General features: G+C 74.2%; 133 protein-coding genes (2 of these 133 only partly in view). 62 read left to right on the top strand and 71 right to left on the bottom strand.

The features are described from left to right. Positions 1-814 carry the 3' portion of an NUMOD4 motif-containing HNH endonuclease gene (locus WCD41_RS31100; RefSeq protein ID WP_373695084.1) on the top strand. The gene continues 47 nt to the left of window position 1, outside the view, so only the last 814 of its 861 coding nucleotides appear in the window; its start codon lies off the left edge, out of view; its stop codon occupies positions 812-814. Positions 815-1,069: 255 nt separating this feature from the next. On the opposite strand, the gene WCD41_RS06725 is transcribed toward WCD41_RS31100, so the two are convergent. Together WCD41_RS06725 and WCD41_RS06720 are read right to left on the bottom strand one after the other, a co-directional pair. Beyond that, the gene (locus WCD41_RS06725; protein WP_337712628.1) at positions 1,070-1,228 is read right to left on the bottom strand and encodes a hypothetical protein; all 159 of its coding nucleotides are present in this window, start codon (positions 1,226-1,228) and stop codon (positions 1,070-1,072) included. A gap of 41 nt (positions 1,229-1,269) precedes the next feature. Next, positions 1,270-1,587 carry a hypothetical protein gene (locus tag WCD41_RS06720; protein WP_337712627.1) on the bottom strand — a complete coding sequence of 106 codons (318 nt, stop codon included), beginning with the start codon at positions 1,585-1,587 and terminating at the stop codon, positions 1,270-1,272. 313 nt (positions 1,588-1,900) lie between these two features. On the opposite strand from WCD41_RS06720, the gene WCD41_RS06715 reads away from it, so the two are divergent. The 10 genes from WCD41_RS06715 (at position 1,901) to WCD41_RS06670 (ending at position 8,813) form a co-directional block, all read left to right on the top strand. Further along, positions 1,901-2,206: a hypothetical protein gene (locus WCD41_RS06715; protein WP_337712626.1), complete on the top strand. Its 306-nt coding sequence runs from the start codon at positions 1,901-1,903 to the stop codon at positions 2,204-2,206. Next, on the top strand, positions 2,203-2,520 hold the full coding sequence (locus WCD41_RS06710) for a hypothetical protein (RefSeq protein ID WP_337712625.1): 318 nt from the start codon (positions 2,203-2,205) through the stop codon (positions 2,518-2,520). The genes WCD41_RS06715 and WCD41_RS06710 overlap by 4 nt, the downstream gene beginning before the upstream one ends. Beyond that, the gene (locus WCD41_RS06705; RefSeq protein ID WP_337712624.1) at positions 2,520-2,726 is read left to right on the top strand and encodes a hypothetical protein; all 207 of its coding nucleotides are present in this window, start codon (positions 2,520-2,522) and stop codon (positions 2,724-2,726) included. Before WCD41_RS06710 ends, WCD41_RS06705 begins: the two co-directional genes overlap by 1 nt. Next, positions 2,723-3,262, top strand: coding sequence for a hypothetical protein (locus tag WCD41_RS06700; RefSeq protein WP_337712623.1), 540 nt, complete (start codon positions 2,723-2,725; stop codon positions 3,260-3,262). The genes WCD41_RS06705 and WCD41_RS06700 overlap by 4 nt, the downstream gene beginning before the upstream one ends. Continuing rightward, positions 3,262-3,504 carry a hypothetical protein gene (locus WCD41_RS06695; protein ID WP_337712622.1) on the top strand — a complete coding sequence of 81 codons (243 nt, stop codon included), beginning with the start codon at positions 3,262-3,264 and terminating at the stop codon, positions 3,502-3,504. The genes WCD41_RS06700 and WCD41_RS06695 overlap by 1 nt, the downstream gene beginning before the upstream one ends. Beyond that, positions 3,501-3,773: a hypothetical protein gene (locus tag WCD41_RS06690; protein ID WP_337712621.1), complete on the top strand. Its 273-nt coding sequence runs from the start codon at positions 3,501-3,503 to the stop codon at positions 3,771-3,773. The genes WCD41_RS06695 and WCD41_RS06690 overlap by 4 nt, the downstream gene beginning before the upstream one ends. Then, positions 3,770-4,210 carry a hypothetical protein gene (locus tag WCD41_RS06685; RefSeq protein ID WP_337712620.1) on the top strand — a complete coding sequence of 147 codons (441 nt, stop codon included), beginning with the start codon at positions 3,770-3,772 and terminating at the stop codon, positions 4,208-4,210. Before WCD41_RS06690 ends, WCD41_RS06685 begins: the two co-directional genes overlap by 4 nt. A 1,191-nt stretch (positions 4,211-5,401) precedes the next feature. Then, a complete protein-coding gene (locus WCD41_RS06680) occupies positions 5,402-6,088 on the top strand; it encodes a hypothetical protein (RefSeq protein ID WP_337712619.1) in 687 nt (228 codons plus the stop codon). Next, positions 6,085-8,184 carry a hypothetical protein gene (locus WCD41_RS06675; RefSeq protein ID WP_337712618.1) on the top strand — a complete coding sequence of 700 codons (2,100 nt, stop codon included), beginning with the start codon at positions 6,085-6,087 and terminating at the stop codon, positions 8,182-8,184. Before WCD41_RS06680 ends, WCD41_RS06675 begins: the two co-directional genes overlap by 4 nt. 449 nt (positions 8,185-8,633) lie before the next feature. After that, a complete protein-coding gene (locus tag WCD41_RS06670) occupies positions 8,634-8,813 on the top strand; it encodes a hypothetical protein (protein WP_337712617.1) in 180 nt (59 codons plus the stop codon). Positions 8,814-9,048: 235 nt separating this feature from the next. On the opposite strand, the gene WCD41_RS06665 is transcribed toward WCD41_RS06670, so the two are convergent. The 27 genes from WCD41_RS06665 to WCD41_RS06535 form a co-directional block, all read right to left on the bottom strand. After that, positions 9,049-9,213, bottom strand: a complete 165-nt coding sequence (locus WCD41_RS06665; protein WP_337712616.1) for a hypothetical protein — start codon at positions 9,211-9,213, stop codon at positions 9,049-9,051. Between the two features lie 377 nt (positions 9,214-9,590). Then, positions 9,591-10,043, bottom strand: a complete 453-nt coding sequence (locus WCD41_RS06660) for a hypothetical protein (RefSeq protein WP_337712615.1) — start codon at positions 10,041-10,043, stop codon at positions 9,591-9,593. A gap of 65 nt (positions 10,044-10,108) precedes the next feature. Further along, positions 10,109-10,588 (bottom strand): hypothetical protein, encoded by a 480-nt coding sequence (locus WCD41_RS06655; RefSeq protein ID WP_337712614.1) that lies wholly within the window; start codon positions 10,586-10,588, stop codon positions 10,109-10,111. Beyond that, positions 10,576-10,836, bottom strand: a complete 261-nt coding sequence (locus WCD41_RS06650; RefSeq protein ID WP_337712613.1) for a hypothetical protein — start codon at positions 10,834-10,836, stop codon at positions 10,576-10,578. Before WCD41_RS06650 ends, WCD41_RS06655 begins: the two co-directional genes overlap by 13 nt. Beyond that, positions 10,833-11,348 (bottom strand): hypothetical protein, encoded by a 516-nt coding sequence (locus tag WCD41_RS06645; protein ID WP_337712612.1) that lies wholly within the window; start codon positions 11,346-11,348, stop codon positions 10,833-10,835. Before WCD41_RS06645 ends, WCD41_RS06650 begins: the two co-directional genes overlap by 4 nt. Beyond that, positions 11,345-11,695 carry a hypothetical protein gene (locus tag WCD41_RS06640; RefSeq protein WP_337712611.1) on the bottom strand — a complete coding sequence of 117 codons (351 nt, stop codon included), beginning with the start codon at positions 11,693-11,695 and terminating at the stop codon, positions 11,345-11,347. The genes WCD41_RS06645 and WCD41_RS06640 overlap by 4 nt, the downstream gene beginning before the upstream one ends. Further along, positions 11,692-11,892, bottom strand: a complete 201-nt coding sequence (locus tag WCD41_RS06635) for a hypothetical protein (RefSeq protein ID WP_337712610.1) — start codon at positions 11,890-11,892, stop codon at positions 11,692-11,694. Before WCD41_RS06635 ends, WCD41_RS06640 begins: the two co-directional genes overlap by 4 nt. Next, complete coding sequence (locus WCD41_RS06630) at positions 11,889-12,776, bottom strand: RusA family crossover junction endodeoxyribonuclease (protein WP_337712609.1); 888 nt, start codon at positions 12,774-12,776, stop codon at positions 11,889-11,891. Before WCD41_RS06630 ends, WCD41_RS06635 begins: the two co-directional genes overlap by 4 nt. Further along, on the bottom strand, positions 12,773-13,003 hold the full coding sequence (locus WCD41_RS06625) for a LexA family protein (protein WP_337712608.1): 231 nt from the start codon (positions 13,001-13,003) through the stop codon (positions 12,773-12,775). Before WCD41_RS06625 ends, WCD41_RS06630 begins: the two co-directional genes overlap by 4 nt. Positions 13,004-13,108: 105 nt before the next feature. After that, the gene (locus WCD41_RS06620) at positions 13,109-14,359 is read right to left on the bottom strand and encodes a DNA cytosine methyltransferase (RefSeq protein WP_337712607.1); all 1,251 of its coding nucleotides are present in this window, start codon (positions 14,357-14,359) and stop codon (positions 13,109-13,111) included. Next, positions 14,356-15,537 (bottom strand): DNA polymerase III subunit beta, encoded by a 1,182-nt coding sequence (locus WCD41_RS06615; RefSeq protein WP_337712606.1) that lies wholly within the window; start codon positions 15,535-15,537, stop codon positions 14,356-14,358. The genes WCD41_RS06620 and WCD41_RS06615 overlap by 4 nt, the downstream gene beginning before the upstream one ends. After that, positions 15,534-15,728 carry a hypothetical protein gene (locus WCD41_RS06610; RefSeq protein WP_337712605.1) on the bottom strand — a complete coding sequence of 65 codons (195 nt, stop codon included), beginning with the start codon at positions 15,726-15,728 and terminating at the stop codon, positions 15,534-15,536. Before WCD41_RS06610 ends, WCD41_RS06615 begins: the two co-directional genes overlap by 4 nt. Beyond that, on the bottom strand, positions 15,725-16,720 hold the full coding sequence (locus WCD41_RS06605) for a DNA-methyltransferase (protein ID WP_337712604.1): 996 nt from the start codon (positions 16,718-16,720) through the stop codon (positions 15,725-15,727). The genes WCD41_RS06610 and WCD41_RS06605 overlap by 4 nt, the downstream gene beginning before the upstream one ends. Further along, the gene (locus WCD41_RS06600) at positions 16,708-18,174 is read right to left on the bottom strand and encodes a DEAD/DEAH box helicase (protein WP_337712603.1); all 1,467 of its coding nucleotides are present in this window, start codon (positions 18,172-18,174) and stop codon (positions 16,708-16,710) included. Before WCD41_RS06600 ends, WCD41_RS06605 begins: the two co-directional genes overlap by 13 nt. Beyond that, the gene (locus tag WCD41_RS06595; protein ID WP_337712602.1) at positions 18,171-18,374 is read right to left on the bottom strand and encodes a hypothetical protein; all 204 of its coding nucleotides are present in this window, start codon (positions 18,372-18,374) and stop codon (positions 18,171-18,173) included. The genes WCD41_RS06600 and WCD41_RS06595 overlap by 4 nt, the downstream gene beginning before the upstream one ends. A gap of 93 nt (positions 18,375-18,467) precedes the next feature. After that, on the bottom strand, positions 18,468-18,740 hold the full coding sequence (locus WCD41_RS06590; RefSeq protein ID WP_337712601.1) for a zinc finger domain-containing protein: 273 nt from the start codon (positions 18,738-18,740) through the stop codon (positions 18,468-18,470). Further along, positions 18,737-18,967, bottom strand: a complete 231-nt coding sequence (locus WCD41_RS06585; RefSeq protein WP_337712600.1) for a hypothetical protein — start codon at positions 18,965-18,967, stop codon at positions 18,737-18,739. Before WCD41_RS06585 ends, WCD41_RS06590 begins: the two co-directional genes overlap by 4 nt. A gap of 246 nt (positions 18,968-19,213) precedes the next feature. After that, positions 19,214-19,633 (bottom strand): helix-turn-helix domain-containing protein, encoded by a 420-nt coding sequence (locus WCD41_RS06580; protein ID WP_337712599.1) that lies wholly within the window; start codon positions 19,631-19,633, stop codon positions 19,214-19,216. Positions 19,634-19,683: 50 nt separating this feature from the next. Further along, on the bottom strand, positions 19,684-19,902 hold the full coding sequence (locus WCD41_RS06575) for a hypothetical protein (protein ID WP_337712598.1): 219 nt from the start codon (positions 19,900-19,902) through the stop codon (positions 19,684-19,686). Beyond that, positions 19,899-20,309 (bottom strand): WhiB family transcriptional regulator, encoded by a 411-nt coding sequence (locus WCD41_RS06570; protein WP_337712597.1) that lies wholly within the window; start codon positions 20,307-20,309, stop codon positions 19,899-19,901. The genes WCD41_RS06575 and WCD41_RS06570 overlap by 4 nt, the downstream gene beginning before the upstream one ends. 151 nt (positions 20,310-20,460) lie before the next feature. Beyond that, a complete protein-coding gene (locus WCD41_RS06565) occupies positions 20,461-20,904 on the bottom strand; it encodes a helix-turn-helix domain-containing protein (protein ID WP_337712596.1) in 444 nt (147 codons plus the stop codon). Next, complete coding sequence (locus WCD41_RS06560) at positions 20,901-21,713, bottom strand: ERF family protein (protein ID WP_337712595.1); 813 nt, start codon at positions 21,711-21,713, stop codon at positions 20,901-20,903. The genes WCD41_RS06565 and WCD41_RS06560 overlap by 4 nt, the downstream gene beginning before the upstream one ends. Beyond that, the gene (locus WCD41_RS06555) at positions 21,713-22,291 is read right to left on the bottom strand and encodes a hypothetical protein (protein WP_337712594.1); all 579 of its coding nucleotides are present in this window, start codon (positions 22,289-22,291) and stop codon (positions 21,713-21,715) included. Before WCD41_RS06555 ends, WCD41_RS06560 begins: the two co-directional genes overlap by 1 nt. 25 nt (positions 22,292-22,316) lie before the next feature. Then, the gene (locus tag WCD41_RS06550) at positions 22,317-22,484 is read right to left on the bottom strand and encodes a hypothetical protein (protein WP_337712593.1); all 168 of its coding nucleotides are present in this window, start codon (positions 22,482-22,484) and stop codon (positions 22,317-22,319) included. Further along, positions 22,481-23,533 carry a hypothetical protein gene (locus WCD41_RS06545; RefSeq protein ID WP_337712592.1) on the bottom strand — a complete coding sequence of 351 codons (1,053 nt, stop codon included), beginning with the start codon at positions 23,531-23,533 and terminating at the stop codon, positions 22,481-22,483. The genes WCD41_RS06550 and WCD41_RS06545 overlap by 4 nt, the downstream gene beginning before the upstream one ends. Beyond that, positions 23,530-24,081: a hypothetical protein gene (locus tag WCD41_RS06540; RefSeq protein WP_337712591.1), complete on the bottom strand. Its 552-nt coding sequence runs from the start codon at positions 24,079-24,081 to the stop codon at positions 23,530-23,532. The genes WCD41_RS06545 and WCD41_RS06540 overlap by 4 nt, the downstream gene beginning before the upstream one ends. Continuing rightward, positions 24,078-24,320, bottom strand: coding sequence for a helix-turn-helix domain-containing protein (locus tag WCD41_RS06535; RefSeq protein ID WP_337712590.1), 243 nt, complete (start codon positions 24,318-24,320; stop codon positions 24,078-24,080). Before WCD41_RS06535 ends, WCD41_RS06540 begins: the two co-directional genes overlap by 4 nt. 281 nt (positions 24,321-24,601) lie before the next feature. Between WCD41_RS06535 and WCD41_RS06530 the strand changes: the two genes are divergently transcribed. Continuing rightward, on the top strand, positions 24,602-25,057 hold the full coding sequence (locus tag WCD41_RS06530) for a hypothetical protein (RefSeq protein ID WP_337712589.1): 456 nt from the start codon (positions 24,602-24,604) through the stop codon (positions 25,055-25,057). 13 nt (positions 25,058-25,070) lie between these two features. On the opposite strand, the gene WCD41_RS06525 is transcribed toward WCD41_RS06530, so the two are convergent. From WCD41_RS06525 to WCD41_RS06515, 3 genes are all read right to left on the bottom strand, one after another. Then, complete coding sequence (locus tag WCD41_RS06525) at positions 25,071-25,415, bottom strand: hypothetical protein (RefSeq protein WP_337712588.1); 345 nt, start codon at positions 25,413-25,415, stop codon at positions 25,071-25,073. Positions 25,416-25,640: 225 nt separating this feature from the next. Then, positions 25,641-26,174, bottom strand: a complete 534-nt coding sequence (locus WCD41_RS06520; RefSeq protein ID WP_337712587.1) for a GIY-YIG nuclease family protein — start codon at positions 26,172-26,174, stop codon at positions 25,641-25,643. Continuing rightward, on the bottom strand, positions 26,171-26,398 hold the full coding sequence (locus tag WCD41_RS06515) for a helix-turn-helix domain-containing protein (protein WP_337712586.1): 228 nt from the start codon (positions 26,396-26,398) through the stop codon (positions 26,171-26,173). Before WCD41_RS06515 ends, WCD41_RS06520 begins: the two co-directional genes overlap by 4 nt. 173 nt (positions 26,399-26,571) lie before the next feature. Between WCD41_RS06515 and WCD41_RS06510 the strand changes: the two genes are divergently transcribed. Next, positions 26,572-27,948 carry an MFS transporter gene (locus WCD41_RS06510; protein WP_337712585.1) on the top strand — a complete coding sequence of 459 codons (1,377 nt, stop codon included), beginning with the start codon at positions 26,572-26,574 and terminating at the stop codon, positions 27,946-27,948. A gap of 63 nt (positions 27,949-28,011) precedes the next feature. Here the strand turns inward: WCD41_RS06510 and WCD41_RS06505 are convergent, their stop codons facing one another. The 3 genes from WCD41_RS06505 to WCD41_RS06495 form a co-directional block, all read right to left on the bottom strand. Next, positions 28,012-28,302, bottom strand: coding sequence for a hypothetical protein (locus WCD41_RS06505; protein ID WP_337712584.1), 291 nt, complete (start codon positions 28,300-28,302; stop codon positions 28,012-28,014). Positions 28,303-28,511: 209 nt separating this feature from the next. After that, complete coding sequence (locus WCD41_RS06500) at positions 28,512-28,958, bottom strand: hypothetical protein (RefSeq protein WP_337712583.1); 447 nt, start codon at positions 28,956-28,958, stop codon at positions 28,512-28,514. Between the two features lie 146 nt (positions 28,959-29,104). Then, entirely contained in the window at positions 29,105-29,464 is a 360-nt protein-coding gene (locus WCD41_RS06495) for a hypothetical protein (RefSeq protein WP_337712582.1), read from the bottom strand. 438 nt (positions 29,465-29,902) lie between these two features. Between WCD41_RS06495 and WCD41_RS06490 the strand changes: the two genes are divergently transcribed. Further along, entirely contained in the window at positions 29,903-30,781 is an 879-nt protein-coding gene (locus tag WCD41_RS06490) for an acyl-CoA thioesterase (RefSeq protein WP_337712581.1), read from the top strand. Here WCD41_RS06490 and WCD41_RS06485 read toward each other — a convergent pair. From WCD41_RS06485 to WCD41_RS06470, 4 genes are read right to left on the bottom strand one after another with little or no spacing between them, the layout of a single operon-like run. Then, positions 30,759-31,214: an NUDIX domain-containing protein gene (locus tag WCD41_RS06485; protein ID WP_337712580.1), complete on the bottom strand. Its 456-nt coding sequence runs from the start codon at positions 31,212-31,214 to the stop codon at positions 30,759-30,761. The genes WCD41_RS06490 and WCD41_RS06485 overlap by 23 nt on opposite strands. 21 nt (positions 31,215-31,235) lie before the next feature. Continuing rightward, entirely contained in the window at positions 31,236-32,780 is a 1,545-nt protein-coding gene (locus WCD41_RS06480) for a flavin-containing monooxygenase (RefSeq protein WP_337712579.1), read from the bottom strand. Then, the gene (locus WCD41_RS06475; protein WP_337712578.1) at positions 32,767-33,747 is read right to left on the bottom strand and encodes an alpha/beta fold hydrolase; all 981 of its coding nucleotides are present in this window, start codon (positions 33,745-33,747) and stop codon (positions 32,767-32,769) included. The genes WCD41_RS06480 and WCD41_RS06475 overlap by 14 nt, the downstream gene beginning before the upstream one ends. 26 nt (positions 33,748-33,773) lie before the next feature. Continuing rightward, the gene (locus WCD41_RS06470; RefSeq protein ID WP_337712577.1) at positions 33,774-34,688 is read right to left on the bottom strand and encodes an AurF N-oxygenase family protein; all 915 of its coding nucleotides are present in this window, start codon (positions 34,686-34,688) and stop codon (positions 33,774-33,776) included. 107 nt (positions 34,689-34,795) lie between these two features. Between WCD41_RS06470 and WCD41_RS06465 the strand changes: the two genes are divergently transcribed. Genes WCD41_RS06465 through WCD41_RS06455 form a run of 3 tightly spaced genes read left to right on the top strand, consistent with a single transcriptional unit; the run spans position 34,796 to position 36,458 of the window. Then, on the top strand, positions 34,796-35,557 hold the full coding sequence (locus WCD41_RS06465) for a TetR/AcrR family transcriptional regulator (protein ID WP_337712576.1): 762 nt from the start codon (positions 34,796-34,798) through the stop codon (positions 35,555-35,557). Next, the gene (locus tag WCD41_RS06460) at positions 35,554-35,913 is read left to right on the top strand and encodes a DUF4873 domain-containing protein (protein WP_337712575.1); all 360 of its coding nucleotides are present in this window, start codon (positions 35,554-35,556) and stop codon (positions 35,911-35,913) included. The genes WCD41_RS06465 and WCD41_RS06460 overlap by 4 nt, the downstream gene beginning before the upstream one ends. After that, entirely contained in the window at positions 35,913-36,458 is a 546-nt protein-coding gene (locus tag WCD41_RS06455; protein ID WP_337712574.1) for a hypothetical protein, read from the top strand. The genes WCD41_RS06460 and WCD41_RS06455 overlap by 1 nt, the downstream gene beginning before the upstream one ends. Before the next feature lie 41 nt (positions 36,459-36,499). Here WCD41_RS06455 and WCD41_RS06450 read toward each other — a convergent pair whose 3' ends face one another. The 3 genes from WCD41_RS06450 to WCD41_RS06440 form a co-directional block, all read right to left on the bottom strand. Beyond that, positions 36,500-37,981, bottom strand: a complete 1,482-nt coding sequence (locus WCD41_RS06450; RefSeq protein WP_337712573.1) for an FAD-dependent oxidoreductase — start codon at positions 37,979-37,981, stop codon at positions 36,500-36,502. Positions 37,982-37,986: 5 nt separating this feature from the next. After that, positions 37,987-38,883 carry an AurF N-oxygenase family protein gene (locus WCD41_RS06445; protein ID WP_337712572.1) on the bottom strand — a complete coding sequence of 299 codons (897 nt, stop codon included), beginning with the start codon at positions 38,881-38,883 and terminating at the stop codon, positions 37,987-37,989. A gap of 174 nt (positions 38,884-39,057) precedes the next feature. Further along, entirely contained in the window at positions 39,058-40,422 is a 1,365-nt protein-coding gene (locus WCD41_RS06440) for an FAD-dependent oxidoreductase (protein WP_337712571.1), read from the bottom strand. A gap of 196 nt (positions 40,423-40,618) precedes the next feature. Between WCD41_RS06440 and WCD41_RS06435 the strand changes: the two genes are divergently transcribed. Then, positions 40,619-40,906 carry a hypothetical protein gene (locus WCD41_RS06435; RefSeq protein WP_337712570.1) on the top strand — a complete coding sequence of 96 codons (288 nt, stop codon included), beginning with the start codon at positions 40,619-40,621 and terminating at the stop codon, positions 40,904-40,906. 6 nt (positions 40,907-40,912) lie between these two features. Here the strand turns inward: WCD41_RS06435 and WCD41_RS06430 are convergent, their stop codons facing one another. Beyond that, entirely contained in the window at positions 40,913-41,659 is a 747-nt protein-coding gene (locus tag WCD41_RS06430) for a class I SAM-dependent methyltransferase (RefSeq protein WP_337712569.1), read from the bottom strand. Positions 41,660-41,856: 197 nt separating this feature from the next. Here WCD41_RS06430 and WCD41_RS06425 point away from each other — a divergent pair, with 197 nt between their 5' ends. Next, positions 41,857-42,099 carry a hypothetical protein gene (locus WCD41_RS06425; RefSeq protein WP_337712568.1) on the top strand — a complete coding sequence of 81 codons (243 nt, stop codon included), beginning with the start codon at positions 41,857-41,859 and terminating at the stop codon, positions 42,097-42,099. A gap of 75 nt (positions 42,100-42,174) precedes the next feature. Then, positions 42,175-42,438: a hypothetical protein gene (locus WCD41_RS06420; RefSeq protein WP_337712567.1), complete on the top strand. Its 264-nt coding sequence runs from the start codon at positions 42,175-42,177 to the stop codon at positions 42,436-42,438. A 114-nt stretch (positions 42,439-42,552) separates the two neighbouring features. Here the strand turns inward: WCD41_RS06420 and WCD41_RS06415 are convergent, their stop codons facing one another. Then, entirely contained in the window at positions 42,553-42,765 is a 213-nt protein-coding gene (locus WCD41_RS06415) for a DUF2795 domain-containing protein (protein WP_337712566.1), read from the bottom strand. Positions 42,766-42,818: 53 nt separating this feature from the next. Here WCD41_RS06415 and WCD41_RS06410 point away from each other — a divergent pair, with 53 nt between their 5' ends. Continuing rightward, positions 42,819-43,286 carry an HAD family hydrolase gene (locus WCD41_RS06410; protein ID WP_337712565.1) on the top strand — a complete coding sequence of 156 codons (468 nt, stop codon included), beginning with the start codon at positions 42,819-42,821 and terminating at the stop codon, positions 43,284-43,286. A gap of 4 nt (positions 43,287-43,290) precedes the next feature. Continuing rightward, positions 43,291-44,598 carry a DNA polymerase IV gene (locus WCD41_RS06405; protein ID WP_337712564.1) on the top strand — a complete coding sequence of 436 codons (1,308 nt, stop codon included), beginning with the start codon at positions 43,291-43,293 and terminating at the stop codon, positions 44,596-44,598. Here the strand turns inward: WCD41_RS06405 and WCD41_RS06400 are convergent. Continuing rightward, entirely contained in the window at positions 44,591-45,157 is a 567-nt protein-coding gene (locus WCD41_RS06400) for a TetR/AcrR family transcriptional regulator (RefSeq protein ID WP_337712563.1), read from the bottom strand. The genes WCD41_RS06405 and WCD41_RS06400 overlap by 8 nt on opposite strands. Positions 45,158-45,237: 80 nt before the next feature. Here WCD41_RS06400 and WCD41_RS06395 point away from each other — a divergent pair, with 80 nt between their 5' ends. Then, positions 45,238-46,296: a zinc-binding dehydrogenase gene (locus WCD41_RS06395; RefSeq protein WP_337712562.1), complete on the top strand. Its 1,059-nt coding sequence runs from the start codon at positions 45,238-45,240 to the stop codon at positions 46,294-46,296. 75 nt (positions 46,297-46,371) lie between these two features. Here WCD41_RS06395 and WCD41_RS06390 read toward each other — a convergent pair whose 3' ends face one another. After that, a complete protein-coding gene (locus WCD41_RS06390; RefSeq protein ID WP_337712561.1) occupies positions 46,372-47,526 on the bottom strand; it encodes an epoxide hydrolase family protein in 1,155 nt (384 codons plus the stop codon). A gap of 144 nt (positions 47,527-47,670) precedes the next feature. Between WCD41_RS06390 and WCD41_RS06385 the strand changes: the two genes are divergently transcribed. From WCD41_RS06385 to WCD41_RS06360, 6 genes are all read left to right on the top strand, one after another. Then, positions 47,671-47,931: a hypothetical protein gene (locus WCD41_RS06385; protein ID WP_337712560.1), complete on the top strand. Its 261-nt coding sequence runs from the start codon at positions 47,671-47,673 to the stop codon at positions 47,929-47,931. 62 nt (positions 47,932-47,993) lie between these two features. Then, positions 47,994-49,604 (top strand): benzoylformate decarboxylase, encoded by a 1,611-nt coding sequence (mdlC, locus tag WCD41_RS06380; protein WP_337712559.1) that lies wholly within the window; start codon positions 47,994-47,996, stop codon positions 49,602-49,604. A gap of 132 nt (positions 49,605-49,736) precedes the next feature. Continuing rightward, a complete protein-coding gene (locus tag WCD41_RS06375) occupies positions 49,737-50,747 on the top strand; it encodes an ABC transporter ATP-binding protein (protein ID WP_337712558.1) in 1,011 nt (336 codons plus the stop codon). A gap of 11 nt (positions 50,748-50,758) precedes the next feature. Next, entirely contained in the window at positions 50,759-51,538 is a 780-nt protein-coding gene (locus tag WCD41_RS06370) for an ABC transporter permease (RefSeq protein WP_337713335.1), read from the top strand. Continuing rightward, entirely contained in the window at positions 51,535-52,101 is a 567-nt protein-coding gene (locus tag WCD41_RS06365; protein ID WP_337712557.1) for a dimethylsulfonioproprionate lyase family protein, read from the top strand. The genes WCD41_RS06370 and WCD41_RS06365 overlap by 4 nt, the downstream gene beginning before the upstream one ends. 35 nt (positions 52,102-52,136) lie before the next feature. Continuing rightward, entirely contained in the window at positions 52,137-52,850 is a 714-nt protein-coding gene (locus WCD41_RS06360; RefSeq protein WP_337712556.1) for a DUF2267 domain-containing protein, read from the top strand. A 54-nt stretch (positions 52,851-52,904) separates the two neighbouring features. On the opposite strand, the gene WCD41_RS06355 is transcribed toward WCD41_RS06360, so the two are convergent. Further along, positions 52,905-53,513 carry a maleylpyruvate isomerase N-terminal domain-containing protein gene (locus WCD41_RS06355; protein WP_337712555.1) on the bottom strand — a complete coding sequence of 203 codons (609 nt, stop codon included), beginning with the start codon at positions 53,511-53,513 and terminating at the stop codon, positions 52,905-52,907. Between the two features lie 121 nt (positions 53,514-53,634). On the opposite strand from WCD41_RS06355, the gene WCD41_RS06350 reads away from it, so the two are divergent. From WCD41_RS06350 to glgX, 4 genes are read left to right on the top strand one after another with little or no spacing between them, the layout of a single operon-like run. Next, positions 53,635-54,885, top strand: a complete 1,251-nt coding sequence (locus WCD41_RS06350) for a toll/interleukin-1 receptor domain-containing protein (RefSeq protein ID WP_337712554.1) — start codon at positions 53,635-53,637, stop codon at positions 54,883-54,885. Position 54,886: 1 nt separating this feature from the next. Beyond that, a complete protein-coding gene (locus WCD41_RS06345) occupies positions 54,887-55,885 on the top strand; it encodes an AAA family ATPase (protein WP_337712553.1) in 999 nt (332 codons plus the stop codon). Beyond that, entirely contained in the window at positions 55,882-57,579 is a 1,698-nt protein-coding gene (locus WCD41_RS06340) for a hypothetical protein (RefSeq protein ID WP_337712552.1), read from the top strand. Before WCD41_RS06345 ends, WCD41_RS06340 begins: the two co-directional genes overlap by 4 nt. Beyond that, on the top strand, positions 57,537-62,006 hold the full coding sequence (glgX, locus tag WCD41_RS06335; RefSeq protein ID WP_337712551.1) for a glycogen debranching protein GlgX: 4,470 nt from the start codon (positions 57,537-57,539) through the stop codon (positions 62,004-62,006). The genes WCD41_RS06340 and glgX overlap by 43 nt, the downstream gene beginning before the upstream one ends. Here glgX and wrbA read toward each other — a convergent pair. Beyond that, positions 61,990-62,604 carry an NAD(P)H:quinone oxidoreductase gene (wrbA, locus tag WCD41_RS06330; protein WP_337712550.1) on the bottom strand — a complete coding sequence of 205 codons (615 nt, stop codon included), beginning with the start codon at positions 62,602-62,604 and terminating at the stop codon, positions 61,990-61,992. The genes glgX and wrbA overlap by 17 nt on opposite strands. Positions 62,605-62,754: 150 nt before the next feature. Here wrbA and WCD41_RS06325 point away from each other — a divergent pair, with 150 nt between their 5' ends. Both WCD41_RS06325 and WCD41_RS06320 read left to right on the top strand, forming a co-directional pair. Next, entirely contained in the window at positions 62,755-64,065 is a 1,311-nt protein-coding gene (locus WCD41_RS06325) for a PucR family transcriptional regulator (protein WP_337712549.1), read from the top strand. After that, positions 64,062-66,005, top strand: coding sequence for a homocysteine S-methyltransferase family protein (locus WCD41_RS06320; protein ID WP_337712548.1), 1,944 nt, complete (start codon positions 64,062-64,064; stop codon positions 66,003-66,005). The genes WCD41_RS06325 and WCD41_RS06320 overlap by 4 nt, the downstream gene beginning before the upstream one ends. Here the strand turns inward: WCD41_RS06320 and WCD41_RS06315 are convergent. Together WCD41_RS06315 and WCD41_RS06310 are read right to left on the bottom strand one after the other, a co-directional pair. Continuing rightward, positions 65,995-66,204 (bottom strand): hypothetical protein, encoded by a 210-nt coding sequence (locus WCD41_RS06315; protein ID WP_337712547.1) that lies wholly within the window; start codon positions 66,202-66,204, stop codon positions 65,995-65,997. The two genes, WCD41_RS06320 and WCD41_RS06315, sit on opposite strands and share 11 nt — an antisense overlap. A 176-nt stretch (positions 66,205-66,380) precedes the next feature. Then, a complete protein-coding gene (locus tag WCD41_RS06310) occupies positions 66,381-67,124 on the bottom strand; it encodes a tyrosine-protein phosphatase (RefSeq protein ID WP_337712546.1) in 744 nt (247 codons plus the stop codon). Positions 67,125-67,244: 120 nt separating this feature from the next. Here WCD41_RS06310 and WCD41_RS06305 point away from each other — a divergent pair, with 120 nt between their 5' ends. Then, positions 67,245-67,781, top strand: coding sequence for a GNAT family N-acetyltransferase (locus WCD41_RS06305; protein WP_337712545.1), 537 nt, complete (start codon positions 67,245-67,247; stop codon positions 67,779-67,781). Positions 67,782-67,807: 26 nt separating this feature from the next. Here WCD41_RS06305 and WCD41_RS06300 read toward each other — a convergent pair whose 3' ends face one another. Then, positions 67,808-69,016, bottom strand: coding sequence for a MerR family transcriptional regulator (locus tag WCD41_RS06300; RefSeq protein WP_337712544.1), 1,209 nt, complete (start codon positions 69,014-69,016; stop codon positions 67,808-67,810). Positions 69,017-69,106: 90 nt separating this feature from the next. Between WCD41_RS06300 and WCD41_RS06295 the strand changes: the two genes are divergently transcribed. After that, positions 69,107-69,844, top strand: coding sequence for a Clp protease N-terminal domain-containing protein (locus tag WCD41_RS06295; protein ID WP_337712543.1), 738 nt, complete (start codon positions 69,107-69,109; stop codon positions 69,842-69,844). Here WCD41_RS06295 and WCD41_RS06290 read toward each other — a convergent pair. Genes WCD41_RS06290 through WCD41_RS06270 form a run of 5 tightly spaced genes read right to left on the bottom strand, consistent with a single transcriptional unit; the run spans position 69,832 to position 72,836 of the window. After that, positions 69,832-70,263, bottom strand: coding sequence for a pyridoxamine 5'-phosphate oxidase family protein (locus tag WCD41_RS06290; RefSeq protein ID WP_337712542.1), 432 nt, complete (start codon positions 70,261-70,263; stop codon positions 69,832-69,834). The genes WCD41_RS06295 and WCD41_RS06290 overlap by 13 nt on opposite strands. 53 nt (positions 70,264-70,316) lie before the next feature. Continuing rightward, positions 70,317-71,045, bottom strand: coding sequence for an energy-coupling factor ABC transporter ATP-binding protein (locus WCD41_RS06285; protein ID WP_337712541.1), 729 nt, complete (start codon positions 71,043-71,045; stop codon positions 70,317-70,319). Beyond that, positions 71,042-71,806: a cobalt ECF transporter T component CbiQ gene (gene cbiQ, locus WCD41_RS06280; RefSeq protein ID WP_337712540.1), complete on the bottom strand. Its 765-nt coding sequence runs from the start codon at positions 71,804-71,806 to the stop codon at positions 71,042-71,044. Before cbiQ ends, WCD41_RS06285 begins: the two co-directional genes overlap by 4 nt. Further along, a complete protein-coding gene (locus WCD41_RS06275) occupies positions 71,806-72,162 on the bottom strand; it encodes a PDGLE domain-containing protein (protein ID WP_337712539.1) in 357 nt (118 codons plus the stop codon). The genes cbiQ and WCD41_RS06275 overlap by 1 nt, the downstream gene beginning before the upstream one ends. Beyond that, positions 72,159-72,836, bottom strand: a complete 678-nt coding sequence (locus WCD41_RS06270) for an energy-coupling factor ABC transporter permease (RefSeq protein ID WP_337713334.1) — start codon at positions 72,834-72,836, stop codon at positions 72,159-72,161. Before WCD41_RS06270 ends, WCD41_RS06275 begins: the two co-directional genes overlap by 4 nt. Before the next feature lie 191 nt (positions 72,837-73,027). Between WCD41_RS06270 and WCD41_RS06265 the strand changes: the two genes are divergently transcribed. Beyond that, positions 73,028-74,335, top strand: a complete 1,308-nt coding sequence (locus WCD41_RS06265; RefSeq protein ID WP_337712538.1) for an FAD-dependent oxidoreductase — start codon at positions 73,028-73,030, stop codon at positions 74,333-74,335. Here the strand turns inward: WCD41_RS06265 and WCD41_RS06260 are convergent. Both WCD41_RS06260 and WCD41_RS06255 read right to left on the bottom strand, forming a co-directional pair. After that, on the bottom strand, positions 74,266-74,661 hold the full coding sequence (locus tag WCD41_RS06260) for a VOC family protein (protein WP_337712537.1): 396 nt from the start codon (positions 74,659-74,661) through the stop codon (positions 74,266-74,268). The genes WCD41_RS06265 and WCD41_RS06260 overlap by 70 nt on opposite strands. Positions 74,662-74,759: 98 nt before the next feature. Continuing rightward, on the bottom strand, positions 74,760-76,118 hold the full coding sequence (locus WCD41_RS06255; protein ID WP_337712536.1) for a cytochrome P450: 1,359 nt from the start codon (positions 76,116-76,118) through the stop codon (positions 74,760-74,762). A gap of 160 nt (positions 76,119-76,278) precedes the next feature. Here WCD41_RS06255 and WCD41_RS06250 point away from each other — a divergent pair, with 160 nt between their 5' ends. Next, the gene (locus WCD41_RS06250) at positions 76,279-77,466 is read left to right on the top strand and encodes an isochorismate synthase (RefSeq protein ID WP_337712535.1); all 1,188 of its coding nucleotides are present in this window, start codon (positions 76,279-76,281) and stop codon (positions 77,464-77,466) included. Beyond that, positions 77,463-78,170, top strand: coding sequence for an RluA family pseudouridine synthase (locus WCD41_RS06245; RefSeq protein WP_337712534.1), 708 nt, complete (start codon positions 77,463-77,465; stop codon positions 78,168-78,170). The genes WCD41_RS06250 and WCD41_RS06245 overlap by 4 nt, the downstream gene beginning before the upstream one ends. A gap of 43 nt (positions 78,171-78,213) precedes the next feature. Here the strand turns inward: WCD41_RS06245 and WCD41_RS06240 are convergent, their stop codons facing one another. Beyond that, positions 78,214-78,663, bottom strand: a complete 450-nt coding sequence (locus tag WCD41_RS06240) for an SRPBCC domain-containing protein (protein ID WP_337712533.1) — start codon at positions 78,661-78,663, stop codon at positions 78,214-78,216. Positions 78,664-78,720: 57 nt separating this feature from the next. On the opposite strand from WCD41_RS06240, the gene WCD41_RS06235 reads away from it, so the two are divergent. Both WCD41_RS06235 and WCD41_RS06230 read left to right on the top strand, forming a co-directional pair. Further along, on the top strand, positions 78,721-79,239 hold the full coding sequence (locus WCD41_RS06235; protein ID WP_337712532.1) for an O-acetyl-ADP-ribose deacetylase: 519 nt from the start codon (positions 78,721-78,723) through the stop codon (positions 79,237-79,239). A gap of 189 nt (positions 79,240-79,428) precedes the next feature. After that, the gene (locus WCD41_RS06230) at positions 79,429-79,935 is read left to right on the top strand and encodes a L,D-transpeptidase (protein WP_337712531.1); all 507 of its coding nucleotides are present in this window, start codon (positions 79,429-79,431) and stop codon (positions 79,933-79,935) included. A gap of 90 nt (positions 79,936-80,025) precedes the next feature. Here the strand turns inward: WCD41_RS06230 and WCD41_RS06225 are convergent, their stop codons facing one another. The 5 genes from WCD41_RS06225 to WCD41_RS06205 all read right to left on the bottom strand — a co-directional run bounded on the left by WCD41_RS06225 (position 80,026) and on the right by WCD41_RS06205 (position 83,532). Beyond that, positions 80,026-80,652, bottom strand: a complete 627-nt coding sequence (locus WCD41_RS06225; protein ID WP_337712530.1) for a copper resistance CopC family protein — start codon at positions 80,650-80,652, stop codon at positions 80,026-80,028. Continuing rightward, complete coding sequence (locus WCD41_RS06220; protein ID WP_337712529.1) at positions 80,589-81,221, bottom strand: hypothetical protein; 633 nt, start codon at positions 81,219-81,221, stop codon at positions 80,589-80,591. The genes WCD41_RS06225 and WCD41_RS06220 overlap by 64 nt, the downstream gene beginning before the upstream one ends. A gap of 84 nt (positions 81,222-81,305) precedes the next feature. Next, positions 81,306-82,274, bottom strand: a complete 969-nt coding sequence (locus tag WCD41_RS06215) for an alpha/beta hydrolase (protein ID WP_337712528.1) — start codon at positions 82,272-82,274, stop codon at positions 81,306-81,308. A gap of 3 nt (positions 82,275-82,277) precedes the next feature. After that, positions 82,278-82,694, bottom strand: a complete 417-nt coding sequence (locus tag WCD41_RS06210; protein ID WP_337712527.1) for an organic hydroperoxide resistance protein — start codon at positions 82,692-82,694, stop codon at positions 82,278-82,280. Positions 82,695-82,758: 64 nt separating this feature from the next. Next, positions 82,759-83,532 (bottom strand): enoyl-CoA hydratase/isomerase family protein, encoded by a 774-nt coding sequence (locus tag WCD41_RS06205; RefSeq protein WP_337712526.1) that lies wholly within the window; start codon positions 83,530-83,532, stop codon positions 82,759-82,761. A gap of 31 nt (positions 83,533-83,563) precedes the next feature. On the opposite strand from WCD41_RS06205, the gene WCD41_RS06200 reads away from it, so the two are divergent. The 4 genes from WCD41_RS06200 to WCD41_RS06185 are packed head-to-tail and all read left to right on the top strand — an operon-like array spanning position 83,564 to position 86,214. Continuing rightward, a complete protein-coding gene (locus tag WCD41_RS06200; RefSeq protein WP_337712525.1) occupies positions 83,564-84,331 on the top strand; it encodes a dienelactone hydrolase family protein in 768 nt (255 codons plus the stop codon). Beyond that, positions 84,328-85,107 (top strand): HAD-IIA family hydrolase, encoded by a 780-nt coding sequence (locus WCD41_RS06195; protein ID WP_337712524.1) that lies wholly within the window; start codon positions 84,328-84,330, stop codon positions 85,105-85,107. Before WCD41_RS06200 ends, WCD41_RS06195 begins: the two co-directional genes overlap by 4 nt. Beyond that, positions 85,104-85,529 carry a ChaB family protein gene (locus WCD41_RS06190; protein ID WP_337712523.1) on the top strand — a complete coding sequence of 142 codons (426 nt, stop codon included), beginning with the start codon at positions 85,104-85,106 and terminating at the stop codon, positions 85,527-85,529. Before WCD41_RS06195 ends, WCD41_RS06190 begins: the two co-directional genes overlap by 4 nt. Then, entirely contained in the window at positions 85,522-86,214 is a 693-nt protein-coding gene (locus tag WCD41_RS06185; RefSeq protein WP_337712522.1) for a CPBP family intramembrane glutamic endopeptidase, read from the top strand. The genes WCD41_RS06190 and WCD41_RS06185 overlap by 8 nt, the downstream gene beginning before the upstream one ends. Before the next feature lie 4 nt (positions 86,215-86,218). Here the strand turns inward: WCD41_RS06185 and WCD41_RS06180 are convergent, their stop codons facing one another. Beyond that, entirely contained in the window at positions 86,219-86,965 is a 747-nt protein-coding gene (locus WCD41_RS06180) for an SDR family oxidoreductase (protein ID WP_337712521.1), read from the bottom strand. A 106-nt stretch (positions 86,966-87,071) separates the two neighbouring features. Between WCD41_RS06180 and WCD41_RS06175 the strand changes: the two genes are divergently transcribed. Next, positions 87,072-88,460 (top strand): aldehyde dehydrogenase family protein, encoded by a 1,389-nt coding sequence (locus tag WCD41_RS06175; protein WP_337712519.1) that lies wholly within the window; start codon positions 87,072-87,074, stop codon positions 88,458-88,460. Between the two features lie 161 nt (positions 88,461-88,621). On the opposite strand, the gene WCD41_RS06170 is transcribed toward WCD41_RS06175, so the two are convergent. Genes WCD41_RS06170 through WCD41_RS06160 form a run of 3 tightly spaced genes read right to left on the bottom strand, consistent with a single transcriptional unit; the run spans position 88,622 to position 90,470 of the window. Continuing rightward, positions 88,622-89,068, bottom strand: coding sequence for a DUF2267 domain-containing protein (locus tag WCD41_RS06170; protein WP_337712518.1), 447 nt, complete (start codon positions 89,066-89,068; stop codon positions 88,622-88,624). Positions 89,069-89,085: 17 nt separating this feature from the next. Then, positions 89,086-89,403, bottom strand: a complete 318-nt coding sequence (locus WCD41_RS06165; protein ID WP_337712517.1) for a hypothetical protein — start codon at positions 89,401-89,403, stop codon at positions 89,086-89,088. Beyond that, positions 89,403-90,470, bottom strand: coding sequence for a glycosyltransferase family 9 protein (locus tag WCD41_RS06160; RefSeq protein ID WP_337712516.1), 1,068 nt, complete (start codon positions 90,468-90,470; stop codon positions 89,403-89,405). The genes WCD41_RS06165 and WCD41_RS06160 overlap by 1 nt, the downstream gene beginning before the upstream one ends. A 39-nt stretch (positions 90,471-90,509) precedes the next feature. Between WCD41_RS06160 and WCD41_RS06155 the strand changes: the two genes are divergently transcribed. The 5 genes from WCD41_RS06155 to WCD41_RS06135 are packed head-to-tail and all read left to right on the top strand — an operon-like array spanning position 90,510 to position 94,949. Further along, entirely contained in the window at positions 90,510-91,370 is an 861-nt protein-coding gene (locus tag WCD41_RS06155) for an MBL fold metallo-hydrolase (RefSeq protein ID WP_337712515.1), read from the top strand. Further along, the gene (locus WCD41_RS06150) at positions 91,370-91,717 is read left to right on the top strand and encodes a hypothetical protein (RefSeq protein WP_337712514.1); all 348 of its coding nucleotides are present in this window, start codon (positions 91,370-91,372) and stop codon (positions 91,715-91,717) included. The genes WCD41_RS06155 and WCD41_RS06150 overlap by 1 nt, the downstream gene beginning before the upstream one ends. A 40-nt stretch (positions 91,718-91,757) precedes the next feature. Then, positions 91,758-92,921 carry a glycosyltransferase family 4 protein gene (locus tag WCD41_RS06145; RefSeq protein WP_337712513.1) on the top strand — a complete coding sequence of 388 codons (1,164 nt, stop codon included), beginning with the start codon at positions 91,758-91,760 and terminating at the stop codon, positions 92,919-92,921. Further along, positions 92,918-93,946, top strand: coding sequence for a glycosyltransferase family 9 protein (locus WCD41_RS06140; protein ID WP_337712512.1), 1,029 nt, complete (start codon positions 92,918-92,920; stop codon positions 93,944-93,946). The genes WCD41_RS06145 and WCD41_RS06140 overlap by 4 nt, the downstream gene beginning before the upstream one ends. A 10-nt stretch (positions 93,947-93,956) precedes the next feature. Next, positions 93,957-94,949, top strand: a complete 993-nt coding sequence (locus tag WCD41_RS06135) for an aldo/keto reductase (protein ID WP_337712511.1) — start codon at positions 93,957-93,959, stop codon at positions 94,947-94,949. 6 nt (positions 94,950-94,955) lie between these two features. Here WCD41_RS06135 and WCD41_RS06130 read toward each other — a convergent pair whose 3' ends face one another. Continuing rightward, positions 94,956-96,407 carry a LuxR C-terminal-related transcriptional regulator gene (locus WCD41_RS06130; RefSeq protein ID WP_337712510.1) on the bottom strand — a complete coding sequence of 484 codons (1,452 nt, stop codon included), beginning with the start codon at positions 96,405-96,407 and terminating at the stop codon, positions 94,956-94,958. 95 nt (positions 96,408-96,502) lie between these two features. Here WCD41_RS06130 and WCD41_RS06125 point away from each other — a divergent pair, with 95 nt between their 5' ends. The 8 genes from WCD41_RS06125 to WCD41_RS06090 all read left to right on the top strand — a co-directional run bounded on the left by WCD41_RS06125 (position 96,503) and on the right by WCD41_RS06090 (position 103,909). Further along, the gene (locus WCD41_RS06125; RefSeq protein WP_337712509.1) at positions 96,503-97,156 is read left to right on the top strand and encodes a GntR family transcriptional regulator; all 654 of its coding nucleotides are present in this window, start codon (positions 96,503-96,505) and stop codon (positions 97,154-97,156) included. A 340-nt stretch (positions 97,157-97,496) separates the two neighbouring features. After that, a complete protein-coding gene (locus tag WCD41_RS06120) occupies positions 97,497-97,901 on the top strand; it encodes a GlcG/HbpS family heme-binding protein (RefSeq protein ID WP_337712508.1) in 405 nt (134 codons plus the stop codon). 36 nt (positions 97,902-97,937) lie between these two features. Further along, positions 97,938-98,837 (top strand): MIP/aquaporin family protein, encoded by a 900-nt coding sequence (locus WCD41_RS06115; protein ID WP_337712506.1) that lies wholly within the window; start codon positions 97,938-97,940, stop codon positions 98,835-98,837. Continuing rightward, complete coding sequence (locus WCD41_RS06110) at positions 98,834-99,268, top strand: diol dehydratase small subunit (RefSeq protein WP_337712505.1); 435 nt, start codon at positions 98,834-98,836, stop codon at positions 99,266-99,268. The genes WCD41_RS06115 and WCD41_RS06110 overlap by 4 nt, the downstream gene beginning before the upstream one ends. Position 99,269: 1 nt before the next feature. Further along, entirely contained in the window at positions 99,270-100,982 is a 1,713-nt protein-coding gene (locus tag WCD41_RS06105; RefSeq protein WP_337712504.1) for a propanediol/glycerol family dehydratase large subunit, read from the top strand. Then, positions 100,979-101,563: a propanediol/glycerol family dehydratase medium subunit gene (locus WCD41_RS06100; protein ID WP_337712503.1), complete on the top strand. Its 585-nt coding sequence runs from the start codon at positions 100,979-100,981 to the stop codon at positions 101,561-101,563. Before WCD41_RS06105 ends, WCD41_RS06100 begins: the two co-directional genes overlap by 4 nt. 88 nt (positions 101,564-101,651) lie before the next feature. After that, on the top strand, positions 101,652-103,502 hold the full coding sequence (locus tag WCD41_RS06095) for a diol dehydratase reactivase subunit alpha (protein WP_337712502.1): 1,851 nt from the start codon (positions 101,652-101,654) through the stop codon (positions 103,500-103,502). Next, a complete protein-coding gene (locus WCD41_RS06090) occupies positions 103,499-103,909 on the top strand; it encodes a glycerol dehydratase reactivase beta/small subunit family protein (RefSeq protein WP_337712501.1) in 411 nt (136 codons plus the stop codon). The genes WCD41_RS06095 and WCD41_RS06090 overlap by 4 nt, the downstream gene beginning before the upstream one ends. Before the next feature lie 75 nt (positions 103,910-103,984). On the opposite strand, the gene WCD41_RS06085 is transcribed toward WCD41_RS06090, so the two are convergent. After that, positions 103,985-104,950, bottom strand: coding sequence for a patatin-like phospholipase family protein (locus WCD41_RS06085; protein WP_337712500.1), 966 nt, complete (start codon positions 104,948-104,950; stop codon positions 103,985-103,987). An 82-nt stretch (positions 104,951-105,032) separates the two neighbouring features. Next, complete coding sequence (locus WCD41_RS06080; RefSeq protein WP_337712499.1) at positions 105,033-106,751, bottom strand: metallophosphoesterase; 1,719 nt, start codon at positions 106,749-106,751, stop codon at positions 105,033-105,035. Positions 106,752-106,893: 142 nt separating this feature from the next. Here WCD41_RS06080 and WCD41_RS06075 point away from each other — a divergent pair, with 142 nt between their 5' ends. Further along, positions 106,894-108,585 (top strand): CocE/NonD family hydrolase, encoded by a 1,692-nt coding sequence (locus WCD41_RS06075; protein ID WP_337712498.1) that lies wholly within the window; start codon positions 106,894-106,896, stop codon positions 108,583-108,585. A 156-nt stretch (positions 108,586-108,741) separates the two neighbouring features. Further along, positions 108,742-109,620 carry the 5' portion of an alpha/beta fold hydrolase gene (locus WCD41_RS06070; protein WP_337712497.1) on the top strand. 108 nt of this gene lie beyond the right edge of the window, so only the first 879 of its 987 coding nucleotides appear in the window; its start codon is at positions 108,742-108,744; its stop codon lies off the right edge, out of view.

Here is a 109,620-nt window from a genome sequence, read left to right as displayed (position 1 = left end):
GGGCGGAACCTCTGTGGCCCGCTCTGGCCGGAGTCTCGCGAACCGGACACGCAGCGTTACACGGGTCGCTCCGGGGCCAGCTGGCGGTGCCACTCCTCCCCGGGCGCGTAGGTGCGCATCCGCGTCGACGACCGACCCTCGCTCGTGCACGGCCCGCGCAGCCCGTCGCGCCACCACGGGTCGGGACAGCCGGGCCGCTCGCAGTGTAAGCTACGGGTCCGTGGGCAACGATCGTTGGATCGACGAGACGACCGAGCTGTGGCTACCAATCGCTGGCTACGAAGGCGACTATGAGATCAGCGATCAGGGTCGCGTCCGCCGCGTAGCCAAGGTCTATGTCGACGGTATGGGGCGCACTCAGGTCCGACATGGGCGTCTGCTGCGTACTCGCGACCCCGGCGGGAGCTATGCCCGCGTGAATCTGGGGATGCCACAGCGCACCCGCTTGGTCCACCGGCTTGTTTGCGAGGCCTTCCACGGCGCACCGCCTGACTCCGGGACCGTTGTTCGTCACCTCGACGGCGACCCGACGAACAACCAGGCGAGCAACGTGCGCTGGGGTACCGCACTAGAGAACGCTGACGACACTCGATTGCATGGTCGCCACTCGCCTGGACGATCGGTCCGATGTCGACGAGGCCATCTGCTCCGGCCGCCCAACCTGAGGGACTACGAGTTCCAACGCGGCCGACGTCGATGCCTCTCCTGTCGACGCGCGATGCGCGACGGAACCCCGATCGAGCAAGACGTTGGATTCAAGGACCGGGCTGATGCGCTCTACGCACAGATCATGGCCGCGGAGTCCGAGAGGTAGAGTCCGCAGGCCGCACCCGCAGGTCGTCGAGTTCGTCGCCGACGAACACCCGGGGGTACGGGTCGCCGCCGTCGGTGGGGAACACCAGCGCCCGCTCCCGGTTCGCGGCATCGACCCTGCCCACGCGCCAGCGGTCGCACTCCCACCAGCACACCTCGCGGAAAGGGTGCACCGCGTGGTGCGGCGGCACCGCGGTGTCCGGCTTCGGGTTCGCCGGCTGGTGCAGCGTGCCGCCCGCGTGCGGGTGCGCCGAGGTCACTCCAGCTCCGGGTCGGTGAGCCCGTTCTCGGCCATCTTCCTGATCACCGTCGGCGGGTCCGGCTCGTAAGCCCGCTCCACGGCGAGCACCCCGCGCAACCAGTCCTCGAGCGCGGGCAGCATCGCCTCGTCGACGGCAGCCGCGAGGTCCTTCACCGGCGTCCTCCTGTCCCGCGCGCGCTCCGCCCGTCGGGTCCCTATGTCTCGGCGACGCGGCTGAGGAAGCCCTGGAGCGCGTCGATCCGCTGCTGCTTGGCGATAAGCTCGGCAACGGCCGGTTCGGCCACCCAGCGGTCGCTGGCGTCCTTGATGGCCCGTTCTATCTCGTCGACGGTCTCCAGCAGGCTGTCCCGCTCGAGGAGCCGAAACCGGATCACGGGTTCGCCCGTGACCTCGGACATGGCACCGGGGTGTACCCAGCCGATGTCGCGGTGCGGATGGTCCTTCCGGGCGGCTTCGAAGAGCGTCGCCCAGGCGCGGTCGGGCAGGGTCGTCAGCGGGAGCTCGACGACCATGACCTCCTGCTCGGTGACGAGCGGTCGAGGCCGACCGGTCCGCTTCGGGATCGGCACTGTTCTGCCCGCCGCGCTCTCGTACGTCACTCCGTCGCCCCCCTCGCGCCTTGCCTCTCGTTCGCTCCGAAGGGTAGGTCGGCAGGGGGGCACGGACACGAGCCGACCCATCATGCGACGTCGGACGCTCTGGCGGTGCGCTGCAGTGCTCTGAGCGCGGGACTGGGACGCATGTGCCTGAAACAGGTTGACTAGTGAGATGAGCACTGTGCGTGCACATGTAGACAAAGTGTCCCGCTTGCAGGACGCTGAGCGGGTGGCCGACATCGAGGATCGAGTCGAACGGGCCCTCGCCGAGGTGAGCGAACCGCCTGACCTGTCCGGGCTCGGCGTCGATGCCCTCTGGGCTGGCGCTCAGGCTGCGAGGGCCGTGGAGGTGCAGAGCGCCGTGCAGTCCGGGATGTGGCTGGCGGCGCTGTGGCAGCTCCACGGGGTGTCTCTGCGGACGCTTGCCCGCCGGGTTGGCCTCGGCCACGAGTCGGTCCGGCGACGGATCGGCTGGTTCACCGACGGAGACATCGAGCGGCGGGGACGTCGCCGGACGACGGGGGAGCAGGGATGAGCGAGACGCCAGAGCGGGCCGATGTGCCGTCGGACGAGCGGCCGATGCTGGAGCTGACCTACGAGGTCAAGGGGACCTACCGCCTGAAGCTGGACCCCGCGAAGTGGGCCGAGGACTTCGGCGACTGGTTCGAGCTCTATGGCGAGGACGGCGAGCTGCCAACTCCGCAGCAGATCCACGAGGCGATCGTCGGGGTGCGACACCTTCCCGAGATGTTTCGCGACCACCTGATCCAGGAGTCCGCGGACGACGTCCACTGCATCGACGCCGACATGGACGACTACGACCTGCGGGTCAAGTGGGTGGCTCGCTGATGCCTGCCATCGCCACCACCGACCCGGGCCAGCAGCCCGCGCCGCTGCGACCCGCCGACGAGCACGACCAGCTCGTCACCGTCCTCGCCTACCGCATCCACAGCGCGGGCGCGTCGTGGGCAGCCGCCCACCAGGCGGCCGTGGAGATCGCCGAGCACGTCGGGCAGGTCATCCGGGAAGTGCGAGCCGAGAGGAGCGGGGAATGATGAATGTCGCCGAGGACTACCGCCGTCGCCAGTACGACCCAGAGGACATCTCGCCGCAACAGACCGAGCTGGCCACCAGCCTGCGGGTTCCGTTTGTGACGAACGAGTACCACCGCTGGAACTACGTCTGCTCCGTCGTCGTGGTCGAGCCCAACAAGTGGTCGCCCTGGGCGGGCCTGCTGCCCACCGACGACGAGGCTCGCATGATCGCCTCGTTCATTGACGAGTACCGCGAGCACTGGTACCGCGACACCTTCAAGGCCGTGATGGCCGAGTTCGCGCCGTACGACATCGACGGCGGCGCGAATCTCGCAATCCTGCGCAAGCGGCCCGAGGATGGCGGCTGGCAGTACCGCAAGCGGACCTGGGAGTCCGGGCCGCACTGGTGGCCCGACCGCGAGTCAGAGCCCTTGACCCTGGCGGCCGTGCTCGACCGCGTCCACACCATCGCGGGCGACCCCATGAGGCACTGGCAGGAGTGGAAGTCCGCTCACTCCGAGGTGTTCAGCGACGCGACTGAGGGGACGGGCCAGTGATGCCCGGGGGTGGCCGCGATGCCCGCGACCTCCCCGCGCCGACATCGACCAGCGGCGGCTGGGCCACCTGGCGCGGCGACGGCTGGACGGTGCTCGCCAACTGCGGCGGCATCACCGTCCACGCCCCCGCGAACCTCACCGCCGCCGGGGCCCGTGACCTCGCCGACGCGCTGGAGGCCGCCGCGCAGGCGCCCGGGCAGTCCCTGCGGGTCGTGCCCGAGCCGCGAGGAGGGACGGCGTGAGCCCCCGCGGCGTCCCCAGCTACGCCACCGAGGGCAACGGCCGGATCGTCGGCGTGCTCCTGGAGGCCGGACTGCTCGCCGAGGGCGGCCGGGAGTCCCTCCGGATCGCCGACCGCCTCCGGTCCGTCGTCGCCTCCGAGACCGACCCGGAACACCAGGCCGACGACGTCGCCGAGCAGCTCGACGCCGAAGGCCTCGCCGTGGCCGGGCAGCCGGAGACCCTCGACGCCGCGCGCCGGATCGTGGAGATCGTCCGGGAGGGGTCGTGATGCGCCTCCTGCGCCGTCTGCGCCGCTCGCCGGACCTGCTCCCCGAGTCGCCCGCCGACTACGGCTGGGGGTCGCTGGCCGAGCGCCGCGAGGCGGTGGAGCGGGTGCGGGTGGCGCAGGACGAGGTGCGTGAGCGGATCGCGCTGCGACGGCTGCACGACGAGCTGGCGGCACTGGCACCGCAGCGGCGGCGTCCCGGGACGACCCGGGACGACCCGGCCCCGTCCCACCCCTGTCCCACTCCCGACCCGAGGGAACGGGACACCGTCGACTGGTCCGACCGGCCGGACGAAGCGCTGGTCAGGGACCTCGTGGCCGCCGAGGGCACGGTGCCGGGTATCGGTGCGATCCGGAAGCGGTACGGCATCGGCGAGACGAAGGCCAGGCGGGTGCAGGACGCCGCCCGGTCGTCCCGGGACGGGCCGGGACACAGCTAGGACAAGAGCGCCCCGGAGCGAGGGATGCAGCCCTCGCCCCGGGACTTCAACCGAACGACCCGAGGAGTCGAACGGAAGCATGAGAACCGTAGGGCAGCTCGCTCGCGCGAACGAGGTGCTGCCGACTCAAGTCCCGATGTCGACCGTCGTGATCCTGCTTTCTCTGGTCGTCCTCGGTGGGCTCGCCGTCCTCGTTCGGCTCCGCGGCGCCCCAGCGCTCGCCGTGGTGGCCGCCGCTGTGTGTGGGGCGATCCTGTACGGGGCGATCACGAGCACCGCCCCCGGTGAGACGTCTGCGCCGACGTCGGGCGTCGTGTCGACGGTGGATCGGCGATGAGTCCCAGTAGGACGAAGCGGCCCCCGACTCGGCCGGCGAAGCCCAGCGGTGCGCAGGGACAGACGTGGGCAGAGCGTCGTGCGACCGCCGCGCGGGCCCGGGCGGACCGGCTCGAGCAGAGGAATCGGGCCGCGGTGGAACGGCAGGTGCGCCGTCAGCGGATGGTCCGCGACGTGCAGGTGGTCGTCTCGGTGATCGCCGCCGTGGCGCGGGTGTCGTGGCGGGCTGGCCAGGCCGGGTGGTCTCTGACCCGGAAGTCGTGGGCCACGACCCGACGCCGGGTGCTGGTGCCGTCGTGGCGGTTCCTGTCTCGTCGTGTCCTCGCCCCGGGTCGAGCTCGGTGGGGTGAGTGGCGTGACGACGTCGCCGCGTTCGGGTTCGGCGCCCGACCGCGGGACTGCGACCACTGCGATGAGCGCCTGCCGCGGTGGGAGTGGGTGCCGCACCACCAGAACGCGCACGGCCGGGATGTGCCGGAACCGCAGTCGCGGAGCCCGTTCCGGAACCGCGGCGCGCAGACGTCGTCGCACGGATGGGCGGCGTTCGCGACCCCACGACCCCGGCCCGCAGGGCAGGCGCCCGGGTTCGAGTGGGTCACCGAAGATCCCATGTCGATAGCCCGCGGATGGCTTACCGGGCTCCGGGACACCTGGCGTGACCGTCGCCGCAACCGCGAGGCCCAGAGGTGGCTGATCCACTGCCAGTGCGGGTGGGACGGCACCGCCGCCCAGTTCGACGGGCACCTCACCCGCTGCCGCTGGACGCCCGACGAGACCCCCGACACCGACCAGGACGGCCCCACAGCGGTGGAGCCGATCCGAGTGACATCCACACCGCTCACCACCGGAGGAACCATGTCCCGACCAGTCGTCCCGTCCCAGTCCGGCACCTCAGCGGTCGCCGGATCGGACGTCGTCGCGAACGGCGGCGAAGCGCTGCAGGTGCACGACCTGCCCTCCCTGCTCGACGCAGGCGCCCAGCACGCCCAGGGCGAGGCGTACGTGCTCGCGGCAGCGTGGGAGCGGTCGAAGAACGCCGACGGGGCCGACACCCGCATCTCCGAGGCGCTGTTTCGGGCGATGCAGGCGATGATGGCCGCGGTCCAGTGCTTGCAGCGGGCCGCGCAGCACTCCACCTACCTCGCGTCGATCACTCCGGACTACCGGGGCAACGGGGACTCGGGGGCGTCGGTGGTCGCGATCCAGTCGCAGCTCAACACCGGCTCCGCCTACGCCCTCGGGGTCGGCTCAAGCGTGGTGGTGTCGGCCCAGCGGCTGCAGATTCACGACGTGCCGCCGCTGCTCGAGGCCGCCACCCTGCACATCCGAGGGGAGTCCGAGGCGCTGTTGCGGGCGACGGACACGATGCGGAACGCGGAGGGCATCGACAACAACATCTCGCGGGAGCTCGCGCTCGCCACGACCTACGTGCTGTCCGCCGAGCACGCGTTACAGGAGGGCAAGCAGGCCGCCGAGGAAATCGCGGCGGTGGCCCCGAACTTCCGTGACGGCGGCCAGGCCGCGCTGGGTGGTCGTCGGTGAGCCCCACCCAGCCGGTGGCCCCGCGGCCGGCGCACGAGGTCATCGCCGGGTGGTCGGAGACGCTGCGCACCACCCGGCACGTGACGCTGCCGCCGCTGGTCGCAGTGGGTCTCGGGGTCGTCGGGACGCTGGCGCACCTGTACGTGGTGGCGGCGGCGGTGTTCACGGCGCTGTGGGTGTGGGGGGTGTGGGTGTCGGCATGCTCGATCCCGGACCTGCCGCAGCGCTCCGCGGTCCCGAAGCCGTTGGAGTCGTCGTCGCAGTGGGAGCGGGTGTGGCTGTCCGGCCGCCGGAACGTGGAGCGGGTGTTCGCGATCGGCGCGCTCGTGTCGGCGGGGGGGTGGTCGGCGGCGGTGTCGTGGTTCGGGCCCACCGTGTGGCTCGCCGTGGTCGGGCTGGTGCTGCTCGCCCCTCTGTGGGCGGCGTGGTTCCAGCATCGCCGCGTGCGGCTGTCGGTGGAGGTGGAGCTCGATGTGTCCGCGTGGGGCGACGGCGCGGAGGTCGGGCTGCCGGGTACCGCGGCCCGGGCGCTCGCCGCCGGCGCGGGATGGTTCTCCCTCAAGGTGTCGCCGAAGCGCGGCGAGGATCGGCGCCTGCACACCCACGACATGTACCGGGCCTCGATCCCGCGGATCGCGGCCTTGTTCGGTGTTCGCGCACGCGACGTCACGATGAAGGAGTCCGAGCGGGAGGCGGAGGTGACGTTCGTGGTCCGCACCGTGGCTCGGGAGACCGTCGCCCCGCCCCTCGACCTCACGATGGACCGCATCGCCGGCCCGAAGCGGCTCGGGACCACCGACGACGGCGAGGTCGTGAACACCGCCCTGTACCTCGACGGCCGGGAAGGGAAGGGCGCGGGCGGGCAGCACCGCGTGTCGATCGGGGTCACCGGGTCGGGGAAGTCGTCGGAGGCCAACGTCGACTGCGCGATCTCTGCGCGCGCCGTCGACGACATGCTGATCGTCTGGGACTTCTCGTACGGTGCCGCCGAGCTCCGCGCCTGGGCGGACTGCACGGTGTGGTTCTGCTACACCCCGGAGCAGGCGATGGACTCGCTGCGGTGGGTGATCGCCCTGTGCGAGCACCGCGGCGCGAACATGCGGAGCCGGTTCCACAAGCCGTCGAAGAAGCGGCCCGGGTTCACGATCGTCGCCGACGAGCTCGCGTCCATGTTCGCCCCGCAGCTCCTCGACCAGACTGCGAGCCTCATCGACGCGGCGAACGCCGAGCACGAGGTTCAGCAGCGGGTCGCGCTGTGGACGTCGGGGCTGCGGCTGTTCCGGAAGTACGCCGGGAAGGTCCGCGGCACCACCCAGTACGGCGTGGACGCGTCCCTGGGCGGGGAGACCGCGAAGCAGCAGCTCACGATGTTCCGGACGGTGTTCCGGTGCGCCCGCGATCAGGACGCCGCCCAGATCGTGCCACTCGCGCTGGCGCGGACGTCGACGTTTCCGATGGACAAGCCCGGCACCGCGCATCACATCGGTCCGACGACGGAGTCCGGTGGTCAGCGGCTCCGGGTCGACTACCTCGACGACGCCACGATCGCGACGATGGTGGAGGCGTGGAAGGACCACCAGCCGTCCCCCGAGGCGTTGACTGATCACCCGTTGTGGGTGAACCGGAACCGGCGACCTCCGGAGCGAGAAGGGGAGTCCCTCGACGACGCCACCGACACCGACGGGGACGACGACGAGGAGGGGGGGCGGCCGGCGCTCGAGGACCCCGCGGGCGGGCCTGCAACGGTCGAGGGCAGCGCTGCGGCCCGCGAGCTCCCCGCCGTCCCCCCGGCGCCGGAGACCGTCCCGGAGCCGGAGACGGTGCGGGAGCCAGCGCGGCGGCGGATGACCACCAATGATCAGACCCTCATGGCGGTGTGGGGCACCCTCGCCACTCAGGGGTGGGTGGCGTCGTCGGCGATCGCGTCGGTGCACGGCTACTCGCCGCGATGGGCGTCGAAGGTGCTGGGGCAGCTCGAGCGTGAGGGGAAGGCGCAGCGGGACGGGAACGGCAAGGCCACCCGTTGGAAGGCGATCCCGAAGGAAGACTGGCCGTCGGATCGCGTCCCGGTCGGTTCGGGAACGGGGGCACGATGAGGAACGCTGCAGGTCGCGAGCGTGTTCGCGGATTCCTGCATCGGCTCGTAGTTCTGGTGGCGCCGTGCGCGGGTTCCGCGTATCGCGCCCGGGCACGCGCGCGCGTGCACGCCCGGGTGCGTCGGGGCGCGGATCGCGTCGACGGTTCCGGAACTAGCGTCCGCACGGCGCGTCTCGCCTTCATGGCCGCGGTCGCGAGCGTGGCGCTGGGGGCGTGTGCCGGCCCGGTCCCGACCGCGCTCGCCGGCGTGACGGGGGAGCAGGTGGTGGTAACGCGGGTCGTCGACGGTGACACGGTGCGGGTAACGCAGGACGGCCGCGAGGTGGCTGTGCGACTGCTCGGGATCGACTCCTGCGAGCGCGGTACCCGTGGCGGCGGTGAGGCCACAGGCGAGGCGCGGCGTCTCCTGCCGTCCGGAACGCACGTGGAGCTCAGACAGGAGCCGGACGTGGACCTGGACCGGTACGACCGCCCGCTGCGCTACCTGCGCATGCCGGACGGGCGGGACTTCGGGCTCGTGATGGTGGCCGCTCGCCACACGGGTGTGTACCGCGACGGCGGGGACGCCTCCGCGCAGTACGTCGCCGAGCTGCGGGTTGCTGACGTGGACGGCCGCGACTGCGGCTGACTCCGGGCACACGACGGCCCCGCTCACCTCACGGGTGGGCGGGGCCTTTGTCGTCGTAGACTGGCTATTGCGGTCTCGGGAGATCGGAGTCGGTGCTGCCACCGTCAGCCGTTCAATCGGAGTCCCCTCCCGGACTGCCCGCCTTCGGCCCCCGGAGGCGCGTCACCGGTGCCGAAGGCCAGGGGCCGAGGAGGTACCCGCCGGCTGCCGCGTCACGGGGGGCCGTAGTGCGTTGTCAGACCGGCGGGAGCACGACCCGCGCGGGCGGTGCGGCGGGCGCCTCCGGGTCGGTGACCGTGACGCCGTCGACGAGGACGCCGGTGGTGAGCCACGCCCGGGCGCGGTCCTCGCTGATGCCGGCGGCCAGGAGACGGTCCAGAACGGTGAGGGAGTCGGTCACGGTCCGGACCGTAGGCGCATCGTCAGATGCGGCGCTGGTGCCACGCCCGCACCATCCGGGCGACCCGATGCGGGTCCAGGGATCCGTTGCACAGCGGGCCGTCGACGTACTGGCAGCACCAGATTGAGCCGTGGCAACGCCGCCGCGCTGGCCAGCGCCAGACCTTCACAGTCCGCCGCCCTTCCGCTTGCGCCGACCGCCGGAGCGGACGCGACGCGGGATGCTATGCCCGATGTGCCAGGCACGCTTCCCTGTGCCGTCCCGGCAGGTTTTGCACTGGTAGGGCCGAAGTTGGGTGGTCCCGGTGCGCCGAGCCAAGGACCGCGCCGCTGCTGCCGCCTGCCCCTCGAAGGCGTACCAGACCTTCGTGCAGGCCGTCATGCGACCCTCGTCCGGTCGCCGTCGTCGTCGAGCAGGTACCACCCGCCATCGGGATAGAGCACGCTCCACTGCCGGAAGTCCTCGCCCTGCGGCACCGACAGCCCGGATGCGGCGGCGTGGGTGTTCTTGTAGCGGTGCGCGAACCCGTGGCACCCGTAGGCGTTCCCAGGCCCGCAGATCGTGATCGCGTTGGCGACGTGGTCGAGCAGCCGTGACCCGCCCATGCCTTTGTTCGATCGGTGGTGGCAGTCGAGCGGCCCGGGGGAGCCGCACCCGACGCAGCGCCAGCCGTCGCGCTCCAGCGCGATCGGGCGGACCTGCGCCCACGTGAGGACGTCGGGATCGAGCCCTGAGCGCCGCTGCGCGCCGTTCCCGCCCTCCCGAGGGTGGGAGGTGCGGCGGATCGGCTCCGTGCGGCTCAGGCCCGTCTCGCTGCGCAGCGGTGTCACCCGGGACAGGTCGCCGCCACCGGTGAGGGGGGAATGGCGCTGGAGGGGGCCTGAGCGACGGAGGGTCATGCGCCAGCATTCGCCGTGCGCACGGCGGCCCGCATGAGCGCGGCCATGAAGGAGCGGGACACCGGCTCGGCCTCACGCTTCGGGGCCTGCCTGACCGTCCGCGCGCGCGTCGGTGCGACGACCAAGAGCCCCCAGTCCACGGGCAGCTCGTCCGTCTTCACGATCGACGCGTCCGGCACCACGACCCACCATCGGTCGCAGAATCGGCCGACCGCCTCGGCCTTGCCGAGATCCTTGAGCTCCCGCAGCCAGTCGGAGCGGGACACCTTCACCTCGTGGCCATGCAGCTCCCATCGCCCGGATCGCCAGGTGTCCATGACCACGGCGTCGGCGGTGCGCATGGCGTCGAAGCCAGCTGCGCTCCGAACGTGAGTGGCGAACACGTACCGCGGTCCGTTGCCAGGACTCACCGCTGTGTAGCGGCGGCGCAGCCACGCGAGCACGTCGGCCTCGGTAGGCGCGCTCATCGCGTCCACGCCCCCAGCCGTTCCAGGTGCTCCCGGGCGATCTCGGCGGCGTCCTGACGCCGCTCCTCGTCGTCCAGGCCCTCCGGGGACCGCAGGGCCACCGGGATCGGGTCCTGGGTCGGGGCGCCGTCACCGACCACCGTGCCCTGCAACCACATTCCGCGCGCGTGCACCCAGTGAAGCTCGATGCGGATGTCGGGCGGGCGGACCGCCGAGAAGCGCCAGCCGGTGTCGAGGTCGTCGAAGCGGACGGTCATGACGCTTCCGCTCGCCACTCGGCCGCCCACTGGAAGTCGACGTTCGCGATCCGGGCGCACTCCTGGTCCTCGTCCCGATCGCCGACCATCAGCGCCATGTACGGCGGGTACATCTCGTCGCGGTGGCGCTCGGTGAGCGCCAGTCCGGCCTCGATCAGCAGACCCGGCGCGGGCTTACGGCACCAGCAGCGCGCCATCTCGGGGTGCTGCGCCGCCGGGTGGTGCGAGCACCACGCGATCTTGTCGAACAGGCCGCCGGTCAGCTCGTGGGTGCGCAGCATCGCGGCCTGGACCTGCTCTGGGGTGACGTGGCCGAGCGCGATGCCGCCCTGGTTCGAGACGCCCACGATGCGGCCCCCGCCGCGCTTCCACGCCTTCATCAGCTTGATCACGCCGGGGAACAGCTCGACGTCCTCCGGGCCGTTCACGAACCGGCCCAGCTCGTCCACGCTCTTGCGGACGGTGCCGTCGAGGTCGAGCCACAGAACGGGGATGGCCGTCGCACGGGTCATGGCGTACTCCACGTCTTCGTCACGATGTCGCCGCTGCTCTGCCAGCGAACCCAGTACATGCCGCGCTCCAGGGCGTGTGCGACGTAGTTGTCGTGTCGGCGCAGCTCGCAGCGTCCGAAGTAGCCGTCGGGGCCCGCGTTGCGGGCGTGCAGGCGCGCGCGGCACTTCCGGCCGACCAGGAGGTCCAGTGGCCCGGCGATGCGCTCAGTGAGGCCGAGGTGGGATTCGCCCCAGCCTCCTTGACAGGTGCCGCAACAGAACCGCGTAGGTCCCTGACACTCGTCGTCCGGCGTGCCGCAGTCGCCGCAGGGCCCGGGCTCCTGGGGTGCCCATCGTCGTCGGCTCACGTCGGCCTCCCCTGCTCGTCGACCAGTCCGAGCATCGCCAGCGCCTCCATCAAGTCGTTGACGGTCCCGCCTGTGCGGGGCACCGCCTCGGCGACGAACAGCCGAGCCCTCGCCCGCTGCTCCTCGGTCGTGGCCGGGAACCCGAACTCGGCCCGCAGGCCGTCCTCGTAGCCCCACTGCAGGGCGCGGCCCGTCACGGCGTCTCCACCACCAGCGCGGGCCGGCGGGCGCTCTTGCATGCCTGGCAGCGGATGTAGTGCTTCTTCGTCGTCGGTCCGCCGCACGCGTCGCACTGGCCCTGCGCCCCGACTTTCCGCTGATCGCGCTGGGCCGCGATCCGGCACGGCGCTGAGCAGTAGGTTCTCTGGTTGGCCCGATGCAGCGACTGAGGCTTCCGGTAACTACCTCCGCATCGGACGCAGACCAAAGCGACCGTTGTGTGTCGGCGATAGCAGGCCCGCGTGCAGAACCGCTTGGGCTCGCCTCTCTGCTGTCGTCCTCGGAAGGGCTCGCCGCACCCCTCGCAGGTCCGGGTGGCAGCCAGGCGACGCGCCTCGGTGCGACACGTCGGCGAGCAGTACCGGCGTTTCCGCTCCCACGAGGCGTAGGAGCGGTACTCGGACCCGCAGCCCTCGCACACCATCCGGATGTAGTCGGGGAGATCGCCAGTCAGGTACAGCTCAACCACCGTTCGGGGCTGATCCGAGCCGTGCACGGTTCGGCCACTGACCTCGGTGACTTGGCTGTCGTCAGCCCACACGACTCCGTTCAAGGCATCGGCCACGAGCTTGATCAGGTTGTCGGTGTCGCGCCGCTGCCGCTTCTCGACGTAGAAGGTGCAGGCCAATCCGAACCCACTGCGATCGTCCGCCACGATCGCCTTCCCGCGCGCCGCTCGGTAGCGCCAGGCGATGACCTGCTCGGCCTCTGCGGCAGCCGTGGGCGTGTAGGCGCGCACCTTCGGCCCCTGGCCGTTGTATCGCGCCCGCGACTTCGGCATCGGCTCGCCGGGCACCTCGAACCGGAAGTAGCCCTCAATCTCGTCGGTCTCCCGTCGGAGACGGCCCTCGAACGTCGTCACGACGACCTCCTCGCCAGCACCCGCAGGCCCCGGGCCTCGCCCAGCGGCGGCAGCTCCACCCAGCCCGCAGCCGCCAGCCGGGCCACGTGGTGACGGACCGTCGACTTCGCCAGGCCGACGGAGTCCGCGATCTGCTGGTACGACGGCGGTCGGCCGTCCCGGACCTTGATCAGGTGCGCGAGCGCGTCGAACACGCGGCGCTGCTCCGGGGTGATGTCACGGGGCATCGTGGATCACCTGCCACGCACGGCTCAGGGCGTCCACGGGCCCGTCCAGCACCGCCGAGGCCAGGCCGGTGACGACGAGGGCGGCCAGGGAGGGACGGCGGGGCGTCATGCGGCCACCCCCGCCGTCTGATCGATCAGCAGGCGCCGCAGCACTGCAGCAGCGAGCGGCGGGGGAATCGCGTTGCCAACCTGCTGGTACTGCTGCGTCTTCGTGCCCTGCCAGGGGTAGTCGGACCTGAACCCCTGCAGCACGGCCGCTTCCTGGACCGTGACCCGCACCGATTCGCGGGTGAACTGCGCCTCTCCGCCCGCTCGGTCGCGATGACCGGGATGACCGGGATGACCGATGCGAGGATCGGCACAGACGGTGGTCGCAGGGCGGGTGTGGACCCACGCTGCGGTGCCCTTGCCCGTGATAGTCGCCGACGGCTCCGACGGCTCCCTAGGCACCAAGCCCGCGCTCTCGCCCGACGTCTGGCCAGCCGTGTACATCACCCACGACATGCGCGTCCCGGTGCCGCCGTCCCCGCACGTCACCGTGAAAGCGGGCGCGTCCATCGGGCGCGACTCCCGGTCGCCGTGCCGCTCGGCCAACCCTCGGCCGCGGTCCCTCTTGAGTGCGGCGCCGTCCCAGCCGAGCGCCTCGGCCATGGACACCCACCGCGGTAGCGACCCGAACAGGCTGTCGTCGTCCCGTTCGCTGTGCGTCGCCTCCGGCGCGCGAGCGGCCTGACCGTCGCGTCGGGCGATGAGGATGGCCCGCCGGCGGGTCTGCGGCACCCCGTAGTCGGCGCTGTTGAGGACGCCGCACCACACCGAGTAGCCCAAGCCGCGTAGGACATGCGCGAGGTGCTGCCAGAGGGGTAGCACCTCCGGGACCTGCTCGAGCGCGATCCACCGCGGCCGGAGTGCGAGCGCCCACCGAAGCGGCTGCAGCGACAGCGCCGACATCGTGCCCTGAGCGCTCGCCCACTCCTCGGCGGACTCGGGCTTCGGGGCGTGCGGGAACAGGATCGCCTCGGCCTTCTCGGCGATTCCTGCGGGCACTTCGCCGTCGCCGCGCGCCATCCGCGTCATGGCCTCGCACAGCAGCGCGATCAGCTTGCGGCCCGCACCGGAGCCCGCGCTGGAGAACGTGGGGCACGGCGGGCTCTCCACCAGCCCGTCCACGGGCCCTTCTCCGATGAGGTCGACGGGGACGGCGGCGATGTCCGCGCGGACCCTGATGTGCCCTGCGGCTTCGGCGGTACGGCACGCGGCCTCGGCAAGCTCGATCCCGACCAGGGGTCCGTCATAGCCCGCCTTGCGGATCGCCTCATCCCATCCGCCAGCACCCGCGAATCCGTCGATGATCATGCCGCCACGCTCGCGGCGTCGGTGCGGCGGACCGCCATCACGGTGTGCCTGTAGGCGGGCAGCGGCGTGCCGTCAGGCTGGCACGGGCGCAGCAGCACCGCCTTCGCCGCCGACGGAAGGTCCAGGCGGACATGCTCCGAGCCCGCCCCGTCGATCGCCTCCCGCAGGTACTGGGCGTTGAGGCGCTGGACGACCTCCTCGCCGTCGTGCGCGGCGACGTCGGCGACGTGCTCGGCCTGCCCGTCGTCCCCGCCCGCGGTGATCTCGACGCCGTCGGCGGTGAACCGCAGGTCGAGCGTCCCGGCGTCGGGCAGCATCACCGAGGCGCGCGTCATCGCGGCGCGGAGGTCGGCGACGGCCACCGTGCTTGAGGCGACGAACGAGTGGCCCTTCTTGTCGGGGGTCATGTCGAGGTTGCGCCAGCGCGGGTAGGACTCGGCCAGCAGCCGCGTCGACAGGGTGCGCTCCGCGGTCCGGACGCCGAACGTGCCGGCGCTGGCCAGCAGCTCGACCTCGCCGGACGTGCCCGCCACGGCGCCGGCCGCGAGCCGGACGGCGGGGGCGGGCACCAGGACCTGCTCGAGGCCGGGTGCGGGCGTCCAGTCGACCTCGGCGACCGCGAGGCGCCAGCGGTCGGTGGCAACCAGCGTGAGCGGCCCGTCGGCCACACCTTCGATGGCGACACCGCCGAGGGCCTTGATGGTGCCCTGGTGGTCGTTCGGCACATCGAGCACGCGCTCGGTCGCCGCAACGAACGCCGCAGCGTCCACCCGCCCCACCGCGTCGACGTCCACCGGCATCGCCGGGTAGTCGTCGATCGCCAGCGTCGGCATGTCCCACCGCGAGCGGCCGGCGACGATCGCGCAGCGGCCGTCGCTGCCGACCTCGAGCACGATCGGCGTCTCGCCCGACCCCAGCGTCTTCGCCACCGCGGCGAGCAGCCGCCCGGACACGAGCACCCGGCCGGGCTCGTCGACGGTGAGCACGCCATCGGCGAGCCGCGCGACCCCGGCGGTGTCGTAGTCGAACGCCGAGAGGCTGACCTCGTCGCGGTCGACGTCGCTGGTGGCCTCGATCAGCACGCCGCCCAGCACGGGCACCGTCGGGCGTCCCGGCACGATGCGGGCGACCCACCCGGCGGCCGAGGACAGCGCGCCGGCGGTGACGGTGGCCTTCACCGGGTCACCGCCTGCGCCTCGGCGGGCTTCTCGTCGGCGGCCGGGTCGACCAGCCGGCGAGAGAACGGCGGGAGGGCGAACGCGTGGCGGTCCACGTGGCCCTCGCGGTCCACGACGACGTAGCCCGGCCGGTCGGGCCATTCGATCGTTACGGCGTCGGCCGCGTCGCTGACGTGCACGGTGGGGCTCATGCCGGGGTCTCCTCGGTGGTGAGGTCGAACAGGGGCTCGGGCTGGTCGGCCGGGTTCTCGCGCTGCTCGGCGGCGGCCGCGAGGTTGCGCAGCGCCTGGCGGTAGTAGCTGGGCTTGAGCTCGATCCCGACGGCCTGACGGCCCATCAGGACGGCCTCGTGGACCTCGGAGCCCACGCCCATGAACGGGGTGAGGACGCGCTCGCCGGGGTTGGAGAACAGCTCGAGGCCGCGGTCGATGACGTCTAGCTGGAGCGGGTGGACGTGCTTCTCGTCCTCGTCGTCGCGGGCCTCGCGGAACGGCAGCACCCGGTCGAGGCGGACGTCGTCCCAGAACGCGGAGGCGTACTGACGCCACACCCAGTGCGAGAAGCGGTTCTCGGTCTGCTTGCCGGTCCACCCTCGGTAGCGCAGGACCTCGGCCGGCGGCGTGCGCTCGCCGGCGTACTCGAGCAGGCCCACCGGGTGCTCGATCGGCACCGGGTTCTCGCCCTTGCGGCGGAACCCGAGCAGGTAGTCGGCGTTGGCGACCGAGCAGCGCGAGGAGTCCTCGACGATGGTGCGGTGGGCTAGGCCCTTGGCCATGGTCCGGTTGCGGACCGTCAGGGGCTCTTTCCACACGTGGTAGCGCGCGGCGTAGGTGAAGCCGTGCTGCTCGTGCAGGCGGATGATGTCGCCGGGGAAATCGGTGAGGCTGTCGCCGCGGCCGGTGTTGCTGTTGGGGATGTCGGTGCAGTGCACCAGCGTCCACCGGCCGGGCATGGTGATCCGGGCCAGCTGGGCGACGACGAAGCCGTAGTGCTCGAGGAACTCGGGGTAGCTGCGCGCGTTCGACAGGTCGCGCTCGCTGCTCGTGTAGTGGAACAACCCGGCGAACGGCGGGGAGTACAGCGAGCAGTGGATCGAGCCGTCCGGGTAGGACGGCAGGACCTCGAGGCAGTCGCCGTTGTAGACCGCGTGCCGGTCGGTGATCTCCTGGTTCAAGACGCCCACGGGGGCACCTCCACGGCGTTGGGGTGCTCCTCGGAGCGGCGGATGGTGAGCGCGTCGCGCATGTGCGCGGTGAGCGCGTCGAACATGCGGTCGGCCTGACCGGCCTTCCGCTCGAGGCTGTCGAGCGAGGCGCGGCCGCCCTCGGTGACGATCCGGTGGACGGTCACCGGGTCCTGCTGTCCGTAGCGCTGGAAGCGGTGGACCAGCTGGTAGTACTGCTCCCACGAGTGCGACGGGAACACGGTCGTGTCGTGGCAGTGCTGCCAGTTCAAACCCCAGGCCCCGACGCTGGACTTGGTGACCAGGCAGCGGATGTCACCGCGACCGAACGCTGCGAGCTTCTCCTCCTTGGCGTCGATCGGGTCCGAGCCGGACACCTCGACCGCGCCGTCGATCAGCCGCGTGAGCAGGCGGCCCTCGTCGTTGAGCTGGCACCACGCCACGGCCACGTCGGCGTCGGCCAGGACCTGGGCGGCGAACTCGCAGCGCTCGGTGATGGTGCGGCGCGACTCCTCGCGCTGCTCGTGCAGACCCTGGGCGGGGACGTCGAAGAGCGCACCCTCGCGCGTCTCAGTGGCCTCGATGACGTGGGTGCGCTCGTTGAGCGGCGGTAGCTCGTACCCGTCGTCGGAGAACCCGAGGTCGGACGGCCGCCGGACGGCGCGCGCCCACGAGGCGACCCAACGCCAGAACGCGTCCTCGGCGTGGCCCTTGAGCCGGTAGGCCTGCCGCTCCATCGCGGCCGGCGCCCCGTGGGTGCGCCGCCATCCGACCCGATGGGTGGAGGTGTGCATCGCGTTGGTGAAGAACCGGGCGAGCATGTCCATGAAGCCGAGGTGACCGAGAGCCTCGCTCGAGGTGCCGAGCTCGGTGTAGTCGTTCGGGGCGGCCGTCGCGGTGTCCAGCAGGCGGTACTGGTGGGTACGGAGGAACTCGGTGACGAGCGCGCGCCGCTTGCCGTCGAAGGCCTTGAGCGCGCTGGACTCGTCGCACACGACTCCGCCGAACCGGTGGGTGTCGAAGTGCTCGAGGCGCTCGTAGTTCGTGATGGTGATGCCGGCGGGCACCGACCCGTCACGCGAGGTCCCGGCGTCGTGCCCGAACTTCCCGGCCTCGTGCTCGAGCTGGAAGGACACCGCGAGCGGCGTCAGGACGAGCACCGGCTTGCCGGTGTGCCGCAGCACGTTCTCCGCCCACGCGAGCGCCATGGGGCTCTTCCCGAGCCCGCAGTCGGCGAACAGCGCCGCGCGTCCCTGGCGGACGGCCCACTGGACGAGGTCGCGCTGGAAGTCGAAGAGGTGGTCGGGCATCGCGGTCGGCTCGAACCCGCCTGCCGCGTCGAGCTGGCGGCGTGCAGCCAGGAATGCCGAGAACGACGGCCCAGCGGCCACGCTCGCGGCCGAACCCGGGTCTCCGAGGGTGGAGACACCCGCGAGGGAGTCCACGGCGGTCACGACGCCACCGCGCACGCCGGGTCCCCGCACAGGCACCGGTGGATCCGCACCTTCGGGTGCGACGCCGGGGTGACGAACGCGGGCGGCAGCACGCACCGCCCGCCGCGGCGCTTCACGACCCGCGTGGACGGGTCCCAGCGCCCGGCCCGCCCGCACATCGAGCAGTCGACGTCGAGGGCCGGGCTGATGGTGGTGGGCATGGCGCCCCTCTCCGTTCTCGGGTCGCCCATGCGGGCGGCCCACGTGGACGATGCTACTACATGTGCGTGCACAACGCACAGGGCGAGCGACGGCTAGTCGGCGAGGTGGTGCGACGGCACCGGGAGCAGCTCCACCCCGGCGTCGCGGAGGCGGACGTCGTGGGCGGCCTGGTGGCGCAGCGGCTGTCCGGTCAGCAGGTTCCGGCACGGCTCGCCGGCCTGGGCGCCGCAGCGCCACGCGCGGTCGTCGCCGTCGCGCTGGGCGCGCTTACGGGCGGCGCGAGGACGCAGCTGCTCGGGCAGCACGTACGCACACGGGTGGCGCTCGGCTTCGACTCGGGCCATGTCGAGCTCGCGGTCGGTCACGCGAAGTCCTCGGCGAGGGCCGAGCCGTAGACGTTCACGGCTCGGACGATGAGGTTCGCGGCGGCGTAGGTGGGCGCCTCGCAGGTGCAGTGGCCCTCGGCGCACACGACCATCACCCTGGGCGGCTTGCCTTCGGCCACTCGCCACGGGAGTGGGTAGTGGTGCTCGGGAGTCGGACGCAGCACGGCGGCGTCGGCCGCCTTCTCGTCGTAGGTCGCGTACTCCATCGCTGGGTCTCCTGTTCTCCGCGCGCACGCGGGTGGTGGTCAACCTGCTCGGGTCGAGTTGCAAGGGGAGGAGGCCGTCAGGCCGCGGGAGATATCGAGGGCAAGGCGCGGAGCGCCGCGGCAGCGGCTGGTTCAACTTCAGGTGGTTCCCCTTCAGGTACTTCTCGCCCGTTCTGCGGGGTCATGGGTCACCCCTCAGAGCGGGGCACCCGTCACCCGTTTCTAGGGGTGACCCCTCAGACCGGGTCATGTCCCCTGACCTGCAGAGATCTCCCCGTGGCGCACCGGGCCGGAGTAGCCCTCGGGAGGGCTCTCGTGCACGGTGTAGATGTTCCGACGCCCCGTCGGAGTCCGGACCACCGTGACCTCGACGGCGCCCAGCTCCGTCAGCTCTCGAATGGCCTGACCCACCGTGTCGGCCTTCTTCGTGCGCGCGAGTGCGGCGAGGGTTCGCTGCGACGGCCACGCCCGCTCGTCCCCACGGGCCCGGTTGCAGTGCATCCGCAGCAGCCAGTAGACGCGCGTTGCGAGGTGCGAGACCTCGGAGAGCGCGACCCAGTCGCCGACGGTCGAGTACGGGAACCGCCGCCCCGTCTCGACCATTGTCGGATCGCTCGGGTCGAACCGCTCGGGCATCGGTGTCATGCGCTGCTCCGTGGTGCTCACGGGTCCGGCGTGGTGCGGGGGAGCGCGCCGCCGGGCCCTCGGGGTGTGGGTCAGGCGGCGCCGACCTCGCGGTCGGCGATCGGGTCGAGGTACTGCGCGCGACGACGCGGGGAGGCCATCGCCATGGCGGTCGGGCCCTGGTCGTTCCACCGCGGGTCGACCGGCGGTGGGGAGTAGCGGCGCGCCTCCCAGAGGTAGCGCTCGTAGTCGGAGCGAGCCTCGCGGGTGTGGTCGTCGGGCTGGCCCGGGACGGCGTCCGGCCAGCTCACGCCGACCGCCGAGCCGCTGCGGCTTCCATGCGCCTGCGGGTGGCGAGCACGTGGTTGCCAGCGGTGACCCGCTCCACGACGTCGCTGAGCGTGGCCCGCCCCTGCTCGATGTCCTCGCCGAGCCGGGCCCGCTGGTTGCGGCTGGTCCCGCCCCAGTACCCGTACTTCTCCGGCGCGGTCAGCGCCCACGTCAGGCACGCGTCCTGGCGGGGGCAGCGCCCGCAGAGCGCCCGGGCGGCGTTGACCTTCGCCATGTCCCCGAGCTCGGGGAAGAACGCGTCCGGGTCGGTGGTGGCGCACGTCTCGGTGCCGTCGATCCAGGGCAGCGCCCACGGGCGTTCGACACGCCGCCCACGCTCGTGCGGATCGTCGGGGTTGACGGTGCCGAATAGCATGGAGTTCTGCATCTGATGTCCTTGCCGGGAAGTCGATGTGGTCGGAAGGGCCGGACCGTGGGCAAGCGGTTCGGCCCTTCGTCTGTCTGGCGGAGGCTACTGCGTCTCTGTGCGTGCACAACGCACAGGCCCTGAGCGGCGGGCTCGGTCGCCGAATGGTCGGTCAGCCGGTCGCGGTGCCGGCGAGGCGCCGGATGGCGTCGAGGGCCTGCAGGCGCGCCGTCTCCGGCATCCCGGCCACCGGCAGCCCGCCGCGGATCGCGGAGGCCAGATGCGCGGCGTCGTGGTCGTCGGCCCGCAGCGTCACCGTCCCGATCGACGGGTCGTGCTGCGGGTGGCACGGCCGCGGGTCCGGGGGTAGCGACGGCATGCCGACGAGCACCACGCCGGGCACAGTGACCAGGCCCCGGCACAGGCCCTCTCGGACGGCGCTGGCCCGGTTCGTCACCCCCAGCTTGCGCAGGACCCGCACGAGGTGGCTCTTGACGGTGTCCTCGGACAGGTAGAGCCGCTTGCCGATCTCGCCGTTGGTCAGGCCGTCGACGACGCCGACGAGGACCTCGAGCTCCCGGTCGGTGAGCTCGCGGGTGGTGATGGTGGCGGTCATGCGTTGGCTCCGACCGCGGCGAGGGCCTGGTCCGAGTCCTGACGGGGCCCGTGGCCGTGCTTCGCCCAGTAGCCGCCGACGTAGGCGCAGAGGTCGTCGAGGGTCAGCTTCTCGCCCTCGCCGATACCCATCGCCTCGCGGTCGTCGGCCGGGACGTGGGACGTGGCGTCAAGCTCGCCGTCACCGTGCTCGGCGACCTTCCCCACGACCCACTCGACCTTCTTCTCGGTGTCCGCCGAGAGGAGACGTCGAGTGGCCTCGGCGACCGCCTCGGCGACGTCCCGCGCGGGCTCGCTCGGCTGCGAGCGGTTCGCCGTGTGCCCGTTCGTGTGCCCGTTCGATCCGCCGCCGGTCTGGCCTCCGTTGCCCCGGCTGGTGTGCCCGCACTGCGCGGCGGCGCCGTCGTCGTCCTCGCCGCCCGGGGCGATGCCGGTCACCGAACAGAGCGCGTACCGGCGGGCGTACGTGATGTGCGAGCCCACCTGCTGGGGCGGCGTCCGGGTCGGGTCGGGCAGCGGGTAAGCGCCGATGTCCTCCTCGCCGCTGGCGTGCCGCAGGCGGTACTCCAGCACGAAGCTCCCGGCCTCGTTGACAGTCGGCTTCGTTGACCACGACAGGCCGAAGCGGCCCAGCATCGGCAGCGCGATCGCCGAGATGTCCGCCAGGTCGGCGTAGTCGTACCTGTAGCCCTGCTTGCCGTCCTTGCCGGGGATGACCCCGACGTTGTCCTTCTCGACGCGCGGGAGCGCCTCCTGGAAGGCGGCGAGCGCTGCGGCGAGAGTGTCCGGCTTGCTCGTGCTGGCGGCCATCACGCCACCTGGCCGGCGTCGACGCTGGCGGCGGGCAGCGCGCGGAGCGGGTCCACCGTCCCGGCCGCCACGAGCTCGCGATAGCGGTCGAGGCTGTCGCGCTCGTGGCGAACCATGGCGTGGCCGCGCTTCATCCGGACCGCGACCTCGGGGATCGGCTCGCCGCTGTCGGCGGCCAGCTTGAGGGCCTCGGCGCGGGCCCAGTCGGCGGCGGTGCGCCGGGGCGGGGTGAGCAGCTCGGGGGCGTGCTCGGCGAGCACCGCCACCGCCGTGCCGATCGTCTCCGGGCGCACGGTGCGGGTCCAGTCGATGGCCTCGGGGTGCTCGTGGGCGATGTAGTCGAGCAGGGCCTCCTCGTCGTCGACCTCCGCTACGGCCTGCGGGTCGGTGATCGAGACGGTCCCGAGCTTCGCGTTGGTGCGTGGGTCGCGGATGGTCATCCGGTCGCCCTGCGTGAGGTAGTCGGTGGCGATGCGGTCGCGGGCCTCGGTCTCGGCGGTCTTCGCGGCCTTCGCGTAGGCCGAGACGGCGTCGACGACGAGCAGGGCGTCGGCGAGAGGAACGGGCGTGTCGGGCATGGTGGTCTCCTGGTCGGGGCGCGGGTCAGTAGGTGGGGCGGATCGGCCGGCAGCCCTGGCCGCCGCAGAGCGGGCAGTTGTGCGGGCAGACGTCGTCGTAGCCGCCGCCGTGGCCCTCCCAGAGGTGGCGGAGGGTGCGCTGGCCGGGGGTCTCGTCGTCCCCGGGGCGCCAGGGGATGTCGGCGGCGCTCACGACTCGCCGCCAGGGAGGTCGAGCACGCGAGCGGGGAGCGCAGGGACCGTCTCTGCGCCGTCACAGCGCCAGCCGCCACACGAGCCGCCCAGAACGAACCGCTCGCACAGGTCGCGCACGTCGTCGCGCACGACTGCCCCCACCGGCAGCGCGCCGAGCTGCTGTTGGCTCGTGACCTCGTCCCCGACCGACAGGGAGGCGGGCGGGACGGGGGCGCACGTAGTGCGTTCCATCGTCAACGTCAGGAGGAACGGCGACCGGAGCGCGTTCAGTGGCTCGCCGCAGCACGCTGTGTCATGCACCCAGTCCCCCGCCTCGCTCACAGCTAGGCGGTGCGTTACGGCCTCCGGGCTTGGGCTGGTGGCGTCCGAGAGGGCGACCTTCACCCCGCGAACGGCGGCACGAAGCTGCTCTCGCACCTGTCCGCCGTCGCTGACGACGCACCCGCTGCGCAGCTCCCCGTCGGGGATCACGCGTGTGGCCGCGAGCGCGGCGAGGACGAGGGTCCCGTAGGCGTCTCTCCTCCCGGCCTCGCCCTCGGCCGGCGGGGCGGCGGGGGCGTCGAAGCGCCCGCGGTCACCGAACGAGCCACGCGTCCACATCGGTCGGGCGTGCGGCGGCACTGTCGCCATACGCTCCTGAGCACGACGGAACTCGTCGGTGATCCACTGTCCCGGCTTCTCGTCCTCCGAACCGTCCTCCTCGCCCGCGACCTCGACCGCAGGTCCCGCACAGCGATGGGCGTCGAGGGCGAGGGCAGCTCGCGCGACACGAGTGGCGATCGAGAGGGTGATCACAGCCTCGCCGCCCTCTATCTGATCGGTGACGTACCTCAGGTCCTCGCGCAGCCCGGCGAGGTCTCCGGGTCCCGTGGCCTCGCCCCCGGCGGTCGCGCGGGCGTGATCGCGGTACCCGATCGCGGCCTCGATGTCGTCGTGTAGTCCGGCGCGGATACGCGACGACGCGGGACCTTCGATGCGGTCGACGATCCAGGTGGCGAGGTCGTCGGGAGACAGCTCTGCGGCCTCACGCGGGGTCGACTTGGTCACGACGCCACCGCAGTCTCTCGCGCCAGCGCGGACACCAGCGCCGCGGCGACGGCACGGTCAGCGTCGGTCCCGGACAGCAGCAGGTGCGCCGCAGCCGGGTCGGTCAGCCCCACCTGGTGCAGCTCCCACAGCGCCCGGGCGTGCCGGACCTCGTCGGCGAGGAAGCGCTGCGGGGTCAGCGACTCCCGGGCCCCGATCGGTGTCTGCGCCTCGGTGAGGTAGCCCAGCCGCCACCACGTCAGTGCCGTGGCGGGGGTGATCCCGGCGTCGCGGGCGAGGTCGTGGATCGTCCACGCGGGGACGTCGACGGCGACCGGCTGCGAGCCCTCAGCGCGCCGCTCGTCGGCCGCGGTGACCTCGTCGGCGAGGCACGCCGCCCCGACCACGGTCTCCGTCCACTGCCCGGACAGGGCGTCGACCCACCCGACGGTCGCAACCGGGTGGCAGCGCTCGGTGGCGCAGGCGCCGCAGACGGCGTCGAGCAGCTGCGGGGACGGCGCCTGGTGGAACACGTCGACGCCGTGGGGGAGCGGGGGCAGGGCGCTCACGACGACGCCCCGGCCGTGCTCGCGCCGGCCTGCTGGCCGCGCGGGTCCCCGGGCGGGTACTGCCGGTTCCCGTCCAGGAACGCCTGGAACCGCTCGGTGGGCACGAGCCGGGTCGGCCGGTTGCCCTCGGCGGACAGCGTCGGCAGCCTCGACGGGTCGCCGAACGCCCAGTCGTTGATGAGGCGCTGCACGCCCGAGCGCGCCACGCCGAGCAGCTCGGCCATATCGGTGACCGACAAGGCTGCCTGGTGTTTCCAGTTCATCCCGCTCCCCTCAGGGCTGTGTGAGTGCGCGCACCGCGCGGGTAACGATCGGGCCTGCCGTCTCGTCGAGAGTGCGCTGTGCGTGCACAACACACTAGCGCACACCGGGGCCAAAGGAAACCAAAGAGGGCCACGCAGGGCGGGTGTCGGTGTGTTGACACCGCCGTCCGGGCGGTACGTTGTGTGCGCGCCGGTGCACAGCACGGACGTGTGGGGGGCCTTGTGGACGACTCGCGAGTGAGTGAGGGTGGCACCCTGTGACCAGCGGCGAGACGGTGCGCGACATCGTCGAAGAGCGCCAGCGCGTGCTGGGCGAGCTCGCCGCTGACCAGCTGGGCAGGCCCCCCCAGCCGATGCCCGTGGTCGAAATATCGAGGCGGATCAAGGAGCGCGGCGGCTCGGTCGCCCACACCACCATCCTGCGCTGGATGTCCGGGCACGCCGGCCGCGCCAAGGGTCCCCAGCTGTGGGCGTTCGCCTCCGCCACCGCCGCCCACGACCAGACCGCAGACCAGATCTACGCGAGGATCCGTGCGGCTATGGGCGCACCCGGAGGCGGGGAACGCCGAGCACTACCCGAAGACGTCCTCGACGGCCTCACCCGCGAGGACTGGCTGATGGTGGAGCAGCTCGCCCGCCACCTGGCCCGCCGCAACGTCACCCCCGACGACATCGCCGAACGCGACGAGACCCCTGGCGGCGGACAGCAGTAGCTCGGGCAGTCGGTCAGACGCCGCCGTTCAGCCGGCGCAGTCGCTGCGACATCGCGTGCAGCGCGTGCGCGACGCCGTCGAGCTCGTCGGCGCTCCAGTCGACCGACTCCAGGCCCAGGCCGATCCGAGCCCGCGCTTCGCCCGCCACCCGCGCCCCGGTCACCGAGTCGATCTGGTCGATTTGCTCGAGCGACCACGTGAAGGTGGGCGTGTGCACGCCGTCGTCGTGGTGCGGGGTGAGCTGGTCAGGAATCTCCCGATGCCAGACCTCGGTGAGCCCGACCTCGCACAGGTCGGGGGAGCAGTCCAGCGGGTGCTCGACGGGCGCGGCTCGGTAGTCGGGTGGTCGGCCGGTCACGTGGTGACAGGGCTCCTCTCCGGCGGGGCGCAGTGCAGGGTCTACGCGGTCCGCGAAGCGGGGGCCCGGTGGCTGGGCGGGGGAAGCGCTCGGCGTCGGGCTCGGGTGGCTGGTCAACGAACGAACGGGTGGCTCCGGTGCGGCGACAGGGTCACGCTCACGCAGCGGCGTCACTCGTTCCGCTGAGTAGCCCCTAGGACCCTACGCATACGGACCGGTAGCTCACTACCGCATCCGTCGTATCCGACTAGGACTGCGCCGAGCGGACAGATCAGACGGAGGTCGCAGTGCGAGCTCGTAGGGGTGCAGGCGCGAGCCCCGGGGCGTCACCAGGACGGCGAGGTGGGCCGGGCGGGTTCGGGGCTCGGCGTCGCGGCTCCGGTTGTACGGCGGCGCGTACCAGTCGATCAGCGCGGTCTCCTGGATCAGCGCCAGCGTGCGCAGGCTGAACCACTTCACGACCACGGCCGCCGCGTCGGGCGCGAACGGCGAGCCGAGGTGCTCGACGAGCCGCTGGTCGGGCACCGCGCTGACACCGACGTAGAGCGGCGAGGCCGCGGCGTCGAGGAAGAGGTACAGCGCCGTCCATCTCAGGTCCGAGCGCCAGGCACCCTCGTCCGCTTCAGCGATGCCGAGCGGGAGCAGCGGCTCGTCGGAGGTCGAGTCGATGACGAGGATCGGCGGTCGGTCGACCCCGTCGCAGGCAGACGCTCCACGCTGGGCGGCGATCCACACGACGAGCGCTTCGGTGGAGGTCACGAGCTGGCGTCGGACGTGGCCGCTCGAGCAAGCTTCGCGCCGGCCAGGGTCGGCTCGAACACCTCGGACATGACCGACTTCGGCACGAGGATGGCTCGACCGGCGTTGCGGTAGGGCAGCTCACCGGAAGCGATCATCGTCCGGATGCGCCGGACGCTGAGGCCGGTGGCCTCCGCGACCTCAGCGGTCGTTAACAGCGCCGGGTACTTCTCGAGGTCGAGCATCGCGACGACTCCCTCTGTCGATGTCTGTGCGTCTGTGCGATACCTGCGCACAGCACCGAACCACGGGCGACACCTACTCGACAAGAGCGAGCGCGCACGAAGCGCGCGAGGCGCGATTCACTAGGGAACGAGCGCGCAGGCACGTGGGGCGAAACGCACGTCGGGGTGCGGTTGTGCGCGAGAGTGCATGGGCCGCGCACAACTGGGGCTTCTTCACGCTGCTCGCGTACTCGCCGTACTCCATGGGCGGGCTGGACGAGCTGCAGCTCGGCGGGGTCTTCACCGCGTGGGGTGTCCTCGTCGCGATCTTCGCGGTGTTCGTGGCCCCGGCGCTCGAGCGGCGCTTCGGCACCGTGCGGGTGCTGTACTTCGTGCTCGGGCTGCTCGCCGTCGACCTCGCGGTGATCGCGTTCTGGAACGACAGCCCCGGCGTCGTCATCGGCGCCGTGATCGTCGCGGGCGCGATGATCGGGCTCAACAACACCCTGGTCACCCAGGCCGTCATGTCCGTCGCGCCGGTGGAGCGGCCGGTCGCGTCGGCGTCGTACAGCTTCGTGCGCTTCCTCGGCGGCGGGCTCGCCCCGTGGGTCGCCGGGCTCCTCGCCGAGGCGTTCCTGCCGGACACGCCGTTCTGGGTCGGCGCGGGCGTCGTCGCCGTCGGCATCCTGATCCTCGCGACCGCCCACCGGCTGCTGCGCCGCGTGGAGACCGGGGAGGTGGCGGTCTCCGAGGAGCCGTCCGGAGAGCCGTCCGGGGAGCCGTCCGACGAGCCGCCGTCGCGCCCCGTCCTGGTGGCGGTCGACGGGGCGACCCACGCTCCGGCGGTCGCGGCGGCCGGCGGCCGGCTCGCGACGCTGCTGGACGCCCCGCTCGTGGTCGTGCACGTGCCAGAGAGCGCGGTGGTCGACGCCGCGGCCGCCTCGGACGCCGACGGCGGGCCGGGCCTCGAGGCGTCGGTCGCGGCGGCGCGCGAGGCCGTCGGCGGTGCCGTGTCGGTCGAGACGCTCGCGCCGGCCGGGAGTCACGACGTCGGCGGCGAGCTCGTCGCGGTGGTCCGGCGCCACCACGCCCGCGCCGTCGTCGTCGGCCCGCCGCGGGGCGGGGCGCTCGCGGCCCTGGCCGCGCCGAGCGCCGACCGCACCCTCTGGACCGACGGGCCCTGCCCGGTCGTCGTGGTGCCCGACGGCGCCGAGCTCGGTGATCGACGTGGCGATACGGACACTGGACGTCAGCGGCGCCACGCCGCTGACACGGCCGGACCGTCGGTGCGGGGGATCGTGCGCGACGGGGAGGGGCGGCCGCGCCGGGCCGTCGTCACCCTCATCGACCCCGACGGCCACCAGCTCGGGCGCGCCGAGGCGGGGGCCGACGGGGACTACCGGCTCGAGCTGGGCGCGACACGGGGCGGGACCGGCCTCCTGCTCGCCCGGGGCCGCGACGACGTCCACGGGCACGCCGAGCCCACCGTCGTCCCGGTCGCCCTCGACGGCGAGGTCGTGCACGACGTCGTGCTGAGCGCGACCGCCGCCGCGGTGCCCGCCGGGCGCTGACCCCGGACACACGAACGGGCCCGGTCCACCGTGCGGTGGACCGGGCCCGTCGTCGTGGCGACCTCAGATCTGGATCGGCACGTTCGACAGGTCGGGCAGCGAGCCGAGGATGTCGCCCAGCGGCGGCAGCTCGGGCAGCGCCGGTGCGTCCGGCACGGGCAGCTCGACGCCGTTGAGGGTGTTGCCCTGGCCGTTGCCCTCACCGACGGTGCTGCAGCGCTCGACGCCGTAGTCGCCGTGCTCCGAGTCGAGGTTGCAGTCGCCGCCGGACGACTCGTGGGCGGAGGCGAGCGGCGCGGCGGACACGAGGACGGCGGAGACGCCGACCGTGACGAGGCCCAGCTTCTTCAGCACGAGGTACTCCAGAGATGTCGGGGGATGAGTGACGCAGTGCCGCCGGGAACGCGAGGAGCGCGGCACGACGCCTCGAACGGCCCAACGAGCTTGTGGTGTTCTTGTGATCCGGTGCGGGCCGATCGCCCCCGATCGGGCGATCTACCTGCGAAAACACGTCGGCCCGGCCACCGATCGGATGGCCGGGCCGAGGTGGGTGGAGCTGTGGCTCAGAGCGCCAGGTCCTGCCCGGCGAGCGCCGCGGCCGGGTTGTCGGCGGCGTCCGTGCCGGCACCCTCACCGGCACCGTCGCCGGCGTCGGAGGCCGTGACGGCCTCCTCGTCCTCGTCGTCGTCGCCCAGCAGGCTGACCGAGAGGGTGTTGCCGCTGAGGTTGTCGTTGAGGATGTCGCTGCAGACGATGTTGCCGATGTTGGAGCCGACCGGCGCCTGCGCCAGCGCGCCGGCGGCGGCGTCGCCACCGATGCCGCCGTTGGCGACGGCGTTGCCGCCGTTGATGTTGCAGTCGTCGCCGCCGTGCTTCTTCTTGCCGTGGTGGTCACCGTGGCTGTGCTTGTGGTCGCTGTCGTGCGGGGCCTCGCCGGCCGACGCGAGCGGCGCCGCCGCGAGCAGACCTGCCGTGATGCCCACGGTGACCATGCCGACCTTCTTGAACACGCGCTTCTCCCAGAGGGTGAGTCAGTACTGCTGTGTGTCGGTGCGAGGCGGCCGCATCGGGGACGGTTCGGCCGCCGGGAGCGGGCCACCGCGTGGCGGCCCGCTCCCAGCCCGTCGTGCCGGTTCCCCGGTCACGACGAGGGGTCTCAGGAGACCTCGGGCTCCGGCGTCGCCGTGCCGGGGAGGCCCAGGTCGGGGATCTCGATGGGCAGGTCGAGGCCGTCGCCGATCGAGACGTCGACCGCGTTGCCGCTGAGGTTGTCGTTCAGCACCTGGCTGCAGACGAGGTTGAGCGCGTTCGCGCCCACCGGGGCCTGCGCGAGGGCGTCGGCGAGGGCGTCGCCCTCGACGCCGCCGTTGGCCTCGGCGTTGCCGCCGTTGATGTTGCAGGAGCCGGAGCTCTTGTGCTCGTGGCCGTGGCCACCCTCGGTGGCGGAGGCGAACGGTGCGGCGACCATGAGCCCGGCGGCCACGCCGACGGTCACGACACCCAGCTTCTTGATCACATGAACTCCTCGAAGAACCTTGTCGGGGGAGCGGGACCACCGGATGGGTCCGCCCGCTGCGGCGGGCACGGACTGCGGACGGTGTGTCCCCGAGCGGCCACCGCCCCGGGCTTGATCGGCCCTGGGGGTGACGTCGCAGGTCTCAACGAGGCGGTCACGGGCCGGTTACGCAGAGAATTCAAACGGCCGGATTTGGTGACACTGAGTGCTCACAGAGCCGGTCGTGGCCGCCGATTCCGTGCCCCGAACGGGGCGCTTCTCCGCCCCGGACGGCCCAGTGGGTGCTCCGGGCGTCGACGAGGGTGCCGATCATGACCCTCGAACGGGGGGCGCGATGTAGCGACGGCCACGCTCGCGGCGGGTGACGTCCGCCCGGACGCGCGTTGGGCCGGACGTGCGCGACGATGTCCGGCGTTCCGGGCCAGGAGAGGACGCGACATGGGGCAGGCGCTGCGGGAGCTCGTCGACGACGTGCTCGACCTCGAGCGCATCGAGCGCGACATCTTCCGAGGTCGCAGCCCTCGGGAGTCGCTGCTGCGGGTCTTCGGCGGCCAGGTGGCCGGGCAGGCGATGGTCGCGGCCGGGCGCACCGTCGACGAGGACCGCGACGTGCACTCCCTCCACGGGTACTTCCTGCGCCCCGGCGACCCGTTCGCCCCGATCGTGTACGAGGTGGACCGCACCCGCGACGGGCGTTCCTTCACCACGCGCCGCGTCACGGCGGTCCAGCACGGCGAGACGATCTTCACGATGTCCGCGTCGTTCCAACGGGACGAGCAGGGCGTCGAGCACCAGGCGCCGATGCCCGCGACGCCCGGCCCCGACGGGCTGCAGCGCCGCGACATGGCCCCGGTCCCGGGCGACCGGCCCGCGTACACGACGACGGGGCGGCGGCTGACGTGGCCGCTGGACGTCCGCTACGTCGACCACTCGCCCTGGGACGAGACCGAGGACCGCGACCCCAGCAACCGCGTGTGGGTCCGGGCCGACGGCGAGCTGCCCGACCCCTCGTCGGCCGCCGGACGGCTGCTGCACGTCTGCGTCCTCACCTACGCCAGCGACCTCACGCTGCTCGAGGCGGCGGTGTTCCCGCACGTCGTCGGCGGCGCGGCGTCCGGCGAGGTCAGCCTCGCGAGCCTCGACCACGCCGTCTGGTTCCACCGCCCGTTCCGTGCCGACGAGTGGCTGCTCTACGTCCAGGAGTCGCCGAGCGCCGGCGGCGGGCGGGGCCTCGCGAGCGGGCGCTTCTACACGCGCGACGGCGTGCTCGTCGCCAGCGTCGTGCAGGAGGGGCTCATCCGCCGCAGCCGGGGATGAGGCCGTGCTCGAGGTACGGGCCGGCGCCGGCGGCGGTGCTGCCCACGCGTCGGGCCAGCGGCGGGGGCAGGTGCTCGGCGAGGTCGCCGGTCGCCACCCAGGCCCAGCGGTCGAGCTCCTCGGCCTGCAGGACGATGCGGTGCTCGTCGTCGCCGAGCGTGCCGCCGTCGAAGAGGAAGAGGAGCTTGTCCCAGCCGTCGCCGTGGGTCCAGTCGACCGACAGCAGCGGCCCCGTGGCGCGGTCGAGCCCGAGCTCCTCGGCGATCTCGCGGCGGCACGCGACGGCCGGCGACTCGCCGGTCTCGACCATCCCGCCCGGGACGTCCCAGCCGGGCTTGTAGACGGGGTGCACGAGCAGCACCCGCCCCGCACCGTCGCGGAACACCGCCCCGGCGGCGACGAGCGGGCGGGCGAGGTCCGGCGGCAGCTCCACGCCCCCCGACCCTAGGGGTGATCAGGCCACGGGGACGGGGGTGCGGTCGCGGGTCTCCTCGGCGGCCTCGCTCACCTCGGCCGCGTCGGCCGCGCGCCCGAAGAACTCGAAGTCGGTCGGGTCGAAGCGCCGGGTCTCCCACCAGTACCGGACCGTGAAGCCCGGCCAGATCGTCCGGTTGACCCCCGCCGAGTCGAGGTACCAGCTCGTGCACCCGCCGCGCGTCCAGATCCCCTTCTCGAGGCGGCGCTGCACGGCGGCGTTGGAGCGCTGCTGCACCTCGGCGCGCACGTCGAGCCCGCCCATCCCGGTGGCGTGCACCGCCGAGATCGCCTGCGCGACGTAGCGCGCCTGGCATTCGATCATGAAGACGACGGAGTTGTGCGCGAGGCCGGTGTTGGGTCCGAGGAGGAAGAACAGGTTGGGGAAGTCGGTGACCGTGATCCCCAGGTGCGTCGCCATCCCCCCGGCGGCCCAGACCTCGCGCAGCGTCCGCCCGCCGCGTCCGGTGATCTCGAGGCCGTCGAAGGCGTCCGTGACGTGGAAGCCGGTGCCGTAGATGATCACGTCGACGTCCCGCTCGGTGCCGTCGCCGTCGACGATCGACGAGCCCCGCACCTCGCGCACCCCACCCGTGATCACGTCGACGTCGGGGCGGGCGAGCGCGGGGTAGTAGTCGTTGGAGACGAGGACCCGCTTGCAGCCGATCGAGTAGTCGGGCGTCAGCTTGGCGACGAGCTCGGGGTCGTCGATCGACGCCTTGATGTGCTGGGTCGCGAGCCACTCGACGGGCCGCAGCAGCGCCGGGTTGGTCTGGAAGCCGACCGCCCGCGACTCGAGCGTGGCGTACATGGCCGCCCGGTACGCGCGGTGCGCCCGCGGGTGCCGGACGAAGAAGGTGCGCCGCCACGACGACAGCGGGTGGTCGCCCTTGGGCAGCACCCACGCCGGGGAGCGCTGGTAGAGCTGCACCTCCGCGGCGACCCCGGCGATCTGCGGCACGAACTGGATCGCGCTCGCCCCCGTGCCGATCACCGCGACCTTCTTGCCGCGCAGATCGACGTCGTGGTCCCAGCGCGCCGAGTGGAACGACTCACCGGCGAACGACGCGGCGCCGGGCAGGTCGGGCGTCTTCGGCAGGTGCAGCGCACCGAGTGCGGAGACGAGGAACCGCGCGGTCCAGTCGCGCCCGCCGCGGGTGTGGACGGTCCACGTCCGGCGCTCCTCGTCCCACGTCGCGCCGGTCATCTCCTGGCCGAAGCGGACGTGCCCGCGCAGGTCGTGGTCGTCGGCGACGCCCTCGAGGTAGGCGCGGATCTCGGGCTGCGGCGAGTACGACCGCGACCAGTCCGGGTTGGGGTCGGTCGAGAGCGAGTACATGTGCGACGGGATGTCGCACGCGCAGCCCGGGTAGGTGTTGTCGCGCCAGGTGCCGCCGAGCGCCTCGGCCTTCTCCAGCAGCACGACGTCGGTGATCCCCGCGCGGCGCAGCGCGAGCAGCTGCCCGAGCCCGGAGAAGCCGCTGCCGACGACGACCACCTCGTGCACGCGGTCAGACCCCGACACGGGCGCCCTCCTCCATCGTGATGACGTCCGTGACGGCCGCGGGCACGGCGAGCAGGCCCGCGACGTGGGCGGCGACCTCGTCGGCCCGCTCCAGATTGATCATGTGGCCGGCCCCGGGCAGCAGCACGAGGCGCGCGTCGGGCAGGGCCGACGCGATCGCCCGGGCGTGGCGCTGCGGGCAGAGGCGGTCGTGGTCGCCGACGAGGACGACGGTCGGCGTCCCCTCCAGGGCGGTCAGGGCACCGCGACGGCGGTGCTCGCCGATCGAGAGGCGGAACGCCGCGACGCTCGGCGGGTGGGCCGCGAGCGCCTGCTCGGCCACCGACAGCACGTCGGCGCGCCGCGGCCGGCGCCCGAACACCAGCGCCCGGACCACCCCGGAGATCGCCGACGCCCGGGCCCGCGGCCGTGCTTTCCCGGCACGTCCGACGTCGCCGATCTCCCCGGCGGGGGCGCGGTGGCCGAGTCGGGCCGTCAGTGGGATGAGCACGTGCTCGCCGCGGGCGACGAGACGGCCGCGCCGTCCCGGCAGACCGAGGTCGAGCATGTCCATGTCGTCGCTCGCGGTGGCGACGAAGGCGACGCCGACGACGCGCTCGGCGACCAGCGCCGGGTGCCGCTCGGCCAGCGCCATGAGCGACATGCCGCCCATCGAGTGGCCGGCGAGCACGATCGGCCCCTCGGGGACGCGCTCGCGCAGGAGGGCGGCGAGGTCGTCGGCGGCGGTGCCGATCGTGGCCGTGCCCTCGGGGGCGTTGTCCGACCCGCCGTGACCGCGGTGGTCGTAGCGCACGATCCGCGAGGTCACGCCGGTGCGACGCAGGTCGTCGACCACCCGGTCCCACGTCCGGAGGTCCTGCGACCACCCGTGCACCAGCACGAGCGTCGGCCCCGGTCCGTCTCCCGAGTCGGCGACCCTCAGCCGCGTGCCGTCGGGCGTGGTGAAGCGATCGACGCGTTCGGACACCACCGCGCTCCTCTCGATCCCGTGACTCAGTTCTCCCCCAGGAGGAACGACTTGCGCCACCAGGTCATGCCCGGACGGCCCACGAGCCCGGCCTCGTCGAGGAACGGCATGATCTTCTCGCCGGCCCAGCGGAACATCTCCCGGTGGTGGGGGTTGCCCAGTGCGGCGCGGCGGCCCACCGCGGGGTCGATACCGACCGACGCGTAGACCTTCGGGTTGATCAGGCTGCGCACCACGAACATCGAGATGTAGGCGATGATGAAGCGCTGGTAGGCCTTCTCGGCGCCGGAGAGCTCGGCCATCCCGCGGGTGACCTCGTCGCGGGCGAAGGAGACGTGGCGCGCCTCCTCCATGATGTGGATGCGGTTGACCTGGCGCATCAGCGGCTGGATGCGCTCGTCGTTCGCCTGCTCGCGCTGCAGCCGGTCGAGCACCTCCTCGGCGACGAGGATCGCGCCGTAGGCCGCCGGGCCCCAGCTGATCACCGAGAAGAGCTTGCCGAGCTGGCGGATCTTCTCCTGCGGCCCGTACGGCTCGACGCCCGCGGTGTGCACCATGCGGGCGAACATCTGCGAGTGGCGGCACTCGTCGGCGACCTCGGTGAGCGCGTACTGCGCCCGCGGCGAGGTCGGGTCCTCGGCGTAGAAGTCCTTGAGCAGGCGCTGCATGAGCAGGACCTCGAACCACAGGCCGACCGAGGCGACGCTGCACGCCTCGTGCTTGCCGAGCTCGACGCGCTGCTCCGGCGTCATCTGCTCCCAGAGCTCGGTGCCGTAGAGCGACACCCGGTGCTCCGGCACCCAGATCCGGTCGGCGGGCAGGGGGGCGTCCCAGTCGATGTCGACCGACGGGTCGTACGACTTCTTCGCGGACGACTTGAGGAGACGTTCGGCCGTCGCATGACGGTCAGCAGTCCTGTGCTCCGTCGTGGGCGCGCTCATGGCTGGGGTCCTCCCGCTGGCCGCTACTGTGTCCCGTACACGAGGTAACCCGCACCTGGTGTACGTCTTACCGCTGGTAACTGTAACCAGTGGTAGCGTGCTGACCCGTGCCGGACGATGTCAAGCCGAACCGCCCCGGGAACGCCCCCTCGCGTGACGGGCGTCGCACCCGGTGGGAGAAGCACCGTGCGCAGCGCCGCGCGGAGTTCGTCGAGGCGGCGATGCGGGTCCTCGCCGACGTCGGCCCGGACTTCGGCATCGAGCAGGTGGCCGTCGAGGCGGGCGTCACCAAGCCGGTGCTCTACCGCCACTTCTCCGACAAGGCCGACCTCGTCGAGGCGATGGGCGAGCGGGCGACGGAGATCCTCCTCGACCGGCTGATCCCGGCGCTGAACAGCGAGGAGGCGCCCCTCCCGCGCATCCGCAAGTCGATCGACGCCTTCTTCGGGACGATCGACGACTACCCGAACCTCTACTGGGTGCTGGCCCGGCACACGCCGATCGACGGCCGCGGCTCCGACGTCGTCCGCGAGGACAAGGAGATCATCGCGACGGCGCTGTCGGCGATGCTCGGCGACTATCTACGCGCCTTCGGTCTCGACTCCGGGGCGGCCGAGCCGTGGGCGCACGGCGTCGTCGGCTTCGTCCAGAACACCGCGGAGTGGTGGCTCGACCGGCAGTCGATGAGCCGGGAGAGCGTCACCGAGTACCTGACGACGCTCGTGTGGGCGGCCATCGACGGCTTCGCCCGCCAGCACGGCGTCACGATCGACCCCAACATCCCGCTCGAGATCAACAAGGTGGTCCAGCTACGGGCGGGGGACAGCAGGACGAGTACCGATCGAGCAGTGAGGAGCCCGGAGCGATGACGCCAGCGGCAGCACCCGAGCACGACGGCACCCACGATCACGATCACGACGAGGACGGCTACGCCGGTCCCGCGACCCTCGAGGTCGACGGCACCGAGTACGCCGTCGCGGTCACCCTCGTCGGCCACTTCGAGCCCCTCGACGGCCGCTACCACTGGTACGGGCGCGTGGCGGCGCACGAGGAGCTGCACGCGGCCCTCGACGGCCGCAAGCGACCGGCCCGTGTCACCACCCCGGACGGTGCGGCGGACGGCGAGGTGTCCGACATCGACCCGTGGCTGCGCTACCGGCTCGCCGGCACCTCCACGCCGCCGTTCGCGGTGGAGTCGGCGGGCGAGCTCGAGGCGGCCGGCTGATGGCGCCCGCGAGCGACCGCGAGGTCGCGGAGCGCGAGGCCGCCGCGCACGGTCTCGACCTCGACACGGTCCTGGCCGTCGCCTCCCCCCAGCGCGCGGTCGACGTCGTCGGCGGGCTGATCGGCCCGACCGTGACGTTCGGCCCGGTGCCCGCGGGCCCCCACGACATGGCGTCCGCGTCGGCCACCGGCGCGGTGGGCCGCCTGACCGCCTGGCGCGACGGCCTGGCCCGGGTGGTGGTGTGCGTCCCGGTCGCGCTGGACCTCACCGTCGACATCGGCTCCCGGCGCATCCCGGCCGAGGTCGACCTGGTGGTGCGCGTCGGTCTCACCGGGCGCGCGGCGGCGGGCGCGGTCGAGATCGACGTCGACCCCGTGGGGCCCGAGGACATCGACGCCGACATCCGCACCCGCGGCGTGGGCGGGGTGTTCCTGCGCCGCCTGGGGGACCTGGACGCCGAGATCCGCCACCACGTCGGCCTCTACGTCTCCGCGGTACTGGCGACGCCCGAGGCCGTCGCCGAGTGCCGGATCGCGGTGGCCTGACCTATGTGAGCGAACTTTGGGCCTATAGGCCCAAAGTTCGCTCACATGGAGGTGAGGCGGCGCAGGAGGTTCGGGCGGCGGGGACGGGCGCCGACGACGCCGTTCTTGCCGTCCTCGATCAGCGAGCCCACGGTCTCGGCGGCGTCGCGGCGGTTGGTGCCGATGCCGCCGCCGGGGCCGCGCTTGACCCAGCCGACGACGTAGGTCCCCGGCCGCCCGTCCACGCGCCCCGCGGTGTTCGGCACGGTGCCGGTCTCCTCGTCGAACGGCAGCCCCGCCGTCGGTCGCCCGCGGTGCCCGATGGCCCGCACGACGAGGCCTGCCGGCAGGTCCACGCCGCCGGCGCGCACGGCGGTGACGCGGTCGTCGCCGACCAGCGCCTCGGTCGGCGCGTGGAAGCGCAGGACGATCCGGCGCCGGCCGTCCCCGGCAGGAGCGTCGGAGAGTCGCGGCACGTCGCGCAGCAGGGCGGCGTGGTCACCCGGGCCCGCGGCGTCGATCGCCGCGCCGACCCGCGGGTCGTGGTCGTCGACGACCAGCTGGAGGTCGTCGCGTCGCAGCAGCGCGAGCAGCTCGCCGCGGGTGTACGCGGCGTCCTCCGGGCCGCGGCGACCCAGCACCACGACCTCCCGGATCCGGCTCGCGCGCAGGCGTTCCAGGACCGCGGGGGCGATCGTGGTCCCGTCCAGGGTCGACGGGTCGGCGGCGAGGATCCGGGCGATGTCCAGCGCGACGTTGCCGGTGCCGATCACGACGGCGCGCTCCGCGTCGAGCGGCACGCTGTCCGCCGCGACCTCGGGATGGCCGTTGTACCAGCCGACGACGGTGGTCGAGGGCAGGTGACCGGCGAGCTCCTCGCCGGGCACGCCCAGGGGTCGCGCGGTCGGGGCGCCGACGGCGTAGACGACGGCGTCGTGGCGACGGGCCAGCTCCTCGGTGCCGACGTCCCGGCCGACCTCGACACCGAGACGCAGCGTCAGCCGGTGGTGGTCGAGGTAGCGGGCGAAGGTCTCGCCGATCCGCTTCGTGCCGGGGTGGTCCGGCGCGACGCCGAAGCGCACGAGGCCCCCGGCGACCGGCAGCCGGTCGTAGAGCGTCACCCGGGCCGTCGTGTGCAGCAGCAGGTCCTGCACGGCGTACATCCCGGCGGGCCCGCTCCCGACGACGGCGACGTCGAGGCGCGGGAAGTCCGCCGGCAGGACGCGGTCGAACGTCACCGGGCCCCAGTCGTGGAACAGCGGCGAGCCCTCGGCGCGGGCGGCGGGCTCGGTGCCCGCGAAGTACTCGGCGTTGATCGCCGGGTAGTCCGCCAGGGACCCGGTGAGCATCTCGACCGGCAGCACGGCGTCGACCGGGCACGCCTCCGCGCACGCCCCGCAGTCGATGCACGTCCGCGGGTCGACGTAGAGCATGTCCGTCGTCCCGAAGTCGGGCTCGTCGGGCGTCGGGTGGATGCAGTTGACCGGGCAGGCCGCCACGCACGAGGCGTCGGTGCAGCAGAGCTGCGTGATCGCGTACGGCATGGCTCCTACAGGACGTGCGCGGCGCGGTAGAGCGCCTTGGCCGGGCGGGTCAGCAGCCCGGCGGAGGAGAGGAACTCCATGAGCCCGGCGCAGCTGGAGCGCAGCAGCGCGCGGTGGTTCTCGTTGCGCCGGGCCTCGCGCCGGGCGCGCTTCGGGTCGAGGCCCGCGTTCTCGTAGACCTGGCCGTTCCACATGCTCGTGACGATGAAGTAGCCGGCGAAGGCGACGACGAGCGCGTTGAACTGACGGCGCGCCGCGCTCGCGCCCTGCAGTCGCTCGAGGGTCTCCTCGCGGGCGAAGCGCATGTGGCGCGCCTCCTCGACCACGTGGATGTTGTTGATCGTGCGCGCGAACGGGGCGACGCGCTCGTCCCGCATCCAGTCGCGCTGCATGACGTCGAGGACCTCCTCGGCCACGAGGATCGCGGCGTAGGCGGCCTCGCCCCTCGCGAGGGTCTTGAAGACGCGCCCGCCCTCGACGACGTGGCGCGGCGGCCGGTACGCGGGAGCGCCGAGCTTCTTCGCGCCGCGGGCGAACATGATCGAGTGCCGGCACTCGTCGGCGATCTCGGTGAGCGCCCACTGGAACGCCGGATCGGTCGGGTCCTTCGCGTAGAAGTCCCGGATCATCATCTGCTGCAGGATCATCTCGAACCAGATGCCGGTGCTCGCGACGGACGCCGCCTCCTGGCGGGTCAGTGCCGCGCGCTGCTCCTCGGTCATCTCGTCCCAGTAGGCGGTGCCGTAGAGGGTGCTCCACTCCGGCGAGGTGCCGTGGTGGAGCGGGTCGACGTCGCCGTCCCAGTCCACCTCCTGGAGCGGGTCGTACGAGAGCTGGTCGGACGAGTCGAGCAGCCGGTTCGCGACGTCCGCCCGGTGCGTGTCGTGCTCCGCGGTCGTCATCTTTCCTCCTGGCCGTACCTGGGGTCACCGTTACCTGCGGTAGGTGATACCCAAGGTAGCGGTAACACCATGTCCGGGCAGTCGCGGGTGTGGTCGCGGTCATAGAGGTGCCGGTCACGACCTACGTGAGCACTTTCCGGGCCCAGAGGCCCGGAAAGTGCTCACATGGGCTGATCAGGGACGGGAGAGCTTCAGCAGCTCGTCGCGGTCGACGACCTTGATCCGTGGACGTCCGTCGGGCTCGCCGCGGCCGCGCTCGTGGGCGTCGATCGCCGCCCAGCCCTCCTGGTCGACGAGGTCGGGGCAGCGCTCGCGCAACCAGGACTCGATGGTGTCGTGGTGCTCGGCGTCGTCGGCGAGGGGCTCGCGGTCGGCCAGGTCGGCGACGAGGTGCCGGACGGTCTCGTTCGCGTCCTTCTTGTTGGTGCCGATGATCCCGCTGGGCCCGCGCTTGATCCACCCGACGACGTACTCGCGGGTGTGCGCGTCCCCCTCGATCCGGCCCTCGGTGTGCGGGACGGTGCCGGTGTCGTCGTCGAACGGGACCCCGGGCAGGGCCATCCCGCGGTAGCCGACGGCGCGCAGCACGAGCCCGGTCGGGACGGTCTCGCGCTCGCCGGTGTCGACGGCGCGGGTGCGGCCGTCGTCGCCGGTCTCGAGCCGGTTGACGCCGAGCACGATCTCCTCGACGCGTCCGTCGCCACGGATCTCGACCGGGGAGCGGTAGAAGCGGAACTCCATGCGGTGCCGGGCCGCCGGGTCGGGCTCGTGCTCGGCGAAGCTGCGCAGGATCTCCAGGTTGCGCCGGGTGGTCTTGGGCAGCGTGTCGTCGTCGGCGATGCCGGCGGGGACCTGCTCGGGGTCGGCGGCGACGGCGAGGTCGTCGATGTCGCCGAGCTCGCGCAGCTCGGTGGTGGTGAACGCGGCCTCGCGCGGACCCCGCCGCCCGCAGATGACCGCCTCGCGGACCGCGGACCCGACCAGGGCGTCGAGGGCGTGGTCGGCGGTGTCGGTGGCGCGCAGGTCGGCCTCGGGGAGCAGGAGCATGCGGGCGACGTCGAGCGCGACGTTGCCCGCCCCGATCACCACCGCGCGCTCGGTGTCCAGCGGCGGGGCGAGGTCGACGTAGTCGGGGTGGCCGTTGTACCACCCGACGAAGTCGACCGAGGCGATGCTGCCGGCCAGGTCCTCGCCGGGGATGCCGAGACGGCGCTCGGTCTGGGACCCGACCGCGTAGATGATCGCGTCGTAGCGCTCGAGCAGCTCGTCGCGGGTGATGTCCTGCCCGAGGTCGACGTGCCCGAAGAACCGGAACCCCTCGCGGGCGGCGGTCTTGTCGTACTGCGCGGACACCGACTTGATCTTCGGGTGGTCCGGGGCCACCCCGGCGCGGACCAGCCCCCACGGGGTCGCCAGCCGGTCGAACATGTCCACCCGCACGTCCAGATCCGCGTCGAGCAGGGCGGCGGCGGCGTAGAACCCCGACGGCCCGGAACCGACGACGGCGACGTGGTGGGGTCGCGTCGTGTGATTCTCCACCGGATCATCGTGGCCCACCTGGACGCAGGGTGCACCTGTCCGTCACCGACCGCGGATCCCGCCACGCCGGGCCCGACACGCCGCGAACAGGTGATCCCGAGCCGGGGCGTGGCCCCAGACAGCTCCGGTCGAGTGGTCACTCCATGGGCTCATCGAGCGCGAGAACGCCGTGCCACCAGGGCTAACGTCGCCGGCGATGATCAGCGACGAGCACGGCGTGTACGACGACGCGCCGGCGCCGGACGGGACACCGTGGCGCCGTGGGCTGGACGTGCTCGACGACTACGCCGGCGGTGGCGTGCTGTCCGAGGAGCTCGCGGACGACCTCGTCAACGAGCTCGCCGGGCTGGTCGGGACCGCGCGGACCCGCCGCTCCCGGCGCGGCCCGCACCAGGGCACCCGGCCGGGCCCGCAGCCCAGCCGCCCGGCGGTCGCGCCGCCCTCGATCCGCCCGCGGCTGGTGCTGGTCCGCGGCGGGGGCTAGACGGGGCTAGTCCTTGACGGCGACGAGCACCAGGTAGGTCAGGTCGTCGCCGGCCATGCTGCGGCGGTGCCGGAAGCTGCGGCGCACGACCGTGCGGGTCCGGTGCGCGGACGCGCTGGTCGCCTCGAGCATCGCCTCGACGTCGGTGATGTCGTGGTCGTTGTCGCCACCGGCCAGGGTCAGGGCGAGGAACGACCCGGGCGGGAACGCGTCCCACAGCTGCGCGAGCGAGTCGACCGGCACGTGCCCCTCGCCGACCGCGCCGGCCGCGACGATCGCGGTCAGCTCCTCGTCGCGGACGAGGCCGGTGACCTGGTCGACGTCGAGGCGCTCGCCGACGAGGTAGTGCCGGTAGAGGCCGGGCCGGTCGCGATGGGCGGCGTCGCGGGCCTCGGGGATGCCGTCGGCGCCCGCGACGACCGTGACGCCCCGCGTGCTGAGCTCCTCGCCGACGACGCCGTTGCCCGCGCCGAGGTCGAACGCCCGCAGCTCCTCGGGGGCGCGCCCCTCGGCGGTCGCGGCCTCGACGAGCGCGGCGGCCACGGTCTCCGGCGACGCGCACTCGAGGCGGCGCTGCACGACCTCCTCGTACAGCCCGGGGACGTCGTACACCCGCGCGTAGTCGTGCAGCGTGATGCGCTCGTCGGTGCCGTCGGGGTGGTGCAGGACGAACTCCTCCTGCGCCTGACGACGTCCCGGGGTCGTGTCGAGCTCCACGGTCCACCCGGCCGTCGGCTGCTCTGCTGTGGCCATGCGGAGCATCATGCCGGGACCGGCGGTTCCGCCGCTGTGGTGAACGTCCCGCCGTGCGGCTGTGGCCCGGGTCGCCCTGCTGTTTCCCGCGGGTGCTCGAACGGTCACGCTCGGCGGGTCAGGGCACGCGTCGAGGTCGCCGCTGCGCACGACCCGGGCCGGCCGACGCCGATCGGCCGCCGCAGGGGAGGTCCGCCATGAGTGTCGTTCCCGCCCACTCGCCCGTCGCGCAGCTGATGCGCCCGGGCGCGCGTCCGCGGCCCGCCGAGGTCCCGGCCGACGACCGGGAGCACGCGGTGACGGTCGTCTGCCACCTCCTGCACGCCGAGTGCGAGCAGTGGAGCTGGACGAGTCACCGCGCCGAGGCGCACCGGCGGGAGGCCGTGCGCATCGTCGGCGCCCTCACCCGGGAGGGTTGGGCACCGCGCTCGGCCGCCTGAGCGGCCGTGCTCGTCGGCCCGGACGGCCGGTAGATTCCTGCGCCGATCGGCTCATCGGAGCCGGAAGGGGTGGGCATGGCCATCGAGGTGGACGGCGTCGAGATCCACGAGACGTCGCGCGGCTCCGGCGCGGCGTGGCGCTGGAGCTCGCAGGGACCGGACCCGATCGACTACGAGATCCAGTGGGTCGAGAACAAGGACACGTTCCTGTACTCGACCCGGGTGCGTCCGGGGGGCTGGAACGTCTCCCAGCTCGACCCGAACTCCTGGGTCGGCGACGGGACGCTGGAGGGTGCCCGGGACATGGTGCAGCGAGGTCTGCCGACGCTGCCGCACTGACGTGCGCCCTGTCGGCGCAGTGCCGGCGGCCGGGTGCGCACGGGTCGGAGAAACGAACGGCGCTTTCGCTGCTTGGGAAGCAGCGAAAGCGCCGTTCGTTCGTCTCCGGGCGGCTCAGCTGCTGCTGCCGCCCAGCACCCCGGCCTCGCTCAGCTTCGACATGACCGCGTTCGGACCGTCGAACTGGTCCTTGTCGAGGCCCTTGATGGTGTCGACCAGCTGCTGGTCGGCGCCGTTGGAGCTCGCGTGGTCGGCCAGCTCCTGAGGGCCGCCCGGGTAGTCGAAACCGGCGAGCGACTTCTGTACCTGCGTGACGTCGTAACCCATGATCGGCGGGTCCCCGACCGCCCGTTGCTCCAACCCACCGAGAGACTGCCGCGGTGACGCCCCCGTTCCCCGCCGTCGTGTTCGACCTCGACGGCACGCTCACCGTCCCCGGCACGTCCCGCCCGGCGCCCGGCGTCGTCGCGCTGGTCGGGGCGCTGCACGCGCGCGGGGTGGACCTCGCGGTGGCGACGTCGGCGAGCACGGCCGTGGCGCGGCGGGTGCTCGACGACCTCGGGCTGCGGGCGTGCTTCACCGCGGTCGCCGGCCGCGGGGTGGACGGCCGCTTCGACGGCAAGGACGCGGTGGTGGGCGAGGCGCTGCTGGGGCTCGGGATCCTCGAGGCGGCTCCCGGCACGCCGATGCTCGGTGACGGCGCGGGCGACATGGCGGCGGCACTCGCGCACGGCCTCGTGCCCGTCGGGGTGGCGTGGGGCGGCGCGCCGGCCGGGACGCTGCGGGCCGCGGGCGCGCACGTGGTGCTGGAGCACCCGGACGAGCTGTGGGTCCTCGGGGCATCCTGAACCCGTGCCCCGCTGGGTCCTGCACCTCGACCTCGACTCGTTCTTCGCGTCCGCGGAGCAGCTGACCCGTCCCACGCTGCGCGGACGCCCGGTGCTCGTCGGCGGGCTCGGGCCGCGCGGGATCGTGGCGGGCGCGAGCGGCGAGGCCAAGGTGTCCGGAGCGCGCTCGGCGATGCCGATGGGCCAGGCGCGGCGGCTGTGCCCGCACGCGACGGCGCTGCCCCCGCGCACCGCGCTGTACCGCGTGCTCTCCGAGCGGTTCTTCGGCGTCGTGCGGGCGTGGGCGCCGGTGCTCGAGCAGATCGCCTACGACGAGACCTTCGCCGAGCCCGAGGCGCTCGCCGACGCCGCCGCCGACGACGTGGCCGCCTTCGCCGAGCGCCTGCGGGCGGAGGTCCGTGCGGTCACGGGCCTCGCGGTGTCGGTCGGCGCGGGGTCGGGCAAGCAGGTCGCCAAGATCGCGTCGGGGCTCGCCAAACCCGACGGCGTCCGCGTCGTGGCTCAGGGCGGCGAGCGGGACCTGCTCGACCCGCTGCCGGTCCGCGCGCTGTGGGGCATCGGGCCGGTGGCCGAGGCGACGTTGCACCGCAGCGGCGTCGAGACCGTCGCCGCGCTCGCCGCGATGGACCTCACCGACGTCACGGCCCTGCTCGGCACCGCGGTCGGTACGGGGCTGCACCGCCTGGCCCGCGGGCTCGACGACCGCCCGCTGGTCGAGCGCGGCGAGGCCAAGCAGGTCAGCGCGGAGACCACGTTCGACGAGGACCTCTCCGACCTGGGTGCCGTGCGCACCGCCGTCGCCGAGCTGGCCGAGGGGGCCCACCAGCGGCTCGTCGCCTCGCACCGCGCCGCTCGCACGGTGAGCGTGAAGATCCGTAGTGCGTCGTTCGGCACCACCAGCCGCGCCGAGACGCACCCCGACGCCACCACCGATCTCGCCACCCTCACCGACACCGCCCAGCGCCTCGCGGTCGCGGCCCTGCCCGACGCCGGGGTGCGCCTCGTCGGTGTCTCGTTCTCGGGCCTGACCACCGCGGTGCAGGAGGCGCTGTTCCCCGGGACGCCGGCGCCCGAGCCCGTCGCGGCGCCGGTGGGGGCGCCGGAGGAGCCCGAGCCCGCACCCGACCGCGCCTGGCGCACCGGCGACGATGTCGCCCACCCCGAGCACGGCCACGGCTGGGTGCAGGGCAGCGGGCACGGGCGCGTCACCGTGCGCTTCGAGACCGCGAGCACCGGCCCCGGCCGCGCCCGCACCTTCCGCGCGGACGACCCGGCCCTCTCTCGCGCCGACCCGGTGGCCAGCCTCAGCTGAGCGCGGCCGTCACGAGCCGGCGCGCCGCGGTCGCGGCCGCCGCCGGCGCCCCCGGCTCGGCGGCGACGGCGTGGGTCACCAGCGCGCCCTCGTGCAGCAGGAGCAGCTGCAGCGCGAGCCCGTCCGGGTCGGGCACGGTGGCCGCGGTGAGCTCGGCGACGAACAGCTCCCGCAGCCACCGCTTCTCGTCGTCGATGACCGCTCGGCCGGGGTGATCGGGGTCGTCCAGCTCGGCGAACGCGTTGACGAAGGCGCAGCCCCGGGACGTGGCCTCGGCGACCCACGCCTCGAGCACCACGAACGGGGCCAGCGTCCGGCGCACGGGCTCGTCCTCCGCCGCGACGGCGGCCGTGACCCGCGCGCGCCAGCGCTCGTCGCGCGCTCGCAGGTAGGCCGCGACGAGCGCGTCCTTGGAGCCGAAGCGGTCGTAGAGCGTGCGCTTGGTGACGCCGGACTCCGCGGCGATGGTGTCCACCCCGACCGCGTGGATCCCGTGCGCGTAGAAGAGCTCCGAGGCGACGTCGAGGATGCGCCGCGCCCCGGGCGTAAGGGTCGTCATCGGGCCTCCCTTGCCTTCACAGGTCTGTGAACATACTCTGCGGCTCCAGAAGTTCACAGACCTGTGAAGTCGGAGGAGACATGACGATCCCGGACGAGATGCACGCCGCGGTGCTCACGCGCCACGGCGGGCCGGAGGCCCTCGAGCTGCGGACCGTCCCGGTACCCCGTCCCGGGCCGGGCGAGGTGCTCGTGCGGGTCACCGCGGCGGCGGTGAACAACACCGACCTCTGGACGCGGCGGGGCGCCTACGGGCTGCCCGGCGACCCGGACGCACTCGCGGGCTGGCGGGGACCGATCACCTTCCCGCGCATCCAGGGCGGTGACATCGCCGGCGAGCTCGCCGCGGTCGGCGAGGGCGTCGACGCGGCGCGGGCCGGCCGCCGGGTCGTCGTCGACAACGCGTTCTACGACGGCGAGGGCCCGGACGCCGGGCCGGTAGGACTGCTCGGCAGCGAGGCCGACGGCGGCTTCGCGCAGTACGTCGTCTGCCTCGACGCGCGCGCCCACGACGTCGGCGACTCCCCGCTGTCGGACGAGGAGCTCGCCTGCCTCCCGATCGCCTACGGCACCGCGGCGGGGATGCTGGCGCGCGGCCGGGTCTCCGCGGGCGAGACCGTGCTCGTCACCGGGGCCTCCGGCGGCGTCGGCCTCGCGGCGGTGCAGCTCGCGGCGGCCCGGGGTGCGCGCGTCGTGGCGCTGACCGCGCCGGGCAAGGAGGACGCGCTGCGCGAGGCCGGTGCGGCCGGGGTGGTGCTGCGCGACGCCGACCCGGTCGCGGTCGCCGACGCCGTGGCGAAGGAGGCCGACGGCCCGCTCGACGCCGTCGTCGACGTCGTCGGCGGTCCGTTGCTGCCGGCCCTGCTCGACCGGATCCGCGACGGCGGCCGGTGGGTGATCGCCGGCGCGATCGGCGGCCACACCGTCGACCTCGACCTGCGCAGGCTCTACCTGCACAACGTCAGCCTCGTCGGGTCGTCGATGCACACCAGGACGCACTTCGCCGAGCTCGTCGCCGACGCGGTCGCCGGGCGCATCCGGCCCCGCATCGCCGGGCGTCATGCCCTGGCCGACATCCACGCCGCGCAGGAGGAGTTCGCGCGCGCCGAGCACGTCGGGAAGATCGTGCTCACGCCGTGATGAACGCGGACTTTCGACGCCTAGTAGCAGCGAACGTCCGGTTGAGTACGCCGATAGGGCGTTCGTTGCTTCTCGTCAGGCGAGCGCGAACGCCGCCCGCAGCTCGTCGACGAAGTCGCGCGGGACCTCGAGCGACGCGAAGTGGCCGCCGGCGGGCAGGGCGTTCCAGTACCGCAGGTCGGTGTAGCGGGCCTCGACCCAGGCGCGGGGCAGCTTGACCATCTCGGCGGGGAAGTACGACACCGCGCTCGGCACGGTGACCGGGCTGGTGACGTCGACGCCGGCGAAGCTCTCCCAGTACAGCCGCGCCGACGACGCCCCCGAGCCGGTCAGCCAGTAGACCGTGGCGTTGTCGAGCACCCGGTCGCGGGGCACGCCGCCGAAGCCGTCGCCGTCGGTCCACACGACGAACTTCTCGGCGATCCAGGCGAGCTGGCCCGCGGGGGAGTCGACGAGCCCGTAGCCCAGCGTCTGGGGGCGGGTCCGCTGCTGACCGGAGTAGCCCGACCCCACGCGCACGAACTCACGGCCCTCGGCGAGCCAGCGCTGCTCGGTCTCGTCGAGCGTCGCGTCGTCGAAGCCCTCCGGGCGCCCGGCCCGCGGCATCGTCGTGTGCATCATCGCGACGCGCTCGGGGTGACGGACCGCGAGCGCCGTCGTGACCATGGCGCCCCAGTCGCCGCCCTGGGCGAGGAAGCGGTCGTAGCCCAGGCGCGTCATCAGCGCGGCCCAGGCGTCGGCGATCCGGTCGACGCCCCAGCCGGCCTCGGTCGGCTTGTCGCTGAACCCGTAGCCCGGCAGCGACGGCGCGACCACGTGGAAGGCCGGTAAGGCGTCGTCGCCGGGGTCGGTGAGGGCGTCGAGGACGTCCAGGAACTCGATCACCGACCCGGGCCACCCGTGGGTGACGATCAGTGGCTGTGCGTCACTTCGTGGTGACCGAACGTGCAAGAAGTGGATACCGAGACCATCGATCGCGGTGCGGAACTGACCGCGGCGGTTGAGCTCGTCCTCGACGCGTCGCCAGTCGTGCTCCTCGAGCCACGCCCGGCACAGCTCGGTGACGGCGTCGACGCCGATGCCCTGGGACGGATCGGTGGCGGGCTCGGGCAGCCGCACCCGGCGGAGGCGTTCTCGCAGGTCAACGAGCTGGTCGTCCGGGACGTCGAGGACGAACGGCACGACCTCGTTCGACGGATTCCCGGCAGGAACGGGTGCGTCAGCGGCCACGACACCGCACCGTATCCACCCGCGGGTGGACACGCCGACCGATCTCGATCAACGCGTCCGAACGCATGGCGACTCGACACGCCGACGGCTGGTGTTCGTGACCCGAACGAGCCAACTTCGCGTCGAGGTGTCACACGGGGCCCCATGGTGGCGATGCACGAGGTGGAGGTGATCAGCGTGCTGAACGATCGATCGGCGGCCCTGCTCGCGGCGGCGGCTGACCTGGACGAGTGCGACGGGTACGTCGTCCTGGTGTTCGACCCGGAGACCGGTGAGCTCGACGCGCACGGGCCGTACGAGGGTGTCGAGGCGACACTGCGCGCGGAGGAGATGCGGCGGGAGTTCGACGGCGACGGGCTGCCCGACGTGCACATCCGCATCTCGCGTCTCCACAGCCCCCGCTGAGGGGTACACGTCGGTCAGGAGTCGTCACCGCGGACGACGCCGATCGACGGGAGAGCGCACGGATGACGGGACCCACCGTCCGGGAGGCCTCGCTCGAGGTGTTCCGGGCCCACGGCATGACGACGGTGTTCGGCAACCCGGGGTCCACCGAGCTCCCCATGCTCTCCGAGCTCCCCGACGACTTCCGCTACGTGCTCGGGTTGCAGGAGGCCGCGGTCGTGGGCATGGCCGACGGCTACGCCCAGGCGACCGGGCGGCCCGCGCTGGTCAACCTGCACACCGCGCCGGGCGTCGGCAACGCCGTCGGCGCGCTGGTCAACGCGGCGGCCAACGGCGCGCCGCTCGTCGTCACCGCCGGGCAGCAGGTCCGGCCCATGATCAATCTCGAGGCGCTCCTCACCAACCCGGACGCGACGCTGCTGCCGCGTCCCGCGGTGAAGCTCTCCCTCGAACCGTCGCGCCCCCAGGACGTCCCCGCGGTGCTGGCCCGCGCGATCCACGCGGCCACCACGCCGCCGTGGGGCCCGGTGTTCGTGTCGATCCCGATGGACGACTGGTCCGCCGAGCTCGACCCCGCCACCGAGGCTCTCGACCTCCTGGTCGCCCGCCGGGTGCACCAGCGCGCAGCGCCGGACCCCGCCGGCCTCGACGCGATCGTCCGTGCCCTCGACGGCGCCCACGCGCCGGCGCTCGTCGTCGGCGGCGACGTCGACGCCACCGGCGGGTTCCACGACGCCGTCGCGCTCGCGGAGCGCACGGGCGCCGCGGTGTTCGCCCCGCCCGTCGAGGGCCGCGTCGGCTTCCCCACCGACCACCCGCAGTTCCGCGGCGGGCTGCCGATGGCGATCGCGCCGCTCGCGGAGGCGCTCGAGCCCTACGACGTCGTCCTCGTGATCGGCGCCGCGGTGTTCCGCTACTACCCGTACGTGCCGGGCCCGTTCCTGCCCGAGGGCACCCGGCTGCTGCACGTCACCGCCGACGCCGACCAGGCGGCCCGCGCGCCGATGGGCGACGCCGTCGTCGCCGACCCGGCGTTGACGGTGCGCGCGCTCCTCGAGCGCGTCGGTCCCGGACCGGCCGACCGGGCCGCGGTGCCGCCGCGGGCGGCGATCGACCCGCCGCGCTCCGCGGGCGACGGGCTCCTCACCGCCGAGGAGGTCTTCGCCACGCTCGCCGACGAGTGGCCCGACGGCGGCGTGCTCGTCAGCGAGGCGCCGTCGCACCGCGCCACCCAGCAGGCCCGGCTGCCGATCACCTCGCCGGGCAGCTCGTACTTCACGGCGTCGGGCGGGCTCGGGTTCGGGCTCGCCGCGGCGGTGGGCGTGGGGCTCGCCGACCCGGCGCGCCCGGTGCTCGCCGCGATCGGTGACGGCTCGCTGCAGTACGCGGTGCAGGCGCTCGCCACGGCGGCGTCGCTGCAGGTCCGGGTGACGGTGCTCGTCCTGGACAACCGCGAGTACGCCATCCTCAAGTGGTTCGCGTCGCGCGAGCAGACCCCCAAGGTCCCCGGCCTCGACCTGCCGGCCATCGACCACCTCGCGCTCGCGGCGGCCTACGGCGTGCCGGCGGAGAGCGTCGGCACCGTCGACGAGCTGCGCGCGGCCGTGCGGCGGGGGTTCGCCGGCCCCGGGCCGCGCCTGGTGCACGTGCCGGTGCCCGCCTCCTCCTCGTGACCTCGACTCTTGACCTCGACCTTCGTCGAGGTCGCAGGCTGGGTGCCGAAATCGACAAGAGGAGTGTCGGACCCCCGGCGTAGCGTCGCGACGGCGTTCGCCGAACGGTTCGGGACGCGGGGAGGACCGCTGGTGAGCACGCAGGCCACGACGAGACCGTCGTCCGCCGACGGCATCGAGGAGGCGCCGCCCGCGGTCGAGGTGGCCGATCTGGTGAAGCGCTACGGGCGCAGCACGACGCCCGCGGTCGACGGGCTGAGCTTCGCGGTCCGGCGCGGCGAGGTGTTCGGGCTGCTCGGCCCCAACGGGGCGGGCAAGACCACCACGGTCGGCATCCTCACCACGCGCGTGCGGAAGACCTCGGGCCGGGCGACGGTCGCGGGCATCGACGTCGCGGGGGACCCGGTCGGTGCCCGGGCGGTGCTCGGCGTCGTCCCGCAGCGGCCCAACCTCGACCGCTCGCTCGACGCCCGCGGCAACCTCGTGTGGCACGCCGCCTACCACGGCGTGCCGCGGTCGCAGCGGCGTGCGCTGGCCGACGAGCTGCTCGAGCGGATGGGCCTCACCGACAAGGCGACCACCAACCCCGACGAGCTCTCCGGCGGCCAGGCCCAGCGCCTGATCATCGCCCGCGGACTCATGCACGCCCCGCAGGTGCTCTTCCTCGACGAGCCGTCCACGGGGCTCGACCCGCAGGCGCGGCTGTTCGTGCACGACCGGGTCGTCGAGCTCGCGGCGTCGGGCGTCACCGTCGTGCTCACCACCCACGACATGGACGAGGCGGCCAAGCTCGCCGACCGCGTGGGCATCGTCGACCACGGCAAGCTCCTCGCGCTCGACACCCCGTCGGCGCTGGTCGCCGGCCTGCCGGGTGAGGCCACCATCGATCTCGTGCTCACCGGGGCGGACGTCGCGGTGGTGCAGGGGCGCATCAAGGAGGTCCGGGGCGTGGCGGGGGTGGAGGACCGGTCCGACGAGACCGCCTCCCAGCTGCGGGTGCGCGCGGACGGTGAGGCCGGTGCGGCGCTCGCCCCGGTGCTCGGCGCCGTGGCCGACGCCGGCGCGACGGTGTCGCAGGTCGAGCTGGGCGAGCCGACGCTCGAGGACGTGTTCATCGACCTGACGGGGAGGGGGTTGCGGTGACCGTGCCGACGATGAAGGCGCCGTCGCAGGGGCGCGCGTTCCTCGGGGTGCTGGGCCGCGATCTCGCGGTCACCGGCAAGGAGTTCGGCAGCTTCATCAGCCAGGTGCTGATGCAGCCGTTCTTCCTGCTGTTCGTGTTCGGCGTCGTGCTGGGGCAGCTCGGCTACGTGACGCCCGGGTACGCCCAGCTGCTGCTGCCCGGGCTGCTGGCGCTCAACGCGTTCTTCGTCGCCGTGCAGGCCACCGCGATCCCGCTGGTCATCGACTTCTCGTACACCAAGGAGATCGAGGACCGCCTGCTCGCGCCGCTGTCCACGCGCCTGGTCGCGGTCGAGAAGATCGTGTTCGGGGCGTCGCGCGGCCTGTTCGGCTCGCTCGTCATGATCCCGGTCGGCTACATCGTGCTCGACGAGGTCAACTGGGTGCTCTCGGGCCTGCCGTTCGCGGCGCTGCTGCTCGTGCTCGGCTCGCTGTCCGGTGGGGCGGCGGGGCTGGTCCTCGGCACGCTGGTGTCGCCCCGCAAGATCAACGTGGTGTTCGCCCTGGTGGTCACGCCGCTGCTGTTCACGGGGTCGACGCAGTTCCCGTTCCTGCAGCTCGGGAACCTGCGCTGGTTCCAGGTGATCTGCGCGCTCAACCCCATCACCTACGTCTCCGAGGGGCTGCGCGGGGCGCTGACGCCCGCCGTGCCGCACCTGGCGGGCTGGGTCTGCCTGCTCGCGCTCGTGGCGTCGTGCGTGATCTTCGGGGCGATCGGCATCCAGGGCTTCCTGCGCCGGGCGCTCGATTGAGCCCCACGGCGTTCGCGGCGCTCCGGCACCGGCTCGACACGACCCTGACCGCGCACGGGTACCCCGGCGTCCTCGACCGTCTCCCCGTCGTCCCGGCCCGCGGGGAGCGCGGGTCGCTGCCGGTGCTGGCGCATCTCGACGACGCGCTCGCCCGGGCGGGCGCGGAGGCCGACGAGGAGCTCGCCGACGTCCTGCGCCCGCTGGCGCGCGCGGTGACGTGGCAGCAGACCGCCGCGTACGTCGCCGCCCCGCCCGACGCGTCGTTCCTCGACCTCTACGCGCACGCGACGCTCGCGGAGGCGCCGGACGTCGCCGCCGGGCTCGTGCTGCTCGGGCCGGGCGTGCGCTACCCGCCGCATCACCACCCCGCCGAGGAGTTCTACCTGCCGGCGGGCGAGGTGTGGTGGGTGCACGGGCTCGGCGAGAGCCCGGTGCCCGAGCCGGCCGGCGAGCTGATCCACCACGAGCCCTGGCAACCCCACGGGATGTGGACCGGCGAGCGCGCCGCGTTGCTGGTCTACGTCTGGATCGGTGCCGTCGGGACGCCGTCGGCGTTCTGCTGACATACGGGGCCGGGTGCGTCGGGTAGGCCCCGATCATGCGACACCAGGAGTTCCTCGCGGGGGTGGCCACCCGTGGTGGCTTCACCGATACCGACGACGCCCGCCGCGCCGCCGATGCCGTGCTGGCGACCGTGGCCACCTACCTGCCCGCCGACGACCGCGACGCCCTCGCCGACGCGTTGCCGAGCCTGCTCGCGCAGGAGGCCGGCGTGGACCGCCAGGGCGACGGCGGCACACCGACCGAGTCCGGGCTCGTCGACGACGTGGCCGCCCGCACCGGGTGGCCCGCCGAGCGCGCCCGCTACGCACTGATCGCCGTCACCGGCCAGCTCGCGATCGAGGACGCCGGGCTCGGGGACCGCGTCACCCGCGTCCTGCCGCCCGCGCTGCTGGGTGCGGGGCCGACGCTGCCGCCCGACGCGGCGTCCGAGGGCGCGCAGGGCCGTCCGCAGCCGGTCGACGCCGATGAGCTCGACCGCGTCCTGCAGCAGCGGCTCACCGACTGGTCGGGCGACCGCAGCGGTATCCAGCGCACCGTCGAGCTCCCCGCCGAGCACCTCGACCTGCTGCTCGAGCGCCTGCGGGGCGTGGAGCGCGACGCGGGCCAGCGGCTGCGGATCGTCGACCGGACGCCGACGTCGCTGACGGTCCGGGCGCGCAGCGAGCGCCAGGAGATCGTCACCGCGACCGACCTCGACCTCGCCGCCCGCTTCGACGAGCTGGTCGCGACCGTCGGTTCCGCCGCCTGACGTATGTGAGCGAACTTCGGTGCTATAGCACCGAAGTTCGCTCACATGGGCCGGTCAGACCACCGAGAAGCCCGGGGGCAGCGGGGCGCGGCCGGTGAGCGCGTCGAGCAGGGCCCGGCCCTGGCCGAGGCGCACGCCGGTGCGCGCCAGCACCGTCGCCACCTGCGTGATCGTGTGGTCGGTGAACGCGACCGCGAGGCCCGTGGCGGCCGCGATGTCGTGGCCGTGCACGACGAGCTCGACGGTGCGCGTGGGCACGTACGACGCCACCCGCAGCCCGCCGGCGATCGTCATGATCAGCGCGTCCGGGTCGGCACCCCGGGCGGCCGCCACCGCCCGCCCGGCGAGCGCCGTGAACGCCGCGGCCGGGTCGTCGCCGAGCGCCGCGCCGGCGTCCCGTCCGCGCTGCGCCACCGCCGACTGGTCGAGACCCTCGCCGGTCATCGACGGCAGGAGCGCGTAGTAGCCCTCGGGTGAGTCGACGTCCTCGGTGTCGGCCGGGCGTTCCAGGTAGGTCAGCACGGTGACGAACGACCGGCTCGTGTGGCCCACCAGCGACCGCAGGTCCCACTCCCCGAGCCCGGGGCCGTCCCACGCGTCGTCCGGGATGCGCCCGACCAACCCGCTGACCGCCTGCGCCGCCTCGGCGTATCCCTCCAGCATGTGAGCGATCTTCCCGGCTACCACCGGGAATTTCACTCACGAGGGGTCGGCTGCTCCATCGGGGCGATGAGGGTGCACGCAGAGTTGCGGAGGTCGACTCCGTAGCGCAACGATCACGCGGGTGAGCGACGAGCCGGCGATCTTCGTCAGCCACAGCTCCGCGGACGGTGAGACCGCCCGCCGCCTGCGTGTCGGCCTCGCCGCCGCCCTGGAGACACGCGGCCTGCGGATGCTGCTGGACGAGACCCACCTCGGCCCGGGCGACCTCTGGAAACCGATCCTGCACCGGTGGCTCGCCGAGTGCGACGGCGCGATCGTGCTCCTCGCCCCGGTGGCGCTGACGAAACCGTGGGTGCGCAAGGAAGCGACGATCCTCGCCTGGCGGGCGGCCCTGCGTCCGGATCTGGGCGTGGTGCCGGTGCTGATCGACGGCGTGACGCCGGAGCAGGTCGAGGAGGCGTTCCCGGCCGTCGAGCTCGAGGCCTCGCAGGTGGTCCGGGTGCCGGCGAACCCCACCGACGAAGCCCTCGCGGCGGTCGTGGCCGAGATCGTCGAGCGCCTGCCCGTCGGGCTCAGTGGCGACGACGACGTGCGCCGGTGGGTGCGTGACGTCGCCGACCAGCTGGGCGACGTCCGCCCGCACGCCTTCGCCGCGCTCGTCGACCAGCTGGACGTCGCCGACGAACCGTGGCGAGCCCCGCCGGAGCGCTGCCGGGTCGTCGCCCACGAGCTGCACCACGTCCCGACGCTCGACGACGTCGAGGGCTACGTGACGCCGATCGTGCGGGACATGCGTGACCGGCGGTACTTCGTGGAGTCGGTCGCCCCCGTCGGCATCCCGGTGGACGCCGCGGCGCCGCTGATCCGGGCGTTCGCCCGCGACCCCGGCCGGCGGGTGCTCGCGCTCAACGGGCACGAGTTCGAGACCGCCGTGCGCTACGTGGAACGGGCGACGTGCGGCAACCGGTACTTCGAGTCGCGGCAGGTGGCCGGGCCGGTCCCGGAGGACGCCGTCGAGCACGTCTGTGCCGCCGCGCGCGGGTGGCTGCTGGCCAGCACGGGCGCCGGGACCGAACGACGCATCGCCCGTCAGCTCGCCGCGATCGACCGGCGGGGCCGGCGGGTCCTCGTGCTGCCCCTGCACAACGAGGAGTGCCCCGACGGGCTGACGCGCGCCGTGGTGCGCGACGTCGTCGCGCGGCTGTGCGAGGAGCTGCCCCACCTGGTCCTGCTCGTGCTGACCGGCCCGGACTACGCGGGTGTCGACGACCTCTGGCCGGACGCGGTGCGCGTCGCCCCGGGCCCGACCGACGTCGACACCGAGCTCGACGAGAACGCCGTCTACCGCAGGCTCCTCGAACAGGCGGGCTGAGATGACCACACCACGCCACTCGTTCCTGCCCCCGCTGCACGACTCGCCGGGGAGCGACCGCCCGACGGCCGGCCCCGACCGGCGCGACGGCGCGGTCTACGTCGCCGACGACGACCTGCGCCTGGCCGTCGACGTCGCCCTGGCCACGGGACGGCCGTTGCTGCTGCGCGGCGATCCGGGGTCGGGCAAGTCCTCCCTGGCCGGCTACCTCGCGCGCAACCTCGGCCGGCGCTACTACGAGCACGTGGTGACCGCACGGACGACGGCGCGGGACCTGCTGTGGACCTTCGACCCCGTCCGCAAGCTGGCCGACGCCTCGGTGCGCGACGCGGGAGGGGCCGACGCGCTGCGGGACCTGGACTACGTCGAGCCGGGCGTCCTGTGGTGGGCCTTCGACCGCGCGTCGGCGCGTCGACGGGGCACCGGTCCCGAGCCGCGCCGACCGGCTCGAGAACCCGACGACGACCTCAACGCCCACCGGGGCGAGCAGGGCGCGGTCGTGCTGATCGACGAGATCGACAAGGCCGACCCGGACCTGCCCAACGGTCTGCTCGTCCCGCTGGGCTCGGGGGAGTTCGTCGTCACGGAGACCGGTGACCTGATCAGCGCCACGGTTCCCGAGGCGGACGGGCCCGCGTCGAACCACCTGATCGTCGTCACGACCAACGAGGAGCGCGAGCTCCCGCCCGCCTTCCTGCGTCGCTGCGTGGTGGTCACGCTGCCCCCGCCCGGGCTCGACCGGCTCGTCGCGATCGCGCACGCCCACGTGGCCCTCGACGGGGTCACGGGCGACGGGGTCACGGACACCGACGACCTGCTCTTCCGCGATCTCGCGACGCGCGTGCTCACCGCACGGGAGGAGGCACGCACGCGCGGCCGTCGCCCACCCAGCACGGCCGAGTACCTCGACGCCGTGCACGCCTGTCGGCGTCTGGGCCTCGCCGAGGACGTCCCGGACCGGGCGCGCCTGTTGGCGCTGGTCCTGGACAAGTCCCCGTGAGCGGGAGGGGGGAGATCTGGCTCGGCGACGTCGTCCGCGCCTGGGAGGCACTCGGCGGTGACCGTGACGCGGTCGCCCGGGTCCTGGGTTTCGTCCCCGAGGAGGTGCGCCCGCCGCCGGCGTCCACCGAGGTCGGCGGGAGCGGCCTCGCGAGCGGCCCTGCCGACCTCGGGTACCGCGCACCGACCCCGCGACCCCGGGCGTCGGCCGCGAGAGCGGAGCCCACCGCGACGCCGTTCCGGCCGGCCACCCGCTACGCCCGGCACCTGCGCCCGGCCGGCACCGACGTCCGCGCCCGGGTGAGCCCCGCGTCCGCGATCCTGTCCGTGGTCACCGGACATGCCGGTCCGGTCCGGGCGGTCGCGTTCAGCCCCGACGGACGAACGCTCGCCACCGCCGGTGCCGGGGAGATCCGTCGCTGGAGCGCCCACACCGGCGTGTCGGTGGGCCCGCCGTTGCCGCTCGCGGGCGAGCCGTCGTGCCTCGCCGTCGGCGACGACGGGAGCTGCTGGGTGGCCACCGCCGACGGGCCGCTGGAGTGGACGGCGACTCCGGGCGACCGCCGCGGCGTCGACCTCTACCGGGTCTCGGCGCTCGCCGCGGCGGGCGAGGGCGTCGTGATCGGTACCCGGGACGGGGCGCTGCTCACGATCGGCGCGCGACCGGCCGGCCGCGAGCGGCCGGCGCCCCGACGGCCGTGGCCCGGTAACCGCCTCCGCGGCCCGATCGTGGCCGTCGCCGCGTCCGCCCGCGGGGGGCGGATCGCCGTCGTCGACGCGGGCGGCGAGGTCGTGACGGTGTCGGACACGGGCATCCCGCGTGCCGCGCGGTTCGCGGCGATGGCGTCCTGCACCCTCGACGCCGACGGCGACGAGCTGACGATGGTGTTCGCGGCCGGGCAGGTCCGGAGGGTCGACACCACGACCCTGACCGGAGGGTCCGCGACCGGGCCGGAGCTGCCGAGCGGTGTTCCGACCGCCCTCGCGCCCGGGGGTGGCACGGCGGCCACGGCGAACCCCGACGGGTCGGTCACGGTCCACCGCCTCGCCGTGCCCGGGAGCACCAGCGGTCCCGCCGAGCGCGTCCTGGCCCGGCCCGCGCGGGGCGTGCGGGCCCCGCTGCCCTTGGAGCCGTTGCTCGCACCGCACCTGGCCCCTCGGCTCCTCGAGGGGCTGCTCGCGGTGGAGGGCGCCTCGGACGCCGTCGACGCCGAGGCGCTGGTCGACCTCGTCGCGCGCCGCGCGATGGTGACCCCCCTGCCGCGGCGGAGGCGTCGATCCCTGCTGCACGGCGTGCAGGTGGTCGTCGACGACGCGCCGGGCACGGCGCGGTTGCGCCGCGACGTGGAGGAGGTGCTGGGCACCCTGCGGCGGGTGGTCGGCGCGGAGGCGGTCGACGTCCGGCGGATCGTCGCAACGCCGTACGACGAGCGCACCGAGGACTACGCGCTGCCGCCGCCGGGGCGCCCGGTCCTGGCGCTCAGCGATCTCGGGATCGCCGTCCCGCCCGGCGCGCCGCGCGGTCCGCGGCAGCTCGACCACTGGCGGCGCTTCGCCCGGGAGCTGCACGCCCGCGGCTCCCACGCCGTCGTCCTCGTCCCGTACCCGCCGGCACGCTGGCCCTCGGCGACCGGCCTCCCCACCCTGGTGACGTGGGACCGCGTGACCCGGGCGGCTCGGGCGGCTCCGCGGTGACCCGGGCCCTGCGGCGGCTCGACGCGGTCCCCGACGGCGTGCGCACGCTCGCGGAGCTCGCCAGCCTGGCGGTGCGCGTCCAGCCCGAGCTCCTGCGGGCGCTGCGTCTCGCCCTCGCCCCGCGGCTCACGGTGGGCGACGAGGCGGACCTCTGGTGGTCGTCCCTGGTGGCGTCCCGGGACGTCGAGGCGATCGTGCTGCGGACCGACCTGCTGCCGTCCCTGCGCGCGGGCCTGAGCGCGCGCCGGCCTGGTCGACTCGCCGAGGTCCGGCGGATCGTGGAGGAGCTGCACCGCGAGGAACCGCCGACCTTCCAGCTCGAGGAACGGGTGGCCTGGGCCGCCCTCGTGCGCGGCGAGGACGCGCGGGCCGAGATCGAGGCCGACCTCGAGGCCGTCGTCGCCGCCCACCGCGAGGAGGGCCGGGCGGGCCTGGCGCACTGGTGGGTCGGTGCGCGGGGCCGTCTCCCCGAGGTCGCCGGCCGGGCCGCGGCGGCCGACCGGTTGTCGGTGCTGGCCTCCGGGGTGCTCGGTGCGGACGCCCGGTCGGCGGGCCTCACGGGCACCGTCGAGCTCGACGGCGCGCTCGCCGCGGGACTGCGCGACGTCCCCGACGTCGAGATCGGGGTGGCGCGTTCGGGAGGGATGCTCCACGTCGGGGCGGTGTCGCAGCGCCCCGACGCGCTCGCCCTGGCCGTCCCGGACACCGACCCCGTCCTGCTGGAGATCGGTGGAGAGGTCCGGGAGCTGCCCCGTGGCGGGGTGCTGTCGTCGGTCGCCGGCGCCGGCCCGCTGCGTGTGCGCACCGCCCGCGGCGTCGTCTACGACCTCCCCGAGGACACCGAGCGCGTGCTCCCGCCCGCGCCCGACGAGCGGCGCCCGGCCCTCGGCGCGCACTGGGACGGGTCGGGCACGGCCTTCGCGGTGTTCTCGGAGGTGGCTGAGCGGATGTGGCTGTGCCTGTTCGACGAGCGCGGTGCCGAGACGCGCGCGGCGATGACCCGCACGGACGACGTCTGGCACACCTACCTCGCCGGCGTCGGGCCCGGCCAGCGGTACGGCTACCGGGCCGACGGGCCCTACGACCCGACGCGCGGCCTGCGCTGCCACCGGGCCCGGCTCCTCGCCGACCCGTACGCGCGCCGCTTCGACGGCACGCTCGGGGGGAGTCACCCGTGGACGGTCGCCCTCACGGCCGGCGACACCGTCGAGACCGGCCGGGACGTGCCGAAGGCACTCGTCATCGATCCGTCGTTCGACTGGAGCGGTGACGTTGCGCCGCGGGTGCCCCTCCAGGACACGGTGATCTACCAGGCCCACGTGAAGGGCCTGACGATGACGCATCCGCAGGTCCCCGAGGAGCTGCGCGGCACGTTCGCGGGCGTGGCGCACCCGGCCGTCGTCGGCCACCTCCGGCGCCTCGGGATCACCGCGCTCGAGCTGCTGCCGGTGCAGCAGTTCGTCCACGAGATCGAGCTCGCCGAGCGCGGCAGTCGGAACTACTGGGGTTTCGCCACCGTGGGCCCGTTCGCCCCGCACGAGGAGTACGCCCGGCCCGGTACCGATCCGGTGCGCGAGGCCAAGGAGATGGTCCGCGCCCTGCACGCGGCCGGGATCGAGGTCATCCTCGACGTCGCCTTCTCGTACACCGGCGAGGGCGGGAGCGACCGCCCGATCCTCTCGCTGAGGGGGCTGGACAACCCGGCCTACTACCGGATCGCCGGGAACCGCGACGTCGATCTCACCGGTCGCGGCAACACCCTGGACACCGAGCACCCCGCCGTCGTGCGGATGATCGCGGACTCGCTGCGCTACTGGGTCACCGAGATGCACGTCGACGGCTTCCGTTTCGACCTCGCCTCGGCGCTCGGGCGCGTCGGCGCGTCCTTCGACCGGTTCGCGCCGTTCCTGGTGACGCTGGGTCAGGACCCGGTCCTGGCGCGGGTGAAGCTCATCGCCGAGCCCTGGGACGCCACGGGCGAGGGCTACCAGCTCGGGAACTTCCCGGCCGGGTGGAGCGAGTGGAACGGGCGCTACCGCGACACCGTCCGCGACGCGTGGCGGGGACGCCCGCAGATCCTCGGCGAGCTGGCGACCCGCCTGGCCGGGTCGTCGGATCTCTACCAGGCGCAGTCCCGTCGCCCCACCGCCTCGATCAACCACGTGACGTCGCACGACGGCTTCACCCTGGTGGACCTGGTGTCCTACGACCGCAAGCACAACGACGAGAACGGGGAGTCCAACCGGGACGGCACCGACGACAACCGTTCCTGGAACCACGGCGTCGAGGGCCCGACCGACGACGCGGCGATCACCGCGTTGCGCGACCGACAACGGCGCAACCTGCTGACCACCCTGTTCCTCTCCCAGGGCGTCCCGATGCTCTCCCACGGCGACGAGCTCGGCCGCACGCAGTACGGCAACAACAACGCCTACATGCGCGACGACCCGTCGGTGTGGATCGACTGGGCCGCGGCGGACGAGGAGATGATCGACTTCGTCGCCGACCTGATCGCCTTCCGCGCCGCGCACCCGGTCTTCCGGCGCCGCCGGTTCCTCACCGACGCCGACGTCCGGTGGTACACGGCCGGCGGCGAGGAGATGGGCGACGCGGACTGGGACAGGGCGTCCACGGTGGTGATCAGGTTCGACGGCACCGCCATCGGTGAGACCGACGCCCGCGGTCGCCCGATCGTCGACGACACGTTCCTCGTGGTCGTCAACCTCCACCACGACGAGGTGGAGGTCGACCTCACGGCGGTGCGCGTGGCGTCGCGGGAGATCGACACCTCGACCGGCGTGGTGGCGTCGCGTTCGCAGACGCCGCTCGCCGAGTACCGCCGGGGCGACGTCATGCCCGTGCCGGGCCGTGCGGTCGTCGTCGTGCGCGACCTGGTCGGGCAGGCCGCACCCGACATCGTCGCGACCGTGTGGCCGGGCGCGCCGAATCCGCTCGGCGCGACGTTCGACGGCGCCGGGACCAACGTGGCGGTCGCCCTCGGGGCCGCCGGACGGGTCGATCTGTGCCTGGTCGACGACAGCGGCGAGACGTCCTTCGTCGCCCTTCCCGAGCGCGACGGCGGCGTCTGGCACGGATACGTCCCCGACATGGGTCCAGGGCAGCGCTACGGGTTCCGCGTCGACGGCTCCGGCCTGCTCGCTGACCCCTACGGGCGCGCTTTCGACGAGGTCGTGCGCCGCGGCGGGAGCCTCCTCTCGCCGCCGGCCGCGATCGTCGTGGACCGCGCCCTCGTCCCGCCGACCCGGGTCGGTCCGGCGGGCCACGGCGAGGTCCTCTACGCCACCGAGGCCGGGACCGTGCCGGGTGACGGCCGGGGCACGTTCCTGGACCTGGCCGGGCCGTCAGCCCTGGCTTACCTGCACACCCTCGGGGCGACGGGCGTCGTCCTCGGCCCGGTCGCCGAGTCCGGGATCGACGACGAGGCGCTGACCGGCCTGTTCGCCCCGACCGCCCGCCACGCGAGGGCCGACCCCGCGGGCGAGTTCCGGACGATGGTCACCGAGCTGCACGCCGCCGGGCTCGCGGTCCTGGTGGAGATCGCCGTCGGTGACTCCGAGGAGGACGAGGCCTACGGCGAGGCCCCGCAGCGCGCCCTCGTCGACCTGCGCAGCCCCGCCGTCGTCGCGATGATCGCCGACGCGCTGCGGTGCTGGGTCGAGGAGCTGGGCGTCGACGGTTTCCTGATGACGACGCCCGAGGGGAGCGATGCCCGGCTGCTGCTCGACGTCATCGCCCAGGACCCGGTGCTCGCGTCGTCCCGGTTCCTCACGATCGGCGCCCGCGAGATCGACGTCCTGTGGAGGGGCGGCGCCCGACGCCTCGGTGCGCTGGTCGACGGGATCGCCGCCCCCCGGCCGCCCGACACCGTCGTGGCGGCACCGGCGCTGGACGGGCGCTCCGGCGACGACGGCGTCGACCCGCTCGCGACGGTGCTCGTGTCCACCGGCGCACCGATGCTCCGTGCGGGCCACGGTGCCGACTCGGCGTCGGTCGCGAGGTGGACCGCGGCGCGCGCCGCCCACCCGCTGCTCGCCCTCGGCTCGGACCGCTTCTGGCTCGATCACGACGCGACCCGGCCCGACGCGGCCGTGCTCGATCCCTCCGGCACGCGGCTCCTCGACCCGGACCGCGAGGTCGCGGCGTTCGCGCTCTACCTCAACGGCCGACCGCAGCACTCCCGTGCCGTCCAGCCCGGTCTGCGCGTCGACGACGACCTCATGATCTTGATCAACGCGGGCCCCGGGCACGCCGTCTTCGTCATGCCGGGGACGGCGACCGCGGAGGCCTGGGTCGTCGCGGCCAGCACGGGTCCGCTCGCCGGCACGGTGCCGCCCGCGTCGACCCTGACCGTGCCACCGCGGTCGGTCACGCTCCTGGCCGCCACCGGCGTCAGCGTGCGGCCTTGAGCGCCGCGGCGATCTGGGCCAGGCGGGTGCCCTGCACCCGGGCGGCGCCGAGGGCCTCCTCGTCCGGCGCGGCCGACTTCCGCGACACCCAGGACGCCCCGTACGGGTTGCCCGAGGACATCAGCGACGGGTCGGCGGCGTAGCCGAGCGGCATGACCAGCGCGCCCCAGTGGTAGAGCACGTTGTTCATCGACAGGATCGTCGCCTCGAGCCCGCCGTGGCCCGTCGAGGCGCTGGTGAACGACGTGCCGACGAGGCCCGCGAGCTTGCCCTGCGCCCACAGGCCGCCGGTGGTGTCGAGGAACGCCTTGAGCTGCTCGGCGCTGTTGCCGAACCGCGTCGGGCTGCCGAGGGCGAGGCCGTCGGCCCACTCGAGGTCGTCGAGGGAGGCGACCGTGTCGTAGGGGTTGTCCTCGACCCACGCCTTCCAGCGGCGGTTCGCCTCGATCGCCTCGGCCGGGGCGCGCTCGGCGACCGGGCGCACGCGGGTCTCGGCGCCGGCGGAGCGGGCGCCCTCGGCCAGCGCCTCGGCGAGCGCGGCCACGTTCCCGGTCGCGGAGTAGAAGATGACGGCGATGCGCGGGGCGCGATCGGGCACGGGTCCTCCAGGGTCGGGCACGGCCGGGGTCGGTACGGGCCCCGATCATGACCCGTGCGGGCGTCGGGAGCTGCGCGGGGTATCGGTGCCGAGTCGGTTCTGATCGCCGCAGCGCCACCGGGAGCGGCGCCGACGGGTGAGAATGCGGGTGTGACGACCGGCGAGGTGCGCGCGCGGCCGGGGTCGGCGTCCCCGGACGCCACGGCCCCGCGCGGGCTCGTCGCGCTCTACCGCCGGCTCTCCGGGCTCGTCGCGGCGCCCTCGGTGGACGCTCAGGCCGTGGCCACCGTGATGGCCGGCGAGCTCGGGGTGCTCGCCGCGGTGGTCGGGGCGGGGCGGGAGGTGCTCGCCGCTGCGGCGCCGGGCATGGGCATCGCCGAGGCGTCCGCCCTCGTGCGCGCCGACGCCCGCAGCGCCGTCTGGCCGCGCACCCTCGACGTCGCCGCGACCGCCGGCCGCGCCCTGCGCGTCCCGGGGCCCGGACGCCGGGTCCAGGTCGTCGCCCCGGTGCTGTTCGGCCGCGAGGTGCCGGCGTTCCTGCTCGCCGAGGAGGACACCGCGGCCCGCGACCGCCCCGAGGCCCTCGCCGGCGACGACGTCCTGCTGCTCGTCGCCGAGCACGCCGCGACCGTCGTCGGCGTCATCGCCGGCCGCGACCGCGTACTCGCGACGGCGGCGGGTCAGGTCCGCGGTGACCTCGTCTCCGGGCTGTTGCTCGACCGCGCCCGCGACGCCGACCAGGCGGCCCAGTGGGCCGAGCACGTCGGCTACGACCCCGGCGTCGACCACCGCGTCGTCGTCGTGTCCCCCGACGACGACGGCGCGTACGGCGCCGGGCCGGCGAGCCTGCTCGGCGAGGCCGAGGAGCACCTGCTCGCGGCCGCGCCCTCGGCGCTGACCGTCGTGCGCGACACCGAGACCGTCGCCGTCGTCCCCGAGCGCGACGACCCGGCCGCCGTCGGCGCCGCGTGCGCCCGCCGGCTGGCGCGCGGCCGCGTCCCCGACCCGGACGCGCGCTGGCCCGTGACGGTCGCCGTCGGCGGGACGGTCCGCGACCCCACCGAGATCGCGACCTCCTACGACCAGGCGCGCCGCACCCTCGTCGCCGCCCGCCGCCTCGGGCGCGCCGGACGGGTGCTGCGCTTCGACGACCTCGGCGTGCACCGCCTGCTGCTGCAGATCCCCGACCCCGAGGCCGCCCGTGTCTTCGCTCGCGAGGTCCTCGGCCGCCTCGCGACCGACCGCTCCGAGCGCACCGTCGAGCTGCTGCGCACCCTCGCTCGCTACTTCCGCGAGGACGGCAGTCCCCAACGGGTCGCGCGCGTGCTCAACGTCCACCCCAACACCGTCGGCTACCGGCTGCGGCGCGCGGAGGAGCTCAGCGGGCTCGACCTCGACGCCTACCGCGACCGGCTCGCCGCCCAGATGGCGCTGGAGATCCTCGGGGAGATGGAGGGGTGAGCGAGTCGTTCACCGAGGCCCTCGGACGCCGCGTACTGCTCGGCGACGGCGCGATGGGCACGCTGGCCCGGGCCAGCGGCGGCCTCGTCGAGGGCCACGGCGCGGAGCTGTGCGTCATCGCCCCCGAGCTCGTGTCGGCCCTGCACGAGCGCTACCTCGCCGCGGGCGCCGACGTCCTGCAGACCCACACCTTCGCCGCCTCGCGGCCCCGCCTCGAGCGCCACGGGCTGGCCCGGCGGGTCCGCGAGATCAACCTCGCCGGCGCCCGCCTCGCCGCGGACGTCCGGGACACCGCCGGCCGCCCGGCGTGGGTGGCCGGGTCGGTCTCGCCCGCGACGCCGCCGGGGTTCGCGGTCCCGGTCGACGAGGCGCGCGCGGCGTCCGCGATCCGCGAGCAGGTCGAGGCGCTCGTCGAGGGCGGCGTCGACCTCGTCGTGCTCGAGACGTTCAGCCGCGCCGGCGAGCTGCTCGCGGCGCTGCGCTCGGTGCAGGAGGTCACCGACCTGCCCGTCGTCGCCCAGGCGACCTTCGTCGACGAGGACGGCGACCTGCTCACCGCCGCCGGGGAATCGCCCGCCGACGTCGTCGCGCGCCTCGCCGACACGGGGGCGGTCGCCGTCGGCACCAACTGCACCCTCGGTCCGCAGGGGCTGCTCGACGTCGTGCGCCGCATGGGCCCGACGGGCGGGCCCGCCCTCTCCGCCCAGCCCAACGCCGGCCTGCCCCACGTCGTCGCCGACCGCAGCGTGCGCTTCGCCGGCGACGCCGAGCACTTCGCCCGCTACGTCCTGCGCTACGTCGAGGCCGGGGCACGCCTGGTCGGCGGGTGCTGCGGCACGACGCCCGAGCACACCGCGGCCGCGGCCCGGGCGCTGACCACCCACGACGCGTGGGCGCCGCCCACGACGCCCCGCGAGACCGTCCCCGCCCCGCGCGCCGTCCCCGATCCCGTCCCCGACGCCGACGAGGCCCCGGACGACGCCGCCGCCGGCCCCGGGCGCGGCGCGGTGGAACGCTGGCTGCGGGGGCGTCCCGGGTCGCGCGGGTTCCTCGTCGCGGCCGAGGTCGCCGGCGCGGGCGGCCCGGACGAGCACCTCGGCCGCGCGCGCCGCGCGGTGGCGGGCGGCGCGTCCGTGCTGTGGGTCAGCCGGTCACGCGCCCGTCGCGCGACCACCAGCCCCGCCGGCCTCGCCGTGCACCTGCACGACCGCGTCGACGTCGACACCGCCCTGACGGTCACGAGCTGGCAGACGAGCCTGCTCGCGCTGCAGGCCGACCTGCTCGGGCTGCACGCGCTCGGCGTCCGGACGCTGGTGTGCGAGACGGGCAACCCGCCCGTGCACGCGGAGGAGGCCGTCGGCGACGGGGTGTGGGAGGTCGACGGGCTGGAGCTGCTGCGCCTGGCGGCCGACCTCAACCGCGGGGTGGACGCCGACGGGGTGGAGATCGGGACCGCGACCGCGTTCCGGCTCGGCGCGCGCATCACGCCGGGCGCCGACGATCTGGACTACGAGGCCGAGCGCGCGGTGGCGAAGGTGGAGGCCGGGGCGGAGTTCCTCGTCTCCCGGCCGGTGTTCGAGGTCGAGCGGCTGCGCACGGTCCTCGACGGCCTCGCGGCCGCGGGGCGGCGGGTCCCGGTGCTGGCCTCGGTGGGCGCGCTGACCGGCTACGCCCAGGCCGAGCACCTGCGCCACGAGGTGCCCGACGTCGTCGTCCCCGACGCGGTCGTCGCGACGATGCAGAAGGCCGGCGACGGCCCGGACGCGGCGCGCACGGGCCTGGCGCTGGCGGCCGAGCTGGTCGCCGACGCGGCCACGCTGGCCGAGGGCGTCGTGGTGCGCTGGCCGGGCTCGGCGGTGCCGGGCCTCGACCCGGCGACCGCCGTGACCCGGTTGCGCGCCGCCGCGAACGGCGCCGGCGGCGAGCGCGTCAGGCGCTGACGGCCTCGACGGGGCGCTCGACCGTCCGGGGCGCGGGGAGCAGCGGCGTGTGCGACGCACCGCGCAGACGGGCCACGGTGGCGCGCAGGTAGGCGACCTCGCGCGTCAGCGACGCGACGGTCTCGCCGTCGAAGTCGTAGGACATCTCGCGGGGCATCACCACGACACCGCAACAGGGGCACGTCGTCGGGGCAGTCATCCGGGTCACCTCGATGATCGGGTCGGCGCCTGCGGGTCGCTGGGTGGGCCCGCGCACCGTCCAGTCTTCGGGGAGGGACCCCGGACGGGCACTGTGCCCGCCCACAGAGATCACGTGGGCGCCGTTGTGGCCCGGCACAGGAGACACCGGGCGTACACCCGGATGGCCGTGCGCGTTCAGGCGTCCTCGACGAGGCGCTCGCGCCAGGCGTCGAGGTCGGCGTCGGGCACCCCGGCGTCGCGCAGCGGCGCGCGCGGGTCGTCGTCGAGGAGATCGAGGACGGGCTCGATGTGCTCCGGGGTGACCCCGACGCGGCTCGCCTCGACCGACGGGTCGAGCGCGCCCTGCGCCACGAGACGGTCGCGCAGCGCGGCGCGGTGCTCGTTGGTCGCGGCGAAGTCGGCGGCCACCGTCACGCGGTCGACGCCGGCGGCACGCAGCAGGAGCGCGACCGCGACACCGGTGCGGTCCTTGCCGGCCGCGCAGTGCACGAACAGCGGCCCCGGCCCGTGGGCGGCCACGGCGACGAGCTGCGGCAGCCAGTGCTCGCCGATGCTCTGGACGAGGAGCAGGTAGAGCTCGCCGGCGTCGAGCTCGCCGCGGCGCCCGCGGGCCTGCGCGGCCGGCGCCAGGGACGAGATCAGTGGCAGGGTGGTCAGCTCCGCGCCGAGTGCGGGCAGCGGGTGGACCGCGGGCAGCTCGGCGGGGTTGCGGAGGTCGACGACGCTGCCGGGCGGCCAGGCGAGCCCGCCCGGGCCCCGGGTCTCGTCGCCCTCGAGCGGGGCCTCGCCCCGCCACAGGACACCGGGGCGCGTGCGCCCGCCGTCGATCGTCGGCATGCCGCCGACGTCGCGGAGGTTCGCGAGGTGCGGGAGGTGGGCCAGGTCGGGGGTGGGCTGATCCGTGCGCGTGGCCGGCACCGCGGGCTCCTTCGGGGTGGGACCCCCATGATCCCCCGGCCCGGGCTCCTGCTCGCCCGGTCGTAGCGGAGGTCACCCGCGCGGCCGGCGGATGGGCGTCGACCGGGCAGAGTGGATCCCGTGGCCGATGCCGACGACCTGGTCCTGCGCGCGCCCCTGCCGTCGGACGAGGCGGTGGCTCGCGAGGCGCAGGTCGCGCTCGCCGCGGACGGCTTCGACTTCGGACTGCGGCCCGACGACGAGCCGTGGCTCGCGTACCTCGACCGGCTCGGCCGCGAGCACCGCGGCGAGGACCTGCCGCCCGGGCGGGTGCCGAGCAGTTTCCTCTACGCCGACGTGCACGGCCGGGTCGTCGGGCGCGCGTCGATCCGGCACACGCTCACCGACACGCTGTGCGTCGAGGGTGGTCACGTCGGCTACGCCGTCCTGCCGGCCGAGAGACGGCGCGGCTACGCCACCGCGATCCTGCGGCGCAGCCTGGAGTTCCTCCACGACCGTGGCGTCGGACCCGTGCTGGTGACCTGCCACGAGGACAACCCCGGCTCGCTGGAGGTCATCCGACGCTGCGGCGGGGTCCTGGACGCGGGGTGGCCGTCGTCCCGGCCCTCCGGCGACCGTGTCGCGCCGACGCTGCGGTTCTGGATCCCGCCGGGCTGAGTCCTCGGTGTCGCAGGGCCGCGTGGTCACGGCGCGGCCTCGTCGATGCTGTTCACCGACGTCGGCGACGCGCGGTTGACCCCGACCGCCCGGAAGAAGGTGTAGCTGAACGTCCCGCCCGGCTCGGTGGTGCGCAGGAGGTCGCGCACGCCGGCGTCGAATCGCTCGGGGGTGATCAGACCGGCGGCGATCGCGGGCTCACGGACCCCGGCGACCATCGCGGTGAAGGTCCGGCGCACGAGGCTGTCGGCGAGGTCGGGACGCCCGGGGTGGGCGTGGGCGGTGCGCGGCACGACCGCGACGTCGTCGAATCCGGCCCCGGTGAGCAGCGGCTGCAGTCGCCGGCCGATCCCGGCGTCGCCCCCGGCCTGGCGCTGGAGCACCTCCTGGCAGGTGATCACCGCGCGGGCGTCGGCGCTGTCGGGGTGGAACGCGGTCGCGCCGTGGTCGCCCTCGACGACGGTGATCGTCCCGCCCGGACGGAGCACCGAGCGCAGCGCGAGCAGCGCCTCCTCGGGGCGGGGCAGGTGCTCGAGCAGGAAGAACACGACGACGTGGTCGACGGGGCCGGGCGGGTCGTGGACGTCGCCGTGGACCACGGAGACGCGGTCGGCGATCCCGGCGGCCTCGACGCGGGCGCGCGTGGCGGCGACCTGACCGTGCTCGAGGTCGAGCGCGGTGAACCGCGCGCCCGGGCTGCGCGCGGCGAGCACGACCGTCTGGGCGCCGACGCCGCAGCCGGGCTCGAGGACGTGCGCGCCGTCGGGGAACGCGACGCCGTCGTGGAGCAGGTCGGCGAGGGTGGCGGCCTGGTCACGCAGCCGGGTCGCCTCCGTCTCGTGGTAGCCGTGGACGTAGGACCCGATCATGGTCATCTCCCGGATCACGGTGGACAGGACGTCGTGTCCCGGAGCGGCGAGGACCTCGGCGAGCCGGTCGCGGACCGTGCGCCGGCGCCGCAGGTCGGCGTCCACCTCGGCGAGGTGGCACCGCAGCGTCGCGGCCGGGTCGGGATCCGAGCCGTCGAGCAGGGCCGCGACCTGGTCGAGGCGCAGCCCGAGCGCGCGCAGCGTGATCGCCCGGTGCAGGCGGACGACGTCGGTGGGCGAGTACAGGCGGTGGCCCGCCGGGGTGCGGGACGGCGAGACGACGCCGCGTTCGTCCCAGTGCCGCAGCACGCGCACCGACAGGCCGGTGGCCTCGGCGAGCTCACCGACCGTCCGCCCGGATGTCATGCCCGGAAACGCTAGGCCCTCACATCGTGAGAGGGGCAAGCGTCCACTCAGAGTTGACGAACACCACCGTCGTCAACCTAAGGTGGACGCATGGCTGACACCCCAGTCCGTCTCGACGACCTCATCAACGCGATCACGTCGGTGCACACCGACACCCTCGAGCAGCTCCAGGACGCCGTGCTCGCCGCCGAGCACCTCGGCGAGGTGGCCGACCACCTCATCGGTCACTTCGTCGACCAGGCCCGCCGGTCCGGGGCGTCGTGGACCGACATCGGCAAGCGCATGGGCGTCACCAAACAGGCCGCCCAGAAGCGCTTCGTGCCCAAGGGGTCCGGCGAGGAGATCAACATGGAGGAGGGCTTCGGCCGCTTCACCCCGCGCGCCCGCAACGTCGTGGTGAAGTCGCAGGAGGAGGCCCGCTCGGCCGGCAACGCCGAGATCACCCCGGTGCACCTCGCGCTCGGCCTGCTGCACGAGCCCGAGTCGCTCGCCGTGCTGACGATGAAGCAGCTCGAGGTCTCGCCCGAGACGGTGCGGCGCACGCTGGTCGAGCAGCTGCCGGCGCGCTCGGAGGAGGTCGGCGCGCTCATCCCGTTCGACGGCGCGGCCAAGAAGGCGCTGGAGCTGACGTTCCGCCAGGCCCTGCGCCTCGGGCACAACTACGTCGGCACCGAGCACATCCTGCTCGCGCTGCTCGAGCAGGAGGACGGCGCCGGGACGCTCACCGGCCTCGGGCTGGGGCGCGACGCCGTCGAGAGCGAGATCGTGCGGGCGCTGTCGGTGCTCACCGGCGCCCCGCAGGACCCCGGCACGCCTCAGACCCCGTAGATCCTCGTCGGGGTCACGAGCACGGCGGCGCGACGCTCGCGCGCCATCGTCGCGTCGTACTCCACCCAGTCGTCGTGCGTCCCGCCCGCCGCGACGAAGACCTCCCGCAGGAGCGCGGGCACGTCCTGGACGCCGGTCAGCGGGTCGTCCGGCCCCGCGATCTCCGTCGAGCCCTCCACGGTCGTCCAGCGCCAGCCGGCCCGGACCGTGACCGTCATCCAGGGGCGGGCGCGGAGGTTCGCGAGCTTCACCGATCCGCCCGCCGCCACGAGACCCAGGATCGGCGTCCCGTGCCTCGGGTGGTCCATGACGCCGGCGTTGACGACGCTCGACTGGATCGACCCGTCCGCCCGCGCCGTCGAGACGACGACGAGGAAGTGTTCGCCCGCCGCGCGCCCGCGGAAGTCGTCGAGGTCCATGGTTGCCCTCCGGGCTTGTGAGTGGTTGTCCGTGTCATAGCACGGACAAGCACTCACAAGGCGAAGCCAAAGGGCAGCTCGAGGCGGTGAGCGGCGAGGAACGCGGTGTCGGCGAGCAGGTCGCGGGTCGGGGCGTCGGCGACGACCACACCGCCGTCGATCACCACCGAGCGCGGGCAGAGCTGCAGGGCGTAGGGCAGGTCGTGGGTGACCATGAGCATGGTCCGGTCGAGCCCGAGCAGGACGTCGGCGAGCTCGCGGCGGGCGACGGGATCGAGGTGGGTCGACGGCTCGTCGAGCACGAGGATCTCCGGGTCGCAGGCGAGGACGGTGGCCAGCGCGGCCCGGCGGCGCTGCCCGCCGGAGAGGTGCATGGGGGAGCGGTCGGCGAGCTCGGCGACCCCGACGGCGTCGAGGGCCTCCTTGACGCGCAGCGAGAGCTCCGGCTCGGTGACCCCGAAGTTCGCGGGCCCGAAGGCGACGTCGTCGGCGACCGTCGGCATGAACAGCTGGTCGTCGGGGTCCTGGAAGACGATCCCGACCCGGCGGCGGATCTCCTGGACGTTCTCCCGGGTGACCTCGAGCCCGCCGACGCGCACCGTGCCCGCCCCCGCCCGGTGGACGCCGTTGAGGTGCAGCACGAGCGTCGTCTTCCCGGCGCCGTTCGGGCCGAGCAGGGCGACGCGCTCGCCGCGCTCGATGCGCAGGTCCACGCCGAACAGGGCCTGGTGACCGTCGGGGTAGGCGAACGCCAGGCCCTCGACGTCCAACGAAGCGGTCACGCCAGCCAGTATCCGGACGCCGCGAGCACGACCGCGGCAGCGGCGGGCAACAGGGCCACCGTCCAGGTCGCCGTCGACGCCGACGCCGTGGTGAAGGCGGGCATCGCCCCGGTGTAGCCGCGGGACAGCATCGCCAGGTGCACGCGCTCGCCCCGCTCGTAGGACCGCAGGAACAGCGCGCCCACCGAGCGCACGGTCGCGCCGAGCTGCCAGACGAAGCGCGGGTCGTGACCGCGCGAGACGCGGGCGAGGCGCATGCGACGGGCCTCGGCGGCGATCACCTCGAGGTAGCGCAGCATCAGCGTCGCGATCACGCACACCATCGACGGCACCCGCAGCCGGGAGAGCCCGGAGACGAGGTCGCGCAGGGGGGTCGTCGCCGCCAGCGTCACCGAGACCAGGACGCCGAGCGTCCCCTTGATCAGGATGTTCCAGCCGGCGAGCAGGCCGTCCACCGCCAGCGACATCCCCATCCACTCGACCCGCGGGCCGGTGGCGGAGAACGGCAGCAGGACCGCGAGGACGACGAACGGCGCCTCGATGAGGGCGCGCGTCGCGAGCCAGCCCGGCGGGATCCGGGCGGCGATCCAGACCCCGACCAGGAGCAGGAACTGCAGCCCGAACACCGCGAACGCCTCCCGCGGCGTCGCCACCACGGCCAGGACGAACACGAACGCGACGACGATCTTGACGTGCGCCGGCAACCGGTGGACCACCGAGTCGCCGGCACGGTAGAGCGGGTGGGCGTGCCCGGCGCCCACTACTCGACCCGGCTGGGCGGCTCGTCCCGCGCACCCCGACGGCGCAGCAGCCAGAACAGCCCGCCGGCCACGATCAGCGTGACGAGGACGCCGATCACGCCGGCCACACCCGTGCTGCCCTCGCTGCCGCCGACGGTGTAGTCGGCGAGCGGGCTGCCCGCGGTCGCGTGCTCGCCGGCGTTCTGGGCGATGCACGTGCCGCCGACGGGCTCGCCGGACTCGTCGAGCTCGCACCCGGTCTGCGTCACCGCGTCGAGGCCGTCCGGGCTGCCACTGGCCGCGTAGGACACGACCCCGGCCAGCAGCAGGGCGACCACGAGGAAGCCCGCGTAGAAGGCCAACGGGAGCTTCTTCATGCCCGGGCTCCCTTGAACTGCAGCGACGGCGCCGCGGTGCGGGTCAGGTAGACGAGGTCGGGCCGCACGGCGGCGACGGCGCCGACGGTGAGCGCGGTGATGATGCCCTCGCCGATGCCGATCAGCGCGTGGAGGCCGGCCATCAGGCCGAACACGGTGCCGAGGGCGAGGCCCTGGCCGCCGATCGCGTACTCGAGGACGAAGCCGAGCGCGGCGGCGACGGTGTTGACGAACGCCGCGACGAACGCCGTGGCGACGAGCCCGCCCCGGCTCCGGAGGGCGATCCTCCGCATGGCCACCGCGACGCCGTACCCGACGAACGTGCCGATCAGCGCCATGTTCGTGATGTTGGTGCCGAGCGCGGAGAGCCCGCCGTCGGCGAAGAGCAGCGCCTGGAGCAGCAGGACGATCGACACGCAGATCGCGCCGACGTACGGGCCGACGAGGATCGCGCAGAGCGCGCCGCCGAGCAGGTGACCGCTGACGCCGGGCAGGATCGGGAAGTTCAGCATCTGCACGGCGAACACGAACGCCGCGACGAGCCCGGCCATCGGGGCCGTGCGGTCGTCGAGGTCGCGACGGGCCCTGGCGACGCACACGGCGAGGCCGAGCACGGCCACGACCCCGAAGATCACCGAGGTCGGCGCGTTCACGATGCCGTCGCTCATGTGCATGGCGACGAGGTCGGTGGGTTCCACGAGTCACCCCCACGGCTGCGGGCAGGTCCCCCCGGACGAGTGGGACGCCACAGTGTGTCGCAGGTGAAGCGCTGTCGCACTATTCCTGCGACAACCGATCACTGGCCGAACAGAGGGTGTGGCCGGGGCGCTGTCGTGATCGCCCGGTTCCGGCCATGCTCGGTCCCGTGGAGCAGCGGACGACGTGCGTGGTGGTGGGCGGCGGGCCGGCGGGGATCGTGCTGGGGCTCGTGCTCGCCCGGGCGGGCGTCGAGGTCACCGTGCTCGAGAAGCACGGCGACTTCCTGCGCGACTTCCGTGGCGACACCGTCCACCCGTCGACGATGACCCTGATCGACGAGCTCGGGCTCTGGGACCGGTTCGAGCAGCTGCCGTGGAAGCCGATCGACTCGGTGCGGGTCCTCCTCGACGCCGGGCCGGCGGAGATCGGCGACCTGTCCCGCCTCGGTCGTGTCGGGGTGCCCCACCCGTTCGTCGCGATGGTCCCGCAGTGGCACCTGCTCGACATGCTCGCCGCCGCCGGCGAGGAGGAGCCGACGTTCACGCTGGTCCGCAACGCGGAGGTCACCGACCTGGTCCGCCGCGGCGGCCGCGTCACCGGCGTGCGGTGGGGCGACGGGAACGAGCTCACCGCGGACGTCGTCGTCGCCTGCGACGGCCGCGACTCGCTGGTCCGCGAGCGCTCCGGGCTGCCGCAGCGCGACTTCGCCGTGCCGATGGACGTGTGGTGGTTCCAGCTCGCGCGCGAGGAGGAGGACCCCGCGGGTGGGCTCGGTCGGCTCTCGGACGACGGCCGCATGATCATCATGATCGACCGGGGCGACCACTACCAGGTCGCGTACCTCATCGCCCGCGGCACCGACGCGGAGTCCCGGCGCGGGCCGGTGGCGGCGCTGCGCGACGAGCTGCGCCGGGCGATGCCGTGGCTCGGCGACCGGGTCGACGGGCTCGGGAGCTGGGACGACGTCAAGCTGCTGCAGGTCACGCTGAACCGGCTGCGGCGCTGGTCGGCGCCGGGCCTGCTCTGCATCGGCGACGCCGCGCACGCCATGTCGCCGGTCGGCGGCGTCGGCATCAACCTCGCCGTGCAGGACGCCGTCGCCGCCGCGCAACGGCTCGCGCCCGCGCTGTCCGCGGCGGCACCCGACCCCGCCGCCGTCGACCGCGCCGCCGCGCACGTGCAGCGCCGGCGCTGGTTCCCGACCGTCTCGACCCAGACCGCGCAGCGCATCGCGCACCGCGTGGTCGTGCGCAACGTCCTGCGCGGGGGCGGGCTGGGGGTCGGCCGGCTGCCGGCTCCCGTGCGGCTGCTGCAGCGGGTGCCCGCGCTGCAGGTCGTCCCCGCCTACCTCGTCGGCATCGGGTTCCTGCCGGAGCGGGCGCCGGTGTGGGCGCGCCGTGGCGCTCAGCCCGCGAGCGCGAAGAACTCCAGCGCGTTGCCGTCGGGGTCGGTGAACGAGAGCGCCCACCCGTAGTCGGCCTCGACGACGCCGCTGTGCGCGACGCCGATCTGGTCGAGGTGCGTCTGCCACGCCGCCACCGCGGGCCGGTCGGCGCACGCGAAGCCGACGTGGTCGAGCCCGGGGGCGACGACGTCGAAGCGGTCGCCCGAGCGTGCGGCGTCGTGGGCGGTGAGCCCGAACAGCTGCCCGCCGGCGAGGGCGAACACCTTCCGCTCGAACGGCCCGTCGGACAGCGTCATCGCCGGCTCGACGCCGAAGAGGCGCTCGTACCAGGGCTGGCTGGTCGCGAGGTCGGTCACGGACAGCGCGACGTGGGAGATCGAGGGGAGCTCGGGCACGGGGCCTCCTGGTGTAGGACGCGCGGGCTTGCAGCGAACGTGCCGTTCGCTGCTTCTACGCGCACGAGATACCCGTTCGCTGCGAACCGGCGCCGGGTTCAGTCGGCCCGGACGCCGAAGCGCCGCGGCCCGCGCAGGACCGTCGCCACCCGCGGCACGAAGCGCCCGGACGGGCGCAGCCGGGGCAGGCGCCGCGCGAGCATCTCCAGCGCCACCTCGCCCTCCATCCGGGCGAGGGCCGCACCGAGGCAGTAGTGGGCGCCCCCGGAGAACGCGAGGTGCGCGGTGGCCTGCGCGCGGCGTGGGTCGAAGCGGTCGGGGTCGGGGTGCACGGCCGGGTCGCGCCCGGCGCTCGCGAGCAGGACGAGCACGCCCGTGTCGCGGCGCAGCGTCCGCCCGCCGAGCTCGACGTCCTCGTGGGCGAAGCGTGCGGTCAGCTGCACCGGCGGGTCCCAGCGCAACGTCTCCTCGACGACGCCCGCGGCGAGGCCCGGGTCGGCGACGAGGTCGTCCCACGTCCCGCTGGTGTGCAGCGCACGGACGGCGTTGCCGACCAGGTTGGTGGTGGTCTCGAAGCCGGCGATGAGCAGCAGCTGGGCGAGCGAGACGAGCTCGTCGAGCGTCAGCGAGCCCTCGTCGAGCGCGTGCACGAGCTGGGAGATGACGTCCTCGCCCGGGTCGGCGCGGCGGCGCTCGACGAGGTCGGCGAACAGCGCCCGCAGGTCGGCGGTGGCGCGGGAGAGCGCGTGGGCGTGGCGCACGGACCGGACGCCGTCGAGCGCGGCGCCGACCACCCGGCCCCACTGCGCGAACCGCGGGGTGTCGACCTCCGGGATCGCGAGCAGTTCCGAGATCACGCTGATCGGCAGCGGCGCGGCGAGCGTGCTCACCAGGTCGAACGGACCGTCGGTCGGGGCGGCGTCGAGCAGGCGGCCGGTGACCGTCCGCGCGGTGTCGCGGTACTGCTCGAGGCGCCGCGGGGCGAAGGTCGGCTGGGCGAGGCGGCGCATCCGCGTGTGGTCCGGGGCGTCGAGGCCCAGCAGGGAGAGGTCGATCGGCTCGAGCAGTGCGGTCTCGGGGTCGGTGGGGTCGCTCCCGGACGCGCTCCCGGCGTCGTCGGTGGGGTCGAAGGGCATCCGCCCGTCGGCGAGCCGGACGCCGAACCGCCGGTCACGCAGCACCGCGGTGCAGGTCTCGTGCGAGGCGACCGCGCGGATGCCCGTGGCGCTCCGGGCCACCCCGCCCGTGGCGGCGGCGTCGGCGCGGAGGCGGGCGTAGGTGGGGTACGGGTCGAGGCGCCAGGGCTTGTGCATCAGCCGCGCGACGGGGTCGCCGCGCAGCGCCAGGGCCAGCCCTCCCGCGCGCATCACGGCGATCCGGGTGCCGAGGCGGAGGTCCGCGCGCCAGCGCGGCACCGGGCTCGGCGCGGGGCGGGTGTCCTCCGGGTGCGTCGTCACATACCCAGAGTATGACGGTGCGGCGTGTCACGCCCCGCTCGGCTGGACCGGGCGTCACCCCGGGCGGACGCTGGAGGTGCGCGTCCGGCACGTCCGAAGGGCGTGCTCGCGTCGCGTGGACCACGATGGCCCCGGGGCCGAGACGAGGGAGAACGGGAACGTGACGAGCACCAGCCCGGCGGCACGCGCGCCGCTCGGCGTCGTCGCCGACCCGGTGCGGTTGCTGCGCTCGTGGGCGCCGGGCCGCGGCTCCTGGTTCTCCGGTCCGCAGGGCACGCTGCTGACCCGCGGCGCCCGCACGCTCCTGCCGTCGGGCGACGCCGACGCGGTGCTCGCCCACCTGCGGGGTCTGCGCGCCGGCCCGGCGCTCGCCGTGGGCGCGCTGCCGTTCGACCCGGCCGCGCCGGCCCACCTCGTGGTGCCCGAGCACGTCGAGCGGGCCGACCCCCTCGGCGCCGTCCTGGCCGCCCCGGGCGGCGCCCCGGTCGCGGGCACGGCCCGCCCGATCCCGGAGCCGGCGGCCTACGAGGCGATGGTCGCCGACGCGCTCGCACGCATGGAGGCCGGCGCGCTGGACAAGGTGGTGCTCGCGCGGGCGCTGGAGGTCGTGGCCGACGGAGCCGACGGGCGGGTCGACCCGGTGCCGATGCTGCGCGAGCTGGCCCGCCGCGATCCGCGCAGCTACCTGTTCGCCGTCGACCTGCCGCCCGAGCGGCCCGGGGTGCCGCGCACGCTGCTCGGCGCGAGTCCGGAGCTCCTGCTCGCGCGCCGCGGCACGACCGTGACCGCGAACCCGCTCGCCGGGTCGGCGGCCCGCTCGCCCGATCCCGACGAGGACCGCCGCCGCGGTGAGACCCTGCTCGCCTCGGCCAAGGACCGCCACGAGCACGCGCTCGTCGTCGCCGACGTCGCCCGCCGGCTGGCGCCCGTCGTCGACGACCTCGAGGTGCCCGACGCCCCGTCGCTGATCAGGACGCCGACGTTGTGGCACCTCTCGACGACCGTCCGCGCGCGGGCCACCGATCCGTCGGCGTCGGCGTTGCACCTCGCCCAGGCCCTGCACCCGACGCCGGCGGTCTGCGGGGTGCCGCGACCCGCCGCGCACGCGGCGATCACCGAGATCGAGCCGTTCGACCGCGGCTTCTACACCGGCGCCGTGGGATGGACCGACGCGCGCGGCGACGGCGAGTGGGTCATGGCGCTGCGCTGCGGCGAGGTCCAGGGCGACCGGGTCCGGCTGTGGGCGGGCGCCGGCATCGTGCCCGGGTCCGTCCCGGCCGACGAGCTCGCCGAGACCGGGGTGAAGCTCCGGACGCTGCTCGACGCGCTGGGGCTCGACGAGGCGTGACCACCTGGGACGAGGTCCGCGAGGGCCGCGAGCTGCTGCGCGACGACGACCTGCTCGTCCTGGACAAGCCGGCCGGCTGGTCGGTGATGGGGGAGCGGCACGACACCGACCTCGTCCGCCTGGCCCGCGACGCCGGCGAGACGCTGTGGCCCGCGCACCGGATCGACAAGGTGACCTCGGGGATCGTGCTCTTCGCGCGCCGCCTCGAGGCGCACGGCGACCTCACCCGGCAGTTCAACGACCGCTCCGTCGCGAAGACCTACCTGGCGGTCGTCGCCGGCACCGGGCTGCCCGCCCACGGGACGATCGAGCTCCCGCTGGCGGTGGGCCGCAAGAACCGGGTGCGGATCGCGGCGCCGCGCGAGGCGATCACGTGCACCGACGGGACGTGGACGGTGCCCGCCGACGCGGTCCAGGACGGCGACGTCTACCCGTCGACGACCGCGTTCGAGGTGGTCCGCCGTGGTGACGGCCGCACGCTGCTGGCGGTGACGCCGACGACGGGGCGCCGGCACCAGATCCGCGTGCACCTCGCCTGGATCGGCCACGCGCTCGTCGGCGACCCGCTCTTCACGAAGAACCCGGAAACGCGCACGGCCCTGCACGCCTGGCGCCTCGGCTTCACCGGCCCCGACGGCGCGCGCCACGACCTCGAGGCCGTGCCCCCCGCGGACTTCGACGCCCTGGCTCCCGCGACCACGTGAGCACTTTCCGGGCCTCGAGGCCCGGAAAGTGCTCACGACCGGATCAGGCGAGCGCCTCGGCCAGGTTGCCGATCGTCATCCGCATCTCGTCCGGCGTGACCTCCCGGACGCGCGCGAGCAGTTCGGGGTCGGTGAGCTCCGCCCAGTCGTGGTAATGCGTCACGACGGTGCGGTCGTCGCTGTCGGGCTCGAGCTCCCAGCCCCAGACGTGGCCCGAGGGGGTCGCGCCCACCCGCGCGGGCATCCACGCGAGGGCGCGGTCCGGCTCGTAGCGCACCACGTGGTTCTCCACCCGGTAGCGGCCCCGGTCCGGGTGGTCCATCTCCATGACGAACACGTCGCCGACCTCGGTGATCGCGAGGTGGGTGTGCGAGGCGTGGACCGTGCCGCTGCCGTCGAGGTCGGGGTGCCGGTCGGGGTCGGCGAGGAGGGCGAAGACCCGCTCGACGGGGGCGTCGAGGGTGTCGGTCACCGAGATGCGCGTGTCGCTCACCGCGCGATCGTCCCAGGGCTGGTCGTGGGCGGCCCGCGCGCGGGGTATCCGTGTGTCATGCCGGAGATCACCCTGGAGCGGGGCGACATCACGACGGCCGAGGTCGACGCGGTGGTCAACGCCGCCAACTCGGGGCTCCTCGGCGGCGGGGGCGTCGACGGCGCCATCCACCGTGCGGGCGGCCCGGCGATCCTCGCGGCCTGCCGGGAACTGCGGCGCACGACCCTCCCCGACGGCCTGCCCACCGGCCGGGCCGTCGCGACGACGGCGGGCGACCTCGCGGCGCAGTGGGTGATCCACACGGTCGGCCCGGTGTACGTCACGTCCGAGGACCGCTCGGGGCTCCTGGCCTCGGCCTACCGGGAGTCGCTGCGGGTCGCCGACGAGGTCGGCGCGCGCACCGTCGCGTTCCCCGCCGTGTCGGCGGGCGTCTACGGGTGGCCGCTCGACGACGCGGCCCGGATCGCCGTGACGACCGTGCGGGACACCCCGAGTTCGGTGCGCGAGGCGCGCTTCGTCCTCTTCAGCGACGAGGTGTATCACGCATTCGCCCGAGCGGCCGAGTCGAGTGGGTGAATCGTCCTACTCCGTGACCGCGGTGTGCGCATGACGCCCGGAACCCACAGAGGTTGTGCGCCGAACCGGTTCCGGTGACGTGCGACGGACCACCGCGAACGGTCCGTGACCCCGTCGTCACTGTCTCGTTGTGCCCGGCGGGTCGCGCGGTGTGGGAGCCGCGCGCAGCGATCGAGGGGCAGGACGGCCATGGCTGGCAGGCATCGCAGGGGGGCGCAGCGCGGGGCGGTGTCGAGCGGACGGCTCGCGGTCTCGGTGGCCACGATCGGTCTGGGCGCGCTCCAGCTGGGTGGTGTGGCGTTCGCGGCGCCGGCGGGGAACGGCGGCGGCGTCGACGGGACGCCGTGCACCGACGCGCGGATCAAGGCGTGCGTCGACCTCTCGGAGAACCGCGCCTGGCTGCTCGACGGCGAGGGCAACGTCGTCTACGGCCCCGTGCGCAACAGCCACGGCGCCGAGGGCTACGAGACGCCCACGGGTGACTTCATCATCCAGCGCAAGGAGAAGGACCACGTGAGCCAGGAGTACAAGGGCTCGCCGATGCCGTACGCGGTGTTCTTCGACAACAACGGCCGCGCCTTCCACGGCGGCGCCACCGACCGCGAGTCCGCGGGCTGCGTTCGCCTCGGCCCGGACGACGCGAAGCGCTTCTTCGAGCACCTCAACCCGAACGACCGGGTCCAGATCGTCGAGTGATCCACCCCCGGTGACCGTGGCCGGGCGCGGAGGGCGAGGGGCATCCGAGGGGGGTGCCCCTCGCCCGTCCGGCTGTCCTCGTGCGGCCGGCTAGGACGACCGGCGGCGCAGCACGAGCGCCACGGCGCCGCCGATGACCACCACGGCGATGACCACGAACACCCACGCGGGCACGCCGCCGCCGGAGTCGTCGGGGCTCGCCGCGGCGGCCGGCGACGGGGGCGCCGTGCTGGGCTGGTCGGCCAGGGCGGCCCCGGCCGACGGTGTCCCGCCCGACGGTGTCCCGGCGGGCGTGCCTGCGGGCGCCGACGGCGTCGTCAGCTCGAACGTCACCGAGCCGGTCGTCGGGTGGCCGTCGCTCGAGATGATCCGGTAGCCGATCTCGTAGCGTCCCGCCTGGGGCAGCGGGCCGACGGGCACCGAGACGACGTTGCCCTGCGTCGTCGCCTGGCCCTGCTCGTGGCGCGCGCCGTCGGGACCGACCACGGTGAGGGTGGACAGGTTGCCCTGGGGCTCGTCGCTGAAGGTCACCGACACCTGGGCGGGTGCCGTCGGCACCGTCGCCCCGTCGGCTGGGTCGCTACCGGTGACGACGTCGTGCGCGCTCGCCGTGCCCGCCGTGAGGAGCAGGGCGGACAGGGCGAGCAGGCCGGTCAGCAGCGCGGCGAGCAGGCCGCGCGGGCGTGTGCGGGCGGACGGGGTCCGCGGTGTGGGCATGGAGGGGTCCTTCCGTGTCGGGGTGTCGTCGCGGCATGGCGCGGCGACGGGGGGCCCCGACGCGGGTGGAGCGTGACGGCGGCGCGGCACTGGCGCGGAGTGCGCGCGGGGCGGGGCGCCGGACGCGACGGCGGGCGGACCGGTGTTGGCGGTCCGGCGAGACGGTGGACCCAGCCGGTGACGCTGCGGCCGGCGCGGCAGGCGAGGACGCGGTCGGCCTGCGCGAGTCCGGCGGCGACGAGCACGGCGGCCGCCAGGTGCGCGGCGAGCATCCCCGGTCCGTGGGCCTCCGGGGCCGCGTGCATGCCCTCGTGGTGCTCGTGCGCCCCGGCCGGCAGGGCGAGGTGCAGCGCGAGCTGCCCGGCGCCGAGGACGGCGGCGAGCGCGGCCGCCGACCGGGGTCGTGCCCCGAGCAGCGCGGTGGCGAGGACGACCGCGAGCGTGGTGGTGATCGCCGCCGGGGTTGCCGCGACGACCCCGCCGGCCTCCCCGTGCGCCGCGGCGCCGAGGACGGCGGCGGACGTGCCGAGCAGCGCGGCACGGGCCGGCGTCGCTCGGTCAGGGGTCACGGGCCTCCACGGTAGCCCCGTGCGCCCGGGCACGGCTTCTCCCCGTATGTGAGCGAATTTCGGGGCTATAGCCCCGAAGTTCGCTCACATGGCGCGGAGGAACGCCGCGATCTCGGCGACCGCCGCGAGCGAGGTGCGCGGGGTCAGGCCGCCGGTCGCGACGTAGCCGTGCGCCGCGCCGAGGTAGCGGGTGTGGCGCACGGGGACGTCGGCGGCGTCGAGTGCGGTGACGTAGCGCTCGCCGTGGTCGCGCAGCGGGTCGTGGTCGGCGGTCTGCACGAGCGCCGGCGGCAGTCCGGTGAGGTCGGCGCGCAGCGGCGAGGCGTAGGGGTGCGTGCCGTCGGCGTCGCCGAGGTAGAGCGCGTGGAAGCCGCGGATGTCGGCCGCCGACAGGATCGGGGCCACGGGGATCTCCCGCTCCGAGGGCAGGACGTCGACCATCTCCACGCCCGGGTAGACGAGCGCCTGCGCGGCGATCGCGGGTGCGTCGAGGCCGTCGCGGCGCCGGTCGCGGGCCATGAGGCACACGACGGTGGCGAGGTTGCCGCCGGCGCTGTCGCCCATGACCGCGAGCCGCGCGGGGTCGACGCCGACCCGGCCGGGGTCGGCGGCGAGCGCGGCGACGGCGTCGTAGCAGTCCTGCGCCGGAACGGGAAAGCGGTGCTCGGGCGCGAGGCGGTAGTCGACCGAGACGACGACCGCCGACGCGGAGCGGGCCACGTGGGCGCAGAACCACTCGGACTGGTCGAGGTCGCCCTGGACGAACCCGCCGCCGTGGAAGTTGACGACGACGGGTGCGGGCGCGTCGGCCGACGGCGGCCGGTAGATCCGCGCGCCCAGCCCGGCCGGGACGGCGGCGGTGGGGATCGCCGTCTCCTCGACGACGACGTCCCGCGGCGGCGTGCCCATGACCGCCCGGCCGAGCGGGCCGTGCTGCAGGCGCAGGACGGCCGCCCGGGCGGCGGGGACGTCGGCGGGATCGAGGTGGGCCACCGACCCGCCGAGCCATCGACGGGTGGTGCCCACGACACGCAGACCGAGGGGGAGGCGCACGCCTCACACCTTGGCGGTGACCTCCACGCCGATGTTGCCGCGGGTCGCCTTCGAGTACGGGCAGAGCTCGTGGGCGCGGGCGACGAGCTGGTCGGCGGTCTCCTGGTCGGCGCCCGGGACCGTCGCGGTGATCCAGACCTGGAGCCCGAAGCTGCCGGCGTCCGGCCCGATGCCGACCCGCGCCTCGACGCTCGTGGAGTCGATGTCGACCTTCGCCTGGCCCCCGGCGAGCTTGAGCGCCTGGTGGAAGCACGCGGCGTACCCGGCGGCGAAGAGCTGCTCGGGGTTGGTGCCCCCGCCCGGCCCGCCGAGCTCCTTGGGCATGGTCATGTCCTGGTCGATGACGCCGTCCGAGCTGCGAACGTGCCCGTTGCGGGCGTCACCCGACGACACGGCCTCGGCGGTGTACTTGATGTCCATACGACCGGGCGTACCCACGTGAGTGGTCCTCGCCCCGTCGACGGGCGTAATCGCTCCCACAGGCTCAGGACGGCCAGGACGGCGCCCGCTTCTCCAGGAACGCCGTGATGCCCTCGCGGCCCTCGGGCGACAGGCCGCGCTCGCCGATGCTCGCCGCCTCCGCGTCGAGGTGGGCGTCGGTGAGCACACCACCGGCCTGCCGGACCAGCCGCTTCGTGGCCGCGAGGGCGCCCGCCGGCCCGGCCGCGATCTGCTCGGCGATCCCGTCGGTGGCGAGGCGCAGCGCGTCGTCGTCGACGACCCGCGACGCGAGCCCGGACCCGAGCGCCTCGGCGGCCCCCATCGGCCGGTTGGTCAGGAACATCTCCATCGCCACCGCCCGCCCGACGGCCGCGGGCAGCGTGGCCGTCATCCCGCCGTCGGGGGTCAGCCCGATCGCGGTGTAGGCCGGACGCAGGCGCGCGCTCTCGCCGAGCACGATGACGTCGCCGCACAGCGCGAGCGAGAGGCCGATCCCGGCCGCCCAGCCGTTGACGCCGACGACGACCGGCGCCGCCAGCGCGAGCAGGGCCCGCTCGCCGGCGTGGATGGCGTCGGCCAGCTCGGCGAGGCTGCGGTCCGGCTCGGCGGCGAAGCCCGAGATGTCGCCACCGACGCAGAAGTTGGCGCCCTCGGCGACGATCTCGACGCAGCGCGCCTCGGTGGCGGGACCCGTCAGCGCCGCGAGGAACTGCCGCCCGAACGCGTGGTCGACGGCGTTGTGGCGCTCCGGGCCGGCGAACACCAGCCGGCACACGCCGGCCTCCTGCTCCACCCGGATCCGTTCGGGGTCACCCACGTGTCCTCCCTCGTCGAGCACCGTCCCGGGGATGCTGCCACGCTCGTGCCCGCCAGCACCGGCCGAGATCATCGAGGGTGTCGACGTGCCCGACCTGCACATCCCCGCGTCCGCGGGCAGCCACCAGTCCGCGTACCTCGCCGTCCCGGCGGTCGGGGACGGCCCGTTCCCCGGCGTCGTCGTCCTCCAGGACGCCTTCGGCGTCGGCGAGAACATCAAGGACCACGCCGACCGTCTCGCCGCGGCCGGCTACGTCGCCGTGGCCCCGGCGATCTACACCGCGCGCGGCGGCGGCCCGAAGTGCGTGGCGGCGACGCTCAAGGCCATGAACTCCGGTGAGGGCCCGGTCTTCGACGACATCGAGGCCGCCCGCGGCTGGCTCGCCGCGCGCGAGGACTGCACCGGGCGGGTCGGGATCATCGGCTTCTGCCAGGGCGGCACGTTCGCGCTGCTCTCGGCGGCCCGTCACGACTACGCCGCCGCGGCCCCGAACTACGGCATGGTCCCCGAGGACCCCGCCGCCGACCTCGCCGGCATCTGTCCGGTCGTCGCCAGCTTCGGCGGCCGCGACACGATGCTGCGCGGGCACCCCGAGCGCCTGGAGGCGGCGCTGTCCGGGTTCGGGGTCGACCACGACGTGAAGACCTACCCCGAGGCGGGCCACAGCTTCTTCGAGCACTTCCCGGCCAACGGCCTGCTGGTGCGCTTCGCCGGCGCGGGCTTCCACCGGCCCAGCGCCGAGGACGCCTGGGGCCGCATCCTGCGCTTCTTCGCGACGCACCTGGAGGACGCGGCATGAGCGAACCGCTCGAGAGCTACCTCATCGACATGGACGGGGTGCTCGTCCACGAGGAGAACGCCCTGCCGGGTGCCGACGAGTTCATCCGCCGGCTCGGCGAGGCGGGCAAGCGCTTCCTCGTGCTGACCAACAACTCCATCTACACCCCGCGCGACCTGCAGGCGCGGCTGCACGCCAGCGGGATCGACATCCCGGCCGAGAACCTGTGGACCTCGGCGCTGGCCACGGCCCAGTTCCTGGATTCGCAGCGACCCGACGGCAGCGCCTTCGTCGTCGGGGAGGCCGGCCTGACCACCGCGCTGCACGACGTCGGCTACATCCTCACCGACCGGGATCCCGACTACGTCGTCATCGGCGAGACCCGCACGTACTCGTTCGAGGCGATCACGCGCGCGATCCGGCTCATCGAGGGCGGCGCGCGCTACATCGTCACCAATCCCGACGCGACCGGGCCCTCGCCCGAGGGCACGTTGCCCGCCGCCGGTTCCGTGGCCGCGCTCATCACCCACGCCACCCGGCGCGACCCGTACTTCGTCGGCAAACCGAACCCGCTGATGATCCGCGCGGGGCTGAACACCATCGGCGCGCATTCCGAGACCACCGCGATGATCGGTGACCGCATGGACACGGACATGGTCGCGGGCATGGAGGCGGGGCTCCACACCATCCTCGTGCTCTCGGGTGTCACCGATCCCGCCGAGATGGACCGCTATCCCTACCGTCCGCAGCAGGTGGTCGCGAGCGTGGCGGACCTCGAGGTAGGCGTGCGGGGATGACCGGGTACTCGGACGGCATGCCCGAGGACTTCGAGGACCTGCCGTCCACCCTGCAGCGCTCGCCGGAGAGCGCGCGGAAGACGTACGCCGAGGCGAAGGAATCCGCGGAGGAGACCTACGGCAAGGGCGAGCGGGCCAGCCGCACCGCGTACGCGGCGCTGAAGCACACGCACGAGAAGGTCGGCGACCACTGGGAGCAGAAGGAGGAGAAGGGCCCCTCCGACTCCCGGGCGCGCAGTGGCGGGCAGGACCCGAGCGGTGAGACCGCCGGCGGGGTCGACGCCAACGCGAGCAAGGAACACCTCTACGAGAAGGCTCAGCAGCTCGGCGTCGAGGGACGCTCGAAGATGGACAAGGACGAGCTCGTGGACGCGGTGCAGAAGGAGAGCGACCGGGAGACGCGCAGGGCGCGGGTTGACTGAGGAACCCGTTCTCGCGCCGCCCGTCCCACGGCCGGCCCTCGGCTGGATCGAGCTCGCCGTCGGGGCGATCGCCTACGTCGCACTGCAGCTCGCCCTGTTCGTCGCCGTCGGGCTCCTCTCCGAGGGCACGCCGCCCGCGCCCCTGCTGGTCGCCGTGTCGGCGGCGTCGGCGCTCGGCGCGGTGGCGATCGCCCTGGCCCTCCGGGTGCGGGCCCCCGCCGCGGTCGGGCTCGTCCGGCCCCCCCTGCGGGGCATCGCGCTGGGCGTCGGCATCGGGATCGTCGTGTGGCTCGTCTCCCGGATCCTGATCGTCGCCTACGTCGCCGTCACCGGCGACACCTCCGACCCGCAGGAGGCGCTGACGCTGTTCAGCGGCCCGTTGGCCGCGGCCCTGGTCGTTGCGATCGGCGGGCTGTTGGTGCCGCTCGGCGAGGAGCTGCTGTTCCGGGGACTGGGCTATGGCGTGCTGCGGCGGGTCGGGCGGGTGTTCGCCGTGATCGTGACCGCCGCGGTCTTCGCGCTGGCGCACGGGCTCAACGTCGTGTTCGCCGCGGCGTTCGTCCTGGGCGTCGTCAACGCCGTGCTCTACGAGCGCACCGGCTCGATCTGGCCGCCGGCCGCGGCCCACGCGATGTTCAACCTCATCTCGTTCACCCTCGCCCTGGCGGTGGCCGGACCGATGTGACCGTTCAGTTCTTCTGCTCGGTCGGCCGGACCAGCACCTCGTTGACGGCGGTCCGGGCCGGCCGGGTCACGACGTAGACCACGGCGTCGGCGATGTCGTCGGCGTGGAGCAGGCCCAGCTCGGAGGCCTGGGAGGCGTCGGGTTTGTTGTCGTCGCCGGTGTTGGTCAGTTCCGTGTCGACGAGGCCCGGCTCGACGAGCCCGACGCGCACGTGCTGCTCGGCGAGCTCCTGGCGCAGCGCCTCGGAGAACGCGCCGACGGCGTGCTTGGTCGCCGCGTAGACGTTGCTGCCGGGGCCGGTCACGCTGCGCCCGGCGACCGACGAGACCGTCACGATGTCGGCGATCCCGCGGGCGCCCTGCGCGGCCGACGCGAGGTGGCCGAGCGCGGCGTGGGTGGTCGACAGCACGCCGTGCAGGTTGACGTCGACCATCTTCTGCCACTCGCCGAGGTCGGCGTCCCGAGCGAGGTCCATCGACCCGTAGCCGGCGTTGTTGACGAGCACGTCGACGCCGCCGTGCTGTTGCGCGACCTCGTCGACGGCCCGGCGCACGGCCTCGGCGTCGGCGACGTCGACCTCGTGCACGCTCGCGCCGGTCAGCTCGCCCGCGAGGTCCTCGAGCCTGTCGCGGCGCCGGGCGAAGAGCGCCACGCCGGCGCCTTCCGCGGCGAGCGCGCGGGCGGTGGCCGCGCCGATGCCGCTCGACGCGCCGGTGACGATCGCCGTGGTCCCGTCCAGTCGTCCTGCCATGTGGTCGGGGTGTCTGCGGTGCGGGACGGCGAAACGGCGTCGGCGCACGCGGTGGTGCTCACAGGTGAGGAGGCGTACTCGCGGGTCCGAGGTGGAACCCGGCCCCGTGACCACTACGACCGACACCGACATCGAGGTCCACGACCCGGCCACCGGCGAGCTCGTGGGACGCGTCCGGCCCGCGGACGCCGGCGACGTCGACGAGGCCGTGGGCCGGGCCCGCGTGGCCCGCGACGGCTGGGCGCGCACCCCGGCCGCCGATCGTGCCGGGCTCGTGCGGGACGCCGCCGGGGCGCTGCGCGGTGTGGCCGAGGAGCTCGCGCGGCTCAACGAGACCGAGACGGGCCGGCCCTACGACGACGGGCTCGGCGGCGTGCTCGCGGCCGCCGGGACGATGGAGCAGTACGCCGAGCTCGGCCCGGTCCACCGCGGTCGCTCGCTGCTGGGCTCCTGGTCGGCGACCGACCTCATGGTCCCCGAGCCGCGCGGGGTCGCCGCGGTGATCACGCCGTGGAACGACCCGGTCGCCGTGGCCGCGGGCCTCATCGGCGCCGCGCTCGTCACCGGCAACACCGTCGTGCACAAGCCCAGCGAGCGCTGCCCGCATCTCGGGCGCCGCTTCGCCGAGCTCGTCGCGTCGTTCCTGCCCGAGGGCGTCCTCGAGATCGTCGACGGGGCCGGGCCGACCGGCGCGGCACTCTCCGGGCACGCCGACGTCGACCTCGTCGCCCACGTCGGCTCGATCGCCGCCGGCCGCGCGATCCGCCAGGCCGCGGCGGGCACCGGCGCCCACGTCCTGCTCGAGAACGGCGGCAACGACCCGCTCGTCGTCGACGCCGACGTCGACCCGCGCTGGGCCGCCGAGCAGGCCGCGCTCGGCTCGTACGCCAACGGCGGGCAGGTCTGCGTGTCCGTCGAGCGCATCTACTGCGCCGCCGCGATCGCCGAGCCGTTCCTCGACGCGCTGGCCGAGGAGGCCGCGCGCTGGGTCTACCGGCCCTCGGCGGCGGGGGAGAAGGCGCTCGGCCCGCTGGTCGACCGCCGGCACCGCGAGCACGTGCACGGCCACGTCGCGGCCGCGGTCGCCGACGGCGCGACCGTGCACGCGGGAGGTGTCGTCCCCGACGGCGACGGCGCGTTCTACCCGGCGACCGTGCTCTCCGGCCTGACGCCGGCGATGACGATCACACGCGAGGAGACGTTCGGTCCGGTGGCACCGGTGCGCGTGGTGGAGGACTTCGCGCAGGGGCTCGCCGAGGCGATCGACGACCCGCACGGGCTCGCCGCCACCGTCCTCACCGGCTCGATGAACAACGCCCAGCAGGCGTGGCGCGAGCTCCCCGTCGGCAGCGTGAAGATCAACGGAGTGTTCGGCGGCGCGCCCGGCGGGGCGGCGCAGCCCCGGGGCACCTCGGGCACCGGCTTCGGCTACGGGCCGGAGCTCCTCGACGAGATGACCACCACGAAGGTGGTGCACTGGTCCCCGCTGCCGTAGCGGCCGCACCCCGGGACGAACGAACGGCGCTCTCGCTGCTTCCGAAGCAGCGAGAGCGCCGTTCATTCCTCGTCGGCCTCGGCGACCGGAGCACCGCCCTGCTCCACCCGCCGTATGTGAGCGAACTTCGGTGCTGGAGCACCGAAGTTCGCTCACATAGGTCAGCGCATCAGCGCCACCAGCTCGCCCGGGAGCTGCTCGAGGGTGCGGTCGACCTGGTCCTCCGGCAGCCACGAGCGCAGCAGCCGCAGCACCTCCTCGACCTGGCGCTCGACCGTCTCGGCGTCGACGGACGTGACGTGCCCGCTCACGGCGTCGACGAAGGCGTCCTTGCCGACCGGCCGGGCCGCGTCGTCCTTCGGGCGCTGGGCGCGCAGCTCCGCGGACAGCTCCGGCGGGAGGCTGATCGTCAGCTCCTGCGCCAGGCCGCTGCTGATCGTCTTGCCGAGCTCGTTGAGCGTGCTGCGGACCAGCACCTCGGCCTCCGACGGCTGCTCCAGGCCGAGGCGTCGCTGGACCTGACCGCTGAACGCGGCGAGCGTCTGGCTGGAGTTCGACGGGTTCGGGTCGTTCGGGTTCTCGTCACCCTGGATCGGCGGAGTCGTCATGGGCGGGGGGCACCCGTTCACCCCGCCGCGTCAAACCCCTCCTGCTCGGCGCGGCGCAGTCCCTCGGTCCAGCGGGCGCGGCGCTCGTCGTCGGACTGCTCCCACCAGGGGGTCCCCCGCTCGCCCAGCGCGGTCTTGGCGGCGTGCACCCGCGCACGGGCGGCCGCCTCGGCGTCGGCGTCGCCGTGCCGGCGGGCCGTCCCGACGTCGCGGCGTGCGGCCATCAGCCAGCGGCGCAGCACCGCGCCGTCCTCCTCGCCGATCAGCGGGTCGGTCGCCCGCCACTTCCGCCCGTTGACGACGATGTGGCGCCCGTCGTCGGTGTGCTCGACCACTACACGTGCACCGCCCGCAGCCGCCGCGCCGCGGCGACGACCTCGTCCGGCGAGATCGCCAGGCACTCCTGGCCGAACGGGCACACCAGCTGGCGGCACGGCGCGCACGACACGGGCCGTGTGAGCACCTCGGCGCGGGTGGTGCGCGGCCGGTACTGGTCGACGGTCTCGGTCCCGGCGAACAGCTCGACGACGGGCGCGCCCACGGCGTCGGCGAGGTGCACCCCGCCGGAGTTGTTGGCGACGACGACCTCCGCGCCCGCGAGCAGCGACGCGAGGTCGGCGAGCCCGAGCCCGCCGGCCAGCGGCACGCCGACGTCACCGGCGACGGCGTGCACGAGGTCGGACTCCCGCTCGGTACCGCTCACGACCACCGTCAGCCCGTCCCCGGCCAGCGCCCGGACGACGGCGGCGAACCGCTCGGCGGGCCAGCGCCGCGACGGGCAGCTCGCCCCCGGGGCGACGACGGCGTAGCGCTCGCCCACGACCGCCAGCGGGGTCGCGGCGTCGTCGGGGACCCGGACCTCCAGCGCGATGCCCCGCGACGGCACCCCGACCGCGGCGAGCAGGCCGAGCATGCGGTCGACCTGGTGCTCCTCGTCCGGCGGCGACGGCACCCAGTGCGTGAGCAGCCCCCCGCCGAACTCCTTGGACAGCCCGACGCGCACCGGCACCCCGGCCCGCCGGGCGACCTCGGCGGCCGGCCACGGCGACTGCGAGAACGAGGTCAGCACGATCGCCGCGTCGTAGCCGCGCGCGGCGAGGTCCCCGACGAGCTCGGCGTCGGGGTCGCTGCCCGGGACGAGGTCGAGCTGCTGCCACGACACGGACGCGGTGACGACGCCGTCGACCTGCGGGAGCAGCGACGCGGCGGCGGCGCCGGCGGGGGAGGCGAGCAGGTCGAGCGCCGCGCGGGGCGCGGCGGCGCGCAGGGCGCGGAAGACCGGGCCGGTCATGAGGACGTCGCCGACGTTGTCGGGGCGCACGACGAGGATGCGGCGCATCGCGGCCCAGTCGGGGTCACCGTGGCCGGGCCGGTGGGCGGCGGGGTGGGACAGGTCGGGCACGGCGGCGAGTACCCGGCACTGCTGGCAGGCTCACCCGCCGTGAGCTGGTTCCACGCGCGACCGGTGGCGAGGGACACCTGGCTGGTCGCCGAGCCGGGGCACGTCAACTCCTGGCTCGTCGCCGGCCGCGACCGCGCGGTGCTCGTCGACACCGGCCTCGGCATCGCGCCGATCCGCCCGGTGGCCGCGGCGCTCACCGACCGCCCGATCGACGTCGTCCACACCCACGCACACCTCGACCACGTCGGCGGCGACGCCGAGTTCGACCGGGTGGCGATCCACCCCGCCGGCGTCGCCGAGCTGCGGGGCGGCACCGACGCCGCCGAGCGCCGCCGCTACCTCGCCTACGCGCGCCGCCTGCTCGCCGCCGCCGAGCGCTACCGGGCCCTGGACCACGAGTTCTTCCACCTGCTCTCCGCCGACTCCGACCCGCGCCCGCTGCCGCCGGACATCGAGGAGACGTGGGACCCGCCGCCCGGCCCGACGCCCGACCTGCTGGTCGACGGCGACGTCGTCGACCTCGGCGGGCGCACCCTGCGCGTGCTGCACACCCCCGGCCACTCGCCCGACTCGGTCTGCTTCCTCGACGAGCACGACGGCCTGCTGCTCGCCGGCGACACGATCAACACCGGCCCCATCTACGCGCAGGCCCCGGAGTCCGACCTCGCGGCGTTCGCCGCCTCCACCGCGCGCCTCGCGGAGCTCGACGTCCGCCTCGTGCTCATGGCGCACTTCGGCCGCGGGGTCGCCGAGGGCCACTTCGTGCGCGAGGTCGCCGACGCCTTCGCGCGCCTGCGCGCCGGCGACGCCGTCCTGCGCCCGGCCCGGGACTGTGACGACGACCCCGTGCGCGAGGCCGTCTTCGACGCGTGCTCGATCTACGTCGCGGCGGACGGGTGATGCGCTGGGAGCTCCCCGACGGGGTGGAGGTGCTCGCCGACGAGGTGCGGGTCGCGGTGGCGCAGCGGGCGGTGGCGGCGCGCGCGGACCTCGTGTCGTTGGCGCTGCGCTTCCTGCGCAGCTGGCTGCACGAGGGGTTCGCGCCGGACCGCGGGGAGTTCGAGCTGGTGACGCTGGAGGCGCCGGCGTCGCGGGAGGACGGCGGTGACGTCGTGCTGCGCTTCGTGTTCACGCTCGCGGCCGATCCGCACGAGTACGGCTACACGTGGTTCGAGGTCCTGGTGAACGAGCAGGAGCCGCCGCGGGACGCGTACTGGCCCGTCGGGATGCGCGTCGGCTTCTGGTGACCGGTGTTCTCGGGCGGGGCCGTTCGGGTAACGCCGCCCGGTGACACGCCTCCGCGTCGCGCTCGTGCACGGGCGCGCCGACCCCGCGCACGACGGTGTCGCCGACTACACCGGCCACCTCGCCGAGGCGCTCGACCGCCAGGGCGTCGACGTCGTCGACGTGCCCGTCGACCCGGGACCGCTCGGGCTCCTGCGCGCCGCGCGCTACCTGCGCGCGAGCGGCGCCGACGTCGCGCACGTGCAGTTCGCCCCGTCGGCGTTCGGCTTCTCCGGTGCGCCCGGGCTGCTGGGCGACCTCGCCGGGATGCCGCTGGTGACGACGCTGCACGAGTACGGGTGGTGGACGGTCGCCCCGCGCGTGCCGGAGCCGGTGTGGACGTTCCTCGAGCGCCGCGGCCTCGCCGACCGCGAGACCGGGCGGCTCGTCTCCCGCAGCGCCGCGGTGCTGACGACCAACGCCGACCACGCCGCGACGCTGCGCGAGCGCTGCGGGGTCGAGGCGCGGCGGGCGCCGCTGCTCCCGAACGTCGAGGTCGACCCGACCGCCCCCGACCGCGCCAGCACCCGCCGCGCGCTGGGGGTGCCCGCGGACGCCGAGCTCGTCGTGTTCTTCGGGTTCGTGCACCCGGTGAAGGGGCTGCGCTACCTGGTCGACGCGATCGCGCGCCTCGCCGGCCAGCACCCCGCACTGCACCTGCTCGTGCTCGGCGGCTTCACCTCGCTCGCCCTGCCCGTCGACGAGGCGGAGGCGTTCCGGGCGGAGCTGACCGCGCACGTCGACGCCGCCGGCGTCGCCGACCGCGTGACGATCACCGGGCACCGTCCCGCCCGCGAGGTCTCCGCCGCCCTGCAGGCCGCCGACATCGCCGCCTTCCCGTTCACGGCGGGGGCGACGCTCAAGAGCGGCGCCCTGCTCGCGGCCCTCGACCACGGGCTGCCGACGCTGATCACGCGCCGCACGGACGCAGCCGGGGACCCCGACCTCGCCGACGGCGAGACGGTGGTCGTCGCCCGCGAGGTCCGCGACGTCGACGTGCTCGAGACCGGCCTGCGCCGGCTGCTGGACGACGACGACCTGCGCTCGCGGGTCGCCGCCGGCGGGCACGCGCTCGTGCGGGGCCGTGACTGGGACACGCTCGCGGCGTCGCACGTGGCGACGTACCGCGAGGTCTCGGAGACGAAGCGGAGCGGAGCCCGACCGTGAGGAGGATCCTCGTCGTCGACCTGCTCGGTGGGCTCGGCGACCTGATCATGGTGCTGCCGAGCGTGCACGCGCTGGCCGAGGCGCACCCCGACGCCGAGCTGACCGTGCTCACCCACGCCCTCGGTGCCCCGCTGCTCGCGCACGACCCCGCCGTCACCGCGGTGCGCACGGCCGACAAGCACGACGAGCGTGCAGCCGTCGAGCAGGCCCTCGCCGAGCTCGCCCCGGACCTCGTGGTGACGACGACGCGCTTCGACGGCATCGGCGACCTGGTGGAGTCCGACGCCCGCACCCGGGGCACCCGTGCCGTCGCGAACCTGTGGCGGCGTCCCCCGGCCGACGAGAAGGTGGGTGAGCGCTACCAGCGGATCCTGGCCGCCGAGGGTGTCATCGCCGACCGCGTCCGGCCGCCCCGCGTGGTGCTCACGGCCGAGGAACGTGCGTCCGGTCGCCGTGCCCTCGTGTCAGCGGAGTGGCACCGCAGACACTGGGCGTCAGAAACACCACACGCTCGCTCGCGCGACACGCCGAGCCCGGACCCGGGCCCGCTGGGCCGTTCGCCGACCGTCCTCGTCCCCGACGCCGGGATGGCCGTGAAGCGCTGGCCCGCCCGCCGCTGGGCGGCGCTGGCGAGCACCCTGCCCGGCCCGGTGCTCTCGGTCGGCCCGGTCGAGGGCGCGACAGAGCTCCCGCCCACCGATCTGCGCGGGCTCGCCGCCCGGTTCGCCGCGGTCGGCGAGGCCGGCGGCGTCGTCGTCGGCCCCGACACCGGCCCGGTGCGCCTGGCCGCCGCGGTCGGCGCCCGCACCGTCGCCCTCTTCGGCCCCACCGCGGCGTCGCGCTACGGCCTGGAGGAGGGCACCAACCTCCAGGGCCTGCCGGAGTGCCCCCACCGCGAGCCGACGGCGATCACCGAGCAGGTCTGCTGGTGGGAGGCGCGGTGCCCGCTCGCGTCCGAGCCGGCGTGCCTGCTCGACCTGCCGGTGGAGCGGGTGCGGGAGCAGGTCGTCCGGACCGGCGGGTAGAAACGAGGACATGCGCTACCTCGACCTCCCCACGGCCAAGAAGTGGTCCGCGATCGGCCTCGGCACCTGGCAGTTCGGGTCCCGTGAGTGGGGCTACGGCACCGACTACGCGCAGGGCCCGGACAGCGAGGCGTCGCGGATCGTGTCCCGCGCCCTCGAGCTCGGCGTCACGGTGTTCGACACCGCCGAGGCCTACGGGTTCGGGCGCAGCGAGCGCATCCTCGGCGAGGCCCTCGATCGCGCCGACGCCGACCCGGCCACCACCGTCGTCGCCACCAAGATCTTCCCGGTGCTCCCCGTCGACCAGGTCGTCGTGCAGCGCGGCACGTCCAGCGCGGCCCGGCTGCGTCGCAGGATCGACCTCTACCAGGTCCACCAGCCCAACCCGGTCGTCGGCGACGGCACGACCATGGCCGGCATGCGGACGCTGCAGGCCGCGGGTGTCGTCGACGAGGTCGGTGTCAGCAACTACACCCTCGACCGCTGGCAGGGCGCCGAGACGGCGCTGGGCACGCAGGTGATCGCCAACCAGGTGCAGTACAGCCTCGTCGCCCGCGACCCCGACGCCGACCTCCTGCCCTACGCGCGCACCGCCGGGCGCGCGGTCCTCGCCTACAGCCCGCTCGCGCAGGGCCTGCTGTCGGGCAAGTTCGACGCCGAGCACCGCCCCGCCAACCGCGTCCGCTCGCTCAACCCGCTCTTCCTGCCCGAGAGCCTGCGCCGCGTCACGCCGCTGATCGAGACGCTGCGGGCGGTGGCGGACGCCCACGACGCCACGCCCTCGCAGGTCGCGCTGGCCTGGACCATCCACCACCCGGTCGTCGTCGCGATCCCCGGCGCGTCCAGCGTCGCCCAGCTCGAGAGCAACTGCGCCGCGGCCGAGATCACGCTCGCCGGCGACGAATACACGGCGCTCTCGGCGGCCGCCGAGTCGTTCCGTCCCGTGTCGGGCCTGTCGGCGCTGGCCGGGATAGCGCGGGCGCAGATCGGCGCCGGCCGCTAGAACCCGCTAGATCTGCGCCAGCATCGTCCGGTTGCGCGTCCCGGTCTTGCGCAGCAACGAGCCGACGTGCTTCTCGACGGTCTTGGCCGAGATCGCGAGCGCCCGGGCGATCTGGCGGTCGGTGAAGCCGCGGGCGACGAGCGTGCGGACCTCGCGCTCGCGCGGCGTGATCGCCGAGCTGCCGGCGGCGCGGGGCGCGGCCAGGCGCTCGAGCTGGTCGTCGGCGAGCAGCGTCTCGCCCCGCCCGGCGGCGGCGACGACGGCGACGAGCCGCGTCTCGTCGGCGTCCGGGTCGACGCAGCCCTTCACCCCCGCGCCGACGGCGACGCGCAGGCGCTCGTCGGGGCAGTCGTCGCCGAGGAGGACGACGGCCGGGGGGTCTCCCCCGCGCGCCAGGCGCTCGAGAACGGCGACGAGGTCGTCGCCCAGCAGTTCGTGCTCGACGACCAGCACGTCGGGACCCAGCAGACGGCACGTCGCGGCGAGGTCGTCGGCGCCCGCGACCTCCGACACCATCCCCAGCCCGGGCGCACCGAGCTGCAGCAGGCGCACCACACCCGCCCGCACGACGGGACGGACGGCGGCGACGAGGACGCCGGTGCGGGTGCGCGCGGGGACCGACGGGGGTGCCGACGAGCACGGCAGGGTCAGCCGGAGCCGGGTGCCGCGCCCGGGGGCGCTGTCGATCTCGAGCTCGCCGTCGAGACGCCGGGCGCGGGCGGCCATCGCGCGCAGCCCGAGCCGCGCGCCCGCCGTCGTGACCTCGGCGCCCGCCGCGGTGTCGAAGCCGCACCCGTCGTCCTCGACGAGCACGGTCAGCGTCCCGGGGCCGTGGAGCACACCGACGCGCACGCACGCCGCGTCGGCGTGGACCGCGGCGTTGAGCAACGCCTCCTGGGTCATGCGGAAGACCTCGTCGGCGATCTCGCCCGGGATGCTGCCGGCGCCGACGGTGACGAGCTCGCCCCGGATGGGTGCGTAGGCCTCCACCCAGTCCAGCTCCTGGCGTACGGCCTGCTCGAGCGTGCGGCCGGCGAGGACGCCGCTGTCGGCGAGCGCGAGGGCGGCGTAGTCGGCGAAGAGCTCGGCGAGGTGGACGTCGGCGTCGGAGAAACCCCCGGTGTGCCCGGCGGTGGTGACGCAGGCGCCGACGATCCGCGGACCGCGCCGCACGGGCACGGCGAGCACGGTGCCGTCGAGCACCGGTGCGGCCGTCGCGAGCAGGCGGGCGACGGCGTCGTCGGGCACGGTGCCGTCACCCGCGACGACCGTCCACGAGCCGGCCGCCTGGTCGACGCGCACGACCCAGCCGGTGCCGCCGGTCAGCGTGCCGAGGTGGTCGGCGAGGCGGCGCAGCAGCGGGTCGGCGTCGGCGGGGCGGGGTGCGGTGGACCGCGGCGGCGCGTCGGCGACCCCCGGCATCACCGGGAGCGCGTTCCACGCTGCTACTGCGGTCACCAGGCGTCCTCCTCGACGTCGGACTCATGATGCATACAAGATGCATCGATGTGGTGAGAGTAGGGTCACGCCGACTCGACGGCAAGGGCGGTGCGGTGACGGGGATCAGCGGCCTCTCCGCGAAGGAACGCGCCTATCGCGACACGAAGGCCCGCATCCTCGACGGCTCGCTGCCCGGCGGTGACCTGATCACCGAGGGGCAGGTCGCGGACACGCTCGCGATGAGCCGGACCCCGGTACGCGAGGCGTTCCTCCGGCTGGAGGCCGAAGGGCTGCTCCGGTTGTTCCCCAAGCGCGGCGCACTCGTCGTCGCGGTGTCCCCCAGCGAGGTGGAGGCCGTTCTCGAGGCGCGCGAGCTCGTCGAGGGGCACGCGCTGACCAAGCTCTGCGCGGCCGCGGAGGAGGACCGCGCCGTCGTCGGTCGCGCCCTGCACGACGTGCTCGACATCCAGCGCGCCGCCCTCGCCCGTGACGACGAGCAGGCCTTCGCCGAGGCCGACCGCCGCTTCCACATCACGCTCGTCGAGAGCGCGCACAACCCGATCCTGCTCGAGCTCTACGCGTCGCTGCGCGACCGCCAGCTGCGGATGAACCTCGGCTCGCTCGAGAAGGGGCCGACCCGGCCGCGGGCGATCCTCGCCCAGCACGAGGCGATCGTCGACGCGCTGGCGCTCGGCGACGCGGCGGAGGCGCGCGTCCGCTTGCGCGTGCACCTGGACGCCACGCGCGTCGCGGTCGTCGGCCGATAGCCGGGCGCCCGCCCGGAGCACGTCATTCTCGACCGGGCGAGCCGACCGGCGACTCCGCGATCGAGTGCGTGGCGTTGCGGACACTCAACGTCTGCGGAGCCACTCCGCTGACACTTCCGTTCGCCCGTCGGCAGGGCAGCCGTTCGGCTCTGGGGGAGATCCCCCATACCCGGGGGTGGGGACAGTCCCCGTGGTCCTGCGCGAGTCGGAGTACCTAGCGTCCTGCCTCGCCGGGCCGTCGCCCGACCGCCCCGCCCGACCGGTCCGCCCCCTCGACCGGTCGGGCGCGGGGCGTCCACTTCCCCCTGGCTCCGAGCGAGCCGTGACCGGAGGTCCCCGCATGCCCGGACTGACCCTCGCCGAGGCCCGTCGGATGCTCGACGCCGGGCTCGCGGAGGCCGACAAGATCGGCCAGCCGATGAACGTCGCGATCCTCGACGCCGGCGGCCACCTCGTGGCGTTCGCCCGCCAGGACGGCGCCATCCGGGCGAGCATCGACATCGCCCAGCGCAAGGCGCAGACGTCGATCCTCATGGAGGCGCCGACCGCGGCCCTCATGCCGCTGGTCCAGCCTGGCGCCGAGCTCTACGGCCTCGAGCAGACCGCCGGCGGCATGGTCGTCTTCGGCGGAGGGGTCCCCGTCCACCGAGACGGCGAGATCGTCGGTGCCGTCGGCGTCAGCGCCGGCTCCGCCGAGCAGGACGTGCAGGTCGCGGAAGCCGCGGCCGCCGCGATCAAGGCCTGAGCTCCACCCCCCTCCACCCCCGCCAGGAGCGCCTCCGTGTCCCGTCCTGCTGGACCGTCCGTCTCACCCCTGACCCGCGAGCTCGTCGGCGAGTTCGCCGGCACCTTCATCCTCATCGTCTTCGGCACCGCGTCGGTGGCGCAGATGGTCGTGTCCGGCGGCGACGCCGGCGACTGGGCCACGCTGACCTGGGGCTGGGTCGCGGGCCTGATCATGGGCATCTACGTGGCCGGCCGCCTCGGCGCGGGCCACCTGAACCCGGCGGTCACGATCGCCATGGCCGTCTACCGCAACCTGCCGTGGCGCAGCGTCGTGCCCTACATCGGCGCGCAGTTCCTCGGTGCCTTCCTGGCCGCGCTCGTCACCCGCGGCGTCTACAACTCCGGCATCGTCGAGGTCGACCCCGGCCTGACCACCGCGTCGCAGACGATCTTCTCGACGCTGCCGAACCACGGCATCGGCACGGCGTTCTTCGACCAGGTCGTCGGCACCGCGCTGCTCGTGTTCGTGCTGTTCGCCCTGATCGCGACCTTGCAGGGGGCGGCAGGCCAGCTGCTGCCGCTGATGGTCGGCCTCCTGCTGCTCGGCATCGGCTTCGCCTGGGGCACCAACGCCGGCTACGCGATCAACCCCGCCCGCGACTTCGGTCCGCGCCTGGCCCAGTGGCTCACCGGCTACGACGGCGCCTGGGGCACCGCCGACGGCACGCCCTACTGGTGGCTCCCGATCGTCGCCCCGATCATCGGCGCCCTCATCGGCGGCGGCCTCTACGTGCTGATCATCGAGCGCCTCGAGGTGCCCGCCGAGCTCGACAGCCCGGCGCCCGCCCCGACGCCCGAGTCCGCCGAGGCCGGCGTCAACGCCGACCCCCGTCACCCGGTCACGGCCGCCGACGTCGTCGTGCCCGCCAACTCCTCGAAGGAGGCCAACCGATGACCAGCACCGAGACCGCAGAACTGACCCCCGCGGACTACCCGCTCTCGATCAACCGTCCCGAACTGCTGCGCACGCCCACCGGCAAGGCGCTCGCGGACATCACGATGGACGCCGTCGTCTCCGGCGAGGTCACCGCCGAGGACCTGCGCGTCACCCCCGAGACCCTGGTGATGCAGGGCCGCATCGCCGAGTCGATGGGCCGCCGCCAGCTCGGCGAGAACTGCCGCCGCGCGGCCGAGATGACCGCCATCCCGGACGCCGAGGTGCTCGCGATGTACAACGCGCTGCGCCCCAACGCCTCGAGCGCCGACCAGCTCGAGGAGATCGCCGCGAAGCTGGAGAACACCTACTCCGCCACCATCTGCGCCGCGCTGGTGCGCGAGGCCGCGCAGGTCTACGCGGCCCGCGACCTGCTCGCCGAGGAGGACTGACATGACCGCGGTAGCCCCCCGCTCCGAGTCGTCGGTGCGCAGCTCCAAGCGCACCGAGGTCCTCGAGAACCGCCCGGTGAACCTGGACGGCTTCGTCGAGGAGTGGCCCGAGAAGGGCCTCGTCGCGATGGAGTCCGACTTCGACCCGGCACCGTCGGTGCGCGTCGAGGACGGGCGGATCGTCGAGCTCGACGGTCGTACTCGCGACCGGTTCGACTTCATGGACACGTTCATCGCCGACCACGCGATCGACGTCGACACCTGCGAGGACGCCATGGCGACCCCGTCGGTGGAGATCGCCCGCGCGCTCGTCGACCCGCGCACGACGCGCGCCGAGATCGTCGCCCTCGGGCGCGGCCTCACGCCCGCCAAGATCCTCGACGTCGTCAAGCTGATGAACGTCGTCGAGATCATGATGGGCATCCAGAAGACCCGCTCGCGGCGCACGCCGGCCAACCAGGCGCACTCGACGAGCGCCAAGGACAACCCGATCCAGGTCGCCGCCGACGCGGCCGAGGGCGCGGTCCGCGGCTTCGCCGAGCTGGAGACCACCCTCGGCGTCGTCCGCTACGCCCCGCTGGTGGCGATCGGCCTGCAGGTCGGCGGCCAGGTCGGGCGCGGCGGCGTGCTCACCCAGTGCGCGCTGGAGGAGGCCACCGAGCTCGACCTCGGCATGCGCGGCATCACCGCCTACGCCGAGACGATCTCGATCTACGGCACGGAGTCGGTGTTCGTCGACGGCGACGACACCCCCTGGTCCAAGGCGTTCCTCGCCTCGGCCTACGCCAGCCGCGGCATCAAGATGCGCTTCACCTCGGGCACCGGCTCGGAGGTGCAGATGGGCAACGCCGAGGGGCGGTCCATGCTGTACCTGGAGATCCGCTGCATCCTCATGGCCAAGGGCGCGGGCGTCCAGGGCCTGCAGAACGGCTCCATCTCCTGCATCGGCGTGCCCGGCGCGGTGCCCGGCGGCATCCGTGCCGTCGCGGCGGAGAACCTCGTCGCCAGCTGGATGGACCTCGAGTGCGCCTCGGGCAACGACCAGTCGTTCTCGCACTCGGCGATGCGGCGCACCAGCCGCCTGCTGCCGCAGATGCTGCCCGGCACCGACTTCGTGTGCTCCGGCTACTCGGCGGTGCCCAACATGGACAACATGTTCGCCGGGTCGAACGTCGACACCGAGGACTACGACGACTGGAACACCATCCAGCGCGACATGCAGGTCGACGGCGGCCTGCGCCACGTCCGTGAGGACGTCATCCTCCAGGTCCGCAACAAGGCCGCCCGCGCGATGCAGGCCGTCTTCGCGGAGCTCGACCTCCCGGCGATCACCGACGAGGAGGTGGAGGCGGCGACCTACGCCAACTCCAGCGACGACTACCCGGACCGCGACGTCCTCGCCGACCTCGACGGCGCCCGCAGCGTGATGGACCGCGGGATCACCGGCCTTGACCTCGTCAAGGCGCTCGAGCGCTCGGGCTTCGGCGACGTCGCCGAGAACTACCTGCAGGTGCTGCGCCAGCGCGTCTCCGGCGACCTGCTGCAGACCGCCGCGATCTTCACCGGCGACTTCGTCCCCCTGGCGGCGATCAACGACGCCAACGACTACGCCGGCCCCGGCACCGGTTACCGCCTGTCCGGCGAGCGGTGGGAGGAGCTCAAGAAGCTCCGTCACGTCACCTCCGCCGAGAACCCCGAGGAGGAGGTCTCATGAGCACGCCCACCGCGGACTCGGTCCGGACGCTGTCGCTGCGCGAGATCGGGCCCGCCGAGCGCGGCACCCGTGCCGACGAGGTCGTCATCGCGCTCTCGCCGGCGTTCGGCGACCCGTTCACCAAGACGATCGTGGACGTCCCGCACGCCGAGGTGATCCGCCAGCTGCTGGCGGGCATCGAGGAGCGCGGCGGCACGGCGCGCGTGATCAAGGTCTACCGGACCGCCGACCTCGCGGCCGTCGCCCACCTCGGCGCCAAGCTGTCCGGCTCCGGCATCGCGGTCGGGGTGCTGTCACGGGGCACCACGGTGCTCCACCAGCGCGACCTGGCGCGGCTGTCGAACCTCGAGCTCTTCCCCCAGGCGCCGTTGCTCGACGCCGAGGTGTTCCGCATGATCGGGGCGAACGCCGCGCAGTACGCCCAGGGCCAGTCGCCCAAGCCGGTGCCGACGCGCAACGACCAGATGGCCCGCCCGCGCTGGCAGGCCAAGGCCGCGCTCCTGCACCTCAAGGAGTTCGACTGCATCGACAAGGACCGCGCCGCGGTCGAGGTCGAGCCGGTCATCACCACGGTCGACTAGCAGTTCCGGGGAGCGAGGGTCACCTCCGCTGCGCAGGACGCGGTGAGGGTGACCCTCGCTCCGTCCGACGCGGGAGGGAAGGACGGGCGTGTCGCTGGTCATCGGTGTCGACATCGGCAACTCCACCACCGAGGCGTGCATCGCCGAGGTCGGCACGGGAGAGGTCCGGAGGCTCGCCTCCTCGCTCACCGCGACGACGGGGGTGAAGGGCACCCCGGCGAACAGCGCCGGGGCCGCCACGGCCGTGCGGCGCGCCCTCGAGGCCGCCGGGCGGTCGTCGGCGACCCCCGCCACCGTGCTCCTCAACGAGGCCACGCCCGTGATCAGCGGCCTCGCGATGGAGACGATCACCGAGACGATCATCACCGAGTCCACGATGATCGGGCACAACCCCGACACCCCCGGCGGCGAGGGCCTCGGCGTCGGGATGACCGTGACGCTCGCCGAGACCGCCGAGGTCGAGCTGGACACCCCGGTCGTCGTCGTGGTCGGCGCGGGTGCGGACTTCGACGACGTCGCGGGCGCCCTCAACCGGGCCCTCGAGCGCGGCGTCGACGTCGTCGCGGCCGTCATGCACGGCGACGACGCGGTGCTCGTCGTCAACCGGCTCACCCGCCGCATCCCGGTGGTCGACGAGGTGTCGGCCGTCGACCGGGTGCCGCTCGGGATGCTCGCGGCGGTGGAGGTCGCGCCGCCCGGGCGGACCATCCGCACGCTGTCGGACTCCTACGGGCTCGCCTCGACGTTCGACCTGGACGCGGAGCAGACCCGCCAGGTCTCCCCGGTGGCCCGGGCGCTGTCGGGCAACCGTTCCGCGGTCGTCGTCCGCACCCCCGCGGGCGACGTCACCGACCGGCGCATCCCGGTCGGGACGCTGACGCTGACCGGCTCGGGGCGCACGCTCGACGTCGGCGTGGACGTCGGGGCCGACGCGATCATGGAGGCGATCGGGCGCGTCGCGCCGCTGTCGGACGTGCACGGCGAGGCCGGCACGCACGTCGGCGGCATGCTCGCGAACGTCCGCGACACGATGACCGACGTGACCGGGCAGCCGGGCTCGGAGATCCGCATCCGCGACGTCCTCGCCGTCGACACCCTCGTCCCGGCCGTGGTGCGCGGCGGGCTCGCGGGCGAGGTGTCGAAGGAGAACGCCGTCGCGCTCGCGGCGATGGTGCGCACGAGCCGCAGCCGCATGCAGGCGGTCGCCGACGCGCTGGCCACCGAGATCGGGTGCGAGACGGTCATCGGTGGGGTCGAGGGCGAGGTCGCGGTACGCGGCGCGCTGACGACGCCGGGCTCGTCGGTGCCGATCGCCATCATCGACATGGGCGGCGGGTCCACCGACGCGGCGCTGCTCGACCGCGACGGCACGGTGTCGGCGGTGCACGTCGCGGGGGCCGGCGAGCTCGTCACCAAGCTCATCGACTCCGAGCTGGGGCTCGAGGACCGCGAGGCCGCGGAGTCGGTCAAGCGGCACCCCCTGGCGAAGGTCGAGAGCTTCTTCCACGTGCGCCACGAGGACGGCACGGTGCAGTTCTTCACCGAGCCGCTGTCCCCGCACGTGTTCGCGAAGGTCGTCACCGTCACCCCCGACGGGCTCTCCCCGGTGCCCGTGCGCGGGTCGCTGGAGTCGGTGCGCGGCGTGCGCCGGGAGGCCAAGCGGCGCGTGTTCGTCGTCAACGCGCTGCGGGCCCTGGCCCAGGTCGCGCCGCAGGGCTCGCTGCGCCTGCTCGGCTCGGTCGTGCTGCTGGGCGGGTCGGCGCTGGACTTCGAGATCCCGGGCATGGTGGCCCATGCGCTCGCGCCCTACGGCGTGGTGTGCGGCATCGGCAACGTGCACGGCACCGAGGGGCCCCGCAACGCCGTGGCCGCCGGGCTCGTCGACGCCTACGCCGGCACCTCGGCAGGGCCCGCGCCGGAGAAGGTGGCGGTGTCGTGAGCAGTCCCCGTTCCGGAGTGTCTGGTGGACCTGGCTGTCACGGCCGCATCGACCGCGCCGACGACCCGTCGCTGCCGCCCGCCGTGCTCGTCGCGGCCCACGACGACGCCCCGCCGGCCGTGGTGCGCGAGCTCTGCGCCGGCGCGGAGGAGCAGGGGATCCCGACGGCGCTGCTCGGCTATACGGCGCCGGGTGCCGACGCCGCGGGACGCCACGCCGCCGCCGAGTCCCGGCTCGAGGTGGGCGTGGGCGTCGGCGTCGACGGGGCGGTCGTCGTGCGCCACGTGCTCGTCCCCGAGGCGTTGCTGACCCTCGACGCCGGGGCGCCGGCCGCCGACCTGCGCGTCCTCGGCGCCGACGCCGCGCGGATCGTGGCGGGGCTGCCGTTGCGGACGGGGCTCGCCTGAGCTGAGCAGCGAGGGACTCCCCGAGTGCGTGGCACGCAGCGAACGTGACCCTCGCACCCCACCCGCGCCGGGCACTCAGGCGCTGGAGCGGATGTCGCCCTGGTCGTCGAGGGCCTCGCGCAGCGCGCCCTGCCCCGTCTCGATGCCGCGGCGCAGGACGTCGGGGTCGGTCTCGAGCGGGCTGATCGTGTCCGCGCCGGTGGGCGGGCGCACCTCGAACAGGTGGGGCTCCTCGCCCGGCGACGCGGTGGCGTGCGCGAGGCGCGAGTCGTCCGCGCGGCGGTTCTCCAGCCGGTTGCCGAGCACGTGCACGAGCCCCGGCACGTTCACCGCGCCGAGGCGCGAGACCAGGGCGCGCTCGAGGCGCGTGACGTCGATGGCGGTCTGGTCGGCGCGGCGGGTGCGCAGGACGAGCACGTGCGTGGCGCCCTGGGCGAGCGCGGTGCGGAAGGGGATGGGCTCGGCGACGGCGGCGTCGACGTAGCGGCGGCCGCCGATCTCGACGGGCAGCCCCGCGAGCACCGGCACGGCGGCGCTGGCGCGCAGGGCGAGCTGGAGGCTCGCCTTGTCGACGAGGGTGTCGTGGAGGTCGACGGCCTCGCCGGTCTCGACGTCGGTGGCGATGGGGTGCAGGGGCACGTCGGCGTCGAGCACGGCCTGCCAGTCGAACGGCACGATCTTCTCGCCGACGGTGTTGATGAGGTACTCGACGTCCACCACCGGCTGCCCGCGCAGGCCGCGCCCGGGCCGGGTGACGCGCTCCATGAGCCCCGGGCGGTACCAGCCGGCGCAGCAGTGCGCGGCCTGCGCGCCGACCAGCCAGCTGCCCGCGAGCGCGCCCGCGGAGGAGCCGTAGATCGCGTCGAAGCACTCGGCGAGCCCGAGCTCCTCGAGCGCCAGCACCATGCCGCTGGAGTACGTCGCCCGGCTGCCGCCGCCCTCGACGGCGAGGGCGACGTGGTGGGGGTCGGTCCGGGTGCTCGGACGCGTGCCCTCGGCGCGACGGGCCGCGAGGACGTCGATGACCGGGTGGGCACGCACCGGGGCATCATGCCCCCTTCACAGGGCGCTCGACCGAACGGGCTATGTGAGTGAAATTGTGGGCTATAGCCCACAATTTCACTCACGTACGGGACCGGCGCTCCAGCACCACGCGGTCGATCTCCTGGCCGGTGTCGGTGGTCGCGTGGACGGTGAGCGAGGTCGTCGCGCCGGGCGAGGCCGGCGGGGCCACGTCCACCGTCACGTAGGCGTAGTCCAGGTAGCGCGCCTGCGACCAGTCCACCTGTTCGGGCTGGTGGGCCTCCTCGCCCAGCGCGACGTAGCTCGCCACCGACACCCCGCTGTCCGGTCCGGGGTTGCCCCGGTAGCGGTCGGTCTCGCCGGCCTGCCAGCGGTAGCGGGGCCGCCCGCCGGAGCCGACGCACAGGTACGTCGTGCCGTCGGTCTCGGGACGCACGGTGGCGCCGTCGGGGGCCTGGACGACCGAGCGGCCGCGCCGGATCGGGTTGGTGCGCTCGTACTGGTGGTTGTGGCCCTGCAGCACGAGGTCGACGGCGAACTCGTCGAACAGCGGCGCCACGGCCGCCCGCACGCCCGCGTCCGAGGCGTGGGACTCCGACGTCGCGAACGCGCAGTGGTGGAAGAAGGCGACGACCCAGTCGACGCCGGGGTCCGCGCGCAGCGCCGTCAGCGTCTCGCGCAGCCACGCCGTCTGGCGGCCCCCCGAGTAGCCCGCGTTCGTCGGGATCTCGGTCGACAGGTCGTTGGCGTCGAGACTGATCACCCCGACGGTGCCGTGCCGGAACGTGTAGACCGACGGGCACGCCGACGGTCCATTGCGCGGCAGGTCCAGCCGAGCCGCGTGCCCGCCGTAGCCGTGGGCGGCGCCCCCGGGGCTGCTGTTGTCGTCGTAGAGCGCCTCCATGTCATGGTTGCCGGTGGCGAACATCCACGGCGTGGAGGCGGCGCTGCGCTCGATCAGCCCGAAGTAGGTGGTCCACACCGTCGGGTCGAAGCTGTCGAACCCGTCGGGCGACTCGCTGGTGCCCGTGCTGCGCACCGGCAGCCCGTGTCCCGACGGGTCGGCGTAGCAGATGTCGCCCGCGAGCAGGTGGAACGCGGGACGCTGGGCGGCGATCCGGTCGACCATCGACGTCGAGGGCGTCATCGTGCGGCGCGTGTCGTCCGGCTTGTAGTAGCCGTTGGTCAGGCCCGCCAGCCCGCTCGGCGGCACGGTGTCGACGCCCTGGTCGGCGAACGCGGTGAAGCTCCACGGCGCCCGCGACCCCGGCGCCGGCGCGGTCGTGAAGTCGGCCTCGGCAGTGGTGGTGCCGTCCGGGAGCCGGAACCGGTAGCGGTAGCGCTCCCCGGGCGCGAGGCCGTCGGCGAGGGCGTGCACGAAGAACTGCTCGCTGCCCCGGATCGAGCCGTCGGCCTGCGGCACCTGCGAGACCAGCCGCCGCACGTCCACCGGCAGGGTCGTCCCGAACGTGCTGTCGCGGCCCAGGTCCACGACGAGCGGGCCGGCCGGCGGCGCCGCGGTCAGCTCGCCCGCGAGCGCCATCTGGCGCTGTGGGTCGGCGCCGTACGCGAGGTGCCGGCCGACCACCGCCACCGGCGCCTGCGCGGCCTGCGCGCACGCCGTGAGCGTCCAGGGCGCGGCGGCCAGCCCCGTCGCGGCGACGACGCCGGCGCCGCCGCGCAGCGCGGTCCGCCTGCTGATCGGGTGGCGACGCAGGTACGACGAGAGCCACTCGTGCTGCTCGGCCACGGTCATCCGGGCGGCGAGGTCCGCGGGGACACCGACGTCGGGCGCGCCGCCGCGCGGGGTGAACGTCACGGACGGCCACGGTGGTCGTTCCCGGCGCGCAGGACCAGACCGTGTCGTGGACGGGCGGTGAACAACCGCTGACGCTCGGTGGAGAATCGGGCGAATCGGCGCCGCCCGGCGTGACCGCCACGTGATCGGCGAGACTGCGGGCGTGAGCCTCGTGACCGGGATCCTGCGGCGGGCGCTGCGCCTGCCCGCGCCGCGCACGCCCCGGGTGGCGGTCGACCGCGACGTCGCGGTGCCGATGCCCGACGGCGCCGTGCTGCGCCACGACCTCTACCGGCCCTCCGGGGTGCACCGCGGGCCCGTCGTGCTCGTCCGCAGCCCGTACGGGCGCGCGGGCTGGGCGGGCGCGGTGTTCGGGCGGCTCGTCGCGGAGCGCGGCCTGCAGGTCGTGGTGCAGTCGGTGCGCGGCACCGCCGACTCCCAGGGCGAGCTCTCGCCGTTCGACGAGGCCGAGGACGGCGCCGCCACCGTCGCCTGGCTGCTCGACCAGCCCTGGTGCGACGGCCGCCTCGGGACGCTCGGCCCGAGCTATCTCGGCCTGACGCAGTGGGCGCTCGCGCCCGCCGCGGGCCGGTCGCTGCGGGTGATGGGCACGCTGGTCACGGCGTCCTCGTTCCGCGACCAGACCTACGCCGGCGGCGCGTTCTCGCTGGACAACGCCCTGTCGTGGACCTCCATGATGCGCACCATGGCCGCGAGCCCCCTCGCCCGCGCGACGCGTCTGCTGCGGGGGCGCCGCACCCTCACCGCCGCCCTCGACGCCCTGCCGCTGCGCAGCGGCGACCGGCGCGCCACCGGGGGCGAGGTGGACTGGTACCAGCACTGGCTCGAGGAGTCCGCCCCCGACTCCGCCTACTGGGCACGCCGCGACTACACCGGCGGCGTCGCCGAGGTCGCCCGCGCCGACGTCGCGGTGACGATGCTCGGCGGGTGGCAGGACATCTTCCTGCCCTGGCAGCTCGCCGACCACGCCGCGCTGCGGGCCGCGGGGGCGCGCCCGCGCCTGGTCGTCGGACCCTGGGTGCACACCTCGGGGCCGGGCATGGCGGCCGGGCTGCGCGAGGCGCTCGCCGCGTTCGAGCGCGCCTTCGACGGCACCCACGGCAGCGGCGGCGTCGCCGCAGCCACCACCGAGGAGGCCCCGGTGGCCGTCACGCTCTCGGGCGACGGCGGCACCCGTCACCTCACCGACTGGCCGCCGCCGTCCGCGTCGCAGCGCACCTGGTACCTGCGCGCCGACAAGTCGCTGTCGGTGCAGCCGCCGCCGGACCGGACCGCGGTCGGGGTGCGCTGGCCCGGCACGCTCGTCGACTACGACCCCGCCGACCCGACCCCCGCGGTGGGCGGTCCGATCCTGACCGGGAAGTCGGGCCCCCGCGACCAGGCCGGGCTCGAGGCCCGCCCCGACGTCGCCGTGTTCACCTCCGACGTGCTCTCCGAGGACCTCGTCGCCCTCGGTCCCGTGACGGCGACCGTGCACCTGCGCGCGGCGACCGAGCACCTCGACGTGTTCGTCCGCGTGTGCGACGTCGACCCGCGCGGCCGGTCGGTCAACGTCACCGACGGGCTCGTGCGCCTCGCCCCCGGCGCGCCCGCCGCCGCCCCGGACGGCACCCGCGCGGCCACCGTCGAGCTGTGGCCGACCGGACACCGCTTCGCGGCCGGTCACCGGCTGCGTCTGCAGGTCAGCGGGGGTGCGCATCCCCGCTACGCCCGCCACCCCGGCACCGGCGACCCCCTCGGGGAGGCGACGACGCTCGTGCGCCAGCCCCGCGAGGTGCTCCACGACGCCGCGCACCCCACGGCGGTGACGCTGGCGGTGGAGCCGCGCCACTGACGCCGTCGGCGAGCGGTCCCCGGGGTACTCCGCGCGGGTGAGCCCGCGTGTGGCATGCGGCGTGGGTCACACCGCCCGTCGGGCGCCGCGGGCCCTTGGTCGACGTCACAGGGTCGTCCGGGTGGGGCCGTCGACGTCCTGGCCGACCCTGGGGTCATGGCCGTCCTGCCCACCGAGCGGACCGCACCGGCCGCGCGGACCGCACCGCCCACACCGGCGTCGCCCTCCGCGGCGTCGGGCCGTGGCGCGCGCCCCCGTCCCGTGCACGGGGTGCGCACCACCGACGGGGTGCCGCTGCACGTCGAGATCCGCGGTCACCAGGGCCCGGTGGTCGTGCTCAGCCACGGCTTCACCGTCGACTCCGACGAGTGGTCGCCGCAGGTCGCGGCGCTCGCGCACCGCGCCAGGGTCGTCAGCTGGGACCAGCGGGGCCACGGGCGCTCCGGGTGGGGCGACCCGGCGAACGCCACCATCGACCAGCTCGGCCGCGATCTCGCGACCGTCGTCGACGCCGTCTCGCCGAACGGGCGCGTGGTGCTCGGCGGCCACTCGATGGGCGGGATGACGGTCCTCGCCCTCGCCCGCCAGCACCCGGAGTGGTTCGGCACGCGGGTCGCGGGTGTCTTCCTCGTCGCCACCTCGGCGGGCCAGCTGGTCTCGGACGGCCCGCTCGGGGCCCTGCACGCGGTCGCCCGCCGGGCCGGGGTGCTGCCCGCCGTCCTGGAGGGTGCCCGCCGGGCCGCGCCGCTCGCGGACACCCTGCCGTGGCGCGACTCGGCCGTCGGCCGGTGGCTGGTGCGTCATCTCGCGTTCACGGCGGACGCGAGCGACGAGGACGTGCGCCGTCTGCAGGCCGTGACCGAGAGCGTGCCCCTGTCGGTGACCTCGGCGTTCTCGTCGTCGCTGCTCGCGCACGACGAGTCCGGGGCCCTGCCCGCGCTGGCCCGGGTGCCGACCACCGTCGTCGCGGCGACCGGTGACCGTCTCACGCCGGCCGCCCACGGTCAGCGGATCGCCGACGCCCTCGGGCCGCGG

The organism is Actinomycetospora aeridis (assembly GCF_037400275.1).
Lineage (GTDB): Bacteria > Actinomycetota > Actinomycetes > Mycobacteriales > Pseudonocardiaceae > Actinomycetospora > Actinomycetospora aeridis.
Note: the sequence above shows the minus strand (reverse complement) of the source record. Positions and strands in the feature narration are given on the sequence as shown.

Bases quoted from the DNA above. Each gene is read 5' to 3' on its own strand.
- WCD41_RS06705 (WP_337712624.1), top strand. From the start codon at position 2,520: ATGCCTGCCATCGCCACCACCGACCCGGGCCAGCAGCCCGCGCCGCTG.
- WCD41_RS06100 (WP_337712503.1), top strand. From the start codon at position 100,979: ATGAGCACGCCCACCGCGGACTCGGTCCGGACGCTGTCGCTGCGCGAG.
- WCD41_RS06570 (WP_337712597.1), bottom strand. From the start codon at position 20,309: ATGCAGAACTCCATGCTATTCGGCACCGTCAACCCCGACGATCCGCAC.
- WCD41_RS06135 (WP_337712511.1), top strand. From the start codon at position 93,957: ATGCGCTACCTCGACCTCCCCACGGCCAAGAAGTGGTCCGCGATCGGC.
- WCD41_RS06620 (WP_337712607.1), bottom strand. From the start codon at position 14,359: ATGATCATCGACGGATTCGCGGGTGCTGGCGGATGGGATGAGGCGATC.
- WCD41_RS06515 (WP_337712586.1), bottom strand. From the start codon at position 26,398: ATGCTCGACCTCGAGAAGTACCCGGCGCTGTTAACGACCGCTGAGGTC.
- WCD41_RS06385 (WP_337712560.1), top strand. From the start codon at position 47,671: ATGGTGGCGATGCACGAGGTGGAGGTGATCAGCGTGCTGAACGATCGA.
- WCD41_RS06695 (WP_337712622.1), top strand. From the start codon at position 3,262: ATGCCCGGGGGTGGCCGCGATGCCCGCGACCTCCCCGCGCCGACATCG.
- WCD41_RS06120 (WP_337712508.1), top strand. From the start codon at position 97,497: ATGCCCGGACTGACCCTCGCCGAGGCCCGTCGGATGCTCGACGCCGGG.
- WCD41_RS06610 (WP_337712605.1), bottom strand. From the start codon at position 15,728: ATGAGCCCCACCGTGCACGTCAGCGACGCGGCCGACGCCGTAACGATC.
- WCD41_RS06415 (WP_337712566.1), bottom strand. From the start codon at position 42,765: ATGGGTTACGACGTCACGCAGGTACAGAAGTCGCTCGCCGGTTTCGAC.
- WCD41_RS06295 (WP_337712543.1), top strand. From the start codon at position 69,107: ATGGCTGACACCCCAGTCCGTCTCGACGACCTCATCAACGCGATCACG.
- WCD41_RS06400 (WP_337712563.1), bottom strand. From the start codon at position 45,157: ATGACGACCCTTACGCCCGGGGCGCGGCGCATCCTCGACGTCGCCTCG.
- WCD41_RS06355 (WP_337712555.1), bottom strand. From the start codon at position 53,513: ATGCTGGAGGGATACGCCGAGGCGGCGCAGGCGGTCAGCGGGTTGGTC.
- WCD41_RS06560 (WP_337712595.1), bottom strand. From the start codon at position 21,713: ATGGCCGCCAGCACGAGCAAGCCGGACACTCTCGCCGCAGCGCTCGCC.
- WCD41_RS06315 (WP_337712547.1), bottom strand. From the start codon at position 66,204: ATGACTGCCCCGACGACGTGCCCCTGTTGCGGTGTCGTGGTGATGCCC.
- WCD41_RS06455 (WP_337712574.1), top strand. From the start codon at position 35,913: ATGGCGCCCGCGAGCGACCGCGAGGTCGCGGAGCGCGAGGCCGCCGCG.
- WCD41_RS06445 (WP_337712572.1), bottom strand. From the start codon at position 38,883: ATGACGACCGCGGAGCACGACACGCACCGGGCGGACGTCGCGAACCGG.
- WCD41_RS06420 (WP_337712567.1), top strand. From the start codon at position 42,175: ATGGCCATCGAGGTGGACGGCGTCGAGATCCACGAGACGTCGCGCGGC.
- WCD41_RS06190 (WP_337712523.1), top strand. From the start codon at position 85,104: ATGACCGGGTACTCGGACGGCATGCCCGAGGACTTCGAGGACCTGCCG.
- WCD41_RS06180 (WP_337712521.1), bottom strand. From the start codon at position 86,965: ATGGCAGGACGACTGGACGGGACCACGGCGATCGTCACCGGCGCGTCG.
- mdlC (WP_337712559.1), top strand. From the start codon at position 47,994: ATGACGGGACCCACCGTCCGGGAGGCCTCGCTCGAGGTGTTCCGGGCC.
- WCD41_RS06490 (WP_337712581.1), top strand. From the start codon at position 29,903: ATGGGGCAGGCGCTGCGGGAGCTCGTCGACGACGTGCTCGACCTCGAG.
- WCD41_RS06150 (WP_337712514.1), top strand. From the start codon at position 91,370: ATGCGCTGGGAGCTCCCCGACGGGGTGGAGGTGCTCGCCGACGAGGTG.
- WCD41_RS06300 (WP_337712544.1), bottom strand. From the start codon at position 69,016: ATGACATCCGGGCGGACGGTCGGTGAGCTCGCCGAGGCCACCGGCCTG.
- WCD41_RS06700 (WP_337712623.1), top strand. From the start codon at position 2,723: ATGATGAATGTCGCCGAGGACTACCGCCGTCGCCAGTACGACCCAGAG.
- WCD41_RS06290 (WP_337712542.1), bottom strand. From the start codon at position 70,263: ATGGACCTCGACGACTTCCGCGGGCGCGCGGCGGGCGAACACTTCCTC.
- WCD41_RS06395 (WP_337712562.1), top strand. From the start codon at position 45,238: ATGACGATCCCGGACGAGATGCACGCCGCGGTGCTCACGCGCCACGGC.
- WCD41_RS06625 (WP_337712608.1), bottom strand. From the start codon at position 13,003: ATGCCCCGTGACATCACCCCGGAGCAGCGCCGCGTGTTCGACGCGCTC.
- WCD41_RS06435 (WP_337712570.1), top strand. From the start codon at position 40,619: ATGATCAGCGACGAGCACGGCGTGTACGACGACGCGCCGGCGCCGGAC.
- WCD41_RS06555 (WP_337712594.1), bottom strand. From the start codon at position 22,291: ATGCCCGACACGCCCGTTCCTCTCGCCGACGCCCTGCTCGTCGTCGAC.
- WCD41_RS06450 (WP_337712573.1), bottom strand. From the start codon at position 37,981: ATGCCGTACGCGATCACGCAGCTCTGCTGCACCGACGCCTCGTGCGTG.
- WCD41_RS06460 (WP_337712575.1), top strand. From the start codon at position 35,554: ATGACGCCAGCGGCAGCACCCGAGCACGACGGCACCCACGATCACGAT.
- WCD41_RS06585 (WP_337712600.1), bottom strand. From the start codon at position 18,967: ATGGAGTACGCGACCTACGACGAGAAGGCGGCCGACGCCGCCGTGCTG.
- WCD41_RS06430 (WP_337712569.1), bottom strand. From the start codon at position 41,659: ATGGCCACAGCAGAGCAGCCGACGGCCGGGTGGACCGTGGAGCTCGAC.
- WCD41_RS06425 (WP_337712568.1), top strand. From the start codon at position 41,857: ATGAGTGTCGTTCCCGCCCACTCGCCCGTCGCGCAGCTGATGCGCCCG.
- WCD41_RS06645 (WP_337712612.1), bottom strand. From the start codon at position 11,348: ATGACCCGTGCGACGGCCATCCCCGTTCTGTGGCTCGACCTCGACGGC.
- WCD41_RS06565 (WP_337712596.1), bottom strand. From the start codon at position 20,904: ATGACCGCCACCATCACCACCCGCGAGCTCACCGACCGGGAGCTCGAG.
- WCD41_RS06225 (WP_337712530.1), bottom strand. From the start codon at position 80,652: ATGCCCACACCGCGGACCCCGTCCGCCCGCACACGCCCGCGCGGCCTG.
- WCD41_RS06710 (WP_337712625.1), top strand. From the start codon at position 2,203: ATGAGCGAGACGCCAGAGCGGGCCGATGTGCCGTCGGACGAGCGGCCG.
- WCD41_RS06275 (WP_337712539.1), bottom strand. From the start codon at position 72,162: ATGAAGAAGCTCCCGTTGGCCTTCTACGCGGGCTTCCTCGTGGTCGCC.
- WCD41_RS06230 (WP_337712531.1), top strand. From the start codon at position 79,429: ATGGCTGGCAGGCATCGCAGGGGGGCGCAGCGCGGGGCGGTGTCGAGC.
- WCD41_RS06195 (WP_337712524.1), top strand. From the start codon at position 84,328: ATGAGCGAACCGCTCGAGAGCTACCTCATCGACATGGACGGGGTGCTC.
- WCD41_RS06345 (WP_337712553.1), top strand. From the start codon at position 54,887: ATGACCACACCACGCCACTCGTTCCTGCCCCCGCTGCACGACTCGCCG.
- WCD41_RS06360 (WP_337712556.1), top strand. From the start codon at position 52,137: ATGCGACACCAGGAGTTCCTCGCGGGGGTGGCCACCCGTGGTGGCTTC.
- WCD41_RS06270 (WP_337713334.1), bottom strand. From the start codon at position 72,836: ATGCACATGAGCGACGGCATCGTGAACGCGCCGACCTCGGTGATCTTC.
- WCD41_RS06720 (WP_337712627.1), bottom strand. From the start codon at position 1,587: ATGGTCGTCGAGCTCCCGCTGACGACCCTGCCCGACCGCGCCTGGGCG.
- WCD41_RS06650 (WP_337712613.1), bottom strand. From the start codon at position 10,836: ATGACCGTCCGCTTCGACGACCTCGACACCGGCTGGCGCTTCTCGGCG.
- WCD41_RS06210 (WP_337712527.1), bottom strand. From the start codon at position 82,694: ATGGACATCAAGTACACCGCCGAGGCCGTGTCGTCGGGTGACGCCCGC.
- WCD41_RS06595 (WP_337712602.1), bottom strand. From the start codon at position 18,374: ATGCCCACCACCATCAGCCCGGCCCTCGACGTCGACTGCTCGATGTGC.
- WCD41_RS06680 (WP_337712619.1), top strand. From the start codon at position 5,402: ATGTCCCGACCAGTCGTCCCGTCCCAGTCCGGCACCTCAGCGGTCGCC.
- WCD41_RS06105 (WP_337712504.1), top strand. From the start codon at position 99,270: ATGACCGCGGTAGCCCCCCGCTCCGAGTCGTCGGTGCGCAGCTCCAAG.
- WCD41_RS06235 (WP_337712532.1), top strand. From the start codon at position 78,721: ATGCCGGAGATCACCCTGGAGCGGGGCGACATCACGACGGCCGAGGTC.
- WCD41_RS06110 (WP_337712505.1), top strand. From the start codon at position 98,834: ATGACCAGCACCGAGACCGCAGAACTGACCCCCGCGGACTACCCGCTC.
- WCD41_RS06370 (WP_337713335.1), top strand. From the start codon at position 50,759: ATGAAGGCGCCGTCGCAGGGGCGCGCGTTCCTCGGGGTGCTGGGCCGC.
- WCD41_RS06200 (WP_337712525.1), top strand. From the start codon at position 83,564: ATGCTGCCACGCTCGTGCCCGCCAGCACCGGCCGAGATCATCGAGGGT.
- WCD41_RS06470 (WP_337712577.1), bottom strand. From the start codon at position 34,688: ATGAGCGCGCCCACGACGGAGCACAGGACTGCTGACCGTCATGCGACG.
- WCD41_RS06170 (WP_337712518.1), bottom strand. From the start codon at position 89,068: ATGACGACTCCGCCGATCCAGGGTGACGAGAACCCGAACGACCCGAAC.